The sequence below is a fragment of the Streptomyces odontotermitis genome, from assembly GCF_050510915.1.
In the GTDB taxonomy this organism is placed as follows: Bacteria; Actinomycetota; Actinomycetes; order Streptomycetales; family Streptomycetaceae; genus Streptomyces.
Genome location: NZ_JBNJLS010000020.1, coordinates 57,672 through 171,729, shown reverse-complemented (window position 1 = coordinate 171,729; position 114,058 = coordinate 57,672). Strand labels below are relative to the sequence as shown.

Here is a 114,058-nt window from a genome sequence, read left to right as displayed (position 1 = left end):
CGACGAGCGCCACGGAGCAGGTGCGCGCGAATCCCATCAGGCCACCCCCCGGGCGTGCTCCACGACGGGGGCGCCGCGGCGGGGCACGAGGACGCCCACGAGGTCGATGCGGACGCCGCCTGGTGGCGGGCCGCCGCGTTGGTCGATCCAGTGCTCGGCGAGGCGGCGCAGCCGCTCGGCCTTGGTGCGGTTCACGGCCGCCATCGGGTGTTCGTAGATCCCGGGGCCGAGGCGGCCGGTGCGGCGCGTCTTGACCTCGCAGACGACGAGTGCGTCCCCGTCGAGGGCGACGATGTCGATCTCTCCGGCTCTGCCCGCGCGCCAGTTGCGCGCCAGAACCGTCATGCCGGCTTCGGTCAGCCGCCGCGCGGCCAGTCCTTCGCCGTACTTGCCCAGTGCCCCCCGTGCGTTCATGTCGGCACCACCTCCGGCACCAACGGTCACGCACCGGCCCCCACCTTTTGGATCTTGGTGGACGGGCGTCGGGTTGTGGACAACTCGGTCACCCCTGCGGGAGCGGCGGGCCCTGCGGACGGGGTCGGGTCACCCCTGCCGGAGCGCCCGTCACCCCTGCGGGAGTTCCAGGTCGCTCTTGTTGAGCTCCTCGATGTTCACGTCCTTGAACGTGAGGACCCTGACCTGCTTCACGAACCGTGCGGGCCGGTACATGTCCCACACCCAGGCATCCGCCATGGACACTTCGAAGAACACCTCGCCCTGGACCGAGTGCACCTGCATCTCGTAGTCGTTGGTGAGGTAGAAGCGCCGCTCGGTCTCGATCACGTATTTGAACAGACCGACGACATCGCGGTACTCCCGGTAGAGCTTCAGCTCCATCTCGGTCTCGTACTTCTCGAGGTCCTCGGCGCTCATGGCATGTTCCCCTTCAGCCGTGCGTCCCCCTATTGTGCGTCAGCCCCGCGAGCCCCTACACGATTTCCGTGTCGAGGATCTCGGGACGGTCCGGGGGACCCTCGTCGAGCAGCCTGCGGAGCAGCTCGGCGAGTCTGGTCGGATATACCGTCTCATGTGCCTCGGTCAGTTCCCGGCACGTCCACCAGCGCGCTCCGTCGACGCTGCGTCGCTCCAGCTCCGTGAGCCCTTCGGCGACGGCCGCCGTCCGCTGCGTCGTACGGGCCAGGTAGTACCACTCGTCCTGGTCCCAGCGGCGCCCGGCGAACGGGAAGGAGCAGACCCTGCGCCACAGCACCGGCCCGAGGTCGACGTCTGTGATGCCTGTCTCCTCGGCCAGTTCGCGCAGCGCGGCCTCAGCCCGCGTCTCGTCGCCCTCGAGGCCGCCGCCCGGCGTGAACCACCAGTCGTCCGTCCGGTCGCCCGGCTCGTGGCCGTGCAGCAGCAGGATCCGGTCCTCGGGGTCGAGCAGCACGACCCGGGCGACCTTGCGCAGCGGCCGGGTCGCGACGTCACCCTCGTCCGGGAGGGACGCCTGTTCGCCTGCCGGGTCAGCCGACATGTTCACCTGCCTGGTCATCCGGCATGAGCGGTCTCCCTCGTACGGCCTCCGGCACGGGCCCGACCACGGCCGAGGCGCTTGGCCAGCGGTCCGTACGCGGCCCCGCCGAGGACGAGCACCATGCCCGCGACCACCGCGCCGAGGACGAGCCGCAGCGGCCCGGGCTCGGAGAGGCCGCCGGGCAGAGCGGCGAAGCCGTCGGGGCGCTCGAGCATGCCGAACTTGTCCATAGGCCAGGCCACCGCGTCGACCCGGGCCTTGACCGCGCTGCGCGGCACCGAGCCGTGATCGGCGTCGCCGAGGTGGACGCTGGAGTCGAGGGAGCCGCTGCGTTCGTCGCCGAGCAGGAACAGGCGCCCCTCGGGGACGGTGGTCTCCTTGATCCCGGTGGCGGACGCCCCCTTGCCCTCAAGGAGATACGGTTCTTCGATCTTCTTGCCGTTCACGGTGAGCTTGCCGTCGGTGCAGCAGGCGACCTTGTCGCCGCCGATGCCGACCACGCGCTTGACCATGGGCAGGTTGCCCCAGCTCTGCTGCTCGAAGACGACGACGTCGCCGCGGCGGACGTCGTCGCCGTCTATCCGCTGGGCGAGGACCCGGTCGCCCGAGCCGATGGTCGGGGTCATCGATCCGGTGGGGACGGTGTACGGCTGGTACAGGACAGCGCCCCAGGCGAAGCCGCCGAGGAAGAGCACACAGCCGAGGGCCACGGCGAGCCCCGACAGCACCCTGCCGGTGCGGCCGCGGCCCTCACCCGTACGACTTGTCCTGCTCATCCCAGTGCTCCCCCACGTCGGAGACGACCTCTGCGGCCCCCGGTACGGCGGCTCGGAAGATCGGCGATCTGGGACGGCACCCTACCCGGCGGTACCTCAGCCAGAAACCCTCGCACCACGGCCGGAATCCATGCTTCCGGTCGCCTCGAGGCGCACCCGGCGCCTGCGCCACAGCACGATCGGGACGGCACCCGCGAGACCGAGGGCCCCCGGAGCGGCGCTCATCGCGGCGCTGATGCCGGGCTGGTCGAAGGTGTCCGGGACCGGCAGCGTGGCCCAGCGGGTGGGCGGCCAGGCGATCACGATGGCGCGGCCCACGACGTTGTCCACGGGGACGGCGCCGCCGCCGGGCTGGTTCTGGTGGTAGCGGGAGTCCAGCGAGTTCTGCCGGTGGTCACCCATGACCCAGATTTTGCCCTTGGGGACGGTGACCTTGAACTGGCCGCCCTCGTCGTCGACGCTGCAGGGGGTGTTGCCGGGGAAGACGTACGGCTCGTTCAGCGCCTTGCCGTTGACCTTCACCGGGCCGGTGCCCTTGCACTCGACGGTGTCGCCGCCGACCCCGATGACGCGCTTGATGAGGTCCTTCTCGTCGGCGGACGGCATCAGGCCGATCCAGCCGAGGACCTTCTGCACCGCGTTCGGGTTGGGCGCGGGCTCGCCGTCCAGCCAGTGGCCGGGGTCCTTGAAGACGACGACCTCGCCGCGCTCGGGCTCGGAGCCGAACCACGGGGTGAGCTTGTCGACGAGGACCCGGTCGCCCTTCTGCAGGGTGTCCTGCATCGAGTCCGACGGGATGGAGAACGCCTGGACCAGGAAGGTCTTGATGATCAGCGCGAGCACCAGCGCGATACCGATGAGCAGCGGGAGCTCTCTCCAGAAGGAGCGGGGCTTCTTCGGCGTCTCGGTCTTCTTGCCGCCCGCGTCGCCGGGGCCGCCCGCGGAGGGCGCGGTCTGGTCCGCCGCGTCAGTCCCGGGGGTCGCCTGGGGCGTGCCGTCCGCCGCGGAGCCCGCCGGTTCGCCGGTCCGTCCCGGCTGCTCCTCGGGTCCTTCGTGTCCGGATCGTGCGCCGACCGCCAAATCCCCCACATCCACTCCTCAGTCCGTGCCGCCGCCTGCCCCATCCACGGTGCAGGCCCACCACTCCCATAACGAGCGGGAGTTCCGCAGGGGTCGGGAGCCGGATCATTCCGTTTGGATCGCCGGGGGCCACCCTATGCGAAGCCCCGAGGGCCGTGTCCGACCCGGATGGCGCGTCGGGGACCGTCGCGTAGGTGTCCGGCTCCTCGAGTTTGCGCCAGTGCCCGAAGGGCCAGGCGATGACCATCGCACGCCCCACGACCGAGTCCTCCGAGACCGTGCCGTGGAAGGCTTCGGTGCGGTGGAAGCGGGAGTCGGCGGAGTCACCGCGGTGGTCGCCCATGACGAAGAGGCGCCCCTTGGGGACCTTCACCTCGAAGTCGAAGTTCGAGGGCTTGTCACCAGGGTTGATGTACGGCTCGTTGAGCGGCACCCCGTTGACGGTGACTTTGCCGTTCTTGTCACAGCATTTGACGGTGTCACCGCCGACGGCGACCACGCGCTTGATCAGGTCCCGTTCGTTGTCGGACGGGAGGAGCCCGATCCAGGTCAGACCTTCCTTGACCTGCTTGACGACGACGGGGTCGTCCTTCTTCTTGCCCTGTTCCTCTTCGAGCCAGCCGCCCGGGTCCTTGAAGACGACGACGTCGCCGCGCGAGGGCTTGGAGCCGAACCAGGGGGTGAGCTTGTCGACGAGGACCCGGTCGCCGATCTTGATGGTCTGTTCCATCGAGCCCGACGGGATCACGAACGCCTGCACCAGGAAGGTCTTCAGGACCAGGGCTATGAGCACCGCGACGCCTATGAGGAGAGGTATCTCCTTGATCGCGGAGCGCCGTCGGCGCCGTTTGACCTTCTTGGCGAGCTTGCGCCGCTCGGCCCGCCCTGGCAGCGCGGGCCCGTCGGTCGGCCGGGTACCTGTGGGCAGGCGGGTGTCGGCCCGGTGACTGGCGCGGGAGCGCCCGCGGTTACCCATGCGCGCCGCCCGGTGCCGGCACGCGCGCGTAGCCGCTCGGGCGCTTCAGGGAGGTCCAGTGGCCGACCGGCCAGGCGATCCACTCGGCCCTGCCGATGACCTTGTCGACGGGGATCATGCCGCCGCCGGGTGAGCCGAGGTGGTCGCGGGAGTCACGGGAGTCGCTGCGGTGGTCGCCGAGCAGGAAGAGGCTGCCGTCCGGTACGACGACGTCGAAGGGCACCTTCGAGGGGGCGTCCCCGGGGTACAGGTACGGCTCGTCGACGGCCTGCCCGTTCACCTGGATCCTCCCCCGCCGGTCGCAGCAGACGACTCGGTCTCCCCCGACGCCCGCGACGCGCTTGATGTAGTCGGCATCACCGAAGTATCCGTCGCCGTCGAAGACGACGGCGTCACCCCGCTGCGGCCCGGAACCGAAACGGTACGCCAACTTGTTGACGAGTACGCGGTCTCCGACCCGGAACGTGGGCTCCATGGAGCGGCTCGGGATCTGGAAGGGCTGGATCACGAAGGTGCCGAGCAGCAGTACGAAGACCAGGCACAGCAGCAGGCTGAGCGTGATCCGGCCGCCGGGCAGCCAGGAGGCTGCCCATGCGACGACGGAGCGCGACCGCTCCTCCGGCGCCTCCTCCTCGGACTCGGGGTCCGAGGAGGGCGGGGAGGGGCGGTCGCGCTCCGTCTGCTGTGCTTCGGTGTCCATCGGGGCCAGATGCTATCCGGCCCTCCTGTGGGACCCGCGCGCGAGATCAGTTCTCGCGCTTCTCCTTGATCTTCGCGGCCTTGCCGCGCAGGTCGCGCAGGTAGTACAGCTTGGCGCGGCGGACGTCACCCTTGGTGACGAGCTCGATCTTCTCGACGATCGGGGTGTGCACCGGGAAGGTGCGCTCGACGCCCACGGAGAACGAGACCTTGCGGACCGTGAAGGTCTCGCGGACACCGGCGCCCTGGCGGCGGATGACGACGCCCTTGAACTGCTGCACACGGGAGCGGTTGCCCTCGATGACGCGGACGTGGACGTTGACGGTGTCACCCGGGCGGAAGGCCGGGATGTCGCTGCGCAGCGAAGCGGAGTCGACGGAGTCGAGCAGGTTGGCCATGATCGTCTGCTTTCTTCGCTGATGCCACAGGTCATCAGCGGTACGTGATGAATGAGGTTTCGACAGCTGATCGCGTCGGGCGGGCGTCGTTCCCCCTGTGGCAGGGGCGCACGCTGGACGTACAGCAGCGGTCTATTCTTCCACGGCCTCGGGGTCTCGCCCAAATCGGCCGTCGGGGCCCGGCCGCCACCCCAGGATCGAGAGCATCTCGCGGTCCTTCTTGTCGAAGGCGGCGGGGTCGCAACGCTCAATGAGATCGGGCCTGTTGCGGGTCGTGCGGCGCAGCGCCTCGTCCCGCCGCCAGCGCGCGATCTTGCCGTGGTGGCCGCTGAGCAGGACGTCCGGGATGCCCTGGCCGCGCCACTGTGGGGGCTTGGTGTACACCGGCCCCTCCAGGAGGTTGGCCATGGCGCCGGGCGCGAAGGAGTCGTCGCGGTGGGACTCGGCGTTGCCGAGGACGCCGGGCAGGAGGCGGGCCACGGCCTCGGTGACGACCAGGACGGCGGCCTCTCCGCCGGCGAGGACGTAGTCGCCGATGGACACCTCGTAGACGGGCAGCCGGGTCGCGTACTCGTCGATCACGCGCCGGTCGATGCCCTCGTAGCGCGCGGGTGTGAAGACGAGCCACGGGCGCTCGGACAGCTCGACGGCGAGTTCCTGGGTGAAGGGGCGCCCGCTGGGCGTGGGGACGACGATCGCGGGGCCGTGGCAGCCCGCTTCGTAGCCGTCGGCGAGGACCTGGTCGAGGGCGTCGCCCCAGGGCTCGGTCTTCATGACCATGCCGGGGCCGCCGCCGTAGGGGGTGTCGTCGACCGTGTTGTGCCGGTCGTACGTCCATTCCCTGAGGTCGTGCACGTGGACGTCGAGGCGGCCACGCGCGCGTGCCTTGCCGACGAGGGAGACGTTCAGCGGGTCCAGGTACTCGGGGAAGATCGTGACGACGTCGAGCCGCATTACGCGTCGTCCTTTGAAGCGTCGCGTGCGGAGGCGATCTCGGCGCGGTCGTCGATGAGCCCGGGGGGCGGGTCGATGACCGCGCGCTGCTCCTCCAGGTCGATCTCGGTGACGATCTCCTCGACGAAGGGGATCATGACCTCGCTGCCGTCGGGCCGCTCCACGATGAACAGGTCCTGCGAGGGCAGGTGCGAGATCTCGGTGATCCGGCCGATCTCGGTGCCGTCCGCCAGGACGACGTCGAGGTCCATCAGCTGGTGGTCGTAGAACTCGTCCTCTTCTTCGGGGAGTTCCTCGGGGTCGACCTCGGCGATGAGGATGGTGTTGCGCAGGGCCTCGGCGGCCGTGCGGTCGCGTACGCCTTCGAAGCGCAGCAGGAGACGGCCGCTGTGCACGCGGCCCGACTCGATGGTCAGCGGGCCCGTGGCCGCGGGGTCGGTGGCGAGGACGGCGCCGGGGCCGAGCCGCAGCTCCGGCTCGTCGGTGCGGACCTCCACGGTGACCTCACCCTTGATGCCGTGGGCACGGCCGATGCGGGCGACTACCAGCTGCACTGCGTTCTCTCCTCGTTCACGACTACGGGCCGGGGACGGCTCTGAAGCCCTCCCCGGCCCGAGCCGGTGCTGCGTTATAGGTTCAGCGAACCTGGTCCACGTCGACGAGGTCGACGCGGACACCGCGGCCGCCGATTGCACCCACGACGGTGCGCAGGGCGCGTGCGGTGCGGCCGTTGCGGCCGATCACCTTGCCGAGGTCGTCGGGGTGGACCCGGACCTCAAGGACGCGCCCGCGGCGCAGGTTGCGCGAGGCGACCTGCACGTCGTCGGGGTTGTCGACGATGCCCTTCACGAGGTGCTCGAGAGCCTCCTCGAGCATGCTCAGGCCTCAGTCGACTCGGTGGACTCGGCCTTGGCCTCGTCCGCCTTCTTGTCGGCCTTCTTCGCCTTCTGGGTGATGGCCTCACCCTGGGCGTCGTCGCCCTCGAGGCCCTTGGTGAAGGCTTCGAACGCGGCGCGCTTGTCCTTGGGCTCGGCAACCTTCAGCGGCGCCGGGGCGGGCAGGCCCTTGTGCTTCTGCCAGTCGCCGGTGAGCTTCAGGATCGCCATGACCGGCTCGGTCGGCTGGGCGCCGACGGACAGCCAGTACTGGGCGCGCTCCGAGTTGACCTCGATGCGCGACGGGTTCTGCACCGGGTGGTACAGACCGATCTCCTCGATGGCCCGGCCGTCACGGCGGGTGCGGGAGTCGGCGACGACGATGCGGTAGTGAGGCGAACGGATCTTGCCCAGACGCTTCAGCTTGATCTTGACTGCCACTGGAGTGGTGTCTCCTGGTCTTGACGTGGTGGGGCACAACGGGATGCCACGTGGGGTTGCGGTACTCGGAGTGCCCGATGGACGCGTCAGCCGGAGGCGAGAGGGTTCCTGTGCGGCTGTCGAGTACAGCTAGCCATTGTGCCATACGCCCGCCCGTCTCCCACCGCCACCCTCAACCGAGACCCTTCGGGCCACTGCATTCTTCCCACGGGGCGGCCGAACGGAGCCTTCGCCGTCCGTCCGCCCCGCAGCAGCTCGGGCGGGGTCACCCCACGCCGGCGCCGACCGCCTCCGGGATCCGGAAGGGCTTGCCGCAGCCGCCGCACATGATGGGGGCCTGGGCGAGCACCGACGGGACCACGCGGACGTTGCGCCCGCAGTCGCACACCGCCTTCACGCGGACCCCGCCGCCGGAGGAGCCGTGCCGGGCGGCCGGGCCCCGGAAGCTGCGCGCGGAGTCGGCCGTCGTGGCCGCCGTGTGCGCCTTCAGGGCGCGCTGGAGGCGCTCGATGGTCGGGCGGTAGCGCTTCTTCGCCTCGGGGTTGAGCGTGACCAGGGAGAAGCCGCTGCTCGGGTGCGGCTCCTCGGGGTGGTCGAGCCCCAACTCCTCGGCGATCGCGAGGAATCTGCGGTTGTGATAGCGGCCCGCTCGTGAAGTGTCGCGAACGCCGCGTGAGGCGGCGATGCCATGGACTGCCTCGTGAAGCAGTCGCTCGAAGGAGAGCTCGGCGCCGCAGGCGGACGACGACTCTCCGATCAGGGACTCGGGCGCGGCAAGGTCGGGCAGCTCGGGGTGGTGCCGCTGAATGTCGGCCCACGCCTGTGCCAGCTCTGCGGCGAGAACAGGTGGTGTCGTGCTCACGTCGTGCTCAACGAGCCGGGGGGCCTTCTGGTTCCATTCCGGGGCATCCCAAATAATTTGCACGTACCCGTCAGTTGCCGTTGATGCGTCCGGACGAGGGCGGGTGCGCTGATCTGCGGAGAAGCCGCACAGCTCGTACCAAGGTGGTGCGTAGTGGCGCGTACGCCCCGGCGCGTAGAACTTTCTGCACGCCGGGGCTCTTGTTGCCGAGCAAGGCGCACGAGCCGCGGGCGCGCGCTAGTAGGCGCGGGCCACCAGAGCGACCGTACCGGGTGCGTCGTCGGCGTCCGGCACCGCCCCGTCCTCCGCGACCAGACACCGTACGGTCACGGAGTGCTCGGCCAGTCTGGCCTCGCCCTCCTCGCCGACCGCGGCCCACGGGACCCGCGCCCAGTTGCCCGCGGCCGCCGCCTCCACGGCCTCGTCGACCGTGGCCACGTCCGTCGTACGGGACTCGCGGCGCTCACGGGCCTGGGTCAGCAGCAGCCTCTGGTCCTCCTCCAGGAGGCCGGGCAGCAAGGAGGGCAGCGTCTCCACCGCGACGGGCTCCTTGCCGCCGGGGATGCGGCGGGCCACCATCGCCGTGCCGCTCTCCAGGTCACGCGGGCCGACCTCGACGCGGACCGGGACGCCCTTGAGCTCCCAGTCGACGGCGCGGCGCCCGAAGGGGGTGTCGGTGCGGTCGTCGACCTGGACGCGGAGCCCGGCGGCCTTCAGGGCGTCGCCGATCTCACGGACCTTCGCCAGGACGGCGTCGTCCCCCTTGATGGCGAGCACCACGACCTGGGTGGCCGCGAGGCGGGGCGGGACGCGCAGGCCGTTGTCGTCGCCGTGCATCATCACCAGGGCGCCGATCATGCGTGTCGTCGAGCCCCAGGAGGTCTGCCAGACCAGCTCCTGCGTGCCTTCCTTGGAGAGGTACTGGGTGTGGAAGGCGCGCGCGAAGTTCTGGCCGAGCTCGTGGCTGGTGCCGAGCTGCAGGGCCTTGCCGTCGCCCATCATCCCTTCGAGGGTGAGGGTGTTGATGGCGCCCGCGAAGCGCTCCTTGGGGGTCTTGCGGCCGAGCACGAAGTCCATGGCGAGGGTGTCGCGCATGAACGCCCCGTACACGTTCTCGTGGATGTGCGCCGCGAAGTCGCGCGCCTCCTCGTAGGTGGCGTGCGCGGTGTGGCCCTCCTGCCAGAGGAACTCGGACGTGCGCAGGAAGAGGCGCGGCCGCAGTTCCCAACGCACCACGTTCGCCCACTGGTTGATGAGCAGCGGCAGGTCGCGGTAGCTCTGCACCCACTTGGAGAAGTACTCGTTGATGATCGTCTCCGAGGTGGGGCGGACGACGACCGGCTCCTCCAGTTCCTTGCCGCCGCCGTGCGTGACGACGGCGAGCTCGGGCGCGAAGCCCTCCACGTGCTCGGCCTCCCGCGTCAGGTACGACTGCGGGATGAACAGCGGGAAGTACGCGTTCTGGGTGCCCGTCTGCTTGATGCGGGCGTCCATGTCCTGCTGCATCCGCTCCCACAGCCCGTAGCCGTACGGTCGGATGACCATGGTGCCGCGCACCGGGCCGTTGTCGGCCAGCTCCGCCTTGGTGATCAGGTCCTGGTACCAGCGGGGGAAGTCGTCCGCGCGGGGCGTGAGTACGGGTGCCTTTGCCATGGCGCGCATGGTACGGCCGAGCACGCGGAGAGCCGCAAACCAATATGGCGCGCGGCGACATCCGAAGGAGTGGCCCACAACCCCTGGACGCCACGACGGATGCGGAGTTCTCTGGCATACGGGGGGAGTGCGAGCGCACTACACGGGGGCGGACGAACGGCGGGAAACACAGCCAAGCAGTAACTCCTCGGCGGATTGGGGCGCTTTCGATGACACCTACACTCGTGCAGTCGCACCTCCCGCGCGCGGGCACCTCCCCTCGTGTGGATCAGTGTGCACGCGCGCGTGACTGGGCGGAGATCCAGGAGCGGATGCTGGTGCCGCTCTATGAAGCGGTGTACGAACGACTTGAAGTGGGCTCGGGAAGCCGCCTGTTGGGCCTCGGCTGCGGCTCCGGACTCGCCCTCCTGATGGCGGCCGCTCGCGGCGCCTCGGTCACCGGTGTCGACCCCTCGGCCCCCGAGCGCCTCGCGCTCGCCCGGGAGCGGCTGCTGCCGGAGTCCGTGCGGGACACCGGCCCGCGCGGCGACACCCGGCTCGTCGAGGGCGGCCCGGCCGACGCGGCGGACCCGGACTCGGCCCCGTACGACGTCGTCACCGCGTTCCAGCCGATCGGGTGCATGGCGGGCGACTCCGAAGGGCTCGCGCAGCTCCTGGAGACCGCGGCGCCGCTCGCCGAGCGCGGCGCGGCCGTGGTGCTCGCCGGGTGGGGCCCGCCGGAGCGCTGTGCGACGTCGTCGGTGCTGCGGGTGGCCACGAAGCTCGCCGATCCCCTGCGCAGTCCGGGCAGCTGGCGCCCGGCACTCCGCGACGACTTGGAGGAGGTCGCCAAGAGCGCGGGCCTGCGGCCGGACGGCTCGGGCCGGGTCGCCTGCCCCTTCGGGTACGCGGACCTGGCGAGCGCGGTGCGCGGCCTGCTGTCGACGGGCCTGTTCGACGCGGCGATCGGGGCGACGGACCTGGTGCAGGTCGACAAGGAGCTGACGGAGGCGCTCCATCCGCACCGGCGGCGCGACGGCACGGTGTGGATGCCGAACGTGTTCCGGTATCTGATCGCGCGCACGCACTGACCAATGCGGAACAGATGGCAGATTCTGAAATCTGTCATCCGTCTTTCGTCAGCCTGGTGATCCCCGCGATCCGGTACGCGGCCTCCTCCTCCAGCGTCTCGTTCTCCAGGAGGGCGGCGGCGAGGTCGTCCAACTGGCCGCGGTGCTCGCGCAGTTGGCGGCAGGCGCTCTCGTAGCACTCGTCGACGATCCGCCGCATCTCGCCGTCGATCGTGTCGAGGGTCTCCGGGGCGGCGGCGAGCCCGTATGCCTGCTGGGCGTCGTTGGGGAGCGCGGAGAGGCGGCCGACGCGTTCGCTCATGCCCCAGCGGCCGACCATGCCGCGGGCGATGTTGGTGACCTGCTCCAGGTCGTTCTCGGCGCCCGTCGTGATGACTCCGTAGACGACGTGTTCGGCGGCCATGCCTCCCAGTGCGCCGATGATGCGGCCGCGCAGGTACTCCTCCGTGTACGCGTACTTGTCGGAGTCCGGGGTGGACAGTGTGACGCCGAGGGCGCGGCCGCGCGGCACGATGGTGATCTTGCGGACCGGGTCGGCGCCGGGCTGCAGCATGCCGAGCAGCGCGTGGCCGCTCTCGTGGTAGGCGGTGCGCCGCCGCTCCTCCTCCGGCATCACCAGGGGGCGTTCGGCGCCCAGTTGGACCTTCTCCATGGCTTCGGAGAGGTCGGACTGGTTGACGGTCTTCTGCTTCTTCTTGACGGCGAGGAGGGCAGCCTCGTTGGCGAGGTTGGCGAGTTCGGCGCCGGTCATCCCCGGTGTCGTACGGGCGACCTGGGCGAGGTCGACGTCGGGGGCGAGCGGGATCTCGCGGGTGTGGATCTTGAGGATGGCCTCGCGGCCGCCGCGGTCGGGCGGGGAGACGTTGACGACACGGTCGAAGCGGCCGGGGCGGGTCAGGGCCGGGTCGAGGATGTCGGCGCGGTTGGTCGCGGCGAGCACGATGACGCCCTCGGCGCCGGAGAAGCCGTCCATCTCGGTGAGGATCTGGTTGAGGGTCTGCTCGCGTTCGTCGTGGCCGCCCATGCCGCTGCCGCCGCCGCGGGCCCGGCCGATGGTGTCGATCTCGTCGATGAAGATGATCGAGGGGGCGACCTTGCGGGCCTCGGCGAAGAGCTCCCGTACGCGGGAGGCGCCCACGCCCACGATCATCTCGATGAACTCGGAGGCGGAGGCGGAGAAGAACGGCACCTCGGCCTCGCCCGCGACGGCCCGCGCGAGGAGCGTCTTGCCGGTGCCGGGCGGGCCCGCGAGCAGCACGCCGCGGGGCATCTTGGCGCCCATCTCGCGGTAGGCGTCGGGGTTCTTGAGGAAGTCGACGACGTCGTTGAGCTCGCCCTCGACCTCGTCGATGCCCGCGACGTCCGCGAAGGTCGTGCGCTTCTTGCCGGGCTCCAGTTCGACGGGCTTGGGCGGCTGCTTGCGGCCGAGCATGCCGCCGGCGCCGCCCATCCCGGAGCTCATGCGGCGCGCGATGAAGATCCACAGCACGACGAGGAGCAGCATCGGGGCGAGCGAGATGAGCAGGTTGGACAGGAAGCTGCGCTCCTGGACGACGGGCTCGGCGGTGACCGTGACCTTGTGCTTGGTCAGGTCGTCCCAGAGCTTGTCGTCGGCGAAGGCCGGGCGCTGTGTCGTGAACTTCGTGTACTTGCCGTCGCCGTCCGGGTCTTCCTGGGCGCTCTTGAGCTGGCCCTGGATCGCGTCGCCCTTGGAGTAGATCTTCGTGACGTTGCCGGAGTCGACCTGCTTGGCGAACTCCGTGTACGAGATCGTCGGTTCGTCGCCGTCGTTGAAGAAGGACAGGACGAGGTTGGCGATGAGGTAGACGATGAGGGCGGTGAGGATGAGGCTGCCCCAGCCGCCCGGCATCTTCCGCTTCGGCGGGGGCGCGGGCGGCGGCGGGGGTGCGCCTTCGGAGCGCCACGGTTTCTCGGGCGTCTGACGCGGCGGCACGGGGTTGCTCATATTCGGACGTTACGTCACGAACTGGGACCCGGCATGTGATCCGGAATGCGGCGGGGGCGCCCCCTGTGACACAGGGGGCGCCCCACCGGACGTACGGGATGGGCCTGGTCAGCCCATGAACTTCTTGAACTCGTCGGGCAGCTCGAAGTCCTTGCCGCCCTGGCCGCCCGGCAGGCCGAAGGCGCCGCCCGGCTGGCCCGGCTGCTGCTCGGCCTGCTCGCGGCGCGTGGCCGCCTCGAGCTCCTGCTGCTTGCGCTTCATGGGGTTGCCGGAGCGCTGCTTGCCCTTGGCCTGCTTCTGCTTCTTCTTCTGCCGGCCGGCGCCGCCGCCCATGCCGGGCATCCCGGGCATGCCCGGCATGCCGCCGCCCTGGGCCATCCGCGACATCATCTTGCGGGCCTCGAAGAACCGCTCGACCAGGTTCTTGACGGCGCTGACCTCGACGCCGGAGCCCTTGGCGATACGGGCGCGGCGCGAGCCGTTGATGATCGAGGCGTCCGCCCGCTCGGCCGGGGTCATCGACTTGATGATGGCGGCGGTGCGGTCGACGTCCCGCTCGTCCAGGTTGTTGATCTGGTCCTTGATCTGGCCCATGCCGGGCATCATCCCGAGCAGCTTGCTGATGCTGCCCATCTTCCTGACCTGCTCCATCTGGGCCAGGAAGTCGTCGAGCGTGAAGTCCTGGCCCTTCTTGGAGGCCAGCTTCGAGGCCATCTTCTCGGCCTCTTGCTGCGAGAAGGTCTGCTCGGCCTTCTCGATCAGCGTGAGCATGTCGCCCATGCCGAGGATGCGGGAGGCCATGCGGTCCGGGTGGAACGCGTCGAAGTCGTCGAGCTTCTCGCCGTTCGACGCGAACATGATCTGCTTGCCGGTGACCTGCGCGATGGAGAGCGCGGCACCACCGCGGGCGTCGCCGTCGAGCTTGGACAGGACGACGCCGTCGAAGCCGACGCCGTCGCGGAACGCCTCGGCGGTGTTGACGGCGTCCTGGCCGATCATGGCGTCGACGACGAAGAGGACCTCGTCCGGGCTGACGGCGTCGCGGATGTCCGCGGCCTGCTGCATCAGCTCCTGGTCGATGCCGAGGCGGCCCGCGGTGTCGACGACGACCACGTCGAACTGCTTGGTGCGGGCGTACTCGATGGAGTCCTTGGCGACCTGGACCGGGTCGCCCACGCCGTTGCCCGGCTGCGGGGCGTAGACGCCGACGCCCGCGCGCTCGGCGACGACGGAGAGCTGGTTGACGGCGTTGGGGCGCTGCAGGTCGCAGGCGACGAGCAGCGGCGAGTGGCCCTGCGTCTTGAGCCACATGCCGAGCTTTCCGGCGAGCGTCGTCTTACCGGCGCCCTGGAGACCGGCGAGCATGATGACGGTCGGCGCGGTCTTGGCGAAGCGGAGGCGGCGGGTCTCGCCACCGAGGATGCCGATGAGCTCCTCGTTGACGATCTTGATGACCTGCTGGGCCGGGTTCAGGGCCTGGGAGACCTCGGCGCCGGTCGCGCGGTCCTTGATCTGCTTGATGAAGGCGCGGACGACAGGCAGGGCGACGTCCGCCTCGAGCAGGGCGATACGGATCTCGCGGGCCGTGGCGTCGATGTCCGCCTCGGACAGGCGTCCCTTGCCCCTCAGAGTCTTGAAGGTATTCGCCAAGCGGTCGGAGAGAGTATCGAACACGGCGCTCGTCGGTCCTCGGAGTCGGGGGCAGTTTGGATTGCCCTCCAGGGTATCTGCACGGAAACGGTTGCTGGCCCCTGCCTGCTGGGATTGGCGACCCCCGGCTGGTGGGGCCACGCGCGCCGGGCACACCCAGGGGGCCGTGCCCGGTGCCGCGCGCCCGGTGCCTCACCCCCGCAGCGCCCCCTCCACCGACCGCGCCACCTCCGCCGCCCGCTCCCCCGGCAGCGGCGCCCCCTCGGCGCCCGTCGCGGTGTCCGTCACATAGAAGGCGTCCACCGCGTTGGCCCCCAGGGTCGACACATGGGCCGAGCGCACCCGCACGTCCGCGCCCTCCAGGGCCCGCCCGATGCGGTGCAGCAGCCCGGGGGCGTCCTGGGCGCGCACCTCGATGACCGTCGCACGGCGCGAGCCCGCCGAGGCGACCGTCACCCGGGGCGGCGGCGCCACCGTCCCCCGGCGCCGCGGATAGGCGGCGTCGCGCTCGGCGAGCCGGGCCACGATGTCGAGGGAGCCGTCGAGGGCGCGCACCAGGTCGGAGCGGAGCCGGGCGGCCTGGGGCAGGGAGCCGTACTGGGCGGAGACGCGCCAGTTGAGCAGGAGGACGGAGCCGGGGGCCTCCCGGCCGCTCCGCTCACCACCCTGATCGCCGCTGCCCGGGCGGACGCCCCGCCGACCACCCTGATCGTCACTGCCCCGCCGGACACCCTGCCGACCACCCTGATCGTCGCTGCCCCGCCGGACACCCTGCCGACCACCCTGATCGTCGCTGCCCCGCCGGACACCCTGCCGGCCACCCTCGAGCACATCCGCCACCCCGAGCGACCGCAGCTCCGCCGTGCGCACCCCGAGCCGGTGCATCGCGAGCACCCCGGCGACCGCGGGCAGCACCCCCGGCTGCTCGGGCACGGCGATCAGGAGCTCCACGCCGAGGGGTTCGGGACCCGGGTCGGGCACGCCCGCGGCGGCGTCGGCGGCAGCGGCCTCCGGTGCCGGCGGCTCCGTCTGAGCCCGCAACGCGAGGACCGGCGCCCCCGTACGGAACGCCTCCACGGCGAGCCGCTCCTGCTCGGCGGTGGGTGCCGGGTCGGGCACGCCCGCGGGCTCGCCCCCGGCCAGCACTGCCGCGACCCGCTTGACCAGGTCGGCAACCAGCGAGCCCCGCCACGACGACCAGGCGGCGGGCCCGGTGGCAAGCGCGTCGGCCTCGGTGAGGGCGTGCAGCAGCTCCAGGGTGGAGGTCGAGCCGACGGCCTCGGCGACGGAGCGGACGGTCGCCGGGTCGTCGAGGTCGCGCCGGGTCGCGGTGTCGACGAGGAGCAGGTGGTGGCGCACCAGGGTCGCGATGGTGGCGACGTCGTCGCGGTCGAAGCCGATGCGGGCGGCCACGTCCTTCGCGATGATCTCGCCCGCCTGGGAGTGGTCGCCGGGCCAGCCCTTGCCGATGTCGTGCAGCAGTCCGGCGACGAGGAGCAGGTCGGGCCGGCCCACGTGCCGGGTCAGCGCGGAGGCCCGTACGGCCGTCTCGACGAGGTGCCGGTCCACGGTCCAGGTGTGCACGGCGTTGCGCTGGGGGCGGCAGCGCACCCGCTCCCAGTCGGGCAGCAGCCCGGCGATGAGGCCCTCCGCCTCCAGGGCCTCCCACACCTCGACGGTGGGGCGCCCGGCACCGAGGAGCGTCACCAGCTGTTCGCGGGCCTCGGCGGGCCAGGGGGTGGGCAGCGGCCGGGCGACGGCTGCGAGCCTGCGTACGGCGTGCAGGTTCAGCGGCAGCCCGGCCTGCGCGGCCGCGGCGGCGGCGCGCAGCGGCAGCACGGGATCGCGCTCGGGCCGGGCGGCGCGGGCGAGCACGACTTCGCCGTCCTGCTCGACGACGCCTTCGGCGAGCGGCGACCTTTCCGCCGTCCCCGCCTTGCCTCCCCCGAGCATGGCCCGCAGCCGGGGCCGCACGGCGCGGGACTTGATGACCCGGCCGACCTCGCGCCAGGTGACGTCACTGGCGTACGCGATGGTGCGCGCGGCCTCGTACACCTCGCGCAGCAGTGTGTCGGCGTCCAACAGGCCGAGTTCGGCGGCGACTTGGTCCTGTTCCTGGAGGGCGAGCCGGTCGGTGGCGCGGCCGGTGGTGAGGTGCAGGGCGTCGCGGGCGTCGAGGAGGCGCCGCCGGGCGTCGTCGAGGCCCTCGCGGGGGGCGTCGGCGAGCCAGGAGGCGGCGACGGCACGCAGCGCGGTGGCGTCGCGCAGGCCGCCCCTGGCTTCCTTCAGGTCGGGTTCGAGGAGGTACCTCAACTCGCCCTGCCGCTCGGCCCGTTCGGCACACAGGTCGCGCAGCTCCAGGAGCCGCTTGGGGGCCTGGTTCCGCCAGTCGGCGAGGACCGTGGTGCGCAGGGCGGCGGTGAGGCCGAGGTCGCCGGCGAGGTGGCGGGCGTCGAGGAGGCCGAGGTGGACCTTGAGGTCGTCGCCGGCGGTCTTGCGGGCCTCGGCGGGGGTGCGCACGGAGTGGTCGAGGGCGAGGCCGAGGTCCCAGACGGGGTACCAGAGGCTGTCCGCGAGGGCGGCGACGGCGCCGGGTTCGGCGGTGCCGTCGTGCAGCAGCAGGAGGTCCAGGTCGCTGCGCGGCGACAGCTCCCCGCGCCCGTACCCGCCGACGGCGACGAGCGAGACCCCGTTCACCGCTCTTGCCGCATCGGTGAAGAGCCCGGAGAGCCAGTCGTCGGTCAGCTCGGCGAGGGCCGCACGGCGCGGCGGCCCGGACCGCGCCCCCTCCTGGAGGAGGCGCAGCCGGGCCGCCGCGTAACCGCTGGGTCCCGAGTCCTCTGCTTCGGTCGTCACATCGTCCACACTCGTCACCCGGCGGCTCCGTTCCTTGTGTCCCTCAAGCGCCTTACAGGGCGTCCGGTCCGCGTTCGCCGGTCCGGACCCGGACCGCCGTGTCGACGGGGACGCTCCAGACCTTGCCGTCCCCGATCTTGCCGGTGCGAGCGGCCTTCACCACGACTTCGAGGAGCTGTTCGGCGTCGTCGTCCTCGGCGAGGACCTCTATGCGGATCTTCGGTACGAGGTCGACGGTGTATTCGGCGCCCCGGTAGACCTCGGTGTGGCCGCGCTGGCGCCCGTATCCGCTGGCTTCGGTGACGGTCAGGCCGTGGACGCCGAAGGCTTGCAGGGCTTCCTTGATCTCGTCGAGCCGGTGGGGCTTGACGACGGCGGTGATGAGCTTCATGCGTCCACCTTCTTGGCCGTGGCGGTCTTGGCGTCCGGGGCGGGCGCGGGAACGTTCGTGCGGGGCGCGGTGCCGCCGCCCGCGCCGCTGAAGTCGTAGGCGGTCTCGGCGTGTTCGGCCTGGTCGATGCCGGCGACCTCGTCGTCCTCGGGGACGCGCATGCCCATCGTCTTGTCGATGAGGAAGGCGAGGACGGCGGAGGCGACGAGGGAGTAGGCGAGGACCGCGCCGACGCCCGCGCACTGCTTCCACAGCTGGTCGAAGCTGTGGTCGCCGTAGAAGACGCCCGCGGCCTCGGACTGGCCGCCGCCGGTGGCGAAGAAGCCGACGAGCAGGGACCCGGCGACACCGCCGACGAGGTGGACGCCGACGACGTCGAGCGAGTCGTCGTATCCGAACTTGAACTTGAGGCCCACGGCCATGGCGCAGAGGAGACCGGCGATGGCCCCGATGGCGATGGCCCCGAGCGGCGAGCAGGAGCCGCCGGAGGGGGTGATGGCGACGAGTCCGGCGACCGCGCCGGAGGCGGCGCCGAGGGTGGTGAACGCGCCGTGGCGGATCTTCTCGTACGCGAGCCAGGCCAGCATCGCGGCGGCCGTGGCCACCTGGGTGTTGACGAACATGAGCGCGCCGACGCCGTCGTCGTTGCCCAGCCAGGACCCGGCGTTGAAGCCGAACCAGCCGAACCAGAGGAGTCCGGCGCCGAGCATCACGAGGGGCAGCGAGTGCGGGCGCATCGGGTCCTTCTTGAAGCCGACGCGCTTACCGATGACGAGGATCACGCCGAGCGCCGCGGCACCGGCGTTGATGTGCACGGCCGTGCCGCCCGCGAAGTCGATGACGCCCATCTCGAAGGCCCAGCCGCCGGTGCCCCACACCCAGTGCGCCACCGGGAAGTAGACGACGATCGCCCACAGCGTGATGAACAGCGCCCATGCGGTGAACTTGACGCGGTCCGCGAGGGCGCCGCTGATCAGGGCGGGCGTGATGATCGCGAACATCAGCTGGAAGACGGCGAAGACGTAGATGGGGATGGTGTAGCCGTCCCACAGCTCGGTCTTGCCGATGCCGCTGAGCCCGACGAAGTCGCCGTCCCAGCCGAAGAGGCTGCCGTGGTCGGTGCCGAAGGCGACGGAGAAGCCGAAGAGGACCCAGAGGATCGTGATGATCCCGAGGCTGATGAAGCTCATCATCAGCATGTTCAGGGTGCTCTTGACGCGGACCATGCCTCCGTAGAAGAAGGCCAGGCCGGGCGTCATCAGCATCACCAGTGCGGAACAGATGAGCATGAACCCGGTGTTGGCGGCAGACAGGTGCGGGGTGTCTGCGGCAAGCGTGATGCCTGGGGGCATCGGAGTCTCCTCGTCGTCGTATGCGGCCCGTGGGGGCGGAGCCTGAGCGGTGCCATGAGGGGGTGGGCCGGTGATGCGCCATGAGGTTGGCGCAGCGCGGTTTCCGTCGATGCCCCTCGATGTTTCGCCGCAGTGACGAAGAGGGCGTGCGTGTTACGCACGCATGAACCGCCGGGTCAGGGCGGGCGCGATTTCCTACCCTGTGCCGACGACAGCAACCGGCCGCGGCGGCCATCCGTGGACCTTGGCGTGGGGGGAGCCGGTCGGCCTTTTCCGGATGGACCGGCCACGGCCGGAGTCCTGGGGGTGCGGGCGTCGCTAGACGGCCTCCGCGGTCTCGGGCATCTCCAGTGCGAGCTGCTCGGTGAGCCGGACGACCTCGCCGACGTCCCCGAAGTCGCGGACGGCGGTGTCGACGGTCTTGCGGAGCCGGGTGTTGACCCGCTCGGAGCGGACCTTCTTGGCGATGGTGAGGGCCTGTCCGGCGAGCTCGGCGGACTGCTCGGGCTCCTTGTGGAGCAGGTGCACGGTGGCCATGCCGATCAGGTTCAGGGCGTAGGACCGCTGGTGCTCGGGGTCCTTGCCGAAGAGCTCGACGGCGCGCTCCATGACGGGCTCGGAGAGCGAGGCGTAGGTGGGGCTGCGTCCGGCCACGTAGGCGAGGTCGCGGTAGGAGTGGGCGTTCTCCCCGTTCAGTTCGGCCTCGGAGAAGAAGCGGATCCAGTCGGGCTCGGGCTCGTGGAAGTCGTCCGCGTCGGCGAAGGTGTCCTCGGCCATGCGCACGGCCCGCTTGCACTTGCCGGGCTGGCCCATGTTGGCGTAGGCGCGGGCCTCCATCGCATACAGCATCGCCTGGGTGCGGGGGCTGGCGCAGTCGCGGCTGCCGTACTGGGCGAGGTGGATGAGTTCCAGGGCGTCGTCGGGGCGGCCGAGGTGGATCATCTGGCGGCTCATGCTGGAGAGGATGTACGAGCCCAGCGGCCGCTCCCCCGCTTCCTTCGCGGCGTGCAGGGCGAGCACGAAGTACTTCTGGGCGGTGGGCTGCAGCCCCACGTCGTAGCTCATCCACCCGGCCAGCTCGGCGAGTTCACCGGCGACCTTGAAGAGCCGCTTCGCGGTGGCCTCGGGCTGCGGCTCCTGCAACAGGTCGGTGACTTCGTGGAGTTGACCCACGACGGCTTTGCGGCGCAGCCCGCCGCCGCACTGGGCGTCCCACTGCCGGAACATGACCGTCGTCGACTCCAGGAGGTCGAGCTCCGGCTTGGAGAGGCGGGCGGGGCGGCGCGAGGCGGACGGCGACTCGGACTCCTGCGCCTGCGAGAGCGAGGTGGGCACGAGCCAGCGCTGCATGGGCTCGATGAGGGCGGGTCCGGCGGCGAGGGCGAGCGAGGTGCCGAGGAATCCGCGCCGGGCGAGCATCAGGTCGCTGCGGGAGAACTCGCTGATCAGCGCGACCGTTTGGGGCCCGGTCCAGGGCAGGTCGACGCCGGAGACGGAGGGTGACTGGTGGGCGGCGCGCAGACCGAGGTCCTCGACGGCGACGACGCAGCCGAACCGCTCGGAGAAGAGCTCGGAGAGGATGCGCGGAATGGGCTCGCGGGGATTCTCCCCGTCCAGCCAGCGGCGCACCCGGGAGGTGTCCGTGGAGATGTGATGCGCGCCCAACTGCCGTGCCCTGCGGTTGACTTGCCGGGCGAGCTCGCCCTTCGACCAGCCGCTGCGCACGAACCAGGAGCCGAGCATCTCATTGGGGCGCTTCTCAGCGTTCGTACCGCTTCCGCCATTGCCGCCCACTGGAACGCCCCCATTCCTCAAGACACTTGTACGCGGGTCCACGCCAAGCCCTAACAGAATGCCGCGTCTTGCGGCCCTCCACCCGGAGAACGTCACCCATCGAACAGGAAACCGACTTGCCTCCGGCATACCCACGAGTGCGAGAGCCCCAGGGCTCGTGCACTGAAAGTAATCCTACGATCACCCCTCCGGCGAGGGCGATCCCGGAAACGCCACCATTCGCCACCCCTTCGAATGAACTCCGGGCCCGCTCCACACGATTCACTTGACACTGCACATCCGAAAGGGACGAAGCGGAGTGCGCAGGGGCGCCCATCACCCGGCGCACGACCGACAAGAGCGCCGGGCGCCGTAGCGCGAACAGAGGGTCACGATCCGATTCCGTGACGTAACCAGAGGGCAGTCGACCCGTTGGAGGGGGCATGGGCTTCACGATCGGCGGTATTCGGGGGACCAAAGAGCCCCGGTCCGGTTCACGTCGTCGCGGCCGCGCCTCGGAGCGCACCACGGTCGCCGAATTCACCGGGCTCTGGGGCTGGGACGCGGTGCCCGGAGCGCGCGCCCTGGACGGCCGGTGCTCCTGCGGGCGGGACGACTGCGCGACACCGGGCGCGCACCCCCTGCCCGGCGCACCCGAGCTGCCCGCAGGGGCGACGCTCGACGAAGTGACCGACACCTGGGACCAGTTCCCGGGCGCCGCGATCCTGCTGCCGGTGGGGCGCGCCTTCGACATCCTCGACGTGCCGGAGACGGCGGGGCGCCGCGCGCTGGTGCGCCTGGAGCGGATGGGCATCCCCCTGGGGCCGGTGGCGGTCACGCCGCAGGGGCGCGCGCACTTCTTCGTCGCGCCGGGCGCCGCCGCCGAACTCCCGCAGCTGCTCTACCGGATGGGCTGGGACGACGCGGCCCTCGACCTGCACGGCCTGGGCCCGGGCAGCCACATCACGGCCCCGCCGTCCGACCGGGGCGGCCTCGGCCCGGTCCGCTGGCTGCGGCCGCCCGCCCTGGACTCGGCGACCAACCCGCCGCAGGCCCGGCTGCTCCTCGGGACGCTGGCGTACGTGGCGCACCGGTCCCCGGCGTAACGACACGCCACCGCCACCCCAGACGGAAGGGCCCCTCCGCATCTGCACCATGCGAAGGGGCCCTTCCTCGCGTACGACGGGACGCGCGCGCTCTCGGTCTCAGTCCCCGATGAGCGCGTCCACGAACGCCTCGGGCTCGAACGGGGCGAGGTCGTCCGGACCCTCGCCGAGGCCCACGAGCTTGACGGGGACGCCCAGTTCGCGCTGGACGGCGACGACGATGCCGCCCTTGGCGGTGCCGTCGAGCTTGGTCAGGACGATGCCGGTGATGTCGACGACCTCGGCGAACACGCGCGCCTGGACGAGGCCGTTCTGCCCCGTCGTGGCGTCGAGGACGAGGAGCACCTCGTCCAGCGGGGCATGCTTCTCGACGACGCGCTTGACCTTGCCGAGCTCGTCCATGAGCCCGGTCTTGGTGTGCAGCCGGCCCGCGGTGTCGATGAGCACCACGTCGGCGTCGTCGGCGATGCCCTCCTTGACGGCGTCGAAGGCGATCGACGCGGGGTCGCCGCCCTCGGGGCCGCGCACGGTGCGGGCGCCGACGCGCTCGCCCCAGGTCTGCAGCTGGTCGGCGGCGGCGGCACGGAAGGTGTCGGCGGCGCCGAGGACCACGGACTTGCCGTCGGCCACGAGGACGCGCGCGAGCTTGCCGGTGGTGGTGGTCTTGCCGGTGCCGTTGACGCCGACGACCATCACGATGCCGGGCGTCTCCAGGCCCGACTCGGTCTTCACGGCACGGTCGAAGTCGGTGCCGACGAGGGTGAGGAGCTCCTCGCGCAGCAGGGTGCGCAGCTCCTCCGGGGTGCGGGTGCCGAGCACCTTCACGCGCTCGCGGAGGCGCTCGACGAGCTCCTGCGTGGGCGCGACGCCGACGTCGGCGGTGAGGAGCGTGTCCTCGATCTCCTCCCAGGTGTCCTCGTCCAGGTGCTCGCGGGACAGCAGCGTGAGCAGTCCCTTGCCGAGCGCGTTCTGCGAGCGGGAGAGCCGGGCGCGCAGCCGGACCAGGCGGCCGGCGGTCGGCTCCGGGGTCTCGATGACCGGGGCGGCCGGGGCCTCCTCGACGGGCTCTTCGACGGCCGTCGGGGCCTCGGCGGCGCCGCCGGGGAGCTCCACCTCCTCGATCGTGCGGCGCGGTTCGTCGCGCGGCGTCTCGGCCTCGTCGCCGACCTGAGGTTCGGCGGGAGGGGCGGTGATGGTGGGGGCGGACGACGGAGCCTGCGAGGGCAGCTGCTTCTTCTTGCGGCCACTGACCACGAGCCCGCTGATGGCGCCGACCACGACCACGGCGATGACTACGGCAAGGATGACGATTTCCATAACCCACCCAGTATCGGCCATGGGCCCACCCCAGGCCCAGATTGTGGTTTCCTCCAAAGAACATATGCGCATAGAGGGCATCACTCGGATTAAAGTACGATGGAGCTCGCCGCATCAACGCGCGTAGAGTCCATCGCGATCACCCCCACCGACGGATCGCGACGTTGCGAGCCGAGCGAGAGGCACGGACCCCACCCATGAGCACCACCGCCGAATCCGAAGGCGCCCTCGAGACACGCGGCCTTGAGCCCGTGCCGCACGCGGAGCGCACCGGCAGGACCCGCGAGTTGTTCCCCACCTGGGTAGCGGCCAACATCAGCGTCCTCCTGCTCACCATGGGCGCCGGCCTCATCGTCACCAACGGCCTCAACTTCTGGCAGGTCCTGGTCGTCTCCCTGGTCTCCCCCGTCCTGAGCTACGGCCTTGTCGGCCTCATCTCCATCGCGGGCAAGCGCGGCGGCTCCCCCGGCATGACGCTCTCGCGCGCGGTCTTCGGCCAGCGCGGCAACCTCTTCCCCGGCGCCCTCATCTGGGTCGCGCGCTGGGGCTGGGAGACCATCAACGCGGTCACGGGCGCGTACGCGATCCTCACGGTCCTGGACATCTGCTTCGGCGTGCAGCAGAACACCGCGCTGAAGGTCATCACGCTGCTCGGCTTCGTCGCGGCCACGTTCGTCATCTCGGGCCTCGGCCGCAAGGTCCTGCACATCTGCAGCACCTGGTCGACGTACCTCTTCGGCGCCTTCAGCGTCCTGGTGCTGATCTACCTGATCGGCCACACCGACTGGGACGAGGTCTTCTCCCAGTCCGCGGGCTCCACCGCGGCGATGATCGCGGGCATCGGCACCATCGCCGCGGGCGGCATCAGCTGGGTCCCCACCGGCCCCGACTTCACCCGCTACCTCCCGCGCACCGCCTCCAACAAGCCCCTGGTCGGCCACGCGGTCGGCGGCGCGGGCATCGTGGTCGTGCCCCTGGTCCTGATGGGCGCCGTCATGGCGGTCTCCACGCCGGGCCTGTCCAAGGCCGCCGACCCGGTCTCCTTCCTCGGCGAGCTGCTCCCGACGTGGATCGCGGTGCCGTACCTGATCATGGCCCTCATCGGGATGCTCCTGATCAACTCGATGTCGATGTACTCCGCGGGCTTCACCGCGATGACCCTCGGCATCAAGGTCCCGCGCGCGTGGGCGGTCAGCGTGAACGCGATCATCAGCCTCGTCTTCGGCTACATCCTGATGAACGTGGCGACGAGCTTCATGGGCTCCTTCATCTCCTTCCTCACGCTGCTCGCGGTCGCCTTCTCCGCCTGGATCGGCGTCTTCGGCATCGACATGCTGCGCAGGAAGACGTACGACGGCAAGGCGCTCATGGACACCACGCGCACCAGCGCCTACTGGTACAAGGCCGGTTTCGCCTGGCAGGCCATGGCGGCCTGGGGCGTCGCCCTGATCGTGGGCCTGCTCTTCACCAAGGTCGACTGGTTCAGCGGTCCGCTCGCCACCTCCTGGATCGGGCGCAACGGCCTGGGCTGGCTGGTCACGATCCTGATCGCCGCCGCCCTGTACGCGGTCCTGCCCCGGCAGCCGGTCGTCGAGGCCCCCGAGGCCGAGGGCGAGGACAGCGGCGAGGCGGAGCTCGTCACCGCGTAGCCAGGGTTCAACTCCCGTACAACACTGTTCATCTGACGCACCGTCAACTAACGTCCCCCTTCGCCGCCCACGGTGAAGGGGGACTTTCCCATGCCCGTCACAGTCGTACGCCTCAACCTCGTCGATCCGTCGGCGACGCCCGCCTCGCTCAGCGCCCGCTACAAGTCCGCCCTGGAGATGGCCGCGTACGCCGACGACCGGGGGATCTCCACCATCCAGGTCGAGGAGCACCACGGCGTCGCCAACAACTGGCTGCCCTCGCCGTTCACGTTCGCGGGCGCGGTGTTCGGGGCGACGCAAGGAAGTTCAGCGGCGCGCAGCGCCTCGTTGAGGGGTGGTGGCCGGGAGACGGGCGGGCGGATCGCGGTCACCGTCTCCGCGATCATCGGCCCCCTGCACGACCCGCTGCGGCTCGCCGAGGACATCGCCGTGCTCGACCTGCTCAGCGGCGGCCGCCTGGTGACGGTGGCGGGCATCGGATACCGGCCCGCGGAGTACGAGGCGTTCGGCGTCGACTGGCACCGGCGCGGCAAGCTCCAGGACGAGCTCCTCGAAACCCTCCTCAAGGCGTGGACCGGCGAGGAGTTCGAGTACCGCGGCCGCACCGTCCGCGTCACCCCGCGCCCGCACACCCGGCCGCACCCGATGCTCCTGGTCGGCGGCTCCTCGAAGGCGGCAGCGCGGCGCGCGGCCCGGCTCGGCCTGCCGCTCTTCCCGAGCGCGCACCTGCCGGAGCTGGAGGCGTACTACAACGAGAAGCTCGCGGAGTACGGCACGGAGGGCTGGACGATGATGCCCGCCGCCGAGACCCCGCTCCTGCACCTCTCCGAGGACCCGGACCGCACCTGGGCCGAGCACGGCGAGCACTTCCTGCACGAGGCCCGCACCTACGCGTCCTGGCAGAACAAGGACATCCGCTCGGCCGTGAAGTCGGCGGCCACGACGGTCGAGGAGCTGCGCGCCGAGGGCGTCTACCGCGTCCTGACGCCCGACGAGTGCGTGGCCTTCGTCGAGGGCGGCGCCGCCAACCTCGTACTGCACCCGCTCTCCGGCGGGATGCCGGTCGACGAGGGCTGGCGCAGCCTGCACCTGTTCGGCGAAAACGTACTGCCCCGGCTCAAGGACTGAACCTTGAACCGGGGCAGCTTCCCGCAGGAGGAGATGGCAGCGGGGACTTAACCCATCTCCTCCAGGGCCTTGCCCTTCGTCTCCTTGACGAACTTCATGACGAAGGGGATCGAGAGCGCCGCGAAGGCGCCGTAGATGATGTACGAGCCGGTCAGCGACCACTCGGACATGCTCGGGAAGGTCTTGGTGATCGCGAAGTTGGCGAGCCACTGGGCGGCCGCGGCCACACCGAGCGCGGCGGCACGGATCCGGTTCGGGAAGATCTCGCCGAGCAGCACCCAGACCACCACGCCCCAGGAGAGCGCGAAGAAGAGCACGAAGGCGTTGGCGGCGATGATCGCGGTCAGGCCCTGCGCGTTCGGCAGCGAGACGGTGTCACCGGAGCCGGTCTTGTACGAGAAGGCCCAGGCCATCGTGAACAGGGCCACCGCCATGCCCGCGGAGCCGATGATGGCGAGGGGCTTGCGGCCGATGCGGTCGACGAAGATCATCGCGATGACCGTGCCGACGATGTTCACGATCGACGTCTCGAACGAGTACAGGAACGAGCTGGAGGGGTCCTTGCCGATCGACTGCCACAGCTGGTTCGAGTAGTAGAAGATCACGTTGATGCCGACGAGCTGCTGGAAGACCGAGAGCCCGATGCCGATCCAGACGATCGGCAGGAAGCCGACCTTGCCCAGCAGGTCCTTGAACGACGGCTTGTGCTCGCTGCGCATGCCCGCCTCGATCTCGGCGACGCGCGCGTCCAGGTCGATGGCGGTGCCCTCGACCTCTCCGAGGACCTTCTTGGCCTCGGCGCCACGGCCGGCCGAGATCAGGAAGCGCGGCGACTCGGGGATGGCGAAGGAGAGCAGGCCGTACAGGACGGCCGGGATGACCATGACGCCGAGCATCCACTGCCATGCCTCGAGGCCCATCAGCTTGCCGCGCTGATCGCCGTCGGCCATGTTCAGGATGCCCCAGTTGACGAGCTGGGAGACGGCGATGCCGATGACGATGGCGGCCTGCTGGAAGGAGGCGAGCCGTCCGCGGTACGCGGGCGGGGCGACCTCGGCGATGTAGGCGGGGCCGATGACGGAGGCCATGCCGATGCCGATGCCGCCGATGAGGCGCCAGACCGTCAGGTCCCAGGCGGCGAACGGCAGGGCCGAGCCGATGGCGCTGGCCGCGAAGAGGACGGCGGCGATCTGCATGCAGCGGATGCGGCCGATGCGGTCGGCGATCCGGCCCGCGATGGCGGCGCCGACGGCACAGCCGAGGAGCGCGGTCGCGATGATCCAGCCGAGCATGTTGGCGTCGACGTCGAACCTGTGCTGGATGGCGACGGTCGCACCGTTGATCACGGAGCTGTCGTAGCCGAAGAGGAAGCCACCCATCGCGGCGGCCGCCGTGATGAAGATGACGTGCCCGAGGTGGTCGGGCTGGGCGTCTCGGGCTCCTGACTGCGGTGCCTGCGCTGTGCTGGTCACGTGAACTCCTCGGGCCACCGGCAGCGTCGCCGGGGGTGGGGGCGAGCTCTTCAAGTGGCGCACAACTTCACGCCGCCCACCACCTGAAGGTAAAAGCAACGTTGCAGAGACTATGCCTTCAAGTTTCGAAGTCAATACCTAGTCAGCTGTGAATTTAAGGGCAGCGTGAGGTCGTGGATGTTCAAGTCTTGAACTCTTGGAAATGATCTTGAATGCGGCTGCCGAACGGCGGCCGGCTAATGCAGCCGCTGGCTGATCACCTTGGAGACGCCGTCGCCCTGCATGGAGACGCCGTACAGCGCGTCCGCGACCTCCATCGTGCGCTTCTGGTGCGTGATCACGATCAGCTGCGAAGCCTCCTGCAGCTCCTGCATGATGCGGATCAGCCGCTGCAGGTTGGTGTCGTCGAGCGCCGCCTCGACCTCGTCCATCACATAGAACGGGCTCGGCCTGGCCTTGAAGATCGACACCAGCATCGCCACGGCGGTCAGCGACCGCTCCCCGCCGGACAGCAGCGAGAGCCGCTTGACCTTCTTGCCCGGCGGCCGGGCCTCGACGTCCACACCCGTGGTGAGCATGTTGTCGGGGTCGGTCAGGATCAGCCGCCCCTCACCACCCGGGAACAGCCGGCTGAAGACCCCTTCGAACTCCCGCGCGGTGTCCCGGTACGCCTCCGTGAAGACCTGCTCGACGCGCTCGTCGACCTCCTTCACCACTTGGAGGAGGTCGGCCCGCGTCTTCTTGAGGTCCTCCAGCTGCTCGCTGAGGAACTTGTGGCGCTCCTCCAGGGCCGCGAACTCCTCGAGCGCCAGCGGGTTCACCTTCCCCAGCTGCTGGTACGCCCGTTCGGCTGACTTCAGGCGCTTCTCCTGCTCGCCGCGGACGAACGGCCGGGGCTTGTTCCGCGGGTGCTCGGGGTCCTCGGGCAGCTCCTCGCCCTCGGCGGGGAGCGAGGGCGGCACCAGCTGCTGCGGGCCGTACTCGGCCACGAGCCCCGCCGGTTCCACACCGAGTTCCTCCAGCGCCTTCGCCTCCAGCTGCTCGATCCGCAGCCGCTTCTCGGCGCCGAGTACCTCGCCCCGGTGGACCGAATCCGTCAGCTTGTCGAGCTCCGCCTTCAGGTCGCGGCCCTGGTTGCGCGCCTCGACCAGGTCGCGCTCGCGCGCCGCCTTGGCCCGTTCGGCCGCAGCGCGCTCCGCCTCGGCCCGGCCCAGGGAGACCTCCACGTGCGCGAGCAGCTGCCCGGCGCCGGACGCGACGGCCTGCGCGACCGCCGCCTCGTGGCGCAGCCGGGCCCTGCGCTGCTCGGCACGCGCGCGTGCCTCGCGCTCCGCCCGCGCGGCCCGGTCGAGCCCGTCGGCCCGCCCCGCGAGCCCCTTCACCCGCTCCTCGTGCGTACGCACCTGGAGGCGGGCCTCCATCTCGGTCTGCCGGGCGTTGGCCCCGTCGGCGGCGAGCCGGTCGCGCGCCGAGGTGTCGGGCTCCTCCTCCGCCCCGTCCCCCGAGGACGCGGCCTCCTCGGCGACGGCGAGCCGCTCCGCCAGCTCCTCCACATCCGTGCGGGCCTGGTCCAGGGCGTCCTGCGCCTTGGCGGCGGCGGCCGTGGACCGTTCGGCCTCGCCCGCGGCACCCCGCGCCTGACCGGCGAGCGCCCCCAACTGCTGGGCCACGGCCGACTTCTCCCGGTCGGCCGCCCGGCGCCGCTCCCCCAACTCCTCGACGAGCGCGGCACATTCCTTGCGCCGCTCCTCTATGGCCCGCTGCTCGCGCCCCAACTCCTCGCACCGCACGCCGAGTTCGTCCAGCTCGGCCGCCGCCTCGTCGACGGACGCCTGTACCTCGAGGAGGCTGGGCGCCCCCGCCGAACCGCCCTGCGCGAAGTGCGCCCCGAGCAGATCGCCCTCCGCCGTGACCGCGGTCAGCTCGGGGTGGGCGTAGACGAGGTCCTCGGCGTCCTCGAGCGACCCGACGGCCACGATGTCGCGCAGCAGCCCCCGGACGGCGGGCATCAACTCGGCGGGCCCGCGCACCAGATCGGCCACGAACGGCGGCCCGTCCCCGCGCTGCCGCTCCGCTACGTCGGCGGGGGCACCCTGCGACTCCTGCGCGAGGAGCAGCGCGGCCCGCCCCGCGTCCTGTTTCCTCAGCAGGCGAATCGCTTCGGCTGCGTGCGAGGGCGTGCTGACGGCGACGGCGTCCGCGGCGGCACCGAAGGCGGCGGCGACCGCGACCTCGAACCCCGGGGCCACCGACAGTAGTTCGGCGACCGGGCCGAGGACGCCCGCGAGCCCGTCCTTGGCCGCGAGCAGCGCGCCCGTGCCGTCCTTGCGGCGCAGCCCGAGGGCGAGCGCCTCGTGCCGGGCGGCCACCGCGGCCCGCTCGCGCTCGGCGACGGTCGCGGCCTCACGGGCGGCGGTCAGCTGCCCCTCCGCCTCGGTGAGGGCGCGCCTGGCCTCGTCGTGCCGCTCGCCGAGCTCCGTGTCGCCCGCGTCGAGCCCGTCGACCTCGGCCTTGAGCTGCTCGTACTCCTCCTGGGCCAGGGCGGCGCGCTCGCGTGCCTCGTCCCGGGCGGAGGCGAGCCGGTCGATCTCGGCCTGCGCGGAGGCGGCCCGCGACCGCGCCGCGCTGACCTGTCCGGCGAGGCGGGCGAGCCCTTCCCTGCGGTCGGCGATGGCCCGCGCCACGTCCTTGAGCCGCCGCTCCTCGACCGCCAACTCCCGCTCCAGCTCGGCGCGGTGGGTGACCGTGTCCTCCAGAGCGGTCTGCGCCGCCTCCAGCGCGGCCTCGAGCTCCGCCTCCTGCTCGCGGATCCGGGCGGCCTCGCGCTCCATGTCCTCCGGCTCCCGGCCGCGCCGCTCCTCGGCCGGCTGTGCGGAGGCGCTCTTGACGCGCGCCTCGGCGAGCGAGACGGTGCCGCGCACCCGCTCGGCGAGCTGCGACAGCTCGTACCAGGTCTGCTGGGCCCGCTGCAGGCGCGGCGTCAGCTGCCGGACCTCGTCCTCCAGGAGCGCCTCGCGCTGCAGCGCCTTCTTCAGCTCGGCCTCGGCGGCGTCCTTGCGCTCCTTGAGCGCGGCCTCGTCGGCGACCTCCGCGTTGAGGGCCTCCTGCAGCCGTACGAGATCGTCGGCGAGCAGCCGCAGCCGGGCATCGCGCAGGTCGGCCTGGATGACGGCGGCGCGGCGGGCGACGGCGGCCTGCCGTCCGAGGGGCTTGAGCTGGCGCCGCAGCTCGTCGGTGAGGTCCTGCACACGCGCGAGGTTGGCCTGCATCGCGTCGAGCTTCCGCAGCGCCTTCTCCTTGCGCTTGCGGTGCTTGAGGACGCCCGCGGCCTCTTCGATGAAGGCACGGCGCCCCATGGGGTCGGCGTGCAGCACCGAGTCGAGCTGGCCCTGCCCGACGATGACGTGCATCTCGCGCCCGATGCCGGAGTCGGAGAGCAGCTCCTGGATGTCGAGCAGCCGGCACGTATCACCATTGATCTGGTACTCGCTGCCGCCGTTGCGGAACATGATCCGCGTGATGGTGACCTCGGCGTACTCGATCGGCAGCGCGCCGTCGGAGTTGTCGATGGTGAGGGAGACCTCGGCGCGGCCGAGCGGGGGCCGCCCGGTCGTCCCGGCGAAGATGACGTCCTCCATCTTGCCGCCGCGCAGCGACTTGGCGCCCTGCTCGCCCATGACCCAGCTCAGCGCGTCCACGACGTTGGACTTGCCGGAGCCGTTGGGTCCGACGACGCAGGTGATGCCCGGCTCGAACTTCAGCGTGGTGGCCGAGGCGAAGGACTTGAAGCCGCGCAGGGTCAGGGCCTTGAGGTGCACGCGTCCGGACTCTACAGGCCCACCCGTCTCCCGCCACCGCCCCTCCAATGAGGCGCTGCGCGCCGCCACCGCTGGATTTGCCAGTTTCACCCATGAAGGTGCAGGGCACATCAGACGGTAATGGAACCGCGAACGAGGGCTGACAGGACCGGCCGCGCCGGAGCGAAGAAAGAAGGGACGCCGAAGCGTCCCTTGCAGATCTGACGGACAAGCGGCTGACATGGGCAGCCTGACCGTTCCGCGCACAGGGCTCCGCTGGAAGAAGTTGCCTGATGCGGGGGTGGGGTCAGGTGAGCGCAGGCTCCGCCTGGGGTACGTCGATGCTCTCCATGAGAGAGTCGTGAGAAGCGGCAGCCGCGAGCGCGTCGTTCTCGGCCTGGATCCTGACGAGCTCGGATTCCAGGTCCTGTACGCGCTGCTGGAGCCGTCGCATCTCGGCGAGGAGTCGCGGGTCGCTGCCGCCGACGTAACCGAGAAGCGCCTTTGCCATGATGGATGGTCCTCCACACTGAGTGACCGACCGAAGCGGTGTGGGTCGTGAGGGAATCGCACCCGCGGTGCTTGGCACTCGTTGTTCTTACTGGCCGTTCTCACATGCCAAACAGCTAAGGTGCGCGGGGCTTCCAGAGTCTCACCAAAAAGTTTGACGGTCAACACGATCACACCCCGTATTGGTGGGCAACCCGGGGGCTCGCGGCCGTGGAAACTGCGGCGGCGGCTTCTCCTGCGGGGCCCTGGGGGCGTGGTGAAGATCCGTACTCGTGGAGCCTCCCACGGCACGGGGTTCTTGGCAACCACCAGGCATTATTCGCACCGGGCAGTTGAACGGGGCCGGGTGCGGGCCCGCCGCGGCGGGCCCTTCGGTCAGCGAATGCTGAAGGTGTCGTAGATGCCGCGCGGAGTGTCCCAAATCTCAGTGACACCATCGACCCGGCCGGGTGTGTCGCCCTCGCAGAGCCAGTCGAGGAGCTTCTGGCAGCCCTCGCGCGAGCCCTCCGCGACGACCTGCACGCGGCCGTCGTCGAGATTGAGAGCAAAACCACTCAGGCCGCCGATCTCCAGCGCCGTGGCCCGCGTGAACCAGCGGAATCCCACGCCCTGCACGCGGCCGCGCACCCAGGCGACGAGCCGTACTTCTTCGTTCATGGGTGCACGCTAACCGGCCAATTGCTCTGGGAGCACTTCGTCCCCATCCGGCATCGCGTACAGTCGCGGTTCGATGAGCCTCACTCGTATGGGTGAGTCACGTTGACCGTAAGGACGAAAGGCCACGAGATGGGACGCCACCGACGCTCCGCCGCTGGCGAGCACGACGCCCCCGAAGTGCGCCCCGGCGCTGTCTCGCACCGCCGCAAGGGCAAGGTCGCGGCCCCGGTCCGCACCGGCCTTCTCGGCATCTCCGCAGCCGTGGCGATGGGTGCCGTGGCGGTGGCCTCCGGCCTGGTGCCCGGCAGCGACAACTACTCGCTGGGCGGCGGCAGCGGCTCGGACAAGGTCCGCTCCGCCAGCTCCCCGACGGAAGTGAACGCGCAGGGCGGCACCGACGGCGCCGCCGACCGCAGCCCGTCCTCCCCCAGCCGGAGCACCGACCGCTCCGAGGCCCCGGCCCCTTCGCCTTCGAAGTCCTCGGCCAAGCCGACCGAGAAGCCCTCGGAGAAGCCGTCCGAGAAGGCTCCCGAGTCGAAGGCTCCGGAGAAGGAGAAGAAGACCCCGGCCCCGACCCGCACGGCCACGCAGAAGCCGAAGCCGCCCGCGGCGAGCTCGCCGTCCGCCTCCACGGAGAGTGCGGCCGAGGCCGAGGTGCTCACGCTCGTCAACAAGGAGCGCGCCAAGGTGGGCTGCTCCCCCGTGCGCGCGGACACCGGCCTGGCCTCGCTGGCCGCCAGTTTCAGCTCGGACATGGCGGGCCGCGACTTCTTCGACCACACCGACCCGGACGGCGCGACCCCGTGGGACCGCGCCGAGAAGGCCGGGATAGCGGACCTGGGCGGCGAGAACATCGCTCGCGGCCAGGCCAACGCCCAGTCGGTGATGGACGCCTGGATGAACAGCCCCGGCCACCGCGCCAACATCCTCAACTGCGACTACAAGACCCTCGGCGTCGGCGCCCACTTCGCGCCGGGCGGCCCGTGGTGGACGCAGGACTTCGGCTTCTGAGCCTTCCAGCACTCGGAACGCAAGCGCTAACTATTGGTTAGCGCCACCCCTTGGTCAGCGCTGTGCGGGAGTACGCTGGCCGCATGGACTCCACCGCCGACCGGACCGAGGGCGCCCCGGACCTCGCGTACGACGTCTTCTCCAAGCAGTGCCCCTCGCGCGGCACGCTGGAGCATGTGACCGGGCGCTGGGGTGCGCTCACCCTCGGGGCGCTGCACGACGGCAGCTTCCGGTTCAACGAGTTGCGGCGCCGGGTGGACGGCGTGAGCGAGAAGATGCTGTCGCAGACGCTGCACGCCCTGGAGCGGGACGGCCTGGTGCACCGCGAGGCACAGCCGACCAACCCGCCGCGCGTGGACTATGAACTCACCGCGCTGGGACGGGAGTTCGCCGAGCGCCTGCTGGCCCTCGTGCACTGCATGGAGGGCCGGATGGACGATGTCCTTGCGGCGCGGAAGCGTTACGACGAGGCGCGCGGCGGGCGCTGACAGCGGGGGCAGAAGTAGCTGGACCGGTTCATCCAGGGGCGTCGGCGCATGGCCGTGCCGCAGCGGCGGCAGGGCTCGTCCTCGCGGCCGTAGGCGTCCAACGACCGGTCGAAGTAACCCGATTCACCGTTCACGTTGACGTAGAGGCTGTCGAAACTGGTGCCGCCGACGGCGAGGGCCTCCGCCATCACGTTCCGTACGTGGCCGAGGAGTTCGGCGGTACGGGGACGGGTGAAGCCGGCGGTCGGCCGCTCGTAGTGGACCTTGGCCCGCCACAGCGCCTCGTCGGCGTAGATGTTGCCGACGCCGCTGATCAGCGACTGGTTGAGCAGGGCGCGCTTGATGGTGGTGCGGCTGCGGCGCAGCGCGTCGTGGAAGGCCGCGTCGTCGAAGAGCTCGTCGAGCGGGTCGCGGGCGATGTGCGCGATGACGTCCGGGAGCCCGTCCGCCGTGTTCTCGTGCAGCGAGAGTCCGCCGAAGGTGCGCTGGTCGACGAAGCGCAGCTCGGTGCCGGCGGCGGCCGGGTCGACCGGGCCGTCCGTGAACCGCACACGGATCCTCAAGTGCTTCTCGTCAGGCGCCTGTTGGGGCTGCACGAGGAGCTGGCCGCTCATGCCCAGGTGGGCGAGGACCGAGGTGTGGGTGTCTTCGAGCGGCAGCCACAGATACTTGCCGCGGCGCATGGGCACCCCGATGCGCTGCCCCTTGAGGCGCTGTGCGAAGTCGTCGGCGCCCGCGACGTGACGGCGCACCGCGCGCGGGTGCAGGACCTCCACGTCACCGATGGCGCGGTGGGCGACCCAGCGCTCGAGTCCGCGCCGGACGACCTCCACCTCGGGCAGTTCGGGCACGGTGTCTCCTCCGGGAGTGCATCCTCAGGGGGTGCGGTAAAGCCACTGGCCTGCCCCGGAGGTCCGGGGCAGGCCAGTGTGAACGTACCGTCAGGCGGGAGCGGCGTCCGAGGCCGAGGGGGTGTCGGCGTTCCCCCCGGCTGCGGCTTCCGCCGCCTTGGCGCGCTCGTCCGCAGCCGCGCGGATCGCGCGCCAGGCGGACTCGGCGGCCTGCTGCTCCGCTTCCTTCTTGCTGCGGCCGGTGCCGGTGCCGTACGAGACGCCTCCGACGCGGGCGGCAGCGGTGAAGGTCTTCTCGTGGTCCGGGCCGGACTCCGTCACGAGGTACTCGGGCACGCCGAGGCTCTCGGTGGCGGTGAGCTCCTGGAGACTGGTCTTCCAGTCCAGGCCCGCGCCCAGGTTCGAGGACTTCTCGATCAGCGGGTCGAAGAGACGGTGGACGAGTTCGCCCGCCGCGTCCAGGCCCTGGTCGAGATAGACCGCGCCGATCACCGCTTCGAGGGTGTCGGCGAGAATGGACGCCTTGTCCCGGCCGCCCGTGCCCTCTTCACCCCGGCCGAGCCGGATGAAGGAGCCGAGGTCGAGGCCGCGGCTGACCTCCGCCAGCGCACGCGAATTGACCACCGCGGCCCGCAACTTGGCCAGCTGGCCTTCGGGCAGGTCGGGGTGGGTGCGGTACAGCGTGTCCGTGACGACGAGGCCGAGCACGGAGTCACCGAGGAACTCCAGACGCTCGTTCGTCGGCAGACCGCCGTTCTCGTACGCGTACGAACGGTGGGTCAGCGCACGCACCAGAAGGGCGGACTCGAGCGTGTACCCGAGCCGCCCTTCCAGAAGCGTGTGGGACGAGGCTGTGGTCTCTGCCTGCTTTTTGGCGTCTTCCGCCTTCTTTGGGCTAGACACAGCGCCTCTCACCAGCCGCTCAGACCTCGAGGACCTGGCGCTTGTTGTAGGTGCCGCAAGACGGGCACGCGATGTGCTGCTGCTTGGGCTCCTGGCAACGCTCACACGAAACCAGGGGGGTGACCGCAGCCTTCCACTGCGACCGGCGGTGGCGCGTGTTGCTGCGCGACATCTTCCGCTTCGGAACAGCCACGGCTACTTCTCCTGCTTCTCGTCGACGCCCGCTTCCGCTTCGGCGCCGCTCATCTCGTCCTTCTCGCCGTCCTGGATGGTGCCAGCGAGTCCCTGCAGTGCCGCCCAACGGATGTCGACGGCGTCATGGTGGTGGTCCGGGTCGTCCGCGAGCCGCGCCCCGCACTGGGAGCACAGGCCCGGACAGTCGTCCTGGCACACCGGCTGCATCGGCAGTGCGAGCACCACCGCATCACGCAGCACAGGCTCGAGGTCGAACATGCCGTCCTCGAGATAGAGCCTGTCCTCGTCTTCCTCGGCGTCGTCGGCCGGTTCCGCGGTGCGGCCCCGGTCGTCGGCGTCAGGGTACGAGAACATCTCCTGGAAGTCCGCGTCCACCTCAAGCGTCAGCGGCTCCAGACACCTTACGCACTCCCCCTCGGCCGACGCACGGGCGGTGCCTGTGACAAGCACCCCTTCCATGACCGACTCGAGACGGATCTCCAGCTCGACCGGGGCGCCCTGCGGCACTCCGATGACCCCTTCGATGCCGAGGAGCGCCGGCGAACCGGGCGCCTCGATCTCGCGGGTCAGCCGCTGCATGGCACCAGGACGCCGCCCCAGCTCGTGTGTGTCGAACACGAGAGGGTTGCGATGGTCGAGGCGCGTGCTCAGGGCTTTTCCTGCTTTCGGATCCTGGGAGTTCAAGGAGGGGCTGCCCCTGCGTGGAGTCCCACGAGACGGGCAGCCTGGATCGCGGACGTATGCGCGACCGAAGAGCCAGGATACTGGACCTTTCGCTGTCGGCCCAATCCGGCCCCGATCCCCCTGGGGAGAGGCCCGTCAGCGGCCCTGCCCGTACTGGCGTTCCTGCTCGTACTGGCGGACCTGGTCCATGCTGATCATGCTCGTGTCGAAGAGGCTGGTCTCGTCGAGCGCGGCCGGGGCGGCGGCCTGCTGCGGCTGCTGCTCGGGGACACCCGGGAGCTGCACGGGGTCGTAGCCCTGCTGCGGGTAGCCGTACGGGTCCTGCTGCTGGTACGCGTACGGGTCCTGCTGGCCGTAGGGCTGCTGGTACGCGTACTGGTCCTGCTGCTGGTGCTGGTATCCGTACGGGTCCGGCTGGGCGTAGGGCTGCTGCTGAGGGAGCTGGGGGGCCGCCTGGGGCTGCGGGGGCTGGGCCGGGGGCTGCTGCTGAGCGGCCTGGGCGGGGTCGGCGAGGTCCGCGAGGTAGTCGGCGTCCGTGGAGTGGTGGGTGCTCGCGCCGTCCTGCGTGAGGGAGCCGAGCTCGTCGGTGGGGGCGCGGCCCTGCAGGGTCTGGCGGCCCTTGCCGACGGCCTCCAGGGTCTTGGCGAGGACTGCCTCGAAGGCGCCGAGCTTGGCGTCCACGTACGCGTCGGCGTCGCGGCGGAGCGTCTCGGGGTCGTGGCTGCGCTCGGGGGCGTCCTCGTCCTCGTAGCCCTGCTCGTCCAGGCCCGGGCCGGTGCCGAGGAGCTTCTCGCGGCCGCGGCCGACCGAGCCGAGGGTCTTGGTGAGGACGACCTCGAAGTTGGCGAGCTTGCTGTCCACGTAGTCGTCGGCCTCGGCGCGGACGTCGAGGGCCTCCTGGCGGGCTTCCGCGAGGATGCGGTCGGCCTCGCCCTGGGAGCCGCGGGCGACCTCGGTGTCGGAGATCAGCGAGCCGCGCTCGGCGCGGGCCGTCTCGATGATCCGGTCCGCCTCCTGGCGGGCCTGCTCGACCATCTGCTCGCGGCCGCCGATCAGCTCCTGGGCCTGGGCCAGGGAGCCGGGCAGGGCCTGGCGCACCTCTTCCAGCATCGAGAGCAGCTGTGCGCGGTTGACCACGCACGACGCGGACATCGGCATCGACTTGGCGCTGCCGACCGACGCGACGATCTCGTCGAGCTTCTTCTGCACGTCCACCGTGTGCTCGCCACTCTCTACAGCTGGTTGGGAGACGGACCTGGCGGACTCCCCGGGGCCCGCTGAGGCGACTGTAGCCCTTGATCAGCCTTTCGTAAGGCGCTTGTTGAGGGCTTCGAGCACGAGCGGCGGGACCAGGTGGGACACGTCGCCGCCCCAGGCCGCGACCTCCTTGACGAGCGAGGAGGAGAGGAAGCTGTAGGTGGGGTTGGTGGGCACGAAGAGGGTCTCGACACCCGAGAGGCCGTTGTTCATCTGGGCCATCTGCAGTTCGTAGTCGAAGTCGCTGACGGCGCGCAGGCCCTTGACGATGGCCGGGATGTCGCGCTGCTTGCAGAAGTCGACCAACAGGCCGTGGAAGGACTCGACTTCGACGTTGCCGAACTCGGCGGTGACCTCGCGGATCAGCTCGATCCGCTCCTCGATCTCGAACAGGCCCTTCTTCGACTGGTTGATCATCACCGCGACGTGCACCACGTCGTACAGGCGGGAGGCGCGGGCGATGATGTCGAGGTGTCCATTGGTGATGGGGTCGAACGACCCCGGACAGACGGCGCGGCGCAACTGAAGTCCCTCGCTCTCCGGTCCGGTCATGGCGCGATTTCTGAGTCGTCGCACGTAGAGGCGGCGCGACCGTACCAAAACGTGCCCTCCCCGTAGCGACGGGAGCGCAGCGCCTCGAAGCCCTCCGGCCACCGGAATTCGCCGCCCCTAGTACTGCGTTCAACGGTGACGAGCGCTTCGTCCGTGAGCCAGCCCTCCGTGCGGAGTGTGAGCAGGATCTCGCGAAGATCGTCGTCGGAGACGGCGTACGGCGGGTCGAGGAACGCCAGGTCGTAGGGGTCGGCGGGGGCCTGCCCCTGGACGATCTGGGCCGCTTTGCCCGCCCGGACCTCGGCGCCGGGCAGGCCGAGCCCCCGCACGTTCTCCCTGATGGTGCGGACCGCCCGGGCGTCGGCCTCGACGAGGAGGGTGTGCGCGGCGCCGCGCGAGAGGGCCTCCAGGCCGACGGCGCCCGACCCCGCGTACAGGTCGAGCACGCGCGCGCCGTCGAGGGTGCCCTGGAACGCCTGCCAGGTGGAGAAGAGTCCCTCGCGCGCGCGGTCGGAGGTGGGGCGCGTGCCGTTTCCCGGGGGGACGGCGAGGCGGCGTCCGCCGGCCGTGCCGGCGATCACGCGGGTCATGTGAGTCCTTCGGTCCTTCGGGAGACGGGCCACGGCTCGGGGCGGGCCGCTGTCCTCACGATATGGCGTGCGCGGGCGTCCCTCCTTGTCAGCCCTTGTCCAGGTACTGCTCGCGCTCCTCGTCGAGCAGGGCGTCCAGGGCGACGCGGAGCTCGGGGAGGTGCTCCAGGTCGGGGTCGCGGGAGACGACGGCGGTGGCCTCCTCACGGGCCTCGGCGATGATCTCCTCGTCGTCGATGACGGCCAGCATGCGCAGGCTGGAGCGGACGCCGGACTGGGCCTGGCCGAGGACGTCGCCCTCACGGCGCTGTTCCAGGTCGATGCGGGAGAGCTCGAAGCCGTCCAGGGTGGCGGCGACGGCGCCGAGGCGGGCGCGGGCGGGGCTCGCCTCGGGCATGTCGGTGACCAGGAGGCAGAGGCCGGGGGCCGAGCCACGGCCGACGCGGCCGCGGAGCTGGTGCAGCTGGGAGACGCCGAAGCGGTCGGCGTCCATGATCACCATGGCCGTCGCGTTCGGGACGTTCACGCCGACCTCGATGACCGTCGTGGCGACCAGGACCTGGGTCTCGCCCGCGGCGAAGCGGCGCATCACCGCGTCCTTGTCATCGGGCTGCATGCGGCCGTGCAGGACCTCGACCTCGAGTCCCTGGAGGGGGCCGTGGGCGAGCTGCTCGGCGACCTCGAGGACGGCGAGCGGGGGGCGCTTCTCGGCTGTGGCCGCTTCCTCCGCCTTCTCCTCTGCGGACTTCTTCTTGCCCTTCTTGGGTGCCCCTTCGTCGTCTCCCTCGTCGATGGAGTCGCCGATGCGGGGGCAGACCACGTACGCCTGGTGGCCGTTCTCCACCTCCTCGCGGACGCGTTCCCACGCGCGGGCGAGGAAGTGGGGCTTGTCCTGGGCGGGGACCACATGGCTGGCGATCGGCGAGCGCCCGGCGGGGAGCTGGTCCAGGACCGATGTCTCCAGGTCGCCGAAGACCGTCATCGCGACCGTGCGCGGAATGGGGGTGGCCGTCATGACCAGGAGGTGCGGGGGCTGCTTGCCCTTGCCGCGCAGGGCGTCGCGCTGCTCGACGCCGAAGCGGTGCTGCTCGTCCACGACGACCAGGCCGAGGTCGTGGAACTGGACCTTGTCCTCGATCAGCGCGTGCGTGCCGATGACGATCCCGGCCTCGCCGGTGACCAGGTCCAGGAGGGCCTGGCGGCGGGCGGCGGCGCCCATGGAGCCGGTGAGCAGCGTGACCTTGGTGGCCTGCTCGGCGCCGCCCAGCATCCCGCCTTCCGCCAGCTCCCCCATCATCTCGGTGATCGAGCGGTGGTGCTGCTGGGCGAGGACTTCGGTGGGGGCGAGCATCGCGGCCTGGCCGCCCGCGTCCACGACGGCGAGCATCGCGCGCAGCGCCACCATCGTCTTGCCGGAGCCGACCTCGCCCTGGAGGAGGCGGTGCATGGGGTGTTCGGTCGCGAGGTCGTCGAAGATCTCCTTGGAGACCTTCTGCTGTCCTTCGGTGAGCGTGAAGGGCAACTTGGCGTCGAACGCGTCGAGGAGGCCGCCCTCCTTGGGCTCACGGGCCACGGCGGGCAGCTGCGCGTCGGCGAACCGGCGCCGGGCCAGGGCGACTTGGAGGACGAACGCCTCGTCCCACTTGAGGCGGTCGCGGGCGGCGGCGATGTCCGCCTTCGTGTGCGGCCGGTGGATCTTCACGAGGGCCTCGGGGAGCGGGATGAGGCCGCGGCCGTCCCGCAGGGCGGGGGGCAGCGGGTCGAGTGCCTCCTGGGCGCTGGGCAGGACCATGTCGAGCGACTTGGCGATCTTCCAGGACTCCAGCTTGGCGGTGGCCGGGTAGATCGGGATGAGGGCGCCCGCCCAGGAGTCGACCGCTTCGGCGGCGGATCTCTCGGACTGCTCCGCGTCGCCCTTCAGGAGCTCGTACGCCGGGTGGGCGAGCTGCATCTTGCGGTTGAAGACCGACGCCTTGCCCGCGAACATCGCGCGGGTGCCGGGCAGCAGGTCCTTGTGGGGCTTGTGGATGCCGCGGCCGAAGAAGACGAGCTGGAGCTGGCCGCTGCCGTCCGTGATCGTGACCTCGAGGCGCTGGCCCCGGCCGCCGTTGAACTTCAGGATGCGGGCACTTGCGACCTGGGCGACCACCGTCACGTGCTCGTCCAGAGGGAGCTCGGCGAGGCGGGTCAGCTCGCCCCGCTCCGCGTACCGCCGGGGGTAGTGGTGGAGGAGGTCGCCGACCGTGTGCAGGCCGAGGTGCTCGGCCATCACCTTCGCGGTGGCGGGGCCGACCACTTTCTTCAGGGGTTCTTGGAGCGCGGGCACGAGATCCATTGCACACCACGGCACTGACAATCCGCCCGTACGTCCCGGGAATCCGCCCGTCGGAGGGGAACGGCGGGGTCTGCGGGCGCGGATCCGCGCCGTGCCACGGCTACTCCACGCCGATCAGCTACTCCACACCGATCAGCATCGGCGCCGACTGGCTCCCCCGGTACACGACGGTGTCGACGGCCAGGTACGCCTCGCGCACGTGTTTCTCCAGCTCCTCGGCGACCTCGTCGGGCACGGTGTCGCCGAGGACCAGCGTCACCATCTCGCCGCCCGCGGCGAGCATCCGGTCGAGGACCGCTCGCGCCGTCGCGGCCACCTCGGCGTCGATCACCGCGACGTCGCCGTCGATCAGGCCGAGCACGTCACCGGCCTGGCAGATGCCCGCCATGGTCCACGACTGCCGCTCGGCGACGGCCAGTTCGGCGTACCGGGTCGCACCCGCGGCCGACGTCATGGCGACGACGTCCTCGTCGAAGCGCCGGTCCGGCTCGTGCACGGCGAGGGCAGCGATGCCCTGGACCGCGGACCGCGTGGGGATCAGGGCGACGCGCACGCCCTCGGCGCGGGCCTGCTCCGCCGCGGCCGCCGCGGTGTGGCGCAGCTCCGCGTCGTTGGGCAGCAGCACGACCTCGCGCGCGTAGGCCCGCCGGATCGCGTCGACGAGCTCGCCGCTCGCAGGCGGCTCACCGGTGCGCGTGGGCACGGTGGTGGCGCCCGCCTCCGCGTACAGCTCCGCGAGGCCCGCGCCGGGCACGACCGCCACGATGCCGCGCTGGGTGCGCTCCCGGGGCGCCCGGGGAAGCCGGCCGGAACCGGCGGCGTGCGCGTCTCCGGCGCCGAAGTGGGTGATGCGGATCCGGTACGGCCGGCCGGCCTCGACGCCCGCCTCCACGGCGGCGCCCGCGTCGTCCACATGGACGTGGACGTTCCACAGGCCGTCGCCGCCGACCACGACGAGGGAGTCACCGAGGGAGTCGAGCCGGGTGCGCAGCCGGGCCACGGAGTCGTCGGGCGCCTCCAGGAGGTAGATCACCTCGAAGGCGGGGCCGCCGTCCCCGGTCTCCGGGTCCTCGCAGCCGACGGCGCCGATCGTCTCCACGCGCATGTGGCCGCCCTCCGCGCTGTTCGAAGGCTTCGAGGGCGCGGTGCCACTCTGCACGGCACCACTCTGCACGGCACCACCCTGCGCAGCCCCGCTCTTCGCAGCCCCGCTCTTCGCAGCACTCTTCAGTGGCACGGCCTCCCCGGACAGCGCCTCCACCAGCGCCCCGAGAACCGCCACGAGGCCCCGCCCCCCGGCGTCCACCACACCCGCGCGCCCCAGGACCGCGAGCTGCCCCGGAGTGGCGTCCAGCGCCGTGCACGCGCCGTCGTACGCGGCCCGGGCCACCGCCGCGCAGCCACTGCCTCGGGCCCCGCGCGCGGAGGCCGCCGCCGCGCTCGCCACCGTCAGGACGGTGCCCTCCACGGGGTGCGCGACCGCCCGCCGCGCGGACCCTGCGGCCTGCTCCAGGGCGTGGGCGAGGGCCTGGCCGCCCGCGTGAGGTGCGTCACTCTCGGACGCGAGAACCTGGGCCATGCCGCGCAGCAGCTCGGAGAGGATCGTGCCGGAGTTGCCACGGGCCCCGATCAGAGCGCCGTGGGCCATGGCGCGCATGGCCTCGGCGAGGGACGGCAGGGCGGGCTCGTGCCCCGTGAAGGCCGCGTCGACCGCCTGGGCCGCCGACTCCACGGTCAGATAGAGGTTCGTCCCGGTGTCCCCGTCCGCGACCGGGTAGACGTTGATCGCGTCGATCTCCTCGCGGGCCCGGCCCAGGGCGTCCAGGGCGAGACGGCACCAGGTGCGCACCGCGACCGCGTCGAGGTCCTGCTGCACCTGCTCGCCTCCTTGGCGGACCGACCGGGGCACGGGGTCCGTGACATCGCGGAATCCCGGAATCCGGACGGGAGCCGGACTGGGACGCAGGGTAGACCCAGGCCGCACGGGGGCTCGGGGCAGGGCCGGGGCGAGCCATGGTAATTTCGTAAGGCCGAAGCAGCCGTTGTATGCTGCTCCGGTTGCCCGATACGCATCGGGCCATCCCTCCTGGCAACGCCACCCTGATCATTGCACTGATCCCGGCATGCCGGGTTTAACCGTAAGTGCATCTGAAGTCTTTGGAGTGACCCGTGGCTGCCAACTGCGACGTCTGCGGCAAGGGGCCGGGCTTCGGCAACAACATCTCGCACTCGCACCGCCGTACGCCCCGTCGCTGGAACCCGAACATCCAGCGCGTGCGTGCCGTGGTCGGCGGGACGCCGAAGCGCCTCAACGCCTGCACCTCGTGCATCAAGGCCGGCAAGGTCTCGCGCTGACGTAGCGCGGCCACCTAGCCGGTTGCCGAAAGGCCGGTCCCCCCTCGGGTGGGCCGGCTTTTTCGTGTACCCGCACAAAGGCCTCCACGCGCGCGTGGCCTGCCTGCCAGAATCGGCCGGATGCGCTTCGGCATACTCGGCTCCCTCGACGTCCGCTCCCCCGACGGCAGCCCGCTGGACCCCGGCGGCCCGCGCCCTCGCGCGCTCCTGACGCTGCTGCTCCTGGACGCCGGACGCACCGTCTCCGTGGAGCGCCTGACCGACGGCCTGTACGGCGACGAGCCGCCCGCCGGGGCCGCGAACGCCCTGCAGTCCCAGGTCTCCCGGCTGCGCAGGCGCCTGGGCCTGGACATCGAGGCTGCCCCCACCGGCTACCGGCTCGACGTCTCCCCCGAAGACGTCGATCTGCACCGCTTCGAGCGGCTCGCGCGCGAGGGGCACCGGGCCCTGGCCGCCGCGGACCACCCGCAGGCCGCCGCGCTCCTGCGGGAGGCGCTCGGCCTGTGGCGGGGCCCCGCGCTCGCCGAGCTGCCCGCCGCGCACACGCGCGTGCCGCGTCTCGAAGAGCTGCGGTTCGCCGCCGTCCAGGACCGCGTCGACGCGGATCTCGCGCTCGGCGGCGGCCCCGATCTCGTACCGGAGCTGCGGGAGCTGCTGTCCCGGCAGCCGCTGAGCGAGCGGCTGTACGGGCAGCTGATGCGGGCGCTGCACGCGGGCGGGCGGCCCGCGGAGGCGCTCACGGTGTACGAGGAGGCCCGGCGCACCCTCGCCGACCAGTTGGGCGCGGACCCCTCCGCGGAGCTGTCAGAGCTGCACCTGGAGCTCCTGCGGGGCAAGGAGCCCGCGCGGCGGCAGGGGGTGCCCACGCAGCTCACGCGGTTCGTCGGGCGCGCCGACGAGCTCGGCCGGATCGGGGAGCTGCTGTCCGGGGCGCGGCTCGTGACGCTCACGGGGCCCGGCGGCGCGGGCAAGACGCGGCTGGCGATCGAGGCGGTGCGCGACCGCGAGAGCGTCTGTTACGTGGAGCTCGCGCCGCTCGGCGACGGCAGCCAGGTGACGTACGCGATCCTCACCGCCCTCGGAGTGCGCGAGGGCTTCCAGGGGTCGGGCGCGGACACGACCGGGCGTCTTCTTGCCGCGCTCGAGGATCGTGAGCTTCTTCTTGTGCTCGACAACTGTGAGCACCTCGTGGAGGACGCGGCCCGCATCACGGGTCTCGTGCTCGGGGCCTGTCCGGGGGTGCGGGTCCTCGCCACCAGCAGGGAGGGGCTCGGGATCACCGGGGAGGTGCTGTGGCCGGTGCCGCCGCTGGCGCCGGGGCCCGCCGCACGGCTCTTCGAGGACCGGGCCGCGGCCGTCCGCCCTGGTGTGGCGGCGGATCCCGCGGTCGTACGGGAGATCTGCGCGGCTCTCGACGGGCTGCCCCTCGCCATCGAGCTGGCCGCCGCCCGGCTGCGCACCCTCACGGTCGAGGAGCTCGCCGCGCGCCTCGGCGACCGCTTCCGGCTGCTGTCGCGCGGCGACCGCACGAAGGCGCCCCGGCACCGCACGCTGCACGCGGTCGTGGAGTGGAGCTGGGAGCTTCTGGACGACGCGGAGCGGGAGTTGGCGCGGCGGCTCACGGTGTTCTCCGGAGGGGCGACGCCCGACGCCGTCGAGGCCGTCTGCGGGGTCGGGGACCCGGAGGACCTGCTCGCGTCCCTCACCGAGAAGTCCTTCGTCGAGGTGGCCGACGGGCGCTTCCGGATGCTGCAGACGATCCGCGCCTTCTGTGCCGGGCACCTCACCGAGGCCGACGAGACGGACCGCTTCCGGGATGCCCACGCCGCGTACTTCCTGGGCCTCGCCGAGCGCGCCGAGCCGTATCTGCGCGGCCACGATCAACTGCCGTGGCTGGCGCGCCTGTCGGCCGAGCACGGCAACTTCGACGCCGCCCTGCGCCACCTGGTCCGCGCGGATCCGCACCGGGGGCTGCGCCTGATGGCGGTGCTGACCTGGTTCTGGCGGCTGCGCGGCCTGCACGGGGAGCAGGTGCCGCTCGCCCGTGAACTCCTCGCCGCCGTGGGCTCCCAGCCGCCCGCGGGCCTGGCCGAGGAGTACCTCCTGTGCCTGATCAACACCGTCGCGGGCGACGGCGACGACCCGGGGGAACCGGAGCGCATCGCGCGCGGGCACGCCCTCATGCGGGTGCTGGAGCCGCCGTTGCGGCTGCCGTACCTGGTGGTGCTGTGGTCGCTCGCGGGCGGTCCGCAGCACGCCATGGAGGACCAGGTGCGGCGCCAGGTCGGCACGGACCCGTGGGGGCTCGCGCTGCTCGACCTCGGGCACGGGTTCCAGGAGTGGTTCGCGGGCCGTCCCGAGGCGGCCGAGGAGGTCTTCGCACGGGCCCTCGTGCGGTTTCGCGAGACCGGTGACCGCTGGGGCACGGCCAACTGCCTCGATCCGCTGGGCATGTTCGCGCACTGGCGGGGCGACCGCCGCACCGCGCTGCGGCGCCTGGACGAAGGGCTGGCCTGCGTACGGGAGTTGGCCGCCCCCGAAGAGACGTCCGACCTGCTCCACCAGCGCGCCACGGTCCTGCTGTACGAGGGCGGGACCGAGGAGGCCGAGGCCCACTTCACGCACGCGGCGGCCCTCGCGCGCACGGCGGGCGCCGCCGACAAGGTGGCGACGGCACTGCGCGGCCTCGGGGACGCCGCCCGCCTCTCCGGGGACACGGCACGCGCGCGTGGGCACTACGAGGCGGCCCTGGAGGCGTGCGCCGCCAACTGGTTCAGCGTCGGCGAGACCGTACGGATCTTCATCGGCCTGGGGCGCACCGCGCTCGCCGAGTCCCGCGCGGACGAGGCCGCCGACTGGTTCGAGCAGGCCCGCGTCCTCGCGCTGAGCCCGGAGCGGGGGCCCGCTTCAGGCTTCGGAGAGGCCGCCGTCGTCGCGGAGGCCCTCGCGGCCGTCGCCGCTTCGCCGGAGGACGCGGCCCGGCTCCTCGGCGCCGCCACCGGAGTGCGCGGCACCCTGATCGCGGGCGACCCCGATGTCGTGCCCGTCGAGGAGGCGGCCCGTGCGCGGGTGGCCCCGCAGGCGTACGAGAAAGCCTTCGAAGAGGGCCGGGAGCTGCGGGAACGCGCCCTGGAGTGAGGCCGGTAAGCGGCGGTCAGGAAACCGTCAGGGCCCGGTAAGCGCCCCCGCGCACGCTCTTCCCATGACGAACCCGACACCGCACACCGCCCGCCTCGCCCACCTCGACGTGCTGATCTCCGGCGCCAGCATCGCGGGCCCGGCCCTCGCCTTCTGGCTCACCCGCTACGGGGCCCGCGTCACCGTCGTGGAGAAGGCGCCCGTCCTGCGCGAGGGCGGCTTCGCCGTGGACTTCCGCGGCGAGGTCCACCGCACGGTCCTGCGGCGCATGGGCATCTGGGACGAAGTCCACCGCCGCCAGACCGACATGGGCCGCCAGACCGTCGTCGACGTCGACGACGAGGAGCGGGTGGATCTGCCCGCGTTCCTGATGAGCGGCGACGTGGAGATCTTCCGCGGCGACCTCTCCAAGATCCTCTACGAGCGGACGAAGGACCGTGCGGAGTACGTCTTCGGAGACTCCATCGCCTCGCTGACCGAGCACTCCGAAGGCATCGACGTCACCTTCGAGAACGGCGCGCCCCGCCGCTTCGACCTCGTCGTCGGCGCCGACGGTCTGCACTCCCACACCCGCCGCCTCGTCTTCGGGGACGAGTCCCGCTACCTGCGCCACCAGGGCTACTACGTGGCGGGCTTCCCCATGCCGAACCACCTCGGCCTGGACCGCACCGCCCGGATGTGCTGCGACCCCGGCCGCATGATGGGCCTCAGCAACTACGGCCGCGACCCGCACGCGGGCGTCAGCCTCGTCTTCAAGGCGGAGCACATCGACTACGACCGGCACGACATCGCGCAGCAGAAGCGGATCCTCGCCGAGCGGTTCGCCGATCTGCCCTGGAAGCACGCCCCCGCCGCCCTGGCGGCCCTCCAGGACGCCGAGGACCTCTACTTCGACGCGATCGCCCAGATCCACGTCGACCGGCTCTCACAGGGCCGTGTGGCGCTCCTCGGGGATGCCGGGTACGGCGCCACGATGGGCGGCATCGGCACCGGCACGGCGCTCGTCGCCGCGTACGTCCTGGCCGGGGAGCTGGCCGCCGCCCGGGGCGATCACCGGACCGGCTTCGCCGCGTACGAGGCGGAGATCGGCGCCTATGCGAAGGGCTGCCAGAAGATCTCCGGGAACGCGGGGCCGTTCCTCGCCCCGGCCACCGAACGGAAGATGCGCAGCCGCGACCGGATGTACCGGATGCTGAGCTCCCGCTTCCTCGCGGGCTTCTTCAAGCGGCTCACGGAGAAGGCGGCGAGCGACCTCGTCCTCAAGGACTACGCGGCGTACGGCGGTTACGCGGGCGACGCCCCGTCCCTGAACCGCCAGCCGTGATCCACCGGGCCGATCCCGCCGCCGAGTGCGAACCCGGAGGCGATGGCTCCGGTCACGTACTCCTTGGCCGAGGCGACGGCCGCCGGTACGGGCTGCCCCTGCGCCAGCCGCGAGGCGATCGCGCTGGCGAGGGTGCAGCCCGTGCCGTGCGTATGGCGGTTGTCGTGGCGCGGGGCACGGAACCAGTGCTCTTCGGAGCCGTCGGTCAGCAGGTCCGTGGCGTCGCCCTGGAGGTGGCCACCCTTGATGAGCGCCCAGGACGGCCCGTACGCGAGGAGGGCCGCGGCCGCGCGCCGCATGTCGTCCTCCGACTCGACCTGCACGCCGGTGAGTTGGGCGACCTCGTCCAGGTTCGGCGTCGCGACGGTGGCGGCCGGGAGCAGCTTGGTGCGGACGGCGTCGAGCGCGGAGGCGGCGAGCAGCGAGTCGCCGTGCTTGGAGACGCCGACGGGGTCGACGACGGCGGGGGCATCGGTGCCCGCGATCAACTCGGCGACGGTCTCGACCAGTTCGGGCGAGGCGAGCATGCCGGTCTTGACGGCCTGGACGCCGATGTCGTCGACGACGCTGCGGTACTGGGCCCGCACCGCCTCCACGGGGAGCTCCCAAACCCCCTGGACGCCCAGGGAGTTCTGCGCGGTGACGGCCGTGACGACGCTCATGCCGTGCGCGCCGAGGGCGAGCATGGTCTTCAGGTCGGCCTGGATGCCGGCGCCGCCTCCGGAGTCGGAGCCCGCAACCGTCAACACGCGCGCGGGGACGGTCATTCGGAGGCTCCGCTCTCCCCGTTGTCCCCGAAGTGGTCCCAGCCCTTGCTCGTCCAGGGCGCCCCGTCGACGGTCACCTGGGGCAGCGCCGAGGGGTTGAGGACCTCGCCGATGACCTTCCAGCGGGCGGGCAGCTTCACGTCGGACGGGAACGTCGCGACGATGGCGTGGTCCTCGCCGCCGTTGAGCACCCACTGCAGCGGGTCGACGCCGACGGCCTGCCCGATGTCGTTCATCTGCGAGGGCACGTCCACGTCCCCGGAGCGGATGTCGATGCGGACCTTGCTGGCCTCGGCGATGTGGCCGAGGTCGGCGATGAGCCCGTCGCTCACGTCCGTCATCGAGGTGGCGCCGAGCCCGGCGGCCGCGGGGCCCGCGTGGTACGGCGGCTCGGGCCTGCGATGGGCCTCCACGAAGGCGCGCGGCGAGCGGAACCCGCGGGAGAGCACCGCGTGCCCGGCCGCGGACCAGCCGAGCCAGCCGGTGACCGCGACGACGTCGCCGGGCTGCGCTCCCGCACGCGTGACGGGTTCGTGGTTGCGCAGGTCGCCGAGCGCGGTGATCGAGACGGTGATGGTGTCTCCGCGTACGACGTCGCCGCCGACCACGGCCGCGCCCGCCACCTGACACTCGTCCCGCAGGCCGTCCATGAGCTCCGTGGGCCAGCTGGCGGGGAGTTCGGCGGGGACGACCAGGCCGAGCAGGAGCGCGGTCGGCACGGCGCCCATGGCGGCGATGTCGGCGAGGTTCTGGGCGGCGGCCTTGCGGCCCACGTCGTAGGCGGTGGACCAGTCGCGGCGGAAGTGGCGCCCCTCCAGGAGGATGTCGGTGCTCGCCACGACCCGGCGGTCGGGGGCGGAGACGACCGCCGCGTCGTCGCCAGGCCCGAGTCGTACGGCCGGGGTGGAGGTCAGGCGCGAGGTGAGCTCTCTGATGAGCCCGAACTCCCCCAACTCGCCAACGGTGCCCTTCATGCGTGCGCTGCCCCTTCTGCCCCGGTCCGCTTGCGGTCGCGAGCCGTCACTGTCGTCGGTACGGTCGACGTGACCGTCAACTTCTGTTGTCCGTCCGCCGCGATGTGCGCGCCACAGCTCCCACAGGTCTCCCCGTGGCGAGCGACGACGCGGTACCGTGGCGTCCCTTCTTCCCACATGATCCTCGTGGCCGCCCTGGAGGTTCCGTGGTACAGGCGTACATCCTGATCCAGACCGAGGTCGGCAAGGCGTCGACCGTCGCCGAGCTGATCGGCAAGATCCCGGGAGTGATTCAGGCCGAGGACGTGACCGGTCCCTACGATGTCATCGTGCGCGCACAGGCCGACACGGTGGACGAGCTCGGCCGCATGGTGGTCGCCAAGGTCCAGCAAGTGGACGGCATCACCCGCACCCTGACCTGCCCCGTCGTGCACCTGTAGCCCCCGTCTACGCTTGGCCGGTGTTCTCTTCCCGCATCCGGCGCCGCTGCCTCACAGGAACGTCCGCTCTCGCCTTGTTGATCACGACAGCGGCCTGCTCCTCTACGGACGACGAGGCGTCAGTGACGGTTCCGTCGCCGGATGCGAAGGCCGCCGGACTCTGCCGGGACCTGCACGCACAACTCCCGAAGAAGCTCGACGGGCTTGAGCGCACCGACCCCGGCCCCACGTCGGACCTGACCGCCGGGTGGGGAGATCCGGCGATCATACTGCGCTGCGGTGTGGAGCGGCCCCCCGAGATGGTCGACCCCGACTACGCCGCGAACAACGGTGTACAGGTGAACGGCGTCGCCTGGCTCCTGGAGAAGCACGACGACGGTTCGTACACCTTCACCACCGGGGCGCGCCTGGCCTACGTCGAGGTGACGCTGCCCGAGAAGCGGACGGGGGACGGCCTCGGCCCGCTCACGGACTTCGCCGCCCCCATCAAGAAGACCATCCCCAAGGGGATCGCCTGAGCACGTCGTACGCGCGTCAGCGCAGCCCCGTCGAGCGGGTCAGGGCCGCCGTGAGGAGCCGGTCCACCAGCTCCGGGTAGCTGACGCCGCTCTTCTCCCACATCTGCGGGTACATGGAGATGGGCGTGAAGCCGGGCATCGTGTTGATCTCGTTGATCACGAACTGCCCTTCCTCGGTGAGGAAGAAGTCCGCGCGGACGAGCCCTTCGCAGGACGTGGCCTCGAAGGCGGCGACGGCCAGGCGCTGGACCTCCGCCGTCTCTTCAGGCGTCAGCGGGGCGGGCACGATACCGGGGGTCGAGTCGATGTACTTCGCCTCGAAGTCGTAGTACTCGTGGGCCTGCACGGGCGGGATCTCGGCGGGCACACTCGCGCGCGGGCCGTCCTCGAACTCCAGGACGCCGCACTCGATCTCGCGGCCGCGCAGCAGCGACTCGACGAGGATCTTGGGGTCGTGGCGCCGGGCCTCCTCGATGGCCTCGTCGAGACCTTCGAAGGAGTTGACCTTCGTGATGCCCATCGACGAGCCCCCGCGCGCGGGCTTGATGAACAACGGCCAGCCGTGCTCGCCGGCGAACTCCGCGATGCGCGCCCGCGCCCCGGACTCGTCCTGCTCCCACTCGCGCGGGCGGATCACCAGGTACGGGCCGACGGGCAGCCCGAAGGAGAGGAAGATCCGCTTCATGTACTCCTTGTCCTGGCCGACGGCCGAGGCGAGCACACCAGCGCCCACGTAGGGCACTCCGGAGAGTTCGAGCAGCCCCTGGAGGGTGCCGTCCTCTCCGTAGGGACCGTGCAGCATCGGGAAGACGACGTCGACCTCGCCGAGCGCCTTGGGCACGGAGCCGGGCTCGCTGTAGACGACCTCGCGGGAGCTGGGGTCCAGGGGCAGGACGACGCCGCCCTCCACGGAGTCGGCGAGCTGCTCGACGTCCGGCACCCGACGGTCGGTGATGGCCATCCGGTCGGGCTCGTCGGCGGTCAGGGCCCAGCGGCCGTCGCGGGTGATGCCGATGGGCAGCACGTCGTACTTGGTGCGGTCGATGGCGCGCAGCACGGCGCCCGCGGTGACGACGGAAATGCCGTGCTCCGAGCTGCGGCCGCCGAAGACGACGGCCACCCGCGGCTTGCGGAGCGGCTGCTCAGGGCTCGGCTCGGGGCTCTGGGGGAGGTTCTCGCTGCTCATATTGCGTTTGAGGGTACCCGCTGCCCAGAAAGTAGTCAGCGTCCCTCGGCCACCATCGAGAACCGGTCAGGCCCGCTCGGGCTTCGCGCTGCGGGACATCAGCTCCTTGAGCGCGACCATCGGCGGCGTCCCCTCGTGCACGATGCCGACGACGGTCTCCGTGATCGGCATGTCGACGTGGTGCCTGCGGGCCAGATCCAGCACGGACTCGCAGGACTTGACGCCCTCGGCGGTCTGCTTGGTGACCGCGATGGTCTCCTCCAGGGTCATGCCCTTGCCGAGGTTGGTGCCGAAGGTGTGGTTGCGCGACAGCGGCGAGGAGCAGGTGGCCACCAGGTCGCCGAGGCCCGCGAGGCCGGAGAAGGTCAGCGGGTCGGCGCCCATCGCGAGGCCGAGCCGGGTCGTCTCGGCGAGCCCGCGCGTGATGAGCGAGCCCTTGGTGTTGTCGCCGAGGCCCATGCCGTCGGCGATGCCCACGGCGAGGCCGATCACGTTCTTGACGGCGCCGCCGAGTTCACAGCCGATCACGTCGGTGTTGGTGTACGGGCGGAAGTACGGGGTGTGACAGGCCGCCTGGAGACGCTGCGCAACCGATTCGTCCCGGCAGGCGACCACGGCGGCGGCGGGCTGCCTGGCGGCGATCTCGCGGGCCAGGTTGGGGCCCGTGACGACGGCGACGCGGTCCCCCGGGACCTTCGTGACGTCCTCGACGACCTCGCTCATCCGCATCGCGGAGCCGAGTTCGACGCCCTTCATGAGGGAGACGAGAACGGTGTCGGGGGCGAGCAGCGGGGCCCACTTGGCGAGGTTGCCGCGCAGGGTCTGCGAGGGCACCGCGAGGACCGTGAAGTCGGCGCCGTCCGCGGCCTCGGCCGGGTCGGTGGTCGCCCGCAGGTTCTCGGGGAGTTCGACGCCGGGGAGGTAGTCGGGGTTGCTGCGCGTGGAGTTGACCGCTTCGGCGAGTTCGGCGCGACGGCCCCACAGGGTGACGTCGCAGCCCGCGTCGGCGAGCACCATGCCGAAGGCCGTACCCCACGAGCCCGTTCCGAAGACGGCGGCCTTCACGGGGCCAACCGGGTTCATGGAGTTCGTCACTTGCTGTCCTCCGCACCGTCGGTGCTGTCGGTGCTGTCGGTGCTGTCGGTGCTGTCGGTGCCGTTCGTGCTGTCGGCGCTGTTCTTGGCCTTGGCCCTGCGCCGCTGTTCGAGCCGCGCCTGGCGCGGGTCGAAGCGCGTCGCGGGCGCCTTCTCGCCGCGCAACTCCTCGAGGAGTTCGGTGATCGCGGCCATGATGGCCTCCGTCGCGTCCTTGAGGACCTCCGGAGTCATCTCCTTGTCGTAGAAGCGCTCCAGATCGACCGGCGGCCCGGCGAGCACCGTGTGCGTCTTGCGCGGGAAGAGGTCGGGCTTCTTCGCGTACGGCGGCAGCACCAGGTTGGCGCCCCACTGAGCGACGGGAATCACCGGGCACTTGGTCTGCAGGGCCACGCGCGCGACGCCCGTCTTGCCCGTCATGGGCCAGAGTTCGGGGTCGCGGGTGAGGGTGCCCTCGGGGTAGAAGGCGACGCACTCGCCGCGCTCCACGGCGTCGATCGCGGCGCGGAACGCGCTGAGGGCGTTGGTGGACTCGCGGTACACGGGGATCTGTCCGGTGCCGCGCATGACGGACCCGACGAAACCCTTCTTGAAAAGACCGTGCTTCGCGAGGAATCGCGGAACTCGCCCGGTGTTGTACTGGTAGTGCGCGTACGCGAACGGATCGAGATGCGAATTGTGGTTCACCGCGGTGATAAATCCGCCGTCGGCCGGAATGTGCTCCATTCCACGCCAGTCCCGCTTGATCAGAACCACCAGCGGCGGTTTAGCGATGACCGCCGCCAGGCGGTACCAGAAGCCGATTCTGCGGCGGGACACTCGGACACCTTCCTCCATGAGCCTGGTCGGCCGCACAAGTGTCGCCCCAGGCTGCCTGTCTGTCGAGAACACCGTACGCCCGCCCGTCTCCCACCACCGCCCCTGCATCGAGGCGCTGCGCGCCACCTCCCCGCCTGCCCGTCCTGAGGCACCTCACCACGGCAGACAACAATGAACCCCGAGCCAACGGACGGAGCGCACGTGCACTGGACCCTCGTGATACCGCTGAAACCCTTGGTCCTGGCCAAGAGCAGGCTCGGACCGAGCACGGGCGACAGCCTGCGCCCCGGCCTCGCCCTGGCGTTCGCGCAGGACACCGTGGCCGCGGCGGTGGCCAGCGCCGCGGTACGCGATGTGGCGGTCGTCACGGCGGACGCGCGCGCGGGACGGGAGTTGGCGGCCCTGGGCGCCCGCATCGTCCCCGACGAGCCCGCACAGGGCCTCAACGCCGCGCTCGCGCACGGGGTGGCCGCCGTGCGCGCCGAACGGCCGGACGCGGCCGTCGCGGCCCTGAACGCCGATCTGCCGGCGCTGCGTCCCCATGAATTGGCCCGGGTCCTGGATAGCGCGGCCCCATTCCCCCGGTCATTTCTGCCGGATGCCGCCGGAATCGGGACAACGCTGCTCGCCGCGGCCCCGCACACGGAATTGCGCCCCGCTTTCGGCACCGCCTCCCGCGCCCGCCACACGGCCTCCGGCGCCCGGGAACTCACCCTCGACGGCGTCGACTCCGTGCGCCAGGACGTGGACACCGGCGACGACCTGCGGGCCGCTCTCGCACTCGGCGTGGGCCCGCGCACCGCGACGGCGGCCGCCCAGCTCCTGATCGCGGACTGAGTACGCTTCCCCCATGCAGGCGACCGCGTACACATACGACCCCGAATCCCGCACCGGCAGCGTGCTGCTCGACGACGGCACCCCCGTGCCGTTCGGCGCACCGGCCTTCGACGCCGGCGGCCTGCGCTTGCTGCGGCCGGGGCAGCGGGTGCGCATCGAGGTCGAGGGTGCGGGCGAGGAGCGCCGCATCACACTGGTCACGCTGCAGACCTTCTGACGCACGCCGCAGGCGCTTTCACGAATACGGGCCCGAACGCGCCGCGGGCCGGGCTCCCCTGGGGGGAAGCCCGGCCCGGCGCGTGAGTAGCCCGGTGACCCTCAGCCCTTACTTCTTGCGGGCGGTGGCCTTCTTGGCGGTGGTCTTGCGCGCCGTGGACTTCTTCGCGGGCGCCTTCTTGGCGGTGGCCTTCTTCGCCGGCGCGGTCTTCTTGGCCGTGGCCTTCTTGGCGGTGGTGGCCTTCTTGGCCGTCGCCTTCTTGGCCGTGGTCTTCTTCGCCGCGGCCTTGGCGGTCTTCTTGGCGGTGGTCTTCTTCGCCGTCGCCTTCTTGGCCGTGGTCTTCTTCGCCGCAGTCTTCTTCGCGGTGGTCTTCTTCGCCGTGGCCTTCTTGGCGGTGGTCTTCTTGGCGGCCGCCTTCTTGACGGTCGAACGGGACGAAGTGCCACCCGAGAGGCTGCCCTTCGGCGCCTTCTTGACCGCGACGTCGTTCTTCGGGAGCTTCTTCGAGCCGCTCACCAGGTCCTTGAAGCCCTGGCCCGCGCGGAAGCGGGGCACCGAGGTCTTCTTGACCCGGACGCGCTCCCCGGTCTGCGGGTTGCGGGCGTAGCGGGCCGGACGGTCCACCTTCTCGAACGAGCCGAAGCCGGTGACCGAAACACGGTCCCCGCTGACAACGGCACGGACGATGGCGTCGAGTACCGCGTCGACGGCGTCGGCGGCCTGCTGACGGCCGCCAACCTTGTCGGCAATCGCTTCTACGAGCTGCGCCTTGTTCACGTCTTCCCCTTCGGAGACATTGCCTGGAGCGAATTGCTCAGGCTTTTTCGCACGTTAGGCAGATATATACCGCAAATCAAACACGAAACGGGCTAATCACCCTTGTGCCGCAACGAACTGGACCATCTCGGAGTTCCACGAAGGCATGTTGAGGCCCGCCGCTCAGGCGTCCTCGGGGAATCGGCCCTCGTCGAGGTCCGCCATCAATCGCTCCAGACGCCTTGCCGCATCGGCGAGATCGTGTTTGGCCGCGGCCGTAATGACCAGCAGCTTCCGGGTCAGCGCCATCCGTACGCCCTCCGGGACTTGCAGTGCGCGCACCCGTGAGTGCGCTTCCTTCAGTTGGTCCGCGACGAGCCCGTAGAGCTCGAGTTGGCTGTCACGTCCCATGCACCGATTGTGCCATCTGGGGCGAGTTGTCGCCTCCGCAGGGGGTAACTACCCACCTCTGGAGGCATCCTGAGACTCCCTGACAGGGCCAAGGGCAAGGGGCTTTCAAGCCTCTTCTGCCGCAAGAATCAAGGTAGTTGAGACCACCCGTTCAGGTCATCCCGGGGTGGCGCGAGGCACACATGGAAGTACCCCCAACCGGCCACGATTGGGGGTACTTCGAGGTGCTCGGGCTCGCCGTGGGGCGATTCAGACCTGCATTCAGACCTGCATTCAGACCTGCACGGTGCGGGGCTTGTAGGAGGGCCGCTCGGCCTCGTACGCGGCGATGTCGGCCTCGTTCTGCAGCGTGATGCTGATGTCGTCCAGGCCGTTGAGCAGCCGCCAGCGGGCGTTCTCGTCGAGCTCGAAGTCGGCGGTGACGCCCTCGGCGCGGACCTGGCGATCCTGCAGGTCAACGGTGATTTCGGCCTGCGGGTCGCGCTCGGTCAGCTCCCAGAGCGCGTCCACCACCTTCTGGTCGAGCACGACGGTGAGCAGGCCGTTCTTCAGCGAGTTGCCGCGGAAGATGTCGGCGAAGCGGGAGGAGATGACCGCCTTGAAGCCGTAGTTCTGCAGCGCCCAGACGGCGTGCTCGCGCGAGGAACCCGTACCGAAGTCGGGGCCGGCGACCAGAACCGTGGCGCCCTTGCGCTCGGGCCTGTTCAGGACGAAGTCGGCGTCCTTGCGCCATGCCTCGAAGAGGCCGTCCTCGAAGCCGTCCCGGGTGACCTTCTTCAGCCAGTGGGCGGGGATGATCTGGTCGGTGTCGACGTTGCTGCGGCGCAGCGGGACGGCCCGGCCGGTGTGCGTGGTGAATGCTTCCATGGTTGCTCAGACTCCGGCGGTCGCGGGGGCGTCGGACAGGTCGGCGGGCGAGGCCAGGTGGCCGGTGACCGCGGTGGCGGCGGCGACTTGCGGGGAGACCAGATGGGTCCGGCCGCCCTTGCCCTGCCTGCCCTCGAAGTTGCGGTTCGACGTGGACGCCGAGCGCTCCCCCGGGGCCAGTTGGTCGGGGTTCATGCCCAGGCACATCGAGCAGCCCGCGTGCCGCCATTCGGCGCCCGCCGCGGTGAACACCTTGTCCAGCCCCTCCTCGACCGCCTGCAGGGCCACCCGCACCGAGCCGGGCACGACCAGCATCCGTACGCCGTCGGCGACTTTGCGGCCCTCGACGATGGCGGCGGCCGAGCGCAGGTCCTCGATACGGCCGTTGGTGCACGAGCCTACGAAGACGGTGTCGACCTTGATGTCGCGCAGCGGCTGCCCGGCGGTCAACCCCATGTATTTCAGGGCGTTTTCGGCGGCGAGGCGCTCCGAAGCGTCTTCGTACGAAGCCGGGTCGGGGACCGAGGCCGAAAGCGGCGCACCCTGGCCAGGGTTGGTGCCCCAGGTGACGAACGGGGCCAGTTCGGCGGCGTCGATGTAGACCTCGGCGTCGAAGACCGCGTCCTCGTCCGTCCTCAGGGTCTTCCAGTACGCCACCGCGGCGTCCCAGTCGGCGCCCTGCGGGGCGTGCGCGCGGCCCTGGATGTAGTCGAAGGTGGTCTCGTCGGGGGCGATCATGCCCGCGCGCGCACCGGCCTCGATGGACATGTTGCAGATGGTCATGCGGGCCTCCATCGAGAGCTTCTCGATGGCCGGGCCGCGGTATTCCAGGATGTAGCCCTGGCCGCCGCCGGTGCCGATCTTCGCGATGATGGCGAGGATCAGGTCCTTGGCCGTGACGCCCTCGGGCAGTTCGCCGTCGACGGTGATGGCCATGGTCTTGGGGCGGGCCATCGGCAGCGTCTGCGTGGCGAGCACGTGCTCCACCTGCGAGGTGCCGATGCCGAACGCCAGGGCGCCGAAGGCACCGTGCGTCGAGGTGTGCGAGTCGCCGCAGACGACCGTGGTGCCGGGCTGGGTCAGGCCCAGCTGCGGTCCCACCACGTGGACGACGCCCTGCTCGACGTCGCCCAGGGAGTGCAGCCGGACGCCGAACTCGGCGCAGTTCTTGCGCAGCGTCTCCAACTGGGCCCGCGAGACCGGGTCCGCGATGGGCTTGTCGATGTCGAGGGTCGGGGTGTTGTGATCCTCGGTCGCGATGGTGAGGTCGAGCCGCCGCACCGGACGGCCACCCTTGCGAAGGCCGTCGAACGCCTGCGGGCTGGTCACCTCGTGCAGCAGGTGCAGATCGATGAAGAGGAGGTCGGGCTCGCCCTCGGCGCGCCGGACGACGTGGTCGTCCCAGACCTTCTCCGCGAGTGTCCTACCCATCGCTTTCCCTCCGACCGGCCTTGGTGAGCCGGCCCAACTAGAGAATCTGTCCGCCGCCGCCCGTACCCCTCGTACCGGACGTCGGCCACGAATCCGTTGGTCATCGGACCGCTCGTACAGAGTGGCGTGTTCCACGGAAATTTGAACTTGCGTTTCACAGAGTGAGACGCGAGTATCGACGCATGGACAACTCTAGCGGCGTCGGCGTTCTCGACAAGGCGGCTCTCGTCTTGAGCGCCCTGGAGTCCGGTCCGGCCACCCTCGCGGGACTGGTCGCGGCGACCGGACTGGCTCGACCCACGGCACACCGCCTTGCCGTGGCTCTGGAACACCACCGGATGGTGGCGCGCGACATGCAGGGCCGTTTCATTCTCGGCCCCCGGCTCGCGGAACTCGCGGCGGCGGCCGGTGAGGACCGTCTCCTCGCCACGGCGGGCCCGGTACTCACGCATCTGCGGGACGTCACGGGCGAGAGCGCGCAGCTCTACCGCCGCCAGGGCGACATGCGCATCTGCGTGGCCGCGGCGGAGCGCCTCTCGGGCCTCAGGGACACCGTCCCGGTCGGCTCGACGCTCACGATGAAGGCCGGCTCCTCCGCGCAGATCCTGATGGCCTGGGAGGAGCCCGAGCGCCTCCACCGCGGCCTGCAGGGCGCCCGGTTCACGGCGACGGCCCTGTCGGGCGTGCGGCGCCGCGGCTGGTCCCAGTCGATCGGCGAGCGCGAGCCGGGCGTGGCCTCCGTCTCCGCGCCCGTGCGGGGCCCCTCGAACCGCGTGGTGGCCGCCGTCTCGGTCTCCGGACCGATCGAGCGGCTGACCCGGCACCCGGGCCGCATGCACGCGCAGGCCGTCATCGACGCGGCCGGCCGCCTCTCCGAGGCGCTGCGCCGCACCAGCTGATCCCGGGATCAGCTCTCGCCGATACCGGCCGCACTCCGGTACCGGCTGAATCCGACACCGCCCGCAGGGGCCGCCTCAACGCCGCGGCGACCTCTGCGGGCGGACGCATGTCCGGGCTCAGGCCGCCCCGAGGCGCTCACGCGCCCGCTCGCCGCGCCGGCCCACGGGGACCACGCCCGCGGCCTTGCCCAGGCCGAACTCCGGCATGTTCACGTAGATCGACTCATGGGCCCCGGCGGGCACCACATAGGTCTCGTGCCAGAAGCCGACGTCCCCGTGCCCTTCCCGCATGCGGCGGTTGAAGGCGGCCCAGGCCGGGTGGTGCTCCTTGTCCGGCGCGGTGGCGTAGGCGAAGAGCTTCTCCTTCGACTCCCAGTACTGCACGGTGTAGAGCACCCGCGGGCCGCCCGACAGCAGGCGATAGCCGAGCAGGCCGCTCTCCGGATCCCGGGACAGCTCCTTGAGCATCCTCGGCATGGCCCGGGACACGGGCCACCAACTGCGCAGCGCACGGAACTTGTTGATCCGCATCCCGATGAGGAAGACGGTCACGTCACCTCGCGCATCGTCGGTCATGCGCCCGTCGATCGGCTTGTCGCTCATGGTGATTCCCCCTTCACACCCTTCTCCACAATCTTTGGATAGTTCCGCTATCCATGCTTGGATAGTGCCACTCTCCAAGGAAAGGCGCAAGAGGCATGAGACTGGCGGAGCTGAGTGAGCGCAGCGGGGTCTCCCCGGCCACGATCAAGTACTACTTGCGTGAGGGCCTGCTGCCCGCCGGGCGCCGGGTGAGCGCCACTCAGGCCGAGTACGACGAGACGCATCTGCAGCGGCTCCGCCTCGTACGGGCGCTGATCCAGGTGGGCCGGGTCCCGGTCGCCGCCGCCCGCGAGGTGCTCGCGGCCCTGGAGGACGAGTCCCTGGACCACAACTCCCGCCTGGGGACGGCCGTCTGGGCCCTGCCGCACGGCCCGGAGCCCGAGGACGGCGACCCGGCGGCGGAGGGGGCGCGGCGCACGGCCGACGCGCTCCTGGAGCACCTCGGCTGGCCCTACGTCGCGGAGTTGAGGGACGAGTCACCGGCGTACCGCATGCTGGTGACGGCGATCGCCACGATGGCGCGGCTCGGATATCCGTGCTCCGTCGACGACTTGGCGCCGTACGGCCGCGCGGCCCGCCAACTGGCGGTCACCGACCTGGACTTGATGGAGCGCTACGAGCCGGCCGAGCAGCTGGAGGCGGCGGTGGCACTGACCGTCCTGTACGAGCCGGTGCTGCTCGGACTGCGCCGCATCGCCCAGGCAGAGGAGTCCAACCGCCGCTTCGGGAGCGGGAACCCGCAGGCGTAGGGGCGTCGGGGCACAGGGGGAACAGGGGGCACCCGGACACGGGGCAACGGGAAAGGGGCCCTCCCTCACGGGAAGGCCCCTCACCTTTTTGTACCCCCGACCGGATTCGAACCGGCGCTACCGCCTTGAGAGGGCGGCGTGCTAGGCCGCTACACAACGGGGGCAAGATCTTGTGTTGTACGAGATCGGCTGGCCTACCAGGACTCGAACCTAAACTAACGGAACCAGAAACCGTCGTGCTGCCAATTACACCATAGGCCAATGAGGTCCAGGCCAGGCCCGGGACCTTCAGTACCCCCGACCGGATTCGAACCGGCGCTACCGCCTTGAGAGGGCGGCGTGCTAGGCCGCTACACAACGGGGGCCCTAGCGATCCTGCATCGAGGTCAGCGGGTGCGACCCGAAACTGTCCTCGCGGGAAGGATCTGTACCCCCGACCGGATTCGAACCGGCGCTACTGCCTTGAGAGGGCAGCGTGCTAGGCCGCTACACAACGGGGGCTTTGTGGATGTGATCCACGGTTGCAGATGAGCTCTGCGAGCTGGCCTACCAGGACTCGAACCTAGACTAACTGAACCAGAATCAGTCGTGCTGCCAATTACACCATAGGCCATCAAAGCGCAACCCCCGGTGGGGGTTTTGTTTGACTTGCGCTTCCCGGCCGGACCTTTCGGCCCTCTCGGGCGGCGCAGGAAGAACATTACCCGAAGGTGGACGGCGCTCCAAAACGGGTATCGGCCAGGAGCAGCGCGGGGAGATCGGCGAGGCTCGTGATCCGGTGCACCCCCGACGGGCCTTCCTGCGCCGAGCCGTTGCGGTCGAGCCAGATGCCGAGCAGCCCCGCGTCGCGGGCGCCCCGGGCGTCGATGTCGGGCTGGTCCCCCACGTACGCGACCTCTTCCGGCGGGAGCCCGACGGCCGCGCAGGCCGCGAGGAACGCCTCGGCGGCGGGCTTGGAGACGCCGAGCTCGGCGGCGCACAGGACGGCCTCGAAGCGGTCGCGCACGCCGAGGACGCGCAGCTTGCGGTCCTGGGCGACCAGGGCGGAGTTGGAGAGGACCGCGTGCCGGTAGCCCTCGGCGAGGGCGTCCAGGGCGGGGAGGGTGTCGGGGAAGAGGCTCCAGGCGGCCTCGTAGTGGACGAGGTAGCGGTCGAACCACGCGTCGGCCGCCGCGTCGTCCAGGACGGCGTCCAGGAAGTCGCGCACACGGTCGCGGCGCTGGTCCTGGAACTCCACCTCGCCGGCGCCGAAGCGGGCCCAGTGGCGCTCGGTGAGCTGCTTCCACACGGCGAGGGCGCGCTCGGCCGAGCCGTACCGCTCCAGGATTCCCTCGGCGGTGAGGTGCGCGTGCATGCCCGCGGTGTCGGCGCGCGCGTAGTCGAAGATCGTGTCATCGATGTCCCAGACCACCGCTTTGATCGCCATGCCTTCGAACGTACGCGAAGGGCCCGGGAGCCGTGGCGGCTTCCGGGCCCTTCGTCGTACGGGGGTCGTACGGGGGTGCTTACGCGGTGAGCTTGGCCAGGGCCGCGTCGATGCGGGTCAGGGTCTTGTCCTTGCCCAGGATCTCCAGGGACTCGAAGAGCGGCAGGCCGACCGTGCGGCCGGTGACGGCGACGCGGACCGGGGCCTGGGCCTTGCCGAGCTTGAGGCCGTGCTCCTCACCGGCGGCCAGGACGGCCTCCTTGAGGGACTCGGCGGAGGTCCAGTCGGCCGCCTCCAGCTTGGCGCGGGCCGTGCGCAGGAGGTCGCCTGCGCCCTCCTTCATGGCCTTCGTCCAGGACGCCTCGTCCTCCACCGGCTCCTTCAGGAACAGGAAGTCGACGTTGGCCGTGATCTCGGAGAGGACCTTCAGGCGGGACTGGGCGTGCGGGGCGACGGCCTGCCAGGCGGCCTCGTCGAAGTCCTCGGGGGCCCAGTTGGCGTGCGGGGCCTGCAGCCAGGGGGCGCACGCCTCGGCGAAGGTCTTCACGTCCAGCATGCGGATGTGGTCGGCGTTGATCGCCTCGGCCTTCTTGAGGTCGAAGCGGGCCGGGTTCGGGTTCACGTCCGCCACGTCGAAGGCGGCGACCATCTCGTCCATCGAGAAGAGGTCCTGGTCCGCCGAGAACGACCAGCCGAGGAGGGAGAGGTAGTTGAGCAGGCCCTCCGGGAGGAAGCCGCGCTCGCGGTAGAGGTTGAGCGACGACTGCGGGTCGCGCTTGCTCAGCTTCTTGTTGCCCTCGCCCATCACGTACGGGAGGTGGCCGAACTCGGGGATCGTCTTCGCGATGCCGAGCTCGATCAGCGCCTTGTAGAGGGCGATCTGGCGGGGCGTGGAGGAGAGCAGGTCCTCGCCGCGCAGGACGTGGGTGATCTCCATCAGGGCATCGTCGACCGGGTTGACGAGCGTGTAGAGCGGGGCGCCGTTCGCGCGGACGATGCCGTAGTCCGTGACGTTCTCCGCCTGGACCGTGATCTCGCCGCGGACCAGGTCGGTGAAGGTCGTGGCCTCGTCGGGCATCCGGAAGCGGACGATGTGGCTGCGGCCCTCGGCCTCGTACGCCTGCTTCTGCTCGTCCGTGAGGTCGCGGCACTGGCCGTCGTAGCCGGACGGCTTGCCGGCGGCGCGGGCGGCCTCGCGGCGGGCGTCCAGCTCCTCGGTGGTGCAGTAGCAGGGGTAGGCGTGGCCGGAGGCGAGGAGCTTCTCGGCGACGTCCTTGTAGATGTCCATGCGCTGCGACTGGCGGTACGGCGCGTGCGGGCCGCCGACCTCGGGGCCCTCGTCCCAGTCGAAGCCCAGCCAGCGCATCGAGTCGAGCAGCTGCTCGTACGACTCCTCCGAGTCGCGAGCCGCGTCGGTGTCCTCGATGCGGAAGACCAGGGTGCCCTCGTTGTGCCGGGCGTAGGCCCAGTTGAAGAGGGCGGTGCGGACCAGGCCCACGTGGGGGTTGCCGGTCGGCGAGGGACAGAAACGTACGCGTACGGGGGTCGCGTTAGCCACGCTTGATCACCTTGTTGGTGAGAGTGCCGATGCCTTCGATGGTGACGGCGACCTCGTCGCCGACGTTGAGGGGGCCGACCCCTGCCGGGGTGCCCGTGAGGATCACGTCGCCGGGGAGCAGCGTCATGGCCTCGGAGATGTTCACGATCAGGTCCGCGATGGAGTGGACCATCTCGCTGGTGCGGCCGAGCTGGCGCTGCTGGCCGTTGACCGTGCACTGGATGGTGAGGTCGCCGGCCCGGTCCAGGCTCAGCTCCGTCTCCACCCAGGGGCCGAGGGGGCAGGCCCCGTCGAAGCCCTTGGCGCGGGCCCACTGCTTCTCGCGGCGCTGGACGTCACGGGCGGTGACGTCGTTGGCGCAGGTGTAGCCGAAGATCACGTCCTGGACGCGGTCCTTGGGGACCTCGCGGCACATGCGGCCGATGACCACGGCCAGCTCGGCCTCGTGGTGCAGCTCCTCGGAGAACGAGGGGTAGGTGATCGCGTCGCCCGTGCCGACGAGGGACGTCGAGGGCTTGAAGAACGCGAAGGGGGCCTCGGGGGTCTCGTTGCCGAGCTCCGCCGCGTGCTCCGCGTAGTTGCGGCCGAAGGCCACGATCTTGTTCGGCAGCACCGGCGGCAGCAGGCGGACCTTGCTCAGCGGGACCTTGGTCCCAGAGAGCTCGAAGTCGGCGTACGGGATGCCCTTGATGATGTCGAGGACGAGCTCGCCCTCCTTGCCGGGGGCACTGTCGCCCTCGACCGCGCCGTAGCCGACGTTGCCGTCGATGGAGAACCTGGCGATGCGCACGGGAACCTGTGCCCCTTGTTGCGTTGGTTGGGATGTGACACCCCAGGCTAACGCGGAAAGGGCACCCGGCAGCCTCGGATTACCTGCTGGTGGGGTGCCCTGCGGCGGACCGGGTCAGGCCGCCTGCTGCTCCGGCACGTCCATCAGGATCGTGCGCTTCGGGTTGGCGGTGTTCGTCGGCAGCGTGAGGGTGTGCTCGGGCCGCTCCAGGGGCTGCTGCACCTCGTCGGCGCCGTCCAGGTGCGCCAGGGTGGTGCGGCGGGGGTTGGCTATGTTGCGGACCATCTTCATCTGCCGTTCAGACCTTGTCGGTTGGGGCGTCACCAGCGGGACGCAGGTTGTCGGATTCGCCATCCCTGTAAAGCGTCAGGCTAAACATCCAATTCCCTGCCAAAGTCGAGAAGAGGCCATGATCTTTGTGTGAGTTTGCTCACGAGGTAGTGGGCAAAACGGTCAATTCCGGCCCAGGAATGGCTTGTTGGAAACGGACATTGCGCCATTGAAGGCGTCATTCCGCTCCCGATCATGAAGACTGGGACACCCCCTCCCGGTAGCCACCTTGTTCACATACGTCCGCTTTCTCCTAGATCACTTTCTACGTCCCGTAACGCACCACTCACGCCCTGTCACGGAGGTCACGACCCGGCACACGGGCCTTGTTGGAGATCCGGCACTGTGCTGGAATTCCCGGGACCGCCGCGGGGATCGAACCGGCGCGCAGGGGCGCAACGCAGCGCCGAGTGGCGGCGGGAAGAAGGGGGAGCGCCGGTCACTCACGACCACCATGGGGCGCTTCGGTGCCCCACGACGCCGACACCGTCCCACCGTCTTACGGAGGGACGCCTGGTCCAGAGGTTGCGACGCTAGTGCAGGGACGTTTCAAGAGGGATGGCAGCGCTGCGGCGGAGCCGGAGCGTGGCGGCGGGACCGACCGCGGCTCCTCGGCCCAGCACGCCCAGAACCCGGGTCAGGCCCCCGGCGACTCCGGCCCGCAGGCCGTGCGTCAGCCGGCCGCAGGCGGCAGCCTGCCCGCGGCGCCGGCCAAGCCGAAGGGCCCGAGCGGCCCCGGCTCGCGAATAGCCCTGCGCAACTGGCGCATCTCCACCCGACTGGTGTCGCTCCTCGCGCTGCCCGTGGTCGCCGCGACCACCCTCGGCGGCCTGCGCATCAACAACTCCCTCGAAGACATCCAGCAGCTCGACAACATGAAGCTGCTGACCGAGATGACCAAGCAGGCGACCGAGCTGGCCGCGGCGCTCCAGGAGGAGCGCGACCAGTCCGCCGGTCCCCTCGCCCACGGCGCGACGGGCTCCGACTACAAGGTCAAGGGCACCCGCGAGAAGACCGACCGCGCGTACAACGCCTTCCTCCAGGGCACCCAGGACCTCGACGACTCGAGCGACGACGAGGGCCTGCTCGGCGTCCGGGCCAACACCGTCCAGATCACCGCCCAGCTGCGCCAGATCAAGGACATCCGCTCCAGCGCGTACGACGACAAGAATTCCTCCTCTCGGACGGTCGACGCCTACAGCCAGCTCATCCAGCAGCTCCTCGGCCTCTCCGAGGACATGGCGCAGGCGACCAGCAACCCGGACATGATCCGGCGCACCCGCGCCCTGGCCGCCTTCTCCTCGGCCAAGGAGTACGCGTCCATCCAGCGCGCCATCATCGCGGCCGCCCTGCCGGAGAACGACAAGAAGTTCGGCGAGCTCTCCGGGATCGACCGGCAGTACGGCTGGAACGCGAACACCAAGGAGCACACGGAGACCCAGACGTTCAGCAGCGTCTACTCCGGCAACGCCGCCGAGCTGACCAAGCCGCTCACCGGCACCAACTCGAACATCAAGTCGTCCGACCAGTACGCCAAGCGCGTCCTGGAGCAGAACGGCGGCCTCAAGCTGCAGAGCAAGCGGTCCTACATGGACTGGCTCGACGAGGACTCGACCAAGATCGAGGCCATGTCGAAGATCGAGCTCACGCTGCTCGACGAGATGGAGCAGAAGGCCCGCGAGCTGCGCAACGACGCCGAGCAGGACGCCATCATCAACGGTGCGCTGATCCTGCTGGTGCTCGGCGTCTCGCTCGTCGGTGCCTTCGTCGTGGCGCGGTCCATGATCCGCTCGCTGCGCCGCCTCCAGGACACCGCCACCAAGGTCGCCCAGGACCGCCTGCCCGAGCTGGTCAAGCAGCTCTCGGAGTCGGACCCGCAGGACGTGGACACCTCGGTGGAGTCCGTGGGTGTGCACTCGCGCGACGAGATCGGCCAGGTGGCCGCGGCCTTCGACGACGTGCACCGCGAGGCCGTCCGCCTCGCCGCCGAGCAGGCCCTCCTGCGAGGCAACGTCAACGCGATGTTCACCAACCTCTCGCGGCGTTCCCAGGGCCTCATCCAGCGCCAGCTCTCGCTCATCTCCGAGCTGGAGTCGCGCGAGGCCGACCCGGACCAGCTGTCCTCGCTCTTCAAGCTCGACCACCTCGCGACCCGCATGCGCCGTAACGGTGAGAACCTCCTCGTTCTCGCCGGTGAGGAGCCGGGGCGCCGGTGGACCCGGCCCGTGCCGCTCGTCGACGTGCTGCGTGCCGCCGCGTCCGAGGTGGAGCAGTACGAGCGCATCGAGCTCTCCGCCGTGCCCTCGACCGAGGTCGCGGGACGCGTCGTCAACGACCTCGTGCACCTGCTCGCCGAGCTGCTCGAGAACGCGACCTCCTTCTCGTCCCCGCAGACCAAGGTCAAGGTCACCGGTCACGCGCTGCCCGACGGCCGCGTGCTCATCGAGATCCACGACACCGGCATCGGCCTCTCCCCCGAGGACCTCGCCTCCATCAACGAGCGGCTCGCCTCGCCGCCCACCGTGGACGTCTCGGTCTCCCGGCGCATGGGTCTGTTCGTGGTCGGCCGCCTCTCGCAGCGCCACGGCATCCGCATCCAGCTGCGCCCCTCGGACTCCGGCGGCACGACCGCGCTGGTCATGCTCCCCGTCGACGTCGCCCAGGGCGGCAAGAAGGGTCCCGGCGCGCCCGGCCCGACCGGTGGTCCCGCCGCGGCTCAGGCCGCCGCGGGTGCCGCGGCGGCGCGGCGCGGTGTGAGCGGCGGCAGCGGTGCGCCCGGCCTCGGCGCGGGTCCCGGCCTCGGCGGTCCCGGTCTCACCGGTGGACCGGGTGGCCAGGGCGGTCCCGGCGGCGGCAACGCCGGGCGTCTCGGTGCCGGTTCGGCTCCGCGCGGCCAGGTCGCGGGTACGGGACCGCGGGCGGCGCTGCCCTCGCGGGAGACGGGCACGCCGCAGCGGTCCGGCTCCGTCGGTGGTCCGGGTGGTCCGGGTGGTGCCGGTGGTCCGGGTGGTCCGGGTGGTCCGGGTGGGCTGCAGCCCGCGGGTCCGACGGCGCCTCAGGGCGGCGGGGACCAGGGCAACCGCGGCGACCTGTTCCGGCCCGCCGGTGACCAGGGCGGCCGTCCCGGTACGCCGGGTCAGCAGCCGCAGCGGCCGCCGGTGCCCCAGCAGCGCACCAACGAGGCCGAAGGCCGCCAGGGCCAGCAGGGCCAGCGACGCCGTCCCCAGCTGCCGCCGCGCGGGGGTCCGCGTGCCGAGCTGCCCGGGGGCAACCCGCAGCCGCGCGTGCCGAGTTGGAGCGACGAGAACGCGCAGCCGCAGGTCTCGCACGAGCCGTTCGACGCCCCGCGCGGGCACGAGGAGCCGGAGTCGACCGGCCAGTTCGCGCGCCCCGCCGAGTCGTCGGGCACCGGCCAGTTCAACCTGCCGGAGTCCGGGGCTCCCGGTTCCCAGAGCTCCACGGGCCAGTTCCAGCAGCCCGACGCCTTCCAGCAGCCGGAGTCCACCGGGCAGTTCGCGCAGGCGGACTCCGGGTCCGGGGCCGGGTCCACGGGGCAGTTCCAGCGCCCCGAGACGACAGGGCAGTTCCAGCAGCCGGACGCCACCGGCCAGTTCGCCCGGCCCGGCGCCGACGACCGCCAGGGCCCCGGCTCCACCGCCGAGTTCGCGCGCCCCGACTTCGACGGGCCGCCGCCCGGTCAGCAGAGCCCGCAGGCGCCGCAGCCCCCGCAGGCCCAGAGCCCGCAGACCACCGGCCAGTTCGCGGTGCCCGGCGTGCCCCGGCCGCCCGCCCCCCGGCGCGGCCAGGACCAGGGCGTCCCGCAGCAGCCGCAGGGCCCCGCGCAGCAGCAGCCCCAGCAGCCCCAGCAGCCCGCCCAGCCGGAGCCGCTGCCGCCCGCCGCCGACCCCGGCGACGGCCGCACCCCGCTGTACGACACCCTGGAAACCAACTGGTTCCACACCCAGCAGGGCGCCCAGGACCCGCAGACCGGCGGCACCTCGTACCCCCAGAGCGGTGCTCAGGACCGCGGTGCCCAGGACCACGGCACCCAGGACCGCGGCCCGCAGCAGCGTGAGCCCGAGCCCACGCGCGGCGAGGCGCCCGCCCCCGAGCAGCCGCGCAGCCCGCTGCCGCCGCGCCGACCGCAGGCCGCGCAGCCGGGACAGCCCGCGCAGCCCTCGGAGCCGACGCCTCCGCAGCGCCCGGCCACCGCGCCCGGCGGCTCGCAGGGCGGCGGCGTGGGCAACGGTCCGGCGGCCGGCTGGCGCACCTCTCCCAATGACGAGCTCGGCCGCCAGGCCGAGCGGGTCCGCCAGCCCTCGGCGGGCGGGGTCACCACCTCCGGCCTGCCGCGTCGCGTCCCGCGCGCCAACCTCGTCGCGGGCACGGCTCAGCAGCAGCAGGACAGCACAGGTCCGCAGGTCTCGCGTGCGCCCGACGACGTGCGCGGCCGGCTGACGAATCTCCGTCGGGGCATCCAGCAGGGTCGCCAGGCCGGTTCCGGCCAGACCGGCAGTTTCCCTAGCCCCACTCACCAGCAGGAGCGTTAGTTGAGTCCGATGAGCCAGGCGGCACAGAATCTGAACTGGTTGATCACCAACTTCGTGGACAACACCCCCGGGGTGTCCCACACGGTCGTGGTCTCCGCGGACGGCCTGCTTCTCGCCATGTCCGAGGGCTTCCCGCGCGACCGCGCCGACCAACTGGCCGCCGTGGCCTCGGGGTTGACCTCCCTCACGGCCGGGGCCTCCCGGATCTTCGAGGGCGGCACGGTCACCCAGACCGTGGTGGAGATGGAGCGCGGCTTCCTCTTCATCATGTCGGTCTCGGACGGCTCGTCCCTGGCCGTGCTCGCCCACCCGGAGTGCGACATCGGCCTGGTCGGCTACGAGATGGCGCTCCTCGTCGACCGCGCGGGCGCCGTTCTCACCCCGGACCTGCGCGCCGAGCTCCAGGGCAGCCTGCTCCACTAGCCGTACCGGTCTCCCGGCCGACCCCACTCGGCCGCCCCTCGCCCGAACGTTCGACCAACCGTCCGGCCGCCATTCGTGCCCCCACCGGCTCTGTCAGACGGCACCGCAGCCCAACTGCTGTCCCGCCCGGAGGATCCATGACCCCGCCCACCGCCTCTCACGACCCGTACGGAGCTCCGCACGCCGCCCCGTACGGCATTGAGGGCGACCAGCCGCTGGTGCGTCCGTACGCCATGACCGGCGGCCGGACCCGGCCCCGCTACCAGCTCGCCATCGAGGCGCTGGTGAGCACGACGGCCGACCCGGCCCAGCTGATGGGGCTGCTCCCCGAACACCAGCGGATCTGCCACCTGTGCCGTGAGGTCAAGTCGGTGGCCGAGGTCTCGGCCCTGCTCTCGATGCCGCTCGGCGTCGCGCGCATCCTCGTGGCGGACCTGGCGGAGGCCGGGCTCGTCGCCATCCACCAGCCCGGCGGCGACGAGAACGCCGGTGGCCAGCCTGACGTGACACTGCTCGAGAGGGTGCTCAGTGGACTTCGCAAGCTCTAACACCGAAAGCCGGTCCACCACTTCGGCCAAGATCGTGGTGGCGGGCGGCTTCGGCGTGGGCAAGACCACGTTCGTCGGGGCGGTCTCTGAGATCAACCCGCTGCGCACCGAGGCCGTCATGACGTCCGCCTCCGCGGGCATCGACGACCTCACCCACACCGGAGACAAGACGACGACCACCGTCGCCATGGACTTCGGCCGCATCACCCTCGACCAGGACCTCATCCTCTACCTCTTCGGCACCCCCGGACAGGACCGGTTCTGGTTCATGTGGGACGACCTCGTCCGCGGCGCCATCGGCGCCGTCGTCCTCGTCGACACCCGCCGCCTCGCCGACTGCTTCCCCGCCGTCGACTACTTCGAGAACAGCGGCCTCCCCTTCGTCATCGCCCTCAACGGCTTCGACGGACACCAGCCCTACACCCCCGACGAGGTGCGCGAAGCGCTGCAGATCGGGCCGGGTACGCCGATCATCACCACCGACGCGCGACACCGTGCGGACGCAAAGAGTGGCTTGATCACGCTGGTCGAGCACGCGCTGATGGCCCGGCTCAAGTAGTCCCTCAAGTGGGCTGAGCCATACGGCAGTTGTCGTACATCGCACGGCGCGGTCTGTGTCCTTTGACACGGCCGTCCGCCGTGTTCATAACGTTTCGACAGAGAATTCCGGTGACGCAGACACGCGTCGCGTTCACCCGGTGTCGCTGTGTTCACATGAGCCTCGCCTTTTGGCGGGGCTCGCTCTTTATGACCGTTTTATCTGAGGCTTTCGCCACTCGGAAGATTTCCTTCCTACTGTTTGGAAGAGCCCGCCCTGACGTGCTGGAATGCGCTGAACTGCCCAGTAGCACGGGCCTTGGAGACGACAGCGGTGCCGACGTGGGCGCCGCCGCCGAGAGGTTGTTGGTCGAGTGAGGCGAAGCAAGACGAGCCCCGCACCGCAGCAGACGCGGGACACGCGGGGCAACTTCACCCCGCCGTCGCGCACAGCGGCATCGCCCGCGGCGGGCGCCCCCGGCGCAGCGGGCGGCGAGGCCCCGGCCGACCCCGGCGGCAGGTTCTCGCCGCGCAACTGGCGGGTGCCCACCCGTCTGAACGCGATCCTCCTCATACCCGTGCTCGTCGGCCTCGTCATGGGCGGCTTCCAGGTCAAGGCGGCCATCGACACCTGGAACCAGGCCCGCGACGCCGAGAGCACCGCCCGTCTGGTCCGGGCCGCCCTGACCTACAGCAACCGCCTCATCGAAGAGCGCGACATCTCCGCCGCCCCCCTCCTGAAGGGCAAGCGGAACGACCCCGCCGTCGTCAAGGCCCGCAAGGCCACCGACGCCGCCGCCGCCGAGTTCAAGGCCGCGACCACGGACATGCCGGACAAGGAGGGCCTCAACCGGCGCCTCGACGGCTTCCACAAGGTCGAGCCGAAGCTGACCGCGCTGCGCCAGGCCGCGTACACCTCCAAGCTCCCCGGCGTGCAGACCGAAGAGGGCTACGTCGCCATCCAGCACCCGCTGATGGAGTTCGCCAACGAACTGGGCCTCGGCACCGGCAACATCACCAGCTACGGCCGCACCGTCTACGCGATCTCGCTGTCCAAGGGCGCGCTCTCCCTGGAGCGCTCCATCGGCACGCACCTGCTGACCGAGCCCGGTCCCGGCACCGCCGCCTTCACCAAGCAGCGCACCTCTTTCGCCTCGTACGCCTACCTCGAGAACATCGCCATCGAGGAGTACACCGGTGGTGGCACCGCCGAGGACGTCGCCAAGCTCGACGAGGCCAGGGAGAAGCTGAAGGCCGACGGCGAGGCGCAGGCCAAGAAGGCCGCGGCCGCCGCGAAGGCCAAGGGCAAGAAGTTCACGCCGCCGCCGGCGCCCGAGAAGATGGTCGCGGGCATCGCGGGGATGCCGTCCACCCAGCCGAGCGCCCGTCTCGCCCTGGCCGGCCAGGGCATCACGGCCGACAGCTGGTGGGCCTCCACCACCGCGCGCTTCGACGCCTACCGCACCATCGAGTCGGACCTCGCCGACAAGGCCGTGAACGAGGCCTCGGACATCGCCGACAACGCCAAGCAGGACGCGTACCTCAACGGGGCCGTCGTCGTGGTCGCGCTGCTCGCCGCCTTCGTCCTGGCCGGGCTCATGGCCCGCCAGATGTCCCGCTCCATGCGCCAGCTGCGCACCGCCGCCTTCGGCATCGCCGAGCAGCGCCTGCCGATGCTGGTCGACCAGCTCTCGCGCACCGACCCGGGCCGCGTGGACACCCGTGTCCAGCCCATCCCGATCACCTCCACCGACGAGATCGGCGAGGTCGCCCGCGCCTTCGACCAGGTGCACCGCGAGGCCGTCCGGCTCGCCGCCGAGCAGGCCCTGCTGCGGGGCAACATCAACGCGATCTTCACCAACCTGTCGCGCCGCAACCAGTCCCTGATCGAGGGCCAGCTGACCCTCATCACCGACCTGGAGAACAACGAGGCCGACCCGGACCAGCTGGAGTCCCTCTTCAAGCTGGACCACCTGGCGACCCGCATGCGCCGCAACGGCGAGAACCTCCTGGTCCTCTCCGGCGAGGAGCCCGGCCGCCGCTGGGACCAGCCGGTGCCGCTGGTCGACGTCCTGCGCGCCGCCTCCTCCGAGGTGGAGCAGTACGAGCGCATCGAGCTCTCCGGCGTCCCGGAGGCCGAGATCCACGGCCTGGCCGTGACCGACCTCGTGCACCTGCTCGCCGAGCTCCTGGAGAACGCCACCACGTTCTCCTCTCCGCAGACCAAGGTCCGCGTCACCGCGACCCGCCTGCCCGACGGCCGCGTGATGGTCGAGATCCACGACAAGGGCATCGGCCTCACCGCCGAGGACTTCGCGGACATCAACCACAAGCTGGCCAACCCGCCGACCGTGGACGCCGCGATCTCGCAGCGCATGGGCCTGTTCGTGGTCGGCCGCCTGGCGGACCGGCACGGCATCCGCGTCCAGCTGCGCCCCTCCGGCGAGCAGGCGGGCACCACTTCCCTCGTCATGCTCCCGGACGGGATCACGCACGGCGGTGGCGGTGAACACCAGGCGCACGACCCGGAGTTCACGGTCTCCTCGATCATCCCGGAGCAGCAGCCCGAGCAGCCCGCCTTCGAGCACGCCCCGCTGCGCACCGCCGCGGAGCTCGGCTTCGACGACAGCCGCTACCACGGCGACCACCCCGAGGCGACGCCCGAACTCGACCCGGTGGGCCGGTCGTTGATGCGCGAGGAGCGGCGTGCCGCCCTGGAGGCGCAGGCCCAGGCCCAGCCGAACGGCGGTCACCGTCCGCTCTTCCGCGACGAGGTCGAGCCGCAGCAGCAGCCGCACGAGACCCCGCAGGACACGTATGAGCACGTCCGGCAGGACGTGTACGAGCAGCCCCAGCAGCATCAGCAGGGCGCGTACGACCAACAGCAGGGCGCGTACGACCAGTTCACTCCGGCGCACGACGGCTACCAGGACGGCGCATATGCGGAGCCGGGCTACCAGGACGACTGGCCGCTCCAGAACGGGTATGCGCAGGACACGGATGCGTATCAGAGCGAGTACGCTCCGGAACCGGAATCTGCTCCGGCCGCTCCCCAGGGAGATGCCGAGCGCGTAGGCTTCGACCGTCCCGGCCCGACGCCGTCGGTCGTCCACGAGATGACGGACGCGGGGCTCCCCCGACGCGGCTCCACGGCGCCGGGCGGCACCGCGCCGTCGGACGGCGACGCGGCGTCGAACGGGAACGCGGCGTCGAACGGAACCGGCAGCGCCCCCGCCGCCGCGCCCCACGACAACGCCGAAGGCGACAGCTGGCGTTCGTCCAACGACGATCGCTGGCAGCGCGCCGAACAGCTCCGTGCGCCGAGGGCGGGCGGGGTCACCTCGTCCGGCCTGCCGCGCCGGGTGCCCAAGGCCAATCTGGTCGAGGGCACCGCGGAGCAGACCCCGCAGGGCGGCCCCCAGGTCTCCCGCGACCCCGAGGACGTGCGGGGCAGGCTGAGCAACCTGCGCCGCGGCGTCCAGCGGGGCCGCAGCGCAGGTAGTGACACGAACGGCCAGGGCCTCGGCCCTGACAGCACCTACAACCAGGAGCGTTAGTGTGAGCCCGATGAGCCAGGCGGCGCAGAACCTGAACTGGTTGATCACCAACTTCGTGGACAACACCCCCGGGGTGTCCCACACGGTGGTGGTCTCCGCCGACGGACTCCTTCTGGCGATGTCCGAAGGTTTTCCCCGCGACCGTGCCGACCAGCTCGCGGCCGTCGCATCGGGTCTGACGTCCCTCACCGCCGGGGCCTCCCGGATCTTCGAGGGCGGCTCCGTCACCCAGACCGTTGTGGAGATGGAGCGAGGATTTCTCTTCATCATGTCCATCTCGGACGGGTCCTCGCTTGCCGTCCTCGCCCACCCGGATGCGGACATCGGTCTCATTGGGTACGAGATGGCACTTCTTGTCGACCGCGCGGGCACGGTTCTCACCCCGGACCTGCGTGCCGAGCTTCAGGGGAGCCTTCTCAACTAGCAGACAGACGGTGCGTTTTCGCGTCCCGTGGCCGTAAAGTTTCGGGACGCGGCTCCACAGTGATGGTGCCCGGCACATTCGGAGGAGGAGCACGTGACAGGTGCCGCTACACCCCCAGAGGGTTCGTCGTCGGCCAACTGGTCCGCAGGTCGTGGCCAGGGCCAGGGCGGTCCCCAGGACGGGCAGCCGAACCGGTACAACTTCCCCTCCGCGCCCAGCCACCGACGCCAGCCGTACCCCCCGCAGCAGCAGCCGCCGCAGCACCATCAGCAGCAGCGGCCCCACCAGCAGCCGCAGGGACCCGGCCCGTCACCGTACGAGCAGCCGCACGCGCCCCGCATCCAGCCCGTGCAGCCCCAGCGACGCGCCCCCGAACCGGCGCCCGCGGGAGCCGCGAACAACCCCCTGGTGCGCCCGTACGCCATGACGGGCGGCCGCACCAGGCCCCGCTACCAGCTCGCCATCGAGGCGCTGGTGCACACCACCGCACAACCGCACCAGTTGCAGGGCCAGTTGCCCGAGCATCAGCGGATCTGCAACCTGTGCCGGGAGATCAAGTCGGTGGCCGAGATCTCGGCCCTGCTCTCGATCCCCCTCGGCGTCGCCCGGATCCTTGTCGCCGACTTGGCGGAGGCCGGACTTGTCGCCATCCATCAGCCGGGCGGAGACGAGTCCGCCGGCGGCCAGCCAGACGTGACACTGCTCGAAAGGGTGCTCAGTGGACTTCGCAAGCTCTAGCGGCGGAGCAACAGCCCGCTCCACGACCTCGGCCAAGATCGTGGTGGCGGGCGGCTTCGGCGTGGGCAAGACCACGTTCGTCGGGGCGGTCTCTGAGATCAACCCGCTGCGCACCGAGGCCGTCATGACGTCCGCCTCCGCGGGCATCGACGACCTCACCCACACCGGAGACAAGACGACGACCACCGTCGCCATGGACTTCGGCCGCATCACCCTCGACCAGGACCTCATCCTCTACCTCTTCGGCACCCCCGGACAGGACCGGTTCTGGTTCATGTGGGACGACCTCGTCCGCGGCGCCATCGGCGCCGTCGTCCTCGTCGACACCCGCCGCCTCGCCGACTGCTTCCCCGCCGTCGACTACTTCGAGAACAGCGGCCTCCCCTTCGTCATCGCCCTCAACGGCTTCGACGGACACCAGCCCTACACCCCCGACGAGGTGCGCGAGGCCCTGCAGATCGGGCCGGACACCCCGATCATCACCACCGACGCCCGCCACCGCGCGGACGCGAAGAGCGCGCTGATCACCCTGGTCGAGCACGCGCTGATGGCCCGCCTCCGGTAGGCCACCCGCCCTGCGCGAAAGGGCCCCGCACCGTGACGGTGCGGGGCCCTTCTGCGTTGCGTGCGCGGCGGGGGTCAGCCCTGCCAGCTGTGCGGGGCGCGGAAGCCCGGCGTGCGCTCGAGACGGCGCCAGCCGGCCTTGTCACGGCCGCGGTGGGCCGGGGCGGTCTGCGGCTGCGCCGCGGCGCGGGCGAGCAGGATCGCGGTGATGGCCGCGACCTCTTCAGGTTCGGCGTGACCCTTCTCGACGCGAATGTCGGGGGTGGACATATGCAGTGTTCTCCTTGTGGGTTACTGCAGGCAGGAAGTCTGGGTGCAGGGTTACTGCGGGGGGTTGCCGTGCTTGCGGGACGGCAGGTCCGCGTGCTTGTTGCGGAGCATGTCGAGGGACTTGATCAGCACCTCGCGGGTCTCCGCCGGGTCGATGACGTCATCCACCAGGCCGCGCTCGGCGGCGTAGTACGGATGCATCAGCTCGGCCTTGTACTCCTTGACCATGCGCGCACGCATCGCCTCCGGGTCCTCCGCGGAGGCGATCTGCCGCCGGAAGATCACGTTCGCGGCGCCCTCGGCGCCCATCACCGCGATCTCGTTCGTCGGCCAGGCATAGGTCAGGTCCGCCCCGATGGACTGGCTGTCCATCACGATGTACGCACCTCCGTACGCCTTGCGCAGGATCAGGGAGATCCGCGGCACGGTGGCGTTGCAGTACGCGTACAGCAGCTTGGCGCCGTGCCTGATGATTCCACCGTGCTCCTGGTCGACGCCGGGCAGGAAGCCGGGGACGTCCAGCAGGGTGACGATGGGGATGTTGAAGGCGTCGCACATCTGCACGAAGCGAGCGGCCTTCTCGGACGCCTCGATGTCCAGCACACCGGCCAGGGACTGGGGCTGGTTGGCGATGATGCCGACGACCTTGCCGTCCAGGCGGGCCAGGGCGCAGATGATGTTGCGCGCCCAGCGCTCGTGGACCTCCAGGTAGTCGCCGTCGTCGACGAGCTCCTCGATGACCTTGGCCATGTCGTACGGCCGGTTGCCGTCCGCCGGGACCAGGTCGAGCAGGACGTCGCCGCGCCGCTCCACGGGGTCCTCGGACTCCACGGCCGGGGGGTTCTCGCGGTTGTTCGACGGGAGCATCGTGAGGAGGTAGCGGACCTCCGCGAGGCAGGTCTCCTCGTCGTCGTACGCGAAGTGGGCGACGCCCGAGGTCTCGGCGTGCACGTCGGCGCCGCCGAGGCCGTTCTGGGAGATCTCCTCGCCGGTCACCGCGCGGACCACGTCCGGGCCGGTGATGAACATCTGCGAGGTGTCGCGGACCATGAACACGAAGTCGGTCAGGGCGGGGCTGTAGGCCGCGCCGCCCGCGCACGGGCCGAGCATCACGCTGATCTGCGGGATGACGCCGGACGCCTTCGTGTTGCGCTGGAAGATGCCGCCGTAGCCCGCGAGCGCGCTGACGCCCTCCTGGATGCGGGCGCCCGCGCCGTCGTTGAGCGAGACCAGCGGGGCACCGGCCGCGATGGCCATGTCCATGATCTTGTGGATCTTCGTGGCGTGCGCCTCGCCGAGGGCACCGCCGAAGATCCGGAAGTCGTGCGCGTAGACGAAGACCGTGCGGCCCTCGACCGTTCCCCAGCCGGTGATGACACCGTCGGTGTACGGCTTCTTCGCCTCCAGGCCGAAGCCGGTGGCGCGGTGCCTGCGCAACTGCTCGACCTCGTTGAACGACCCCTCGTCGAGGAGCAGCTCGATCCGCTCGCGAGCCGTCAGCTTGCCCTTGGCGTGCTGGGCCTCGGTGGCCTTGTCGCTCGGTCCGCGCAGCGCCTGCGCACGGATCTCGTGCAGCTCGGCGGTGCGCCCGCGGGCGTCGGTGGGCTCGCCCCCGGAGGAAGCTGCGTCGTCCAAAACGGTCATGTAGCGACCTTACGAAGCGGACCCAGGGAAACGGACCGTCGACTCCGTACAGTTCCCGGCCCGTTTTCCTGGTAGCCCCAAACAGAAGGCCCCGCGGAAGCAGCGGAAGTGGCAGCTCAGGCCCCCATGGGGCTGTAGGGGTTCAACAAAGCCCGCCCGTGAGACCCAGCTCACATCGGCCCCCGGGGCGTGCCGCCCACCGGGTGACCTGCGGTCGAGCTTACGCCCGCGACCCACACCCCGACCTGCCGGGCACGGCCGGTTGAACGACACTCGAACATGACCATGAGCGATCATCGCGCCACTCTCCGATCAAGGTTGAATGTTGAACTGGATCGCGCTACAGTCGTCGTTGTTGAAAGTTAAACCTTTCCGTAGCTCTCACCCCCGAGGGCTCGTCCCCAAGGAGCACGTCATGGGCATCTTCGGCCGCAAGAACGACAGCGCCGCGACCCCGGCCACCACCCCCGCCACCGCTTCCGCCCCGGCCTCGGTGAGCCCCGAACTCGCCGCCCTGACCGGTGAGTACACCCTCGACCCGGCCCACACCACGATCGGCTTCGTCGCCCGCCACGCGATGGTCACCAACGTCAAGGGCTCGTTCCAGGACTTCTCCGGCACGCTGCACCTGGACGGCGCCGACCCTGCCGCCTCGACGGCCTCCATCGACGTCAGGATGGACAGCATCGACACCGGCAACGCGGACCGCGACGGCCACCTGAAGAGCGCGGACTTCTTCAAGACCGAGGAGTTCCCGGAGATGACGTTCCGCTCCACCAAGGCCGAGGCCCTGGGCGGCGACGACTACGCGATCACCGGCGACCTGACGATCCTCGGCACCACCAAGCCGCTCACGATCACCCTGGAGTTCAACGGCGCCGCCAAGGACCCCTTCGGCAACGAGCGCGTCGGCTTCGAGGGCAAGGCCGAGATCCTGCGCTCCGCGTGGGGCCTGACCTGGAACGCCGCGCTCGAGACGGGCGGCGTGCTGGTCTCCGACAAGATCAAGCTGAACTTCGACATCTCGGCGATCAAGAACGCCGCGTGAGCGTGCGCGGCTCTAGCCCGTGTCGCCGGCCCGCCGCACCAGTCGGCTGAGCACCTCCGTGAGCCCCTCACGGAGGTGCTCGTCGTTCGCCTGGAGCCGGACGCAGGCGTCCGCCACGATGTCGGCGCCCGTGTAGCCGAGCACCGTCCGCAGCGTGGCCTCCGCTCCCCCGCCACGCCCCGGCGCCGCGGCGTTCACCCAGGCCGTGGGCTTGTCACAGATCTCCGTACCGCCGACGGTCCAGTCCAGCAGGTTCTTGAACGAGCCGGGCAGGGTGCCCGCGTACTCCGGAGTGCAGATCAGCAGGGCGTCCGCGGCGGCGATGGCGGCACGCAACTCGGCGACGGGAGCCGGGAGTCGGCCCGTGCCCTCCGGGTCGTCGTCATCGGGGTTGAAGTGCGGGAGCCCGCCCAGTCCCGCGTACCGCACCGTGCGCACGCCCTCGGGTGCGGCCTCCTGCGCGGCGCGCAGCACGGCCTCGTTGGAGGAACCGGAGCGGAGGCTCCCGGACAGCAGCAGAACCACGGAGGGTGAGGCCATCCCCCGAACTTACCGCCTGGCCTTGTTGTGGGCGGAGTCGTGGGCGGCGCTGCGTCCGGCGCCGTGAGCAGCGTTGTGGGCGGCCAGCGCGTGGAAGGACCGCTTCGGCTCCCAGTGGTACGGCGACTTGGGGTCGCCCCAGTCCCGTCGCACCATCTTGACCAGGCCGTACCCGGCGGTGTCCAGGTCGTGCACCGGGTCGTCGGCGAGGTGCGGCATGTCCGGCGCCATGAACTCGTACGGCGAGGCGCCGAAGAGCCCCTCCGACTCGAAGACCTTCATCATGTGCGCGATGTGCTCGGCCTGTTCGCGCTCGTCGCGGACGACGCCCGGCTTGAGCCGCGGCACCTCCGACTCCAGGTCGACGGCGTCCCAGCCGTCCCCGCCCCGCTCGGCCGCCCCCCGGTAGGTGCAGCAGCCGAACTCCAGGATCATGATCGGCTTGCGCCAACGCCGGTGCGGGGCCAGGTCCTTGGTGTGCCCGGCCTGGTCACGGTGGTACGTGTAGTAGTCGAGCCCGACGATGTCGAAGAGGCTCCAGTCGACCGACGCCCACTCCATCTCGGAGGCGCCGTAGGTGATCCGCCCGTGGAAGTGGCGCCGTGCGACGGCGACGGCCTTGCGGACGAAGGCGTTGAGGCGGCGCAGGATCACCTCGAAGTCGTAATCCCCCTTGGTGAGGTACGCGATCCGGTCCATGAACGTCCTGCCCGGCACGATCCCGGGCGTGAACAGGATGTACTCGCAGCCGATGACGAGGATCGTCTCGGGCTCGTGCGCGGACCCGTTCCCCTTGGGCCGCGCGGCCCGCGAAGTCCCAGAAGTCCGCAGGCACTCGGCCTCGCGGGCGGTGCGGGCCAGGTGGTCGAGGATCTCGCGCTGGGGCCGGTCGAAGAGGCGCGGCTGCACCCAGACGTGCAGCCCGCGCTCCAGGGCGACCCGCGCGGTCTCGGTGAGACGCTCGATGCGGCTGCCCGAGATCACGACGGAGTTGCAGTGCAACTGCCGGTCGATGGCGCGCAGTTCGTCGTGGAGGTACCGGTCGCTCCACACCTCGCGGGTGAGGGCGCCGTCACCGAAGTCGGTACCGGTGTCGTACATGACGGCCCGGTGGGTGAGGCCGCGGCGACGCTCGCGTACGGGGGCGGCCGTGGCAGGCGTCGCGGACGACGCGGACGACGCGGACATCGCGGACGACGCGGGTGACGCGGGTGACGCGGCGATCAGGGAGCCCGCCGACGCGAGGGCGCCCAGGGCTGCGGCGCGCTTGAGGAAGTCGGCCCGGTTCATGCCGGGGTGGTGTGCGGTGGGTGCCATGGGCCCAGACTGGCCCGCGGAGACGGGGAGTTCGTCCGCCCAAAGTCCACGGCGGGGAGACTTAAGTCGGCCTTCGGACGCGACAGGGACGGCCACCCGGATACCGTGCGGCGGTGAAGGAGTTCATACAGCAACTGCCCACCCTGCTCGGCGTGATCATCGGTGCTCTCGGTTCCTATGTGGCGATCATGCGGGGCGAGCGGGTCCGCTTCCGGCGCGAGCAGGCCGTGCGCTGGGAGGAGCGGCGGCTCTCGACGTACGCGGAGTACGCGCGGTCGGTGAAGAAGACGGTCACGCTGACCTACCGCATAGCCGCCCACCACGGCAACGACCCGCACCCCCACCCCCTCTCCCCCACCGAGGCCGAACCCCTGCTCGCCGAGGCCAACGACGCCCGCGACCCGGCCGGGGAGGCCCTCCTGATGCTGGGCTCCAAGGACGTGGTGGACAAGGCCCGGGTGTGGGTGGTCGTGGTCATCGAGATGGAACTCTTCGTACGCGAGGGCAGGTTGGCGCCCGAGGAGTGGCAGGCTCTGCTGGAGCGCCAACGGGTCGCGCGCGAGGGCTTCTACGCGGCGACCCGCACGGACCTGGCGCTGCCGCCCGGGCATTCGGGGCGGTGGCAGGCGACGTGGCCGAGGGCGGACGCGGCCGACTGAGCGGGGGCGTGCCCCACGGCCCAAACCTCATACCCAGTGGCCCAGGGACCACGGACCCCGGACCAGTGACCCCGGACCAGTGACCCCGGACCCCGGGCCCCGGACCATCTGGATATAACCAGGCTGCCACCCGGGTGCCAGAATCCTCCCCATGCCCTTCGCCCACGCCGCCGACGGCACCGCACTCCATTACGACGTCCACGGCGAGCGCGGCGGCCCCCCGTTGCTGCTGCTCAGCGGCCAGTCGAACAGCCACCGCTGGTGGGACGCGGTGCGCGACGGCTTCGACGCCGAGTTCACCACCGTGGCGCTGGACCACCGGGGCACGGGTGAGAGCGGCCGCCCCGACACCGACACGTACAGCACGCCCGGCTTCGCCCGCGACGTCGTCGCCGTCCTCGACCACGCGGGGATCGAACGGGCCCACGTGTACGGGACGTCCATGGGCGGCCGGATCGCGCAGTGGCTGGCCGCCGACTTCCCCGAGCGCGTCGACCGGCTCGTCCTCGGCTGTACGTCGCCGGGGGCGCCGCACGGGGTGGAGCGGGGGCCCGAGGTGCGGGCGGCGCTGGCGCAGCCGGACGCGGCGGCGGCGCGGCGGGCGCTGGCCGAGCTGATGTACACGCCGGAGTGGATCGCGGCGCGGCTCGCGGCGGACCCGGGACATGCGTTCCACACGCTCGGCGACCCGACCATGCCCGCGTACGCGCGGCGGCGGCATCTGCGGGCGAGCGCGCGCCATGACGCGTGGGAGGCGCTGCCCCGGATCGCGGCGCCGACGCTGGTCGTGCACGGCACGGAGGATCTCTTCAACCCGACGGCCAATGCGCCGTTGCTCGTCGAGCGCATTCCGGATGCCAGGCTGCGGCTGATTCCGGGGGCGCGGCACGCGTATTTCGAGGAGTTCGAGGGGGTGGCGACGCCGCTGGTGATCGACTTCCTGCGGAGCAAGGGGGAAGAGGAGGAGGAAGAGGAGGAAGAGGAGGAAGAGGGAGAAGAGTGAGGGAGGCTGGGGGCGGTGGCGCCGCCGAGGGTGGCCGTGCCGACGAAGACCATGTCCGCGGCGGCGGCGAGCACGTCGACAGGGGCCCCGACCATGGGGACCCCGACTATGGCGACAGGGACCCCGACCATGGGGACCCCGGCTATGTCGACAGGGACCCCGACCATGGGGACCCCGGCTGCGGGGACCACATCGACCTGGGGCGCGGCACCTTCCACGGGCCCGTCACCGGGAAGGTCGAGCACCACGAGCACGCACACTACGGGCCCGCCCCCGACGCCACCTCGGCGCTGCCCGCGCCGCCCGCCGCCTTCACCGGGCGGGACGGCGACGCCGAGGGGCTGCTGAGCGCGCTCGGCCCCGAGCCCGCCGTGCTGATCTCCGCCGTCGCCGGACTCGGCGGTGTCGGCAAGACGGCGCTCGCGCTGCATGTGGCGCATGAGGCGAGGGGGCGGGGCTGGTTTCCCGGGGGCACTCTCTTCCTGGACCTGCGGGGGTACGACGAGGCTCCGGTGCGCGCGGAGCAGGCCGTGCTCTCGCTGCTGCGGGCGCTGGGGGTGCGGGACCGGGACCTGCCGCCCACGGCCACGGAGCAGTTCGGCCTCTACCGCTCCGAACTCGGGCGCAGGGAACCCCTGTTGATCGTCCTCGACAATGTGTCGGGGCCCGAGCAGGTCGCCCCGCTCCTCCCCGGCGGCGGGGGCCACCGCGTGCTCGTCACCTCGCGGGACAGCCTGGACTCGTTGCCGGTACGGCAGTTCGACCTGGACGCGCTGGAGCCGGGGGCCGCCGTGGAGTTGGTCGACCGGACGCTGCGGCTCGGGGATCCGGGGGACGGGCGGGTCGCCGAAGCCCCGGAAGAGGCATATCGACTTGTCGAGTTGTGCGGGTGCCTGCCGCTCGGACTGAAGATCGCCGCCGCGCAGTTGCGGAAGGCGCGGCGCCGTCCGCTGCGGATGCTGGTCGCCGAACTGAGCGCGGCACGGGACCGGTTGGGCGCGCTGCGGGCGCGCGGGGTGGACCAGTACGGGCGGGAGCTGGCGCTCCGGCCGGTGTTCGACGTGACGTACGGCCGCCTGGGCGAGGAGCAGGCGGCGCTCTTCCGGAAGCTCTCCGTCGTCCCGGGCGCGGACTTCGGGCTGTGGGCGGCGCAGTGTCTGGTGGGCGCGGAGCGCGCGGCGCTGCCGCTGCTCGACGACCTGGTCGCCGCCTCGCTGCTGACGGCGTCGGCGGACGGTGAGCGGTGGCGGGTGCACGATCTCGTACGGGAGTACGCCGGGGTGGTGGTCCTGGAGAGCGAACCGCCCCTCCAGCGTGAGGCGCGGACCACCCGCTACGAACTGCTGCTCCACATGGTGCGCCACGTGCACGCGGCGGAAGGGCACCTGCAACGAGGGGGCACGGACGAGCCGTTCACGGATCAGCGCCAGGCCCTCGCCTGGCTCGACGCCGAGCGGCAAGGGCTGGTGCGGTTCGCCCTCTCGGCGGGGTCCGTCGAGGACGACGCGCACCGCATGGCCTCCGTGGCCATCGCCAACGGCCTCAGCTTCTATCTGGGTTTCCGCGGGTACTTCGAGGACTCCATGGCTGTGGCCCGTGCGGCGCAGTCCCGCGCGGCCCACCTCGGGGAACCGGTCTTCGAAGCCACCGCGTGGGACGACCTCGGCCGCGCCGCCTGCAGCCTGCGCCAACTCGAAGTGGCCCTGGACGCCTTCGCCAAGGCCGCGGACCTCCGCCGCCAGTCGGAGCTCAGGAACCTGGAGGCCAGATCCCTGGTCAGTCTCGCTCTCGTCCAGCTGGGCCTGGGTCACCTGGAGGAGGCCGGCGCCACCATCAAGCGCGCCGGTGAGCTGACCACGGACCGCGCGGACGGTCTCAGGAGCTGGGCCGACGCCGCGACGTGGACCCAGCTCGGTACGAGCATGCTGCACATCGGCCAGTACGCCCGCGCCTGCGAGGCCCTCGAAACCGCGCGGGACATCTTCGGCGAGCTCGGCGCCCGGCTCCAGCAGGCCGCCACCTGGACCAGCATCGGCATCTGCAAGCACCGGGCGCAGCTGTACGAGGAGGCCCTGGCGGCGCTGGGCCGGGGCGAGGAGCTGAGCCGCGCGCTGGACGACTGGCACGAGGTGGGCCGGGCCCGCCAGGCCCGCGCCCTGGTCCACCAGGACCTCGACCGGGCCGACGAGGCCCGCGCCGCCTTCCTCGCCGCCGCCGACGCGTACGAACGCGCGGGCGCTCAGGACAAGGCCGACGAGGTCCGCCGCCTCACGCGGTAGACGAGTCCCGCCGCCTCACGGAGAAGGCGGGGCCCGCCGCCTCACGGAGTGACGGGCTCACCGCCGGGCGCGCGACGAGCGAGGGCTAGAAGCCCCCACCCCCGAAGTCCCCTCCGCCACCGAAGTCCCCTCCGCCTCCGAAGTCCCCGCCCCCGCCGAAGTCGCCCGGATCGAAGTCCGCCCCCGACACGTCTCCGCCCTCATAGCCGGACCCCGCGCCGAAGTCCCCGTACCCGGAGCCGTAGTCCGCCGCGTACGCCGGGCTCGACATCATGCCGCCGAGCATCGTGCCGATCAGGAGGCCCGGCAGGATGCCACCGCCGAAGTAGCCGCCCGCCCACGGGCCGTAGGCCGGGCCCGCCTCGTAGTAGGGGCGGCGTTCGCCGGTGTCCGTCTCGACCGTGCGGACCATCGGGTCCTGGCCGTCGGCGAGGCGCGTCGCGTCCGCCTGGCAGACCGGGACCTCGCGCTCCGCGCCGCCGGCCGGGGCCCACACGGCGTCCTTGACCGACGGGCCGTGGCGCGGGTCGAAGAAGCAGGGGGCGCGCCGCTCCGGCAGCGGGCGGCCCTCGCGGCGCGCGGCGAGGAGCGCAAGCGAGAAACGGCCGTCCTCCAGGGCCTGCGTCACGCCGCGCACGTCCTCGGGCCGCTGCGCCGCCGCCATGTACGACTTCGCCTTCTCGTACGCGTCCAGGCCGCGCTCGTAGTCCGCCCGCATCGCGTCGTCCGCGCCCGCCTCGGCGGGGTGGAAGTCGAGGCGGTCCAGCTCCTCGCCGAACGCGGTGATGTCCTCGTCGACCACGACCCGCAGCTTGTCGAGGGCGGCGCGCTGCTCCTCCTCGCGGCGGCGCCGGTTGCGGCGCGTGATCGCGTAGACGCCCGCGCCGCCCGCCACGACGACCGCGCCGACGCCGACCAGGGCGCCCACCGGGACGCCGCCGCCGTCGCCCTTGCCGGAGCCGCCCCACGAGGACGGCGCCGAACCGCGCGCCTGGGGCAGCGCCTGGCCGACGAAGCGGTTGAGCTGGGTGTCGGCGGCCTCGCCCTGCACGGAGGTGACGAGGTTGCGGACCGCGTTGTGGCTGAGCACCTGGCGGTCGGCGCCCGCGTCGAAGGCGGAGCCGAGGCGGACCGCGTAGACGCCGGTGATCCCGGTCTCGGTGCGGAGGTTCTGCAGCAGTGCCTTACGCGGGAAGCCCTCGGGCAGCACGGCCACCATGATCGGCTTGTCCGCGTTCTTGATCTTGTTCGCGAGGGCCTGCTGCTGGCCGGTGGAGAGCTGGTCACGGGCGGCCGGGTCGACGTACACGGGGCTCTTCTTCAGGGCGTCCGCGACCGGCGTGACAGCCGATTCCTGGGCGGCCGCCACCTGCGGTTCGGCGCCCTCGGCCGCCAGTGCCCCGGGCGCCGTGGTGAAGACGGCGCCCAGGACGAGGATCAGTCCGGACAGTCCACGGAGAGCGTTACGGGCACTACATACCGTTTTGACGGGCATCATGCTTCGACAGTAGCCCCCACGCGGGACGAATGACCGGGCCGGGCACCCCCGTCCGCCACCCTCCGGGGTACCGGGTACCCGTGGCCACGGGCCGCCGCGGTCCCCGGCGGCCGCCACCCCGCCCCGGCTACTCCGGCGGCTCGACCCCGGCCCGCAGCAGTCCGTAGGTGTAGGCGTCCTCCAGGGCCTGCCAGGACGCCGAGATCACGTTCTCCGCGACGCCGACCGTGGACCACTCTCCCTCGCCGTCGCTGGTCGCGACCAGGACGCGGGTCGTGGAGTTCGTGCCGTGCGTGCCCTCCAGGATGCGGACCTTGTAGTCGACGAGCTCCAGCTTCGCCAGCTGCGGGTAGATCCGCTCCAGGCCCACGCGCAGTGCCCGGTCGAGGGCGTTGACCGGTCCGTTGCCCTCGGCGGTGGCGACGATGCGCTCGCCCTTCGCCCACAGCTTCACCGTCGCCTCGTTGGCGTGCGTGCCGTCGGGGCGGTCCTCGACGATGGCCCGCCAGGACTCCGTACGGAAGTAGCTGCGCTCCCGGCCCTCCGCCTCGGCGCGCAGGAGCAGCTCGAAGGAGGCGTCCGCCGCCTCGTACGTGTAGCCCTTGAGCTCGCGCTCCTTGACCCGCTCGACGACCCGGCCGATCAGCTCGCGGTCGCCGCGCAGATCGACGCCGAGCTCCTTGCCCTTGAGCTCGATGGAGGCGCGCCCGGCCATGTCGGAGACGAGCATCCGGATGCGGTTGCCCACCAGGTCCGGGTCGATGTGCTGGTAAAGGTCCGGGTCGACCTTGATCGCGGAGGCGTGCAGGCCCGCCTTGTGCGCGAAGGCCGAGACGCCCACGTACGGCTGGTGGGTGGAGGGCGTGAGGTTCACGACCTCGGCGATCGCGTGCGAGATCCGGGTCATGTCGCGCAGCGCGCCCTCGGGCAGGACCCGCTTGCCGTACTTGAGCTCGAGGGCGGCGACCACCGGGAAGAGGTTGGCGTTGCCCACGCGCTCGCCGTAGCCGTTGGCCGTGCACTGGACGTGGGTCGCGCCCGCGTCCACGGCGGCCAGCGTGTTGGCGACCGCGCAGCCCGTGTCGTCCTGGGCGTGGATGCCGAGGCGGGCTCCGGTGTCGTCGAGGACGGTGTGCACGATCGCCTGGACCTGGGCGGGCAGCATGCCGCCGTTGGTGTCGCAGAGGATCACGACGTCGGCGCCGGCCTCGGCGGCGGCCCGGACCACGGACTTGGCGTACTCGGGGTTGGCGCGGTAGCCGTCGAAGAAATGCTCGCAGTCGACGAAGACACGGCGGCCCTGGGAGACGAGGTGGGCGACGGTGTCGCGGACCATCTCCACGTTCTCGTCGAGCGTGGTGCGCAGGGCCAGCTCGACGTGCCGGTCATGGGACTTGGCAACCAGCGTGATCACCGGCGCACCGGAGTCGAGCAGGGCGTTGACCTGCGGGTCGTCCGCCGCCCTGCCCCCGGCCCTGCGGGTGGCGCCGAACGCCACCAGCTGCGCGTTCCGGAAGGTGATCTCCTTCTGGGCGCGGGCGAAGAACTCGGTGTCGCGGGGGTTGGCGCCCGGCCAGCCGCCCTCGATGAACCCCACTCCGAAATCGTCCAGGTGCCGGGCGATGGTCAGCTTGTCCGCGACGCTGAGGTTGATCCCCTCGCGCTGCGCACCGTCGCGCAGCGTCGTGTCGAAGACGTGGAACGAGTCGTCAACTGCGCGGCCTTCGCGCGACGTATCGTCTGGTGCGCTGGTTTCCGTCATCTGTTCTGGCTCCTGTTACTGGATCTCGGTCTACCGGAATGACCGGCTCCACCGTCCCCCTATGATCCCGTGCGCTCCGCCCCCGGCTGCGGGTGGGCCAGGAAACAGAAAAACCCCTCGCGGGTGCGAGAGGTCTGCGCGCGGGTCGAGGACGACGGTGTCCGCCCGTACTTGGTGGTACGAGGCGGTCACTGCGGACCGGCGCGCCTGCTGCCAATAATCATGGCGAACGAGAGCACGGGGGCAGCCTGCCACAGCCGTGGGCGGCCGTGCGGGGGCGTCTCACGATGCGGGCCCGGGTGCGGACGGCAGCCGGGGGCCGGACGGCCGCCCGGTCTCGCGGGGCGGGCGGCCGCGTCCGTGAGCGTGCTCACCTCTCTTCAGCGGAGCCTGGTGACGAATCCCGTCAGGGGAGCCTGGCGACGAATCTCTTCAGCCGAGCCTGGTGACGAACACGTCCCCTCTCCCGTTCGTGTCCGACGGCACCCGGTCGTCGTCCCAGGAGCCGTAGGCCGTGGTGCGGGCGCGGGCGTCGAAGACCCGCTCGCGTATGTCTCCCCGGTCGCTCGACAGGAGCGTGCTCGCGCCCGTGCGCCGGTCGCGCTCGAAGAGGCCCTCCTCGGTCCCGTACAGGTAGCGGCGCCCGCCGTCCGTGAACGCGATGCCGCTCGTGTCCGTGGCCGGGTCGTCGGCCGCTTCGATCAACTCGCGCTCCCCGGTGCGCAGGTCCTGCAGATATCCCCCGCCGTGGAGCGCGCCCGGAACCATCCGGTCCGAGGACGAATCGAAGAGGACGTACGACCCGTCCGGGCTGATCCCGCCTAGCGAGGCGCGGTTCGGATCGCTGCTGCTGCCGTCGTACGTCGTGTCGACGCGCACCGCCTGCCCGCTCGCGCGCCGCCACGCGTAGACGAACGTCTCGGGCGGGCCCGACACCTTGGGCACGGTCGTCCGGTACGCCACCGCGTTCCCCGACGCGTCGATCCGCGGCTCGTACGCCTCCCTGTCCCCCGGGGCCGGGGGTGCGCTGATCCGCTCGGTGCTGCCCGCCCGGACATCGCGCAGATACACCCGGACGTTGCCGTGCAGCCCGGCCGGGAACCACGGGGTGTCCCCGCCGACGAAGGCCACCCTGCGCCCGTCCGCACTGATCGCCGGGTCCCGCGAGACAACCCCGAACCCTTGGTCGAGGCCGACGTTCACCTTCGTGGTGTGCCCGGTGCGCAGGTCGCGCACATACACGTCGGACTGGCGGCCCGAGGGTCTGCCGGGCACCCGGTACGTCCACTCCGAAGTGAAGGCGACGGAGCGGCCGTCGGCACTGAGGGAGGGCTGAAGGGCATCCGCTTCGGCCGGGGCGCCCGCGTCGCGCGCGTCGACCCGGACGATCGCGCCCGTCTTCAGGTTCTTGACGAAGACGTCCGACCGGCCGTTCGTGTCCCCCGGCACGAGGTTGCTCGCCGTGGACTGGAACGCGACCACGTGCCCGTCGGCACTCATGGACGGCGCGGTCGAGTCGCCGTTCGCCTGCGCTCCGTCGGCGGCGACGCTGACGCGTTGGGTGGCTGCTGGTGCGGAAGCCGGTCCAACGGGGGCCGCCGACGCGGACGTTGGGACGGCCACCGTGACCGCTGCCACGGCGGCCAGGACGGGGACAACGGTGGAGGCGGTGGAGGCGATGGAGGTGGCGAAGGCAGTGAGGGCGGTGAAGGCGGCGCGCAACGCCGCGGTCGCCCGCCTCACCACAGGTGCCTGACGAACCCGCCTCACCGCAGGTGCCTGACGAAGACGTCGGGCGCGCCGTTCGTGTCGTCCGCCACCAGGTCGGCGGAGAGCGAGTCGAACGCGACCGCACTGCCGTCCGTGTTCACGGAGGGGTTGTCCGCCGAGTACTCGCTCGCTCCTCCGTCCGTCGCCACGTTCACCAACTCCGTTGTCCCCGTGGTCAGATCCAGCAGATGGATGCTGTGCGCGGCATCGGGCTTCTTCAGGCTCCCCTGGACGTACGCGACGAAGTTCCCGTCGCCGCTGAGCGCGGCCTCGCCTGTGTAGACGTTCTTGCCCGCCCCCTTCACGAGCCGGGTGCGGTGCGCGTCGAGGTCGCGGACGAAGACGTTGGCGCTCTTGTTGGTGTCGCCGTGCGCGAGGTTCGAGGCGTACGAAGTGAAGGCGACCTTGCGGCCGTCGGCGCTGAGGACGGGGCCGGTGGACTCTCGGTCGGCCTCGCCTCCGCCGGGGGCGACGGTGGCCTTCTCCAGCGTGCCGGTCTCCATGTCGCGGACGTAGATGTCGCTGGAGTTGGCCGGGCCGCCGGGGTGCGGCACCCCGTACTGGTAGGCGATGTAGCGCCCGTCGGCGCTGATCGAGGGGCGGCCCGCCGCGCGGGAGCCGTCAGGGGCGACGTCGCTGACCGGCTCGATGGAGGCGTCGTACACCTTGATGCGGTAGACGCGTGACTGCTCGACGTGGTCCGGCGTCGAGGGCAGTGTGCCGACGAAGGTGAGCCACTGGCAGTCCTGGCTGATCCGGGGATCGCTGACGTGCTCGAACTCGACGCCCTTGTAGCCGAAGGTCTCCCTGCCGATCTTCCCCACGGTGTGGTTGCGGAGATAGACCGCGGTCCGGCCGTCCGTCGGCGAGTTGGACGTCAGGTCGGTCGCCTCGGACACGAACGCGGTGAAGCGGCCGCAGGAGGACGCCTCCCGCGACGGCCCGTTCCCCGGCTTGCCGTCGCGGGACGTCCGGCTGGCGATGGCGGAGCCGAGCATGGCGTCGGAGACGCCGTTGGTGTCGTCGGCGGCGGCCGGCGCGTTGGTCGTGTAGGCGACACCACCGGCATAGCCGTCGGTGATCTCGGCCCTGAACGACGCCCCCTCGAACTGCGTTCCCCCACGGCCGACGCTGACTCTCTCCGTGTACGGCAGGGCGGGATCGTCGGCGACCTGCACCGGGACGGCGACGGCCGCCGTCGGGAGGGCCGCTGCGCCGAGCACGCCGACGACGGCGGCAATGACGAGGCGGTGGGTAACGGGCATGGATTCCCCCTGAGTTGGTTCTTGGCCGGACCGCCGCACTGCAGGCGTCGGCGGCGATCGCTTCGCCGGGCCAGGCTGGACTGAATTGGATTGGATGGGATCGGGCCGAGTCGACTCGAGTCGGGTCGGGTCAGCGCGCGTGCCAGAGGAAGACGTCCTCGACCCCGTTCGTATCGCCCGGGACCACGTCCGTGTCCGCCGACGAGAAGACGACGCTGCGCCCCTTGGCGCCGACGGCACCCGCGGTGGCCGAGCCATGGCCGACGACGGTGTCCCGCCCCGAGTGCACGTTCGTCAGGCGGAGTATGGACTCGGCGTCGGAGAGCAGGAGTTGGTGTCCGTCCGGGCTGAGGGCGGCGGCCCGGCGGCCCGGGAAGCGGTGGGTCTTTCCGGTGCGCAGGTCACGGATGTAGGCGCCGTCCGCCGAGTTCATCGCCACCGTCCGGCCGTCGGCGCTGAGCTGGGTGAGGGTGGAGGGCATGCCGTCGTCGACCCGGGTGAGCGCGCCCGAGGTGCGGTCGCGGACCCAGACCTGGTCGGCGCCCTCGTCCACATAGGCGACCCTGCTGCCGTCGGCGCTGATCGACGGGTCGGTCATGTCGCGAGAGGAGTCGGGCGGGCCGTCGCTCACGACCTCGCGGGTGTCCGTGACTCTGTCGTACACCTCGACGCGGGTCGGATTCTCGGGGTGGCGCGGTGTCAGCTGGTACGCGATGTAGCGGCCGTCGGCGCTGATCGACGGCGCGTACGACCCTTCCTTGAAGCCCTTGCCGTCGACCTGCTTCCTCTCCCCGGTGGTCAGGTCGGTGAGGAAGACGTTGATGATGTACGGCCCCCAGGCCGTGTGTGCGGCATAGCGGCCGTCGGCGCTGAGGACCGGTGCGCTCATGCTCTCTCTTATCCGGGTGACCTGGCCGGTCCTCAGGTCCCGTACATAGCCGTGGGCGCGCGGACGTTGGCCACCGTCCGGCGTGAGGTTCGTCGCCTCGCTGGCGAAGCCGATGTGGTCGCCGTCAGGGCTGAGCGTCGCGGCGCCCGACCGGCCGTCGGCCTGCGCGCCGTCGGCGGCCATGCTCACGCGCTCGACTCTCGGCACCGACTGTGCCGGCGGCGCGGACTGTACCGGCGGCGCGGCGCGAGCCGTGCCGGGCAGCAGCGCAACGGCGCCAAGTGCCGCAAGAGTCAGGGCAGTTGAGCGTGCGGAAGCGGTCAATGACATGGTTCCCCCCGAACCTGTCGCGCCTCGGTCGTCGCCGAGGGCACCACCGCGATTCAAGCGCACCGCTCACCCCCGCCACAATGCGAACGTTTACGTACAACCCGAACGAGTGGTCGACGGTCCGCGAGGCAACGAATCGGGCTGCTCATGGCCTGTATTCATCGTCCGGCCGCGTCAGCGATCCCGCGCAGCAGCCATGCGACGGCTCGCCGCAGCGGCGATCGGCCGCCGTGATCCGCCGCGGTCCGCCGCGTCGGCCGGGCGTCAGTCCGTCAGTCCCTCGTCGAGGAATTCCGTCACATGAGCCAGGATCTGATCGCGATCGGTGCCACGCACGCCGATCGCCACATGAATCGAGAATCCGTCGAGCAGCGCCCGCAGCCGGGTGGCGAACCGATCGGGGTCGACCGCCCGGAATTCTCCGCGCGAGATGCCCTCGGCGAGCAGCGCCACCAGATCGCGGTGCCAGGCGCCCTCGATCGCGGCCTGCCGCTCGCGGCCGTCGTCGTCGGCGTTGAGCGAGCGGTTCCACACCTCGAGCCAGAGCGTCCAGTGCGGATCGCGGTGGCCGTCCGGGACATAGAGGTCGACGTAGGCGTCGAGCCGTGCGCGAGCGGGTTCCTGCCGGGCGAGCAGCCGCCCCCGCTCGGCGCCGAGCCTGCCCTCGCTCCATTCGAGCGTGCGCAGCAGCAGCTCGTCCTTCGTGCGGAAGTAATAGAGGAGATGTCCGCTGCTCATGCCGACCTCGCGGCCGAGCGCGGCCATGGTCAGCTTCTCCAGGCCACGCTCGGCGATCATCGTCATGGCGGCGGCGAGCACGTCCTCGCGCGGCGGCGCGTTCTTCCTGCGCGCAGGGCCCGCTTCGGCCACGTCCGTGCTCCCGGTCTAGATCTTCGGCTGCTGCTGGGTGATGCAGTGGATGCCGCCACCCCCGGCAAAGATCGTACGGGCGTCGACGAGCGTCACGGTCCGGTCCGGGAAGAGCCGGCCGAAGATGCCCGCGGCGACCTCGTCGTGCGGGTCGTCGAAGGAGCAGAGGACCACGCCGCCGTTGCAGAGGTAGTGGTTGATGTAGGAGTAGTCGACCCACTCCCCGTCCTCGGTGAGCACGGTCGGCGCGGGTACTTCGACGACTTCGAGAGCCCGGCCGCGCGCGTCCGTCGCCGCCCCGAGGACACCCGCGACCTCCTTGCTGACCTCGTAGTCGGGGTGGGCCGGGTCCTGCTGGGTGTGGACGAGGACGACACCGGGGGCGGCGAAGGAGGCGACGATGTCGACGTGGCCCCGGGTGCCGTAGAGCCCGTAGTCACCGGTCAGTCCGCGCGGCAGCCAGATGGCCTTGCTGGTGCCGAGGCGGGCGTGGATCTCCGCCTCGACCTCGGCGCGGGTCCAGTCGGGGTTGCGCTCCGGGCCGAGCTGGACGGTGTCGGTGAGCAGCACGGTCCCCTCGCCGTCGACGTGGACGGCACCGCCCTCGTTGACGAGGGACGAGGAGTGGACCGGCACTCCGGCGATGTCCGCGACATGACGGGCGATCTTGGAGTCGTGCTCCCAGCGGGCCCAGTCCTGCGCGCCCCATCCGTTGAACGTCCAGTCGACGGCGGCGAGTTGGCTTCCGTCGCTGACGAAGGTGGGACCGATGTCCCGCATCCACGCGTCGTCGAGGTCACGCTCGACGAGTTCGACGCCGGGGCCGACGAGGGCGCGGGCCGACTCGGCCTGGCCGGGGCCGGTGACCATCACGACGGGCTCGAAGGCACGGACGGCGCGGGCGACAGCGGCCCATGCCTCGCGGGCCTCGGCGAGCTCCGCGGGATTGCTGAAGGTGGGGTTGGGGCTCGGCCACGCCATCCAGGTGCGCTCGTGCGGGGCCCATTCGGGGGGCATGCGGAAGGTCATGAGTGCGGTTCCTTGGGGAAGGAGGGGCGGTCAGAGGAAGTAGAGGCGGTTGAGGGAGACCGAGTCGGCGGGTTCGGAGCGGACCGGGTCGCCGTCGAGGGTGACCAGGCCGGTGCGCTGGTCCACGTCGACCGCGCCGGTACGGGAGTTGAGGCGCAGGTCGGCGGGGCCGATCCCCCGTGTGCCCCGGACGGCGACGCGGCGGCGGCGCGTGGGCATCAGGTCTCCCCCCTGCTCGGCGGCCGCGCCCGCGACGAAAGCCACCGAGATGTCCGCGGCGGTTGCTCCGTACGCCCCGAACTGGGGCCCCAGGACGAGGGGTTCACAGGTGTCGGTCGCCGCATTCGGGTCGCCCGTGACGCCGTAGGCGGGGAAGCCGGACTTGAGGACGAGCTGCGGTTTGGCGCCGAAGAACTGCGGCTTCCAGAGCACGATGTCGGCGAGCTTGCCCACCTCGATGGAGCCGACCTCGTGCGCAAGCCCGTGGGCGAGGGCGGGGTTGATGGTCAGCTTGGCGATGTAGCGCAGCACCCGCGCGTTGTCGTCACCCTCGCCGTCACCCGCCATCGGACCGAGCTCGGCCTTCATCTTCCCGGCCATCGCGAAGGTCCGGCGCACGGTCTCCCCGGCCCGCCCCATGCCCTGCGCATCCGACGAGGTGATCCCGATCGCGCCCAGGTCATGGAGGACGTCCTCGGCGCCCATCGTCCCGGCCCGGATCCGGTCCCGCGCCATCGCCGCGTCACCGGGCAGATCCGTCTTCAGGTCGTGGACGGAGACGATCATCCCGTAGTGCTCGGCGACCGCGTCACGCCCGAACGGCAGCGTCGGATTGGTGGAGGAACCGATCACGTTCGGCACGCCCGCCATCTTCAGGACGTTCGGCACATGACCGCCGCCGCACCCCTCGATGTGGAAGGCATGGATGGTCCGCCCCTCCAACACCTTCAAGGTGTCCTCGACGGACAGGCACTCGTTCAACCCGTCGCTGTGCAGGGCGACTTGGACGTCATGCTCCTCGGCGACCCGCAGCGCCGTGTCCAGGGCGCGGGTGTGCGCACCCATGTCCTCGTGCACCTTGAAGCCACAGGCGCCGCCCTCGGCCAGGGCCTCCACGAGCGGGGCGCCGTCGGAGGAGGAACCCCGGCCGAGGAAGCCGATGTTGACCGGCCAGGCGTCGAAGGCGCTGAACGCGTGCCGCAGCGCCCAGGGCGAGTTGACCCCGACACCCCAGACGGGCCCGAATTCCTGCCCGATGATCGTCGTGACGCCCGAGGCGAGGGACGCCTCCATGATGCGCGGCGACAACAGGTGCACATGGGTGTCGACGGCGCCGGCCGTCGCGATGAGCCCCTCACCCGACACGATCGAGGTGCCGGTACCGACGACGACGTCCACGTCGTCGAGGGTGTCGGGGTTCCCGGCCCGCCCGATGGCGTGGATCCGGCCCTCCCGAATGCCGATGGAGACCTTGCGGATGCCCTGCGCGGCGTCGATGACGACGACGTTGCTGATGACGACGTCGCAGGTCTCGCGGACGGCGGCGGCCTTGAGGTGCAGCCCGTCACGCGCCGTCTTGCCGAACCCGGCGAGGAACTCGTCCCCGTACGCCTGGGAGTCGGACTCGACGCGGACGGTGAGTCCCGAGTCGCCGAGCCGGACCCGGTCTCCCGCGCGCGGGCCATGGGTGGCTGCGTACTCGTAGGGGTTCATCGCTTGTCCTCCGCTCCCAGAGGTCCGTCCACTCCGAGGTATCCACAGGCGGCGGCCCTGCGCAGGGCCTCTTCCTTCGCGCCGGGCGCATCGAGCGCGCCGTCCACCAGACCCGCGAAGCCGACCGCGACCCGCGCGCCCCCGATCGGCAGCAGCCCCACATCGACGCTCTCGCCGGGCCCGAACCGCACGGAGGAGCCCGCGGGCACGGCGAGCCGCATCCCGTAGGCGGCCGCACGGTCGAAGGAGAGCCGGGGGTTGGCCTCGAAGAAGTGGAAGTGGGAGGTCACGGAGACGGGGACGGAGGCGGTGTTGCGCACGGTCAGCCGCACGCGGGGCGCGGGCTCCTCCTGACCGGGCCCGGGAAGCAGCGCACCCGGAGCGTCCTCGCCGAGCCCCTGCCCGATCGGGTCGGAGACCACCGCGAGCCGGGACCCGTCGTCGAAGACGGCCTCCACATGGACCTCGGTGACCACGTCGGCGACGCCGGGGAGTACGTCGTCCGGGCCGAGGGCCGCGCGGGCGCGGTCGATCGCCTCGGCGAGCCGGAGCCCGTCACGGGCGGCCTCGCACACCGTGTCCGCGATCAGCGCCGTCGCCTCCGGGACATTGAGCCTGAGGCCCCGCGCCTTGCGGGCCCGGGCCAGCTCGGCGGCCCCGAACAGCAGCAGCCGGTCGCGTTCCGTGGGGGTCAGCCGCACGCCACCGCACCTCCCTCATTGCCGGTTCCACATTTGAGTATCACTCTAACGGGGAGATTCACATGACGGAAACATTGACGCGCGAGCTTGAGCTACGCCACATTGAGCGTCACTCAAAAGAGCGGGAACCATCGAGCGTCAGGGGCACCCTCATGCCGATAGAACAGCGCGGCGTCGACACCATTCCGGACGAGGAGCGCACCAGCCGCCCCCGTGACCTGGTGTCGATCCTGCTCGGCTCGAACCTCTGCCTCGGGGTGATCGTCTTCGGCTGGCTGCCGGTGTCGTTCGGCCTCGACTGGTGGGCCTCGGTGAGCGCGATCGTCGCGGGCACGGCGCTCGGCACGGCCCTCACGGCTCCGCTCGCCCTGGTCTCCCTGCGCACGGGGACGAACCTGTCCACCTCGTCCGGCGCCCAATTCGGCGTCCGGGGGCGCCTGGTGGGCTCCGTCGTGGGCCTGCTGCTCTCGCTCGGCTACACGGCGCTGACCGTCTGGATCGGCGGCGACGTCATGGTGGGCACCCTGCACCGCCTGCTCGGCCTGCCGACCGGTTCGCTCTCGTACGCCCTCGTCTACGCGCTGCTCGCGGCGGCCACCGTCACGGGCGCGGTCTACGGCTACCGCGTGCTGCTCCGGCTCTCCCGCGTCCTCGCCGTCGGCATGACGGTGCTGCTGGCCCTCGGACTCGCCGCGTACGCACCGGACTTCACGACGTCGGCGCTGCCCGGCGCGGGCGGCTACGCCCTCGGCTCGTTCTGGCCGACCTGGCTGCTCGCCCTGGTCGCGGCGGGGCTCTCGGGTCCGATCGCCTTCATCACCCTGCTCGGCGACTACACCCGCTACATCTCCCCGGCCCGGCACAGCTCCCGCGCGGTGCTCAGCGCGGCCTGGCTCGGGCTGATCGCGGGGCTCCTGGTCCCGCAGCTCTTCGGCACGTTCACGGCGTACGCCGCGCGGGCGGCCCTCGGCTACGCGGACCCACTCGTCTCCGCCGCCCCCGCCTGGTACCTGCTCCCGCTCCTCCTCGCCGCCTCGGCGGGCTCGGTCGGCAACGCGGGTCTGATGCTCTACTCGATGGGACTCGACCTCGACGCGATCCTGCCGCGCGCGTCCCGGGCACGGGCCACGTACACCGTCGCCGTCGTCGCCACGGCGTGCGTCTTCGCCGGCCACTACGCCTGGGACGCCCAGGACGCGATGACCTCCTTCGTGCTGCTGCTCACCGCGATCGGCACGCCGTGGGCGGTGATCACACTCATCGGGTTCGTGCGCTGCCGGGGCCGCTATGACGAGGAGGCGCTCCAGGTGTTCAACCGACGTGCCCGGGGCGGGAGTTACTGGTTCCGGGGCGGGTGGAACATATCGGCCACCGCGGCCTGGGCGCTGGGCGCGCTCGTCGGCGTGCTGTCCGTGTCCCTGCCCTCGTACGAGGGGCCACTGCTGGCCATGACCGGCGGGGTGGACTGCAGCTTCCTGCTGTCGGGAGCGGTGGGCGGCGCGGCGTACTGGCTGCTGCCGCACCCCGCGCACGAAGAAGCGCCGGGCGAGCTGGAGGGGGAAGTCCAGCTCGCCCGGCGCCACATATCGAGCTGAGGCTCAGCTCAGCGGGCTGATGCTCAGCCCAGCGGGTGCATCCAGCCGTGCTTGTCCTCGGAGATGCCGCGCTGGACGTTCAGGAGCGCGTCGCGCAGCTTCATCGTGACCTCGCCGGGGCCGCCGTCGCCCTGGGTCCACTCGCCGCCGTTGGACTTGACCGTGCCGACCGGCGTGATGACCGCGGCGGTGCCGCAGGCGAAGACCTCGGTGAGCGTGCCGTTCTCGGTGTCGCGGCGCCACTGCTCGGTGGAGATGCGGCCCTCCTCGGACTCGTAGCCGAGGTCACGGGCGACGCTCAGGAGGGAGTCGCGGGTGACGCCCGCGAGGAGGGAGCCGGTGAGCTCGGGCGTGATGATCTTGTTCCCGTACACGAAGTACAGGTTCATGCCGCCCATTTCCTCGACCCACTTGTGCTCCAGGGCGTCCAGCCAGACCACCTGGTCGCAGCCCTTCGCGGCCGCCTCGGCCTGGGCGACGAGCGAGGCCGCGTAGTTGCCGCCGGTCTTGGCGAAGCCCATGCCGCCGGGGACCGCCCGGACGTAGTCCTCGGAGAGCCAGACGGAGACGGGCTTCACGCCACCGGGGAAGTAGGCGCCGGCGGGCGAGGCGATGACGATGAAGAGGTATTCGTTGGCGGGCTTCACACCGAGACCGACCTCGGTCGCGATCATGAACGGCCGCAGGTAGAGCGACTCCTCGCCGCCGTGCGCCGGCACCCACGCCTTGTCCTGCTGGACCAGCGCGTCGCACGCCTCGATGAACGTCTCGACGGGCAGCTCCGGCATGGCGAGGCGGCGGGCCGAGGACTGGAAGCGCTTGGCGTTGGCGTCCGGGCGGAAGGTGGCGACGGAGCCGTCGGGCTGGCGGTACGCCTTCAGGCCCTCGAAGATCTCCTGCGCGTAGTGCAGGGTCGCGTTCGCCGGGTCGATGGTGAGCGGGCCGTACGGCACGAGCTGGGCGTCGTGCCAGCCGCGGCCCTCGGTCCACTTGATGGTGACCATGTGGTCGGTGAAGTGGCGCCCGAATCCCGGGTTCGCCAGCATCGCCTCGCGCTCCGCGTCGGACAGCGGAGTCGAGGAGGGCTTGAGCTCGATCGTGGGCGTCGTGGTCATGAGTGCGTGTCCTTCACCGTTGTGTGTGGCGGACCGCGCTCACGCCTCCAGTAGGACGTCCGAGCTTCCCCGCATGTCGCGGCCCCACGTTCGATTATCGCTCGCGGAGGGCCGAGGTAGGAAACGGCGTACTGCGGCCCTGGTGACGATGGTGGCACCCGAGGGCCGCACAGGAGAAGCCGCCGGGTGTTGATGCGACCCGGCGGCTTCAGTGAACAGGTGTCGTCAGCCGACGGGCTCAGCCCGCCACGCGTACCGCGAGGGCGTCGCCGATCTCGGTGGTGGTGCGCACCGAGTCGCCGCGTTCGCCCAGGTCGGCGGAGACGGCGTCCTCGACGCGGACGGCCTCCGCCTCGAAGCCGAGGTGGCGCAGCAGCAGCGCGACGGACAGGATGGTGGCCGTCGGGTCGGCCTTGCCCTGCCCGGCGATGTCCGGGGCCGAGCCGTGCACGGGCTCGAACATCGAGGGGAACTCACGGCTCGGGTTGATGTTGCCGGAGGCGGCGACGCCGATGCCGCCGGAGACGGCCGCGGCGAGGTCGGTGATGATGTCGCCGAAGAGGTTGTCGGTGACGATCACGTCGAAGCGGGCCGGGTCGGTGACGAGGTAGATCGTCGCGGCGTCGACGTGGATGTACTCGGTGGTGACCTCGGGGAACTCCTTGGCCACCGTGTTGAAGATGTTGGTCCAGAGGTGACCGGCGTACGCGAGGACGTTGTTCTTGTGGACCAGCGTCAGCTTCTTGCGCGGGCGGGCCTGGGCGCGGGCGAAGGCGTCACGGACCACGCGCTCCACGCCGAAGGCCGTGTTCACCGAGACCTCGGTGGCGACCTCGTGCGGGGTGCCGGTGCGGATCGAGCCGCCGTTGCCGGTGTAGGGGCCCTCGGTGCCCTCGCGGACCACGACGAAGTCGATCTCCGGCTGCCCGGCGAGCGGGGTGGAGACGCCGGGGAGCAGCTTCGAGGGCCGCAGGTTGACGTGGTGGTCGAAGAGGAAGCGGAGCTTCAGCAGGAAGCCGCGCTCCAGGACGCCGGAGGGGACCGACGGGTCGCCGATGGCGCCGAGGAGGATCGCGTCGTGCTGCTTGAGGGCCGCGACGTCGGCGTCGGTGAGGGTCTCACCGGTGGCGTGGTAGCGCTTGGCGCCGAAGTCGAACTCCTTGGTCTCCAGCTTCACTTCCTGGGGAAGGACGGCATTGAGGACCTTGAGTCCCTGGGCCACGACCTCCTGGCCGATGCCGTCACCGGGAATCACTGCGAGATTGATGCTGCGAGACATGACGGAAGCGTACGCCCCGTCCCATGGGATGACACTCGCCGTCCATCATGCGGACAATCGATCATCGAGCCGGACCCCTGCCGAGCCCATGCCGGGTCCATGTCGGGATCACGCCGGGCCCATGTCGGGATCACTCCGGGTCCATATCGGATCCCGACAGGATCCCCGGTTTCCTTCTGGACAGATTTTGTTCATCCCAGTGTCTGGCCGGAGTTGAAAGTTACTGGGAAGTTTTCCGGTCATGGACACCCCTGACGTCGGCATACCCGAGCAGCTCGCGCGCCGCATGAGCATGCCGGAGCAGCACGAATACCTCCGCAATAAGTTCTCCCGCCGCAAGGTCCTGGCCAGTTCGGTCGCCACCGCGGGGGCCGTGGGCGGCGCCGGTCTCCTCGCGGGGAGCTCCGGTTCGGCGTACGGCGGGGGCTCCTCGCCGGCCGCGCCGCTCGCGTCGCCGCCCGCGCCGGTCAAGGTCGACGGCTCGCTGGTGGCGCCGTTCGGCCGCCATCTCGCCTTCGGCGCCGACCCGAAGACGCAGATGCGGATCTCCTGGCAGGTGCCCTTCGCGGTCAAGAAGCCTTACGTGCGCGTGGGGTTGAAGCCCTGGGAGCTGAGCCGGAAGATCGAGGCCGAGGTGCGCGCCCTGCACACCCCGTCCCTGTCCAAGAAGCTCCCCGAGGTCGAGCAGCTCTATCTGCACGTCGCGCTCGACAACTTGAAGCCGGACACGACGTACTACTACGGCGTCGGCCACGACGGCTTCGACCCGGCCTCGCCGGAGCGGATGAGCACCGTCGGCACATTCCGCACGGCGCCCGCCAAGCCGGAGAAGTTCGTCTTCACGGCCTTCGGCGACCAGGGTGTCAGCTATCACGCGCTCGCCAACGACCAGGTGATCCTGGGCCAGAACCCCTCCTTCCACCTGCACGCCGGGGACATCTGCTACGCGGACTCCAGCGGCCACGGCAAGGAGTCGGACACGTATGACGCGCGGGTGTGGGACCAGTTCCTGGCGCAGACCGAGAGCGTGGCCAAGTCCGTTCCGTGGATGGTGACGACGGGCAACCACGACATGGAGGCGTGGTACTCGCCCAACGGCTACGGCGGCCAGTCGGCCCGCTGGTCGCTGCCCGAGAACGGCTTCGACCCGAAGAACGCACCGGGCGTCTACTCGTTCACCTACGGCAATGTGGGCGTGGTCGCGCTCGACGCGAACGACGTCTCGTACGAGATCCCCGCCAACAAGGGCTACACGGACGGGAAGCAGACGGCCTGGCTCGACAAGCGGCTCGGGGAGCTGCGCGCCGCCGAGGGCATCGACTTCGTCGTGGTCTTCTTCCACCACTGCATGTACTCGACGTCCACGCACGCCTCCGACGGCGGGGTGCGCGACGCCTGGCTGGACCTGTTCACCAAGCACCAGGTGGACCTGGTGATCAATGGCCACAACCACGTGTACGAGCGGACGGACGCGATCAAGGGCGGTGAGGTCGGCAAGCCCGTGCCGGTCGGCGCGTCGACCGATCCGACGCGCGACGGCATCGTGTACGTCACCGCGGGCGGCGCGGGCAAGGACCTGTACGGCTTCGGACTCGGGGTCAAGGACAGCTACGAGGGGAACGTGAACGACCGGGACTCGATCCTCACGTTCCACTGGACGAAGTCACGGCTTCCCGACCCGGACACGGTGGAGTGGTCGCGGGTGCGGTACACCGGCTTCTCGTTCCTCGCGGTCGAGGTCACGACGGGGTCGCGCCCGAAGCTGTCGGTCTCCGCGCTCTCCGAGAGCGGACAGCGCATCGACCACTTCGAGGTCGTACGAGGGAAGGGCAAGCGGGCTCAGTGACCCGTCTCGCCGCCGTTGTCCCTGCGGTCCAGGGCGCGCTGGAGGGCGGCGGCGGCGTTCTTGCGGTCGACGTCGTTCGTACGGGAGGTGTGGCGGACGCGGCGGGGGGTCACGGTCATCTCGGCCATGGGAAATCGACTCCTTCAGAAAGCACACCGGGAGTGCGGAGGGACTACGAGACGCCGGAAGGGGCGGAAGAGGGAGCCGCAGGGTTCGCCTGCTCGGGGCTCCGGCTCACTGCCGCCATTCGCTTGATCAAGCGAGACGTTCGGCTTCTACAAAGCTAAGGGAGGACGGAGCGTCTGTCTCCACAATTACTCGGACTTCCTACTATCTGAGACGGGCACGGCACCTGAACGGCGGTTTCACGCCGGAACGGCCGGTTGAACGCGGGGCCGGACGGTTGAACGGGGATCAGCTCCGCCCGTGAACGGGGGTCGGTTCCGCCCGTGAACGGGAGGTCAGCTCCGCCCGCCGCGAGGAGTCGCCCTGAGCTCGCGGATCAGGGCCCGCACCGCGCCCGTGGCGGCGAGCTCCGGCGTGGTGACGTAGCCGACCTCGCGGGTCGGGCGCTCCGCGCCGAGGTCGGTGATCTCGACCGCGGGCGGGGCGCCGGTCAGGGAGAGGGCGGGCATGATCGCCATGCCGAGGCCGCTGCTCACCATCGAGAGCACCGCGCCGTCGTCCTCGGTCTCCACGGTGGCCCGGGGGATCCAGTCCTGTCCGGCCCACCAGTCCCTGGTGTACGAGGTGCAGTTCTCCGTCCAGTCCACGAGGGGCAGCGAGCGCGGGTCGGCGTGCCCGGCGGGGTGCACCAGGGAGTACGGCTCCTCCAGGAGCACCGTGCCGATGAGTCCGGGCGGCACCGGCGACGTCGTCCCGATCGTGGCGATCCCCACATCGGCCCGGCCCGCCGCGACCTCGCCCGCGGTGCCCGCGCCGACCTCGCGCACGATGCGCACCTCCGGTTCGATGCCGGGGTGGCGGGCGGTGAGGCGCTCCAGGACGGGCGGCAGCAGGTGCAGGGCCGCACTGCGGAAGGCGGCGATGCGCAGCGGGCCCGCGACGGTGCCGGTCGCGGCGGAGCGGGCGTCGACGGCGAGCGCGGCCAGGAGCCGGAGCACCCGGCGGGCGTGCGCCACGGCGGTCTCGCCCGCCGCGGTCGGGCTCGCGCCCTTGCGGCCCCGCTCGAAGAGCACGGCGCCGACCTTGCGCTCGGTGCCCCGGACGGAGTGCGAGACGGCGGACTGGGTGAGGCCGAGGGCCTGGGCGGCCGCGGAGAAGCCGCGCTCGCGTTCGACGGCCACGAGGATCCGCAGCTCGTGCGGGGCAAGATCGGCGCCGCCTGCACGACCACCCACGCCCCCACCCACGGCGCCACCACTCCCCACAGCCCTGCCCTCCCTGCCCGCCCCGCCTGCGCTCCCTGTCCCCGTCGCTCCCACCGCTCCCCCTGCCCCCATCGACTCCCCCACCTGCACCTATGAGCCCTCTTCATACATCGGGCCGTTCCATGAGCCCAACCCGGTGCCCGCGCCCCGCATTCCTCCGTACGGTCGCCGCCATGAACGACATCGCGCGCACCGTGCACCAGATCGCCCGCCCCCACGGCTTCCCCTCCCCCGGCGACTTCGCCGTCGTCGAGTCCCGCGTCCCCTCGCCCGCGCCCGGCACCGCCGTCGTGGAGAACCTCTACTGGTCCGTGGACCCGTACCACCGCGAGATGATGGACGGCGACTTCGCGCTGAATGAGCCCCTGGAGGGGCGGACCATCGGGCGGGTCCTCGCCTCCCGGACGCCCCGACTCGCCGAGGGCGCCCTCGTGTTCCACCGGCACGGCTGGCGCACCCACTCCGTCGTGCGCCCCGAGGAGGCGAGGGAGCTGCCGGACCTCCCGGGCGTGCCGCTCTCGGCGCACCTCGGCATCCTCGGCGGCACCGGGCTCACCGCCTACGTCGGGCTCACCCGCATCGCCCGGCTCCAGGAGGGCGAGGACCTGTTCGTGTCGGCCGCCGCGGGCGGGGTGGGCACGGCCACCGGGCGGCTCGCCCGGGTGCTCGGCGCGGGGCGCCTCGTGGGCAGCGCGGGCACGGCGGCGAAGGCCGCGTACCTCACGGAACACGTGGGCTACGACACGGTCTTCAACTACCGCGACGCCCCGGTCGCCGAGCAGCTCGCGAAGGCGGCGCCGGACGGCATCGACGTGTTCGTGGACAATGTCGGCGGCGACCACCTGGGCGCGGCGATCGGCGCGCTGCGCGAGTTCGGCCGGGTCGTGCGGATCGGCACCATCGGCCAGTACAACACGCCGGACGCGCCGCCCGTCCTGTTCAACCACGCCGACGTCGTGGAGAAGAGCCTGCGCATCGAGGGCTTCCTCGTCCGCAACTACCGTGATCTGCAGGAGGAGTTGTACGAGTTCGTGGTGCCGCACCTGCAGAGCGGGCGGATCGGGCTCGACGAGACCGTGGTGGACGGGTTCGGCGGGATCGTCGAGGCGTTCCTCGGCATGCTGCGCGGGGAGAACCAGGGGAAGATCATCGTCCGCGCGGCCGGCGCCCCGGACGCGGGAGCCACCGTCTAGAGAACGTCCCCGTCCCGCCAGTCGAAGAGCAACTCGTGGGCCGCGTCGAGGCGTTCACCCCGGTCCCGTACGAACGTCGTGCTCTCCTCCTCCGGCAGGCGCACGACGCCGTCCGGGCCGAGCGCGCCGATCCGGCCCGGCCACACCTGCCAGCCGCGGGACCGGTACAGGGCCGCGCCCTCGTCCGACGCGGAGAGCGCGCCGAGCTCGTACGCGCCGTCGAGCACCCGCTCCAGCTCCGCCATCAGCCGGCCGCCGAGCCCCTTGCGCCGCAGGTCGGCGCGGACGGCGACCGCCTCCACGTACCCGGTGCGCAGCGCGCGGCCGCGGTGCAGGACGCGGCGCTGGATCACCGAGCCGTGGGCGACGAGTTCGCCGCCCTGCTCGATCAGGGCGTGCATCCCGCCGAGGCAGTGCTCGAAGTCCTCGTCGGCGAAGTCGCCGTCGAACGCCTCGTCCAGCAGGGCGCGGACGGCGCCCAGTTCGGTCCGCCCGAGGTCGGCGGTGTGCGCGGCGCGAAGGATGGTCACGGCGCCACGGTACCCATCCCCGCGTCCACGGCGCTCCCCGATTTTCGAGCGGCGCTCTCCGATTTCCGCGCGGTGCTCCCCGATTTCCGCGCAGCGCTCCCCCTCCCTCGGCACGCCCCTCCCCGGCCGAGCCCTCAACCGTCCAGTACGGACAGTTGAACCCCCGCCCGCTGGGCACACTCCCAGACATGCCATCAACCGAACAGCACACTCCAGAATCCGGACAGCGGCCCTGGACGCCCATCCACGGCCACCCCTACCGCGGCGTTCCGTACCGCCCGGCCCGCATGCCCGAGGCCGAATCCCTCGCGCGCGCGGCCGAGTTGAGGGAGCGGATGGAGCAGCGCCGCACGGTGCGGCAGTTCTCCGGCGACCCCGTGCCCGCGCAGGTCGTCCGCGACGCGATCGCGTGCGCGGCCACCGCACCGTCCGGCGCACACCAGCAGCCGTGGACCTTCGTCCTGGTCCAGGACCCGGAGATACGCCGCCGCATCCGCGAGGCCGCCGAGCACGAGGAGCAGATCTCCTACGACGGGCGGCTCGGCGAGGAGTGGCTCGCCGCCCTCCGCCCCCTCGGCACGGACGAGGTGAAGCCGCACCTCACGGACGCGCCCGCCCTGATCGTCGTGTTCCAGCAGCGCTACTGGCTGGGCGAGGACGGCACCAAGCACAAGCACTACTACGTGGACGAGTCGGTCGGCATCGCCGTCGGCATGCTCCTGTCCGCCCTGCACCTCTCGGGCCTGGCCGCCCTGATCCACACGCCGAGCCCGATGCGGTTCCTCTCCGAGGTGCTCGGCCGCCCCGAGAACGAGAAGGCGTTCGCGGTGATCCCCGTCGGCTACCCCGCCCCGGACTGCCAAGTCCCCGACCTCGTACGGAAGTCCCTGGACCAGGTCTTGGTGGAGGTCTGACACCCTGCTGAGTGCCTAACCCCTAAAAACTCATTGACTGGTTAGCCCGACGCGTGCTCTACTCACCCCATCGCAACCACTGAAGAAACTTTGAGGGGTTAGGAATATGAGCGCGCGTCAGGTTCACCACCGCACCGCCACCGTCCGCGGCCACGAGGTCTTCTACCGCGAGGCCGGCCCCGCCGACGCCCCGGTCCTGCTGCTCCTGCACGGCTTCCCGACCAGCTCGCACATGTTCCGGGACCTCCTCCCGAAGCTCGCCCACCCCCTCCGCGTCATCGCCCCCGACCACATCGGCTTCGGCCGCTCCGCGACGCCCTCCGCCGCCGCGTTCCGCTACACCTTCGCCGAACTCGCCGAGATGACCGCCGAGTTCACCGAGGCGCTCGGCCTCGACCGGTTCGCGCTCTACGTCCAGGACTACGGCGCCCCGATCGGGCTGCGCCTCGCGCTCGCCCACCCGGAGCGGGTCACGGCGATCGTCACGCAGAACGGCAACGCGTACGAGGAGGGGCTCGGCGCCGAAGCCTGGGCGCCGGTGCTCGCGTACATCGAGGAGCCGAACGAGAAGACGGCCGCGCCCGTACGGGAGATCCGGTCCCTCGAAGGCATCAAGTGGCAGTACGAGACGGGGGTCCCGGAGCGGGACCGGAGCCTGCTCAGCCCCGACGCCTGGCACCACGACGCGGCCCTGATGGCGCGCGCGGGCCAGGACGAGATCCAGCTCTCCCTCATCGGCGACTACGGCAGCAACATCGCGCTCTACCCGGACTTCCAGGCGTACTTCCGGGCGAGCCAGGTGCCGGTGCTCGCCGTGTGGGGCGCGGGTGACCAGGTGTTCGTGCCGGAGGGCGCGCTCGCGTTCCGGCGCGATCTGCCGGACGCGGAGGTGCATCTGCTGCCGACGGGCCACTTCGCCCTGGAGACGCACGCGCCGCAGATCGCCGCGCTGATCGACGACTTCCTCGCCCGGCGCGTGGCGTGACACGCGAGCCGAACAGAAACCGCCCCCGTCCTCGGTTGGGGGACCAAGGACGGGGGCGGGGTTCAGCGGTGACCGGCGCCGGCGCGGTCAGCCGATGCGCCTGGGCGCTCAGCCCATGTGCGGGTACGGGTAGTCGGTCGGCGGGACCAGCGTCTCCTTGATGGCGCGGGTCAGCGTCCAGCGCTGCAGGTTCTGCGGGGCGCCCGCCTTGTCGTTGGTGCCGGAGGCGCGGCCGCCGCCGAAGGGCTGCTGGCCGACGACGGCGCCCGTCGACTTGTCGTTGATGTAGAAGTTGCCCGCCGCGTAGCGGAGCTTCTCCATCGTGTACGCGGCCGCGGCGCGGTCGTTCGCGATGACCGAGCCCGTGAGCGCGTAGTCGGACACCGACTCCATCTGGGTCAGCATCTCCTCGTACGCGTCGTCCTCGTAGACGTGGACGGCGAGGAACGGGCCGAAGTACTCGGTCGTGAAGACCTCGTTGGCCGGGTCCGAGCACTCGACGACGGTCGGGCGCACGAAGTAGCCGACCGAGTCGTCGTAGGTGCCGCCCGCGACGATCGTGCAGGAGTCGTCCGCCTGCGCGCGGTCGATCGCGGCCTTGTTCTTGGCGAAGGAGCGCTCGTCGATGACGGCGCCGATGAAGTTGGAGAGGTCGGTGACGTCGCCCATCTTGATGCCGTCGACCTCGGCCGCGAACTCCTCCTTGAAGCCGGAGTTCCAGAGGGAGGCCGGGATGTAGGCGCGGGAGGTCGCCGAGCACTTCTGGCCCTGGTACTCGAAGGCACCGCGGGTCAGGGCCGTCTTCAGGATCGCGCGGTCGGCGCTCGGGTGCGCGACCACGAAGTCCTTGCCGCCGGTCTCGCCGACCAGTCGCGGGTACGTGCGGTACTTCGCGATGTTCTCGCCGACCGTCTTCCACAGGTGCTGGAAGGTCTTGGTCGAGCCGGTGAAGTGGATGCCCGCCAGGTCGCGGTGGTTCAGGGCGATCTCGGAGACCGCGAGGCCGTCGCCGGTCACGAGGTTGATGACGCCCTTGGGCAGGCCCGCCTCCTCCAGGAGCTGCATGAGCAGCACGGCGGCGTGGGTCTGCGTCGGGGACGGCTTCCACACCACGACGTTGCCCATGAGGGCGGGGGCGGTGGGCAGGTTGCCGGAGATCGCCGTGAAGTTGAAGGGCGTGATCGCGTAGACGAAGCCCTCCAGCGGGCGGTGGTCCAGGCGGTTCCAGACACCCGTGGAGTTGGCCGGGGGCTGCTCGGCGAGCAGGTCGCGGGCGTACGCCACGTTGAAGCGCCAGAAGTCGACGAGCTCACAGGGGGTGTCGATCTCGGCCTGCTGCGCGGTCTTCGACTGGCCCAGCATCGTGGAGGCCGCGAGGGTCTCGCGCCACGTGGTGGAGAGCAGCTCGGCCGCGCGCAGGATGATCGCGGCGCGGTCGTCGAAGGACATGGCGCGCCAGGCCGGGGCGGCGGCCAGGGCGGCGTCCACCGCGTCCTGGGCGTCCTGGGTGGTGGCGTTGCGGCCGGTGCCGATGACCGCCTTGTGGTTGTGCGGCTGGACGACCTGGAAGGGCTCCCCGCCGCCGAGCCGCTTCACGCCGCCGATCGTCATCGGCAGCTCGATCGGGTTGTCGGCCAGCTCCTTGAGCTTGGCCTCCAGGCGGGCGCGCTCGGGCGAACCGGGGGCGTAGCCGTGCACCGGCTCGTTGATCGGCTTCGGAACCTGGGTCACAGCGTCCATGAGGTCCGTAACTCCTTCTGATCTGGAGGGGCAACAGGGTCGAAAAAGGGGGGCCGCTCAGCCCTTGGTGAGGATGGAGCGGGCGAAGAAGCGGAGGTTGGCGGGCTTCTCCGCCAGACGGCGCATGAAGTATCCGTACCAGTCCGTGCCGTACGCCGTGTAGACGCGCATGCGATGTCCCTCGGCGGCGAGCCGAAGTTGTTCGTCCGTACGGATGCCGTACAGCATCTGGAACTCGTACTCGTCCAGTTTGCGCCCGGCGCGGCGGGCCAGCTCCTGGCCGATGGCGATCAGGCGGGGGTCGTGGGACCCGATCATCGGGTACCCCTCGCCCTCCATCAAGATGCGCAGGATGCGGACGTACGCCTTGTCGATCTCGGTCTTGTCCTGGTACGCGACGGAGGCGGGCTCCTTGTAGGCGCCCTTCACAATGCGGACGCGGGAGCCGTTCGCGGCGAGGCGGCGGGCGTCCTCCTCGGTGCGGAACAGGTACGCCTGGATGACGCAGCCGGTCTGCGGGAAGTCCTTCCGCAGCTCCTCGTGGATGGCGAACATCGAGTCGAGGGTGGTGTGGTCCTCGGCGTCCAGGGTGACGGTGGTGCCGATGGCGGCGGCGGCCTCGACGACCGGCCGGACATTGGCGAGCGCCAGCTCGTGGCCTCCGTCCAGCGCTTGCCCGAACATCGACAGCTTCACCGACATCTCGGCCTTCTCACCGAGGCCGAGGTCCTTCAGGTGCGCGATCAGGTCCAGATAGGCGTCGCGGGCGGCGGTGGCCTGCTCCGGGGTGGTGATGTCCTCGCCCACCACGTCGAGGGTGACCTCGAGGCCCTGGTCGGCGGCGTCCAGGACGATCTGGACGACCTGCTCGACGCTCTCACCCGCGATGAACCGGTCGACCACCTGCTTGGTGCCGGGGGCCGCCGAGACGAAACGGCGCATCTTGTCGCTGCGCGACGCGGCAAGGATCACGGGACCCAGCACGGGGCACCTCCACGGGGAGTATGGACAGGGGGAGAACCACCGTGAAATTTAGGGATCACCCACGATCGTGGGCCATCGACAGCTGTCACGCATCCGTGCCCTGGATCTCAGACACATGTCTGAAGACACGGAGGAACTAGTCCAGAATGGACGCTGTGAAGGGCGATTACCAGGAACTGGTGGATGAGATCTCGGCGCTCCTCGGCGCCCCGGCGACCCTGGAGAACCGGGACTTCGAACTGATCGCCTTCGGCGCCCAGGACAGCGACGCGGGCGACGGCTCCGACTTCGACGCGACGGCGCTCGACCCGGTCAGGACCCGCTCGATCCTCACGCGCCGCTCCACGGCGGAGGTCCGCGCCTGGTTCGAGAGCTTCGGCATCGCGCGCGCCAGGGGCCCGGTGCGCATCCCGCCCACCCCGGAGGCGGGCGTCTACCGCGGCCGGATCTGCCTCCCGGTGAACCACCGCGGCTTCGCGCTCGGCTACGTCTGGCTCCTGGACGGTGAACCGGGGCCCACGGACGAGCAGTTGAACGCCGCGATGGAGGTGGCCGCCCGCATCGGCGCGCTGCTCGCCGACGAGGCGCAGGCGGGCGCCGATCTGACCCGCGAGTTCCGGGCGGCCCTGACGGCGGAGCGCGGCTGGCAGCGGGACATGGCGGTGGCCGAGCTGCGCACCGCGCTCGGCCCGCGCGCCGACGGCCTGCACGCCGTGGTGTGCGTCGCCCCGTGGCCCTCGGCGGACCCGGAGGAGGCGCCTTCGGTGCGCAATGTGCCGGGCGCCGCGGCCCTGTGCACGGTGCCGTGGGGGACGACCGGGCAGTGCCTCGGCGCCCTGGTGCGGCTGCGCTCGGCGGACTCCCTGGCGCCCGCGCTGTCGGCGGGGGCACGGCTGCTCGACGCGGCGGCGGGCGGGGCGGCGGGCGGGGCGGCGGGCGGGGCGCGCACGGCAGGCGGCTCCGGTGCGTCCACAGGCTCCGCCGCGGCCGGCGGTTCCGGTACGCCGGGTGGGCCCGGCGGCGCGCTCGCGGCGGGCGTCGCGGCGGCGCGGGCCGGGCTCGACGAGATCGGGGCGGCGTGGGGCGAGGCGACGGCGGCGGCGCGCGCGGCGCTCGCGGAGCCACGGCTGCGGCCGGTCGCGCAGTGGGCGGACATCGGCCCGTACCGCCTGCTGACGGCGCTGCCCGCCGAGGCCGCGCACGACCCGGTGGCCCAGCTGCTCCTCTCCCCCGGCGGCCGTGAACTCGCCCGCACCGCCGAGGTGTTCCTCGACTGCGCGGGCCAGGCGGGGCGCACGGCGGCCGAGTTGGGCATCCACCGCCAGACCCTCTACTACCGCCTCTCGCGCGTGGAGCAGCTCACGGGCCTGGACCTGGACGAGGGCGAGGACCGGCTGCTCCTCCACATGGTGTTGAAGGCGTCACGGCTGTAGACCGTCGCCGGGCCCCGACTACCGCTCAGAGCTTGTCGATCGCGGTCAGATCGATGTCGATCGGGAACGGCGCGGGCAGTTCCAGGCGGTCGTGGTAGATACCGGTGGGCACATAGCTGCTGGTCACTTCGTCCAGCTCGTAGACGTACACGACGGGACGGCGACCGGTGCCCTTCTCGACCCGCCAGAAGTGCGGGATCCCGGCCTCGGCGTAGAGCTGCGGCTTGCGCTTGCGGTCCCGCTCGTCGGACTCGGGTGAGACCACCTCGACCACGAGGACGGCGTCCGCCGCCGTATAGCCCGTCTCATCGGCCTCCTCGGTCACCGCCTCGGCACGGACCAGCATGAGGTCGGGCTCGGGGCGGTTGCGGGGGCCGAGGACGACGGTCATCTCGCGCCGTACCCGCACCTCGTCCGGGAGCTGCGTCCGCAGGCCCATCTCCAGCAAGAACATCGCCAACGTGTGGAAACTCTTCTGCGGACTCACGAAGACGAGGCTCCCGTCGATCAGCTCGGTGTGCGGCGGGAGCTCCGGGATGCGGTCCAGGTCGTCCGCGGTGAACCCGCCCGCGGGCGGGTAGGCCCAGCCAGGCAGTGATTCGGCAGTCATGGTTCCTCCCATGGACGGCAGTCTGTCCGCGGTTCCAATCTAACGGGCAGGGACGCCGTCCGGTTCACTCTTACGAGGCGGACTCCCCCGACCGAGCCCGCTCCATCACCCGCCGCAGCCCCTCCGTGAGCTGCTCGGCATCCGTGGCCGACGCCTCGTCGAAGAGCCACTGCACCATCAGGCCGTTGAGCAGCGTCGTGTAGAGGCGCCCCTCGCTCTCGACCATGTCCTCCGGGAGGGCGTCCTCGTCGATGCCCGTGAACATCGCGGTGAGCCCGCGCCGCCCCTCCACCTGAGCCTTGGCCAGCAAGTCCCGGATGCCCGCGAGCCGTTCGCCCTGCGTGATGACCTCCAGCGACATCATCCAGATCGCCCGGGACTCCGGCATCGTGCGGATGATGTTCGCCCAGCCGTCCCGGAACCGCTCCAGACCCCCCTCGGCGATGGTGCCGCTGTCCGCCGCCGCCTCGAACGCCGTCCCCATGGGCTCGATCAGGGCGACGTACGCCTCCGCGAGCAGCGCGTCCTTCGACCCGTAGTGATAGCCGATCGAGGCCAGGTTGGTCCCCGACTCCTTCACGATGTCGCGCGCGGTCGTACGCGCGAACCCCTTCTCCAGCAGGCAGCGCTTGGCGCCTTCGAGCAGATCCTCACGGTGTCCCATGCGGGCAGCCTACCCCTGATCCATACAGCCGTCCTATACGCGCGTACTAGACAAGTGTTTAAGACGCTCGTATGGTTCCAGGCATGACGAACTCGCCGCGCGCCACGCGCAAGGAGTGGACCGCTCTCGCCGTCCTGATGCTCCCGCTGCTCCTGGTCTCCATGGACGTCTCGGTGCTCTACTTCGCGATCCCCGCGATCAACGCCGATCTGGAGCCGAGCGGCACCCAACAGCTGTGGATCTTCGACATCTACGCCTTCGTGCTCGCCGGACTGCTGATCACGATGGGCTCGCTCGGCGACCGCATCGGCCGCCGCAAGCTGCTCCTGTTCGGCGCCACGGCCTTCGGCGCCGCCTCGCTCACGGCGGCGTACGCGAACAGCGCGGAGACCCTCATCGCCGCCCGCGCGGTCCTCGGCATCGGCGGTGCGACCCTGATGCCGTCCACGATGGGCCTGATCCGGAACATGTTCGTGGACGCCGGGCAGCGCGCGAAGGCCATCGGCATCTGGCAGACGGTCATGGTCGCGGGCGTCGCACTCGGCTCGGTGCTGAGCGGCGTCCTCGTCGAGCACTTCTGGTGGGGCTCGGTCTTCCTGGTCAACCTGCCCGCG

Annotated in this window: 105 protein-coding genes and 5 tRNA genes (2 of these 110 only partly in view); 34 read left to right on the top strand and 76 right to left on the bottom strand. The window is 71.1% G+C overall.

The features are described from left to right. The 15 genes from ACQB60_RS36960 to proS all read right to left on the bottom strand — a co-directional run. Positions 1-37, bottom strand: the 5' end (the start) of a protein-coding gene (locus ACQB60_RS36960; protein ID WP_496930470.1) for a YifB family Mg chelatase-like AAA ATPase. 1,574 nt of this gene lie to the left of the window's left edge; 37 of the gene's 1,611 nt are visible here — the first part of the coding sequence; the start codon lies at positions 35-37; the stop codon falls past the left edge of the window. Beyond that, positions 37-444 (bottom strand): YraN family protein, encoded by a 408-nt coding sequence (locus tag ACQB60_RS36955; protein WP_496930469.1) that lies wholly within the window; start codon positions 442-444, stop codon positions 37-39. Before ACQB60_RS36955 ends, ACQB60_RS36960 begins: the two co-directional genes overlap by 1 nt. 120 nt (positions 445-564) lie before the next feature. After that, positions 565-873: a DUF2469 domain-containing protein gene (locus ACQB60_RS36950; RefSeq protein WP_017947641.1), complete on the bottom strand. Its 309-nt coding sequence runs from the start codon at positions 871-873 to the stop codon at positions 565-567. 55 nt (positions 874-928) lie between these two features. Next, positions 929-1,474 (bottom strand): NUDIX hydrolase, encoded by a 546-nt coding sequence (locus ACQB60_RS36945; RefSeq protein WP_496930484.1) that lies wholly within the window; start codon positions 1,472-1,474, stop codon positions 929-931. Positions 1,475-1,488: 14 nt separating this feature from the next. Beyond that, entirely contained in the window at positions 1,489-2,250 is a 762-nt protein-coding gene (gene lepB, locus ACQB60_RS36940; RefSeq protein ID WP_496930468.1) for a signal peptidase I, read from the bottom strand. 96 nt (positions 2,251-2,346) lie between these two features. Continuing rightward, entirely contained in the window at positions 2,347-3,330 is a 984-nt protein-coding gene (lepB, locus tag ACQB60_RS36935) for a signal peptidase I (RefSeq protein WP_496930483.1), read from the bottom strand. Beyond that, positions 3,218-4,306, bottom strand: coding sequence for a signal peptidase I (gene lepB / locus ACQB60_RS36930; RefSeq protein WP_496930467.1), 1,089 nt, complete (start codon positions 4,304-4,306; stop codon positions 3,218-3,220). Before lepB (ACQB60_RS36930) ends, lepB (ACQB60_RS36935) begins: the two co-directional genes overlap by 113 nt. Next, on the bottom strand, positions 4,299-5,006 hold the full coding sequence (gene lepB / locus ACQB60_RS36925; protein WP_496930466.1) for a signal peptidase I: 708 nt from the start codon (positions 5,004-5,006) through the stop codon (positions 4,299-4,301). Before lepB (ACQB60_RS36925) ends, lepB (ACQB60_RS36930) begins: the two co-directional genes overlap by 8 nt. Positions 5,007-5,052: 46 nt before the next feature. Then, positions 5,053-5,403, bottom strand: a complete 351-nt coding sequence (rplS, locus tag ACQB60_RS36920; protein ID WP_384833613.1) for a 50S ribosomal protein L19 — start codon at positions 5,401-5,403, stop codon at positions 5,053-5,055. Between the two features lie 132 nt (positions 5,404-5,535). Next, positions 5,536-6,357, bottom strand: coding sequence for a tRNA (guanosine(37)-N1)-methyltransferase TrmD (gene trmD, locus ACQB60_RS36915; RefSeq protein WP_496930465.1), 822 nt, complete (start codon positions 6,355-6,357; stop codon positions 5,536-5,538). Continuing rightward, the gene (rimM, locus tag ACQB60_RS36910) at positions 6,357-6,911 is read right to left on the bottom strand and encodes a ribosome maturation factor RimM (RefSeq protein WP_384833607.1); all 555 of its coding nucleotides are present in this window, start codon (positions 6,909-6,911) and stop codon (positions 6,357-6,359) included. Before rimM ends, trmD begins: the two co-directional genes overlap by 1 nt. Before the next feature lie 82 nt (positions 6,912-6,993). Then, the gene (locus ACQB60_RS36905) at positions 6,994-7,233 is read right to left on the bottom strand and encodes an RNA-binding protein (protein WP_014176063.1); all 240 of its coding nucleotides are present in this window, start codon (positions 7,231-7,233) and stop codon (positions 6,994-6,996) included. 2 nt (positions 7,234-7,235) lie between these two features. Beyond that, entirely contained in the window at positions 7,236-7,673 is a 438-nt protein-coding gene (rpsP, locus tag ACQB60_RS36900) for a 30S ribosomal protein S16 (RefSeq protein WP_384833604.1), read from the bottom strand. 265 nt (positions 7,674-7,938) lie between these two features. Continuing rightward, positions 7,939-8,535: a hypothetical protein gene (locus ACQB60_RS36895; RefSeq protein ID WP_384833601.1), complete on the bottom strand. Its 597-nt coding sequence runs from the start codon at positions 8,533-8,535 to the stop codon at positions 7,939-7,941. Between the two features lie 237 nt (positions 8,536-8,772). Continuing rightward, on the bottom strand, positions 8,773-10,188 hold the full coding sequence (gene proS / locus ACQB60_RS36890) for a proline--tRNA ligase (protein ID WP_496930464.1): 1,416 nt from the start codon (positions 10,186-10,188) through the stop codon (positions 8,773-8,775). A 209-nt stretch (positions 10,189-10,397) separates the two neighbouring features. On the opposite strand from proS, the gene ACQB60_RS36885 reads away from it, so the two are divergent. Further along, on the top strand, positions 10,398-11,258 hold the full coding sequence (locus ACQB60_RS36885) for a methyltransferase domain-containing protein (protein ID WP_496930463.1): 861 nt from the start codon (positions 10,398-10,400) through the stop codon (positions 11,256-11,258). A gap of 34 nt (positions 11,259-11,292) precedes the next feature. On the opposite strand, the gene ftsH is transcribed toward ACQB60_RS36885, so the two are convergent. From ftsH to nsdA, 6 genes are all read right to left on the bottom strand, one after another. Continuing rightward, the gene (gene ftsH, locus ACQB60_RS36880) at positions 11,293-13,224 is read right to left on the bottom strand and encodes an ATP-dependent zinc metalloprotease FtsH (RefSeq protein ID WP_496930462.1); all 1,932 of its coding nucleotides are present in this window, start codon (positions 13,222-13,224) and stop codon (positions 11,293-11,295) included. Between the two features lie 108 nt (positions 13,225-13,332). Next, entirely contained in the window at positions 13,333-14,898 is a 1,566-nt protein-coding gene (gene ffh / locus ACQB60_RS36875; RefSeq protein WP_496930461.1) for a signal recognition particle protein, read from the bottom strand. A gap of 168 nt (positions 14,899-15,066) precedes the next feature. Further along, positions 15,067-17,739 carry a [protein-PII] uridylyltransferase gene (locus tag ACQB60_RS36870; RefSeq protein WP_496930482.1) on the bottom strand — a complete coding sequence of 891 codons (2,673 nt, stop codon included), beginning with the start codon at positions 17,737-17,739 and terminating at the stop codon, positions 15,067-15,069. A 43-nt stretch (positions 17,740-17,782) separates the two neighbouring features. Next, a complete protein-coding gene (locus ACQB60_RS36865) occupies positions 17,783-18,121 on the bottom strand; it encodes a P-II family nitrogen regulator (protein ID WP_384833587.1) in 339 nt (112 codons plus the stop codon). Then, positions 18,118-19,473: an ammonium transporter gene (locus ACQB60_RS36860; RefSeq protein WP_496930460.1), complete on the bottom strand. Its 1,356-nt coding sequence runs from the start codon at positions 19,471-19,473 to the stop codon at positions 18,118-18,120. Before ACQB60_RS36860 ends, ACQB60_RS36865 begins: the two co-directional genes overlap by 4 nt. A gap of 318 nt (positions 19,474-19,791) precedes the next feature. Beyond that, on the bottom strand, positions 19,792-21,267 hold the full coding sequence (gene nsdA, locus ACQB60_RS36855) for a transcriptional repressor NsdA (RefSeq protein ID WP_496930459.1): 1,476 nt from the start codon (positions 21,265-21,267) through the stop codon (positions 19,792-19,794). A 422-nt stretch (positions 21,268-21,689) separates the two neighbouring features. On the opposite strand from nsdA, the gene ACQB60_RS36850 reads away from it, so the two are divergent. Continuing rightward, entirely contained in the window at positions 21,690-22,352 is a 663-nt protein-coding gene (locus ACQB60_RS36850; RefSeq protein ID WP_496930458.1) for a bifunctional DNA primase/polymerase, read from the top strand. Between the two features lie 99 nt (positions 22,353-22,451). On the opposite strand, the gene ftsY is transcribed toward ACQB60_RS36850, so the two are convergent. After that, on the bottom strand, positions 22,452-23,669 hold the full coding sequence (gene ftsY / locus ACQB60_RS36845) for a signal recognition particle-docking protein FtsY (protein WP_496930457.1): 1,218 nt from the start codon (positions 23,667-23,669) through the stop codon (positions 22,452-22,454). A gap of 197 nt (positions 23,670-23,866) precedes the next feature. On the opposite strand from ftsY, the gene ACQB60_RS36840 reads away from it, so the two are divergent. Together ACQB60_RS36840 and ACQB60_RS36835 are read left to right on the top strand one after the other, a co-directional pair. Beyond that, on the top strand, positions 23,867-25,318 hold the full coding sequence (locus ACQB60_RS36840) for a purine-cytosine permease family protein (protein WP_496930456.1): 1,452 nt from the start codon (positions 23,867-23,869) through the stop codon (positions 25,316-25,318). A 90-nt stretch (positions 25,319-25,408) separates the two neighbouring features. After that, the gene (locus ACQB60_RS36835; protein WP_496930455.1) at positions 25,409-26,446 is read left to right on the top strand and encodes an LLM class flavin-dependent oxidoreductase; all 1,038 of its coding nucleotides are present in this window, start codon (positions 25,409-25,411) and stop codon (positions 26,444-26,446) included. Positions 26,447-26,493: 47 nt separating this feature from the next. On the opposite strand, the gene ACQB60_RS36830 is transcribed toward ACQB60_RS36835, so the two are convergent. From ACQB60_RS36830 to ACQB60_RS36815, 4 genes are all read right to left on the bottom strand, one after another. Further along, positions 26,494-27,918, bottom strand: a complete 1,425-nt coding sequence (locus tag ACQB60_RS36830; protein WP_496930454.1) for a sugar porter family MFS transporter — start codon at positions 27,916-27,918, stop codon at positions 26,494-26,496. Positions 27,919-28,154: 236 nt separating this feature from the next. After that, positions 28,155-31,736 carry a chromosome segregation protein SMC gene (gene smc, locus ACQB60_RS36825; RefSeq protein ID WP_496930453.1) on the bottom strand — a complete coding sequence of 1,194 codons (3,582 nt, stop codon included), beginning with the start codon at positions 31,734-31,736 and terminating at the stop codon, positions 28,155-28,157. A gap of 286 nt (positions 31,737-32,022) precedes the next feature. After that, complete coding sequence (locus ACQB60_RS36820) at positions 32,023-32,226, bottom strand: hypothetical protein (RefSeq protein ID WP_384833558.1); 204 nt, start codon at positions 32,224-32,226, stop codon at positions 32,023-32,025. Positions 32,227-32,600: 374 nt separating this feature from the next. Beyond that, complete coding sequence (locus tag ACQB60_RS36815; protein ID WP_384833555.1) at positions 32,601-32,882, bottom strand: acylphosphatase; 282 nt, start codon at positions 32,880-32,882, stop codon at positions 32,601-32,603. Between the two features lie 129 nt (positions 32,883-33,011). Between ACQB60_RS36815 and ACQB60_RS36810 the strand changes: the two genes are divergently transcribed. Next, on the top strand, positions 33,012-33,893 hold the full coding sequence (locus ACQB60_RS36810) for a CAP domain-containing protein (protein WP_496930452.1): 882 nt from the start codon (positions 33,012-33,014) through the stop codon (positions 33,891-33,893). Between the two features lie 83 nt (positions 33,894-33,976). Then, positions 33,977-34,381 (top strand): winged helix-turn-helix transcriptional regulator, encoded by a 405-nt coding sequence (locus ACQB60_RS36805; protein WP_496930451.1) that lies wholly within the window; start codon positions 33,977-33,979, stop codon positions 34,379-34,381. Here the strand turns inward: ACQB60_RS36805 and mutM are convergent. The 9 genes from mutM to ACQB60_RS36760 all read right to left on the bottom strand — a co-directional run bounded on the left by mutM (position 34,354) and on the right by ACQB60_RS36760 (position 43,624). Further along, positions 34,354-35,232, bottom strand: a complete 879-nt coding sequence (mutM, locus tag ACQB60_RS36800; RefSeq protein WP_496930450.1) for a bifunctional DNA-formamidopyrimidine glycosylase/DNA-(apurinic or apyrimidinic site) lyase — start codon at positions 35,230-35,232, stop codon at positions 34,354-34,356. The genes ACQB60_RS36805 and mutM overlap by 28 nt on opposite strands. Positions 35,233-35,322: 90 nt before the next feature. Then, complete coding sequence (gene rnc, locus ACQB60_RS36795) at positions 35,323-36,147, bottom strand: ribonuclease III (RefSeq protein ID WP_384833543.1); 825 nt, start codon at positions 36,145-36,147, stop codon at positions 35,323-35,325. Between the two features lie 7 nt (positions 36,148-36,154). Next, positions 36,155-36,328, bottom strand: coding sequence for a 50S ribosomal protein L32 (gene rpmF, locus ACQB60_RS36790; protein WP_030676011.1), 174 nt, complete (start codon positions 36,326-36,328; stop codon positions 36,155-36,157). 2 nt (positions 36,329-36,330) lie between these two features. Next, the gene (locus ACQB60_RS36785; protein WP_496930449.1) at positions 36,331-37,014 is read right to left on the bottom strand and encodes a YceD family protein; all 684 of its coding nucleotides are present in this window, start codon (positions 37,012-37,014) and stop codon (positions 36,331-36,333) included. Positions 37,015-37,149: 135 nt separating this feature from the next. Continuing rightward, positions 37,150-38,229, bottom strand: coding sequence for a F0F1 ATP synthase subunit B family protein (locus tag ACQB60_RS36780; RefSeq protein ID WP_496930448.1), 1,080 nt, complete (start codon positions 38,227-38,229; stop codon positions 37,150-37,152). 84 nt (positions 38,230-38,313) lie between these two features. After that, entirely contained in the window at positions 38,314-38,793 is a 480-nt protein-coding gene (gene coaD, locus ACQB60_RS36775) for a pantetheine-phosphate adenylyltransferase (RefSeq protein ID WP_384833906.1), read from the bottom strand. A 26-nt stretch (positions 38,794-38,819) separates the two neighbouring features. Further along, on the bottom strand, positions 38,820-39,413 hold the full coding sequence (gene rsmD, locus ACQB60_RS36770) for a 16S rRNA (guanine(966)-N(2))-methyltransferase RsmD (RefSeq protein WP_496930447.1): 594 nt from the start codon (positions 39,411-39,413) through the stop codon (positions 38,820-38,822). An 88-nt stretch (positions 39,414-39,501) separates the two neighbouring features. Beyond that, the gene (gene recG, locus ACQB60_RS36765; RefSeq protein ID WP_496930446.1) at positions 39,502-41,748 is read right to left on the bottom strand and encodes an ATP-dependent DNA helicase RecG; all 2,247 of its coding nucleotides are present in this window, start codon (positions 41,746-41,748) and stop codon (positions 39,502-39,504) included. A 118-nt stretch (positions 41,749-41,866) separates the two neighbouring features. Then, positions 41,867-43,624 carry a DAK2 domain-containing protein gene (locus tag ACQB60_RS36760; protein WP_496930445.1) on the bottom strand — a complete coding sequence of 586 codons (1,758 nt, stop codon included), beginning with the start codon at positions 43,622-43,624 and terminating at the stop codon, positions 41,867-41,869. Between the two features lie 293 nt (positions 43,625-43,917). On the opposite strand from ACQB60_RS36760, the gene rpmB reads away from it, so the two are divergent. The 3 genes from rpmB (at position 43,918) to ACQB60_RS36745 (ending at position 48,565) form a co-directional block, all read left to right on the top strand. After that, complete coding sequence (gene rpmB / locus ACQB60_RS36755) at positions 43,918-44,103, top strand: 50S ribosomal protein L28 (protein WP_030195073.1); 186 nt, start codon at positions 43,918-43,920, stop codon at positions 44,101-44,103. Positions 44,104-44,223: 120 nt separating this feature from the next. Then, complete coding sequence (locus tag ACQB60_RS36750) at positions 44,224-47,241, top strand: AfsR/SARP family transcriptional regulator (RefSeq protein WP_496930444.1); 3,018 nt, start codon at positions 44,224-44,226, stop codon at positions 47,239-47,241. A 64-nt stretch (positions 47,242-47,305) separates the two neighbouring features. Beyond that, complete coding sequence (locus ACQB60_RS36745; RefSeq protein ID WP_496930443.1) at positions 47,306-48,565, top strand: FAD-dependent monooxygenase; 1,260 nt, start codon at positions 47,306-47,308, stop codon at positions 48,563-48,565. On the opposite strand, the gene thiD is transcribed toward ACQB60_RS36745, so the two are convergent. Both thiD and ACQB60_RS36735 read right to left on the bottom strand, forming a co-directional pair. Further along, positions 48,526-49,332, bottom strand: a complete 807-nt coding sequence (thiD, locus tag ACQB60_RS36740) for a bifunctional hydroxymethylpyrimidine kinase/phosphomethylpyrimidine kinase (RefSeq protein WP_496930442.1) — start codon at positions 49,330-49,332, stop codon at positions 48,526-48,528. The two genes, ACQB60_RS36745 and thiD, sit on opposite strands and share 40 nt — an antisense overlap. Then, positions 49,329-50,306 (bottom strand): thiamine-phosphate kinase, encoded by a 978-nt coding sequence (locus ACQB60_RS36735; RefSeq protein WP_384833516.1) that lies wholly within the window; start codon positions 50,304-50,306, stop codon positions 49,329-49,331. Before ACQB60_RS36735 ends, thiD begins: the two co-directional genes overlap by 4 nt. Positions 50,307-50,512: 206 nt before the next feature. Between ACQB60_RS36735 and ACQB60_RS36730 the strand changes: the two genes are divergently transcribed. Beyond that, positions 50,513-50,746, top strand: a complete 234-nt coding sequence (locus ACQB60_RS36730) for an Lrp/AsnC family transcriptional regulator (RefSeq protein ID WP_016642988.1) — start codon at positions 50,513-50,515, stop codon at positions 50,744-50,746. Between the two features lie 74 nt (positions 50,747-50,820). Then, positions 50,821-51,264 (top strand): DUF3515 domain-containing protein, encoded by a 444-nt coding sequence (locus tag ACQB60_RS36725; RefSeq protein ID WP_496930441.1) that lies wholly within the window; start codon positions 50,821-50,823, stop codon positions 51,262-51,264. A 16-nt stretch (positions 51,265-51,280) separates the two neighbouring features. On the opposite strand, the gene ACQB60_RS36720 is transcribed toward ACQB60_RS36725, so the two are convergent. From ACQB60_RS36720 to ACQB60_RS36710, 3 genes are all read right to left on the bottom strand, one after another. Further along, a complete protein-coding gene (locus ACQB60_RS36720) occupies positions 51,281-52,450 on the bottom strand; it encodes a D-alanine--D-alanine ligase family protein (protein ID WP_496930440.1) in 1,170 nt (389 codons plus the stop codon). Between the two features lie 66 nt (positions 52,451-52,516). Beyond that, a complete protein-coding gene (locus ACQB60_RS36715) occupies positions 52,517-53,533 on the bottom strand; it encodes an NAD(P)H-dependent glycerol-3-phosphate dehydrogenase (RefSeq protein ID WP_496930481.1) in 1,017 nt (338 codons plus the stop codon). A gap of 8 nt (positions 53,534-53,541) precedes the next feature. Continuing rightward, positions 53,542-54,363 carry a lysophospholipid acyltransferase family protein gene (locus ACQB60_RS36710; protein WP_496930439.1) on the bottom strand — a complete coding sequence of 274 codons (822 nt, stop codon included), beginning with the start codon at positions 54,361-54,363 and terminating at the stop codon, positions 53,542-53,544. Positions 54,364-54,564: 201 nt separating this feature from the next. Here ACQB60_RS36710 and cofC point away from each other — a divergent pair, with 201 nt between their 5' ends. Further along, a complete protein-coding gene (gene cofC, locus ACQB60_RS36705) occupies positions 54,565-55,200 on the top strand; it encodes a 2-phospho-L-lactate guanylyltransferase (RefSeq protein ID WP_496930438.1) in 636 nt (211 codons plus the stop codon). Between the two features lie 13 nt (positions 55,201-55,213). After that, the gene (locus tag ACQB60_RS36700; protein WP_384833501.1) at positions 55,214-55,417 is read left to right on the top strand and encodes a hypothetical protein; all 204 of its coding nucleotides are present in this window, start codon (positions 55,214-55,216) and stop codon (positions 55,415-55,417) included. 108 nt (positions 55,418-55,525) lie between these two features. Here the strand turns inward: ACQB60_RS36700 and ACQB60_RS36695 are convergent, their stop codons facing one another. The 4 genes from ACQB60_RS36695 to leuC form a co-directional block, all read right to left on the bottom strand. Further along, positions 55,526-56,194, bottom strand: coding sequence for an HU family DNA-binding protein (locus tag ACQB60_RS36695; RefSeq protein WP_496930437.1), 669 nt, complete (start codon positions 56,192-56,194; stop codon positions 55,526-55,528). A 162-nt stretch (positions 56,195-56,356) separates the two neighbouring features. Further along, positions 56,357-56,584 carry an SCO5555 family protein gene (locus ACQB60_RS36690; RefSeq protein WP_384833495.1) on the bottom strand — a complete coding sequence of 76 codons (228 nt, stop codon included), beginning with the start codon at positions 56,582-56,584 and terminating at the stop codon, positions 56,357-56,359. Positions 56,585-56,857: 273 nt separating this feature from the next. Further along, entirely contained in the window at positions 56,858-57,451 is a 594-nt protein-coding gene (gene leuD, locus ACQB60_RS36685) for a 3-isopropylmalate dehydratase small subunit (protein WP_384833492.1), read from the bottom strand. Positions 57,452-57,457: 6 nt separating this feature from the next. Continuing rightward, entirely contained in the window at positions 57,458-58,882 is a 1,425-nt protein-coding gene (gene leuC / locus ACQB60_RS36680; protein WP_496930436.1) for a 3-isopropylmalate dehydratase large subunit, read from the bottom strand. A gap of 182 nt (positions 58,883-59,064) precedes the next feature. Between leuC and ndgR the strand changes: the two genes are divergently transcribed. Beyond that, entirely contained in the window at positions 59,065-59,781 is a 717-nt protein-coding gene (ndgR, locus tag ACQB60_RS36675; protein ID WP_384833486.1) for an IclR family transcriptional regulator NdgR, read from the top strand. 117 nt (positions 59,782-59,898) lie between these two features. Here ndgR and ACQB60_RS36670 read toward each other — a convergent pair whose 3' ends face one another. Further along, a complete protein-coding gene (locus ACQB60_RS36670) occupies positions 59,899-60,384 on the bottom strand; it encodes a DUF4188 domain-containing protein (protein WP_496930435.1) in 486 nt (161 codons plus the stop codon). A gap of 95 nt (positions 60,385-60,479) precedes the next feature. On the opposite strand from ACQB60_RS36670, the gene ACQB60_RS36665 reads away from it, so the two are divergent. Beyond that, positions 60,480-61,133 carry a MerR family transcriptional regulator gene (locus ACQB60_RS36665; RefSeq protein ID WP_496930434.1) on the top strand — a complete coding sequence of 218 codons (654 nt, stop codon included), beginning with the start codon at positions 60,480-60,482 and terminating at the stop codon, positions 61,131-61,133. 91 nt (positions 61,134-61,224) lie between these two features. Here the strand turns inward: ACQB60_RS36665 and ACQB60_RS36660 are convergent. From ACQB60_RS36660 to ACQB60_RS36620, 9 genes are all read right to left on the bottom strand, one after another. Beyond that, a tRNA-Glu gene (locus ACQB60_RS36660) sits at positions 61,225-61,297 on the bottom strand. A 25-nt stretch (positions 61,298-61,322) separates the two neighbouring features. Beyond that, positions 61,323-61,394: transfer RNA gene (locus ACQB60_RS36655), tRNA-Gln, on the bottom strand. 31 nt (positions 61,395-61,425) lie between these two features. Beyond that, positions 61,426-61,498, bottom strand: a tRNA-Glu gene (locus tag ACQB60_RS36650). A gap of 63 nt (positions 61,499-61,561) precedes the next feature. After that, positions 61,562-61,634 (bottom strand) — tRNA-Glu (locus ACQB60_RS36645). Between the two features lie 40 nt (positions 61,635-61,674). Continuing rightward, positions 61,675-61,746, bottom strand: a tRNA-Gln gene (locus tag ACQB60_RS36640). Positions 61,747-61,833: 87 nt separating this feature from the next. Then, a complete protein-coding gene (locus ACQB60_RS36635) occupies positions 61,834-62,559 on the bottom strand; it encodes an HAD family hydrolase (protein WP_496930433.1) in 726 nt (241 codons plus the stop codon). 79 nt (positions 62,560-62,638) lie between these two features. Beyond that, on the bottom strand, positions 62,639-64,117 hold the full coding sequence (gene gltX, locus ACQB60_RS36630) for a glutamate--tRNA ligase (RefSeq protein ID WP_496930432.1): 1,479 nt from the start codon (positions 64,115-64,117) through the stop codon (positions 62,639-62,641). Next, positions 64,110-64,907 (bottom strand): fumarylacetoacetate hydrolase family protein, encoded by a 798-nt coding sequence (locus ACQB60_RS36625; protein WP_496930431.1) that lies wholly within the window; start codon positions 64,905-64,907, stop codon positions 64,110-64,112. The genes gltX and ACQB60_RS36625 overlap by 8 nt, the downstream gene beginning before the upstream one ends. 114 nt (positions 64,908-65,021) lie before the next feature. Next, positions 65,022-65,198, bottom strand: a complete 177-nt coding sequence (locus ACQB60_RS36620; RefSeq protein WP_496930486.1) for a hypothetical protein — start codon at positions 65,196-65,198, stop codon at positions 65,022-65,024. A 575-nt stretch (positions 65,199-65,773) separates the two neighbouring features. Between ACQB60_RS36620 and ACQB60_RS36615 the strand changes: the two genes are divergently transcribed. The 8 genes from ACQB60_RS36615 to ACQB60_RS36580 all read left to right on the top strand — a co-directional run bounded on the left by ACQB60_RS36615 (position 65,774) and on the right by ACQB60_RS36580 (position 76,579). Continuing rightward, positions 65,774-69,787, top strand: coding sequence for a sensor histidine kinase (locus tag ACQB60_RS36615; protein WP_496930430.1), 4,014 nt, complete (start codon positions 65,774-65,776; stop codon positions 69,785-69,787). 9 nt (positions 69,788-69,796) lie between these two features. Then, positions 69,797-70,210, top strand: coding sequence for a roadblock/LC7 domain-containing protein (locus ACQB60_RS36610; RefSeq protein ID WP_030787430.1), 414 nt, complete (start codon positions 69,797-69,799; stop codon positions 70,208-70,210). Between the two features lie 137 nt (positions 70,211-70,347). Beyond that, the gene (locus ACQB60_RS36605) at positions 70,348-70,758 is read left to right on the top strand and encodes a DUF742 domain-containing protein (RefSeq protein WP_384833465.1); all 411 of its coding nucleotides are present in this window, start codon (positions 70,348-70,350) and stop codon (positions 70,756-70,758) included. Next, a complete protein-coding gene (locus tag ACQB60_RS36600) occupies positions 70,739-71,317 on the top strand; it encodes a GTP-binding protein (protein ID WP_384833462.1) in 579 nt (192 codons plus the stop codon). Before ACQB60_RS36605 ends, ACQB60_RS36600 begins: the two co-directional genes overlap by 20 nt. A 352-nt stretch (positions 71,318-71,669) precedes the next feature. After that, a complete protein-coding gene (locus tag ACQB60_RS36595) occupies positions 71,670-74,852 on the top strand; it encodes a nitrate- and nitrite sensing domain-containing protein (RefSeq protein ID WP_496930429.1) in 3,183 nt (1,060 codons plus the stop codon). A gap of 10 nt (positions 74,853-74,862) precedes the next feature. After that, entirely contained in the window at positions 74,863-75,276 is a 414-nt protein-coding gene (locus ACQB60_RS36590; protein WP_030787419.1) for a roadblock/LC7 domain-containing protein, read from the top strand. Positions 75,277-75,369: 93 nt separating this feature from the next. Further along, positions 75,370-76,014, top strand: a complete 645-nt coding sequence (locus ACQB60_RS36585; protein ID WP_496930428.1) for a DUF742 domain-containing protein — start codon at positions 75,370-75,372, stop codon at positions 76,012-76,014. Continuing rightward, positions 75,995-76,579, top strand: coding sequence for a GTP-binding protein (locus tag ACQB60_RS36580; protein WP_030361923.1), 585 nt, complete (start codon positions 75,995-75,997; stop codon positions 76,577-76,579). The genes ACQB60_RS36585 and ACQB60_RS36580 overlap by 20 nt, the downstream gene beginning before the upstream one ends. A 74-nt stretch (positions 76,580-76,653) precedes the next feature. Here ACQB60_RS36580 and ACQB60_RS36575 read toward each other — a convergent pair whose 3' ends face one another. Then, positions 76,654-76,848 (bottom strand): acyl-CoA carboxylase subunit epsilon, encoded by a 195-nt coding sequence (locus ACQB60_RS36575; RefSeq protein ID WP_384833451.1) that lies wholly within the window; start codon positions 76,846-76,848, stop codon positions 76,654-76,656. A gap of 51 nt (positions 76,849-76,899) precedes the next feature. Continuing rightward, positions 76,900-78,492 (bottom strand): acyl-CoA carboxylase subunit beta, encoded by a 1,593-nt coding sequence (locus ACQB60_RS36570; protein WP_496930427.1) that lies wholly within the window; start codon positions 78,490-78,492, stop codon positions 76,900-76,902. A 415-nt stretch (positions 78,493-78,907) separates the two neighbouring features. On the opposite strand from ACQB60_RS36570, the gene ACQB60_RS36565 reads away from it, so the two are divergent. Beyond that, positions 78,908-79,540: a YceI family protein gene (locus ACQB60_RS36565; RefSeq protein ID WP_496930426.1), complete on the top strand. Its 633-nt coding sequence runs from the start codon at positions 78,908-78,910 to the stop codon at positions 79,538-79,540. Between the two features lie 12 nt (positions 79,541-79,552). Here the strand turns inward: ACQB60_RS36565 and ACQB60_RS36560 are convergent, their stop codons facing one another. After that, entirely contained in the window at positions 79,553-80,080 is a 528-nt protein-coding gene (locus tag ACQB60_RS36560; RefSeq protein WP_496930425.1) for an NADPH-dependent FMN reductase, read from the bottom strand. A gap of 9 nt (positions 80,081-80,089) precedes the next feature. Continuing rightward, positions 80,090-81,397: a glycoside hydrolase family 113 protein gene (locus ACQB60_RS36555; protein ID WP_496930424.1), complete on the bottom strand. Its 1,308-nt coding sequence runs from the start codon at positions 81,395-81,397 to the stop codon at positions 80,090-80,092. Between the two features lie 113 nt (positions 81,398-81,510). Here ACQB60_RS36555 and ACQB60_RS36550 point away from each other — a divergent pair, with 113 nt between their 5' ends. The 3 genes from ACQB60_RS36550 to ACQB60_RS36540 all read left to right on the top strand — a co-directional run bounded on the left by ACQB60_RS36550 (position 81,511) and on the right by ACQB60_RS36540 (position 85,338). Continuing rightward, a complete protein-coding gene (locus ACQB60_RS36550) occupies positions 81,511-82,056 on the top strand; it encodes a hypothetical protein (protein WP_496930423.1) in 546 nt (181 codons plus the stop codon). A 151-nt stretch (positions 82,057-82,207) separates the two neighbouring features. Continuing rightward, a complete protein-coding gene (locus ACQB60_RS36545; RefSeq protein ID WP_496930422.1) occupies positions 82,208-83,059 on the top strand; it encodes an alpha/beta fold hydrolase in 852 nt (283 codons plus the stop codon). After that, positions 83,056-85,338, top strand: coding sequence for a regulator (locus ACQB60_RS36540; protein WP_496930421.1), 2,283 nt, complete (start codon positions 83,056-83,058; stop codon positions 85,336-85,338). The genes ACQB60_RS36545 and ACQB60_RS36540 overlap by 4 nt, the downstream gene beginning before the upstream one ends. Before the next feature lie 85 nt (positions 85,339-85,423). On the opposite strand, the gene ACQB60_RS36535 is transcribed toward ACQB60_RS36540, so the two are convergent. The 9 genes from ACQB60_RS36535 to ureA all read right to left on the bottom strand — a co-directional run bounded on the left by ACQB60_RS36535 (position 85,424) and on the right by ureA (position 97,165). After that, on the bottom strand, positions 85,424-86,836 hold the full coding sequence (locus tag ACQB60_RS36535) for a hypothetical protein (RefSeq protein WP_496930420.1): 1,413 nt from the start codon (positions 86,834-86,836) through the stop codon (positions 85,424-85,426). Between the two features lie 127 nt (positions 86,837-86,963). Beyond that, positions 86,964-88,598 carry a citramalate synthase gene (gene cimA, locus ACQB60_RS36530; RefSeq protein WP_496930419.1) on the bottom strand — a complete coding sequence of 545 codons (1,635 nt, stop codon included), beginning with the start codon at positions 88,596-88,598 and terminating at the stop codon, positions 86,964-86,966. 432 nt (positions 88,599-89,030) lie between these two features. Beyond that, the gene (locus ACQB60_RS36525) at positions 89,031-90,341 is read right to left on the bottom strand and encodes a hypothetical protein (RefSeq protein ID WP_496930418.1); all 1,311 of its coding nucleotides are present in this window, start codon (positions 90,339-90,341) and stop codon (positions 89,031-89,033) included. Positions 90,342-90,364: 23 nt separating this feature from the next. Further along, a complete protein-coding gene (locus ACQB60_RS36520) occupies positions 90,365-91,633 on the bottom strand; it encodes a TolB family protein (RefSeq protein ID WP_496930417.1) in 1,269 nt (422 codons plus the stop codon). A 130-nt stretch (positions 91,634-91,763) separates the two neighbouring features. Continuing rightward, positions 91,764-92,705 carry a protein TolB gene (locus tag ACQB60_RS36515; protein ID WP_496930480.1) on the bottom strand — a complete coding sequence of 314 codons (942 nt, stop codon included), beginning with the start codon at positions 92,703-92,705 and terminating at the stop codon, positions 91,764-91,766. Positions 92,706-93,116: 411 nt separating this feature from the next. Then, positions 93,117-93,722 carry a TetR/AcrR family transcriptional regulator gene (locus tag ACQB60_RS36510; protein WP_496930416.1) on the bottom strand — a complete coding sequence of 202 codons (606 nt, stop codon included), beginning with the start codon at positions 93,720-93,722 and terminating at the stop codon, positions 93,117-93,119. Between the two features lie 15 nt (positions 93,723-93,737). Then, a complete protein-coding gene (locus ACQB60_RS36505) occupies positions 93,738-94,751 on the bottom strand; it encodes an agmatine deiminase family protein (protein WP_496930415.1) in 1,014 nt (337 codons plus the stop codon). A gap of 30 nt (positions 94,752-94,781) precedes the next feature. Then, positions 94,782-96,464: an urease subunit alpha gene (locus ACQB60_RS36500; protein WP_496930414.1), complete on the bottom strand. Its 1,683-nt coding sequence runs from the start codon at positions 96,462-96,464 to the stop codon at positions 94,782-94,784. Next, on the bottom strand, positions 96,461-97,165 hold the full coding sequence (gene ureA / locus ACQB60_RS36495) for an urease subunit gamma (RefSeq protein WP_496930413.1): 705 nt from the start codon (positions 97,163-97,165) through the stop codon (positions 96,461-96,463). The genes ACQB60_RS36500 and ureA overlap by 4 nt, the downstream gene beginning before the upstream one ends. 152 nt (positions 97,166-97,317) lie before the next feature. On the opposite strand from ureA, the gene ACQB60_RS36490 reads away from it, so the two are divergent. Beyond that, complete coding sequence (locus tag ACQB60_RS36490) at positions 97,318-98,760, top strand: cytosine permease (RefSeq protein ID WP_496930412.1); 1,443 nt, start codon at positions 97,318-97,320, stop codon at positions 98,758-98,760. 23 nt (positions 98,761-98,783) lie between these two features. Here ACQB60_RS36490 and ACQB60_RS36485 read toward each other — a convergent pair whose 3' ends face one another. Both ACQB60_RS36485 and ACQB60_RS36480 read right to left on the bottom strand, forming a co-directional pair. Beyond that, positions 98,784-99,875 (bottom strand): branched-chain amino acid aminotransferase, encoded by a 1,092-nt coding sequence (locus ACQB60_RS36485; protein WP_496930411.1) that lies wholly within the window; start codon positions 99,873-99,875, stop codon positions 98,784-98,786. 238 nt (positions 99,876-100,113) lie between these two features. Next, entirely contained in the window at positions 100,114-101,154 is a 1,041-nt protein-coding gene (locus ACQB60_RS36480; protein ID WP_496930410.1) for a 3-isopropylmalate dehydrogenase, read from the bottom strand. A gap of 241 nt (positions 101,155-101,395) precedes the next feature. Here ACQB60_RS36480 and ACQB60_RS36475 point away from each other — a divergent pair, with 241 nt between their 5' ends. After that, positions 101,396-103,000 (top strand): purple acid phosphatase family protein, encoded by a 1,605-nt coding sequence (locus ACQB60_RS36475; protein WP_496930409.1) that lies wholly within the window; start codon positions 101,396-101,398, stop codon positions 102,998-103,000. On the opposite strand, the gene ACQB60_RS36470 is transcribed toward ACQB60_RS36475, so the two are convergent. Continuing rightward, positions 102,994-103,128, bottom strand: coding sequence for a hypothetical protein (locus tag ACQB60_RS36470; protein WP_384833393.1), 135 nt, complete (start codon positions 103,126-103,128; stop codon positions 102,994-102,996). The two genes, ACQB60_RS36475 and ACQB60_RS36470, sit on opposite strands and share 7 nt — an antisense overlap. A gap of 333 nt (positions 103,129-103,461) precedes the next feature. Further along, positions 103,462-104,361: a LysR family transcriptional regulator gene (locus tag ACQB60_RS36465; protein WP_496930408.1), complete on the bottom strand. Its 900-nt coding sequence runs from the start codon at positions 104,359-104,361 to the stop codon at positions 103,462-103,464. A gap of 203 nt (positions 104,362-104,564) precedes the next feature. On the opposite strand from ACQB60_RS36465, the gene ACQB60_RS36460 reads away from it, so the two are divergent. Beyond that, the gene (locus ACQB60_RS36460; RefSeq protein WP_496930407.1) at positions 104,565-105,584 is read left to right on the top strand and encodes an NADP-dependent oxidoreductase; all 1,020 of its coding nucleotides are present in this window, start codon (positions 104,565-104,567) and stop codon (positions 105,582-105,584) included. Here ACQB60_RS36460 and ACQB60_RS36455 read toward each other — a convergent pair. Continuing rightward, complete coding sequence (locus ACQB60_RS36455) at positions 105,581-106,156, bottom strand: GNAT family N-acetyltransferase (protein WP_496930479.1); 576 nt, start codon at positions 106,154-106,156, stop codon at positions 105,581-105,583. The two genes, ACQB60_RS36460 and ACQB60_RS36455, sit on opposite strands and share 4 nt — an antisense overlap. 146 nt (positions 106,157-106,302) lie before the next feature. On the opposite strand from ACQB60_RS36455, the gene ACQB60_RS36450 reads away from it, so the two are divergent. Both ACQB60_RS36450 and ACQB60_RS36445 read left to right on the top strand, forming a co-directional pair. Then, positions 106,303-107,028 carry a nitroreductase family protein gene (locus ACQB60_RS36450; protein WP_496930406.1) on the top strand — a complete coding sequence of 242 codons (726 nt, stop codon included), beginning with the start codon at positions 106,303-106,305 and terminating at the stop codon, positions 107,026-107,028. Between the two features lie 106 nt (positions 107,029-107,134). Further along, complete coding sequence (locus ACQB60_RS36445) at positions 107,135-108,013, top strand: alpha/beta fold hydrolase (RefSeq protein ID WP_496930405.1); 879 nt, start codon at positions 107,135-107,137, stop codon at positions 108,011-108,013. A gap of 108 nt (positions 108,014-108,121) precedes the next feature. On the opposite strand, the gene pruA is transcribed toward ACQB60_RS36445, so the two are convergent. Both pruA and ACQB60_RS36435 read right to left on the bottom strand, forming a co-directional pair. After that, positions 108,122-109,753 (bottom strand): L-glutamate gamma-semialdehyde dehydrogenase, encoded by a 1,632-nt coding sequence (gene pruA / locus ACQB60_RS36440; protein WP_496930404.1) that lies wholly within the window; start codon positions 109,751-109,753, stop codon positions 108,122-108,124. 57 nt (positions 109,754-109,810) lie between these two features. Further along, the gene (locus ACQB60_RS36435; protein ID WP_496930403.1) at positions 109,811-110,737 is read right to left on the bottom strand and encodes a proline dehydrogenase family protein; all 927 of its coding nucleotides are present in this window, start codon (positions 110,735-110,737) and stop codon (positions 109,811-109,813) included. A gap of 146 nt (positions 110,738-110,883) precedes the next feature. Here ACQB60_RS36435 and ACQB60_RS36430 point away from each other — a divergent pair, with 146 nt between their 5' ends. Beyond that, the gene (locus ACQB60_RS36430) at positions 110,884-112,170 is read left to right on the top strand and encodes a PucR family transcriptional regulator (protein WP_496930402.1); all 1,287 of its coding nucleotides are present in this window, start codon (positions 110,884-110,886) and stop codon (positions 112,168-112,170) included. Positions 112,171-112,195: 25 nt separating this feature from the next. Here ACQB60_RS36430 and ACQB60_RS36425 read toward each other — a convergent pair whose 3' ends face one another. Together ACQB60_RS36425 and ACQB60_RS36420 are read right to left on the bottom strand one after the other, a co-directional pair. Then, complete coding sequence (locus ACQB60_RS36425; protein WP_496930401.1) at positions 112,196-112,780, bottom strand: Uma2 family endonuclease; 585 nt, start codon at positions 112,778-112,780, stop codon at positions 112,196-112,198. 70 nt (positions 112,781-112,850) lie between these two features. Further along, complete coding sequence (locus ACQB60_RS36420) at positions 112,851-113,444, bottom strand: TetR/AcrR family transcriptional regulator (protein WP_496930400.1); 594 nt, start codon at positions 113,442-113,444, stop codon at positions 112,851-112,853. 83 nt (positions 113,445-113,527) lie between these two features. On the opposite strand from ACQB60_RS36420, the gene ACQB60_RS36415 reads away from it, so the two are divergent. Continuing rightward, positions 113,528-114,058, top strand: partial view of an MFS transporter gene (locus ACQB60_RS36415; protein ID WP_496930399.1) — the start only. Its footprint extends 1,008 nt past the window's final position; 531 of the gene's 1,539 nt are visible here — the first part of the coding sequence; it begins with the start codon at positions 113,528-113,530; its stop codon lies off the right edge, out of view.

Coding starts and splice junctions, on each gene's coding strand:
- ACQB60_RS36950 (WP_017947641.1), bottom strand. CDS start 873: ATGAGCGCCGAGGACCTCGAGAAGTACGAGACCGAGATGGAGCTGAAG.
- ACQB60_RS36945 (WP_496930484.1), bottom strand. CDS start 1,474: ATGTCGGCTGACCCGGCAGGCGAACAGGCGTCCCTCCCGGACGAGGGT.
- lepB (WP_496930468.1), bottom strand. CDS start 2,250: ATGAGCAGGACAAGTCGTACGGGTGAGGGCCGCGGCCGCACCGGCAGG.
- lepB (WP_496930467.1), bottom strand. CDS start 4,306: ATGGGTAACCGCGGGCGCTCCCGCGCCAGTCACCGGGCCGACACCCGC.
- lepB (WP_496930466.1), bottom strand. CDS start 5,006: ATGGACACCGAAGCACAGCAGACGGAGCGCGACCGCCCCTCCCCGCCC.
- rplS (WP_384833613.1), bottom strand. CDS start 5,403: ATGGCCAACCTGCTCGACTCCGTCGACTCCGCTTCGCTGCGCAGCGAC.
- trmD (WP_496930465.1), bottom strand. CDS start 6,357: ATGCGGCTCGACGTCGTCACGATCTTCCCCGAGTACCTGGACCCGCTG.
- ACQB60_RS36905 (WP_014176063.1), bottom strand. CDS start 7,233: ATGCTCGAGGAGGCTCTCGAGCACCTCGTGAAGGGCATCGTCGACAAC.
- proS (WP_496930464.1), bottom strand. CDS start 10,188: ATGGCAAAGGCACCCGTACTCACGCCCCGCGCGGACGACTTCCCCCGC.
- ACQB60_RS36885 (WP_496930463.1), top strand. CDS start 10,398: ATGACACCTACACTCGTGCAGTCGCACCTCCCGCGCGCGGGCACCTCC.
- ftsH (WP_496930462.1), bottom strand. CDS start 13,224: ATGAGCAACCCCGTGCCGCCGCGTCAGACGCCCGAGAAACCGTGGCGC.
- ACQB60_RS36865 (WP_384833587.1), bottom strand. CDS start 18,121: ATGAAGCTCATCACCGCCGTCGTCAAGCCCCACCGGCTCGACGAGATC.
- ACQB60_RS36860 (WP_496930460.1), bottom strand. CDS start 19,473: ATGCCCCCAGGCATCACGCTTGCCGCAGACACCCCGCACCTGTCTGCC.
- ACQB60_RS36850 (WP_496930458.1), top strand. CDS start 21,690: ATGGGCTTCACGATCGGCGGTATTCGGGGGACCAAAGAGCCCCGGTCC.
- ftsY (WP_496930457.1), bottom strand. CDS start 23,669: ATGGAAATCGTCATCCTTGCCGTAGTCATCGCCGTGGTCGTGGTCGGC.
- ACQB60_RS36840 (WP_496930456.1), top strand. CDS start 23,867: ATGAGCACCACCGCCGAATCCGAAGGCGCCCTCGAGACACGCGGCCTT.
- ACQB60_RS36835 (WP_496930455.1), top strand. CDS start 25,409: ATGCCCGTCACAGTCGTACGCCTCAACCTCGTCGATCCGTCGGCGACG.
- ACQB60_RS36820 (WP_384833558.1), bottom strand. CDS start 32,226: ATGGCAAAGGCGCTTCTCGGTTACGTCGGCGGCAGCGACCCGCGACTC.
- ACQB60_RS36815 (WP_384833555.1), bottom strand. CDS start 32,882: ATGAACGAAGAAGTACGGCTCGTCGCCTGGGTGCGCGGCCGCGTGCAG.
- ACQB60_RS36810 (WP_496930452.1), top strand. CDS start 33,012: ATGGGACGCCACCGACGCTCCGCCGCTGGCGAGCACGACGCCCCCGAA.
- ACQB60_RS36805 (WP_496930451.1), top strand. CDS start 33,977: ATGGACTCCACCGCCGACCGGACCGAGGGCGCCCCGGACCTCGCGTAC.
- rsmD (WP_496930447.1), bottom strand. CDS start 39,413: ATGACCCGCGTGATCGCCGGCACGGCCGGCGGACGCCGCCTCGCCGTC.
- recG (WP_496930446.1), bottom strand. CDS start 41,748: ATGGATCTCGTGCCCGCGCTCCAAGAACCCCTGAAGAAAGTGGTCGGC.
- ACQB60_RS36750 (WP_496930444.1), top strand. CDS start 44,224: ATGCGCTTCGGCATACTCGGCTCCCTCGACGTCCGCTCCCCCGACGGC.
- ACQB60_RS36745 (WP_496930443.1), top strand. CDS start 47,306: ATGACGAACCCGACACCGCACACCGCCCGCCTCGCCCACCTCGACGTG.
- thiD (WP_496930442.1), bottom strand. CDS start 49,332: ATGACCGTCCCCGCGCGCGTGTTGACGGTTGCGGGCTCCGACTCCGGA.
- ACQB60_RS36735 (WP_384833516.1), bottom strand. CDS start 50,306: ATGAAGGGCACCGTTGGCGAGTTGGGGGAGTTCGGGCTCATCAGAGAG.
- ACQB60_RS36720 (WP_496930440.1), bottom strand. CDS start 52,450: ATGAGCAGCGAGAACCTCCCCCAGAGCCCCGAGCCGAGCCCTGAGCAG.
- ACQB60_RS36715 (WP_496930481.1), bottom strand. CDS start 53,533: ATGAACCCGGTTGGCCCCGTGAAGGCCGCCGTCTTCGGAACGGGCTCG.
- ACQB60_RS36700 (WP_384833501.1), top strand. CDS start 55,214: ATGCAGGCGACCGCGTACACATACGACCCCGAATCCCGCACCGGCAGC.
- ACQB60_RS36690 (WP_384833495.1), bottom strand. CDS start 56,584: ATGGGACGTGACAGCCAACTCGAGCTCTACGGGCTCGTCGCGGACCAA.
- leuD (WP_384833492.1), bottom strand. CDS start 57,451: ATGGAAGCATTCACCACGCACACCGGCCGGGCCGTCCCGCTGCGCCGC.
- leuC (WP_496930436.1), bottom strand. CDS start 58,882: ATGGGTAGGACACTCGCGGAGAAGGTCTGGGACGACCACGTCGTCCGG.
- ndgR (WP_384833486.1), top strand. CDS start 59,065: ATGGACAACTCTAGCGGCGTCGGCGTTCTCGACAAGGCGGCTCTCGTC.
- ACQB60_RS36670 (WP_496930435.1), bottom strand. CDS start 60,384: ATGAGCGACAAGCCGATCGACGGGCGCATGACCGACGATGCGCGAGGT.
- ACQB60_RS36665 (WP_496930434.1), top strand. CDS start 60,480: ATGAGACTGGCGGAGCTGAGTGAGCGCAGCGGGGTCTCCCCGGCCACG.
- ACQB60_RS36635 (WP_496930433.1), bottom strand. CDS start 62,559: ATGGCGATCAAAGCGGTGGTCTGGGACATCGATGACACGATCTTCGAC.
- ACQB60_RS36620 (WP_496930486.1), bottom strand. CDS start 65,198: ATGAAGATGGTCCGCAACATAGCCAACCCCCGCCGCACCACCCTGGCG.
- ACQB60_RS36610 (WP_030787430.1), top strand. CDS start 69,797: ATGAGCCAGGCGGCACAGAATCTGAACTGGTTGATCACCAACTTCGTG.
- ACQB60_RS36605 (WP_384833465.1), top strand. CDS start 70,348: ATGACCCCGCCCACCGCCTCTCACGACCCGTACGGAGCTCCGCACGCC.
- ACQB60_RS36590 (WP_030787419.1), top strand. CDS start 74,863: ATGAGCCAGGCGGCGCAGAACCTGAACTGGTTGATCACCAACTTCGTG.
- ACQB60_RS36575 (WP_384833451.1), bottom strand. CDS start 76,848: ATGTCCACCCCCGACATTCGCGTCGAGAAGGGTCACGCCGAACCTGAA.
- ACQB60_RS36570 (WP_496930427.1), bottom strand. CDS start 78,492: ATGACCGTTTTGGACGACGCAGCTTCCTCCGGGGGCGAGCCCACCGAC.
- ACQB60_RS36565 (WP_496930426.1), top strand. CDS start 78,908: ATGGGCATCTTCGGCCGCAAGAACGACAGCGCCGCGACCCCGGCCACC.
- ACQB60_RS36560 (WP_496930425.1), bottom strand. CDS start 80,080: ATGGCCTCACCCTCCGTGGTTCTGCTGCTGTCCGGGAGCCTCCGCTCC.
- ACQB60_RS36555 (WP_496930424.1), bottom strand. CDS start 81,397: ATGGCACCCACCGCACACCACCCCGGCATGAACCGGGCCGACTTCCTC.
- ACQB60_RS36545 (WP_496930422.1), top strand. CDS start 82,208: ATGCCCTTCGCCCACGCCGCCGACGGCACCGCACTCCATTACGACGTC.
- ACQB60_RS36535 (WP_496930420.1), bottom strand. CDS start 86,836: ATGATGCCCGTCAAAACGGTATGTAGTGCCCGTAACGCTCTCCGTGGA.
- cimA (WP_496930419.1), bottom strand. CDS start 88,598: ATGACGGAAACCAGCGCACCAGACGATACGTCGCGCGAAGGCCGCGCA.
- ACQB60_RS36520 (WP_496930417.1), bottom strand. CDS start 91,633: ATGCCCGTTACCCACCGCCTCGTCATTGCCGCCGTCGTCGGCGTGCTC.
- ACQB60_RS36515 (WP_496930480.1), bottom strand. CDS start 92,705: ATGGCCGCCGACGGCGCGCAGGCCGACGGCCGGTCGGGCGCCGCGACG.
- ACQB60_RS36505 (WP_496930415.1), bottom strand. CDS start 94,751: ATGACCTTCCGCATGCCCCCCGAATGGGCCCCGCACGAGCGCACCTGG.
- ACQB60_RS36500 (WP_496930414.1), bottom strand. CDS start 96,464: ATGAACCCCTACGAGTACGCAGCCACCCATGGCCCGCGCGCGGGAGAC.
- ACQB60_RS36490 (WP_496930412.1), top strand. CDS start 97,318: ATGCCGATAGAACAGCGCGGCGTCGACACCATTCCGGACGAGGAGCGC.
- ACQB60_RS36485 (WP_496930411.1), bottom strand. CDS start 99,875: ATGACCACGACGCCCACGATCGAGCTCAAGCCCTCCTCGACTCCGCTG.
- ACQB60_RS36480 (WP_496930410.1), bottom strand. CDS start 101,154: ATGTCTCGCAGCATCAATCTCGCAGTGATTCCCGGTGACGGCATCGGC.
- ACQB60_RS36475 (WP_496930409.1), top strand. CDS start 101,396: ATGGACACCCCTGACGTCGGCATACCCGAGCAGCTCGCGCGCCGCATG.
- ACQB60_RS36470 (WP_384833393.1), bottom strand. CDS start 103,128: ATGGCCGAGATGACCGTGACCCCCCGCCGCGTCCGCCACACCTCCCGT.
- ACQB60_RS36460 (WP_496930407.1), top strand. CDS start 104,565: ATGAACGACATCGCGCGCACCGTGCACCAGATCGCCCGCCCCCACGGC.
- ACQB60_RS36450 (WP_496930406.1), top strand. CDS start 106,303: ATGCCATCAACCGAACAGCACACTCCAGAATCCGGACAGCGGCCCTGG.
- ACQB60_RS36445 (WP_496930405.1), top strand. CDS start 107,135: ATGAGCGCGCGTCAGGTTCACCACCGCACCGCCACCGTCCGCGGCCAC.
- pruA (WP_496930404.1), bottom strand. CDS start 109,753: ATGGACGCTGTGACCCAGGTTCCGAAGCCGATCAACGAGCCGGTGCAC.
- ACQB60_RS36430 (WP_496930402.1), top strand. CDS start 110,884: ATGGACGCTGTGAAGGGCGATTACCAGGAACTGGTGGATGAGATCTCG.
- ACQB60_RS36425 (WP_496930401.1), bottom strand. CDS start 112,780: ATGACTGCCGAATCACTGCCTGGCTGGGCCTACCCGCCCGCGGGCGGG.
- ACQB60_RS36420 (WP_496930400.1), bottom strand. CDS start 113,444: ATGGGACACCGTGAGGATCTGCTCGAAGGCGCCAAGCGCTGCCTGCTG.